We start from the raw sequence: 87,394 nt of genomic DNA, 5'->3' as shown, positions 1-87,394 counted from the left end.
GTGTCCTGACGACGACCCAGATCGCCTCGCTGACCACCACCCAGGTGCGTGGCATTGAGACAACCGATCTGGCCGCCCTCTCCACCACCCAGATCGGTGGCCTGACCACGACCCAGATCACGGCCCTGACCACGACACAGGTGGTTGGTATCGAAACCACTGACATTGCGGTACTGACCAGCACGCAGCTGGCGGGTCTGACGGCCACTCTGGTTCAGGGTCTGACGACGACCCAGGTCGCAGCCTTCACCTACACTCAGGTCGGCCAGTTCAGCACAACCCAGATCCGGGCGCTGGAAACCAGCGACATCGCGGTTCTGGGAACGGCGCAGGCCACCATCCTGAACAGCACGCAGTTGGCGGCTTTGACCACAACCCAGGTCGCTAACTTCAGCACCACGTCAGTGGCTCAGCTGACGGGTGGCCAGCAGTTCCCGGTCTTCACTTCCACCTTCGTATCGGGTCTGACCACGACCCAGCTGTTTGTACTGAGCTCGACACAGATCGCTGCCTTCACCACCACGGGTATCATGGGTCTGAGCACGACGCAGATTTCGTCGCTGTCCACCACCCAGGTCGGTGGTCTGGAGACGACGGATATCGCGGCGATGAACACCACCCAGATCGCTGGCTTCACCTCCACACAGGTGTCGTCGATGACCTCCGCTCAGATCAACGCCCTGTTCATGTAATCTTGATCCAGGCGAGGGCCGGGTCTGTCCCACGGGACGGGCCCGGCCCTTTCCTTTTGTGCGGGCCCCATACGATGGGTCACATTGCCCTGACAGTTCGCGTCGGTCAGGATAAGGCATTGCCAATCACCCCGACGGGCACCGATGCATCATCGCCAGATTCTCGATATGGCCCTGCGGGAACTGCCCGCCGCCAAGGCTGCCTATCTTTCCCGTGTGGCTGATAACCTGTCCCGCGATCCGACGCTGGATGAGCGGTCGCACCTGCTCTACCCCGTACTGGCTGCTGCCGCAGCCGGCATCGAACCTGTGCTACCGCCCCCCGAATGCGCTGCACTGGTCATGGCTTTTCTGACCAACCATGCGGATGGCATCGCACACGCACTCTATTCACCGGCTTATCTGCGCGATGGGGCGGCGGCGATGGCGCCCTGGGCTGCACGGCTGCAAGCCGGGATTTCCATTGCCATCATGGACCAGTTGCAACGCGGCACCCTGGTTCTGGATGAACCCAAGGTCTGGCGCTTCAGCAGCAGCATGAGGGAGCAGCCCCGCTTCCCCTATGGGGAGGGGCCGGAGGACGAGGATCAGGATTGATCGGGGAAAGTCCGGCACGGCGACCGGGGCGGGCCGCCGTGCCGACAAGGTACCGCATCTTTGCCCTGAACCGAAAAGTGGGCCCGGCGGCGGGGCTGCCGGTGAGGCGGCGCAGTGGAAACGATCCAACCGGATCATCTGGCCCTGCGGCGTCTGCATAACCGTCCGGGCTGCGGCCCTTGACGGCTAACGATTGTGGCGACCTCTTTCATCGCCTCTAAATCCGGTATCAACAGAGCAATTCACGGGCCAGTTGCCCGAAACCGGCTGTTTCCCTGGATCCCAAACATGGAAACACCCCTGTATGTCATGCCGGAAGCCACCGTCCATTGCCTTTTGCAATCACCTTCTATCATTCAGCAAGACGTCCTTGCTGAACGCAACGCCCCATGCAATCATCCTTTTATGCTGACCGAACCCGCCCGTATCCTGATCATTGAACCGGCTCCATCCCTGTCACATGCCTATGTGGCGGCACTGAAGCGCGATGGGCATGCCCTGTCTGTTGTCGATGGTGGGGCGGCGGCGCGAAAGGCCTTGGCGGCCACGGGCGGCACTGATCTGCTGCTGATAAATCTGCAACTGCCCGATGGCCCCGGCATTGACCTGCTGCGAGACCTGACCCAGGCGGGCCTGGCTGCCCGGGCCATCGCCTTGACGGCGCAGGGGTCGGTTCAGGTGGCCGTGGATGCCATGCGGGCAGGTGCCGCCGATGTGCTGCTGCTACCGGTGGGCACAGACCGGCTGCGCGGCGCTGTCTCTACGGTCCTGGCACAGCCGGTGCCGACGCGTGAGGCCGGGGGCAAGGCGCCGAAGGCCAAGGGCGCCAAGGCCACAGCGGCGGAACCCACCGTCACCGAATATTCCTTCTACGGCTTCATCGGCGCGTCGCCACCCATGAAGGCGGCCTATCGCCTGATTGAGGCGGCGGCACCATCCAAGGCCACTGTTTTCATCACCGGTGAAAGTGGTACCGGCAAGGAGGTTTGCGCCGAAGCCATCCATCGCCGCAGCCCACGCGCCCAAGGCCCCTTCATCGCCATCAACTGTGCCGCGATTCCGAAGGACCTGATGGAGTCGGAGATTTTCGGCCATGTGAAGGGGGCCTTCACAGGGGCCAGCACCGACCACGCCGGTGCGGCGTTGCAGGCCGATGGCGGCACCCTGTTCCTGGACGAAATCGGCGAGATGGACTTGTCCCTGCAGGCCAAGCTTTTGCGCTTTCTCCAGACCGGCATGGTCAAGAAGGTGGGCAGCGAGAAGCTGGAGCCGGTGGATGTGCGCATCGTCTGCGCCACCAACCGCGATCCCTATGCCGAAGTGCAGGCGGGCCGGTTCCGCGAGGATCTGTTCTACCGCCTGCAGGTGATCTCCATCGAACTGCCGGCGCTGCGCGAACGCGGCGACGACATCCTGCTGATCGCCCGCCACTTCCTGGAGAAGTATGGTCGGGAGGAGCGCAAATCCTTCAGGGGCTTCGATAAGGAAGCCGAGGGCATCCTCCAGACCTATGCCTGGCCCGGCAACGTCCGGCAGCTGCTGAATGTCGTGCGCAATGTCGTGGTGCTGAATGACGGGGACGAGATCAAGCCCTTCATGCTGCCGCCGCCCCTGAACAAGCCGACCATGATCGTGCCGCCGATTCTGCATGATCCGCGCTGGGCGGCGGTCGCCGGCCCCCTGGCCAGCCAGATCGGACAGGCCTTCCCGGCCCTGGCCGCCCCGCCGTCGGGGCCATTCGGGGGCCTTGGCATTCCGGGCGTACCCATTCCCGGCATCGGCCCGGCCACGCCCGCGGCACCGCAACCGGCATCCGGCCCCGCCGACGCCTGGCAGAATGATGAACGCCGCATCCGCCCGCTTTGGCAGGTGGAGGAAGAAACCATCGATGAAGCCATCCGCCTGTGTCACGGCAATATCACCCGTGCGGCGGCTTTGCTGGAAATAAATCCCTGCACCATTTATCGTCGTCGCCAGAAAAAGCGTACGGGCTGAGACGGGAACGGAAAGAACGGCCATGATTACCGAGATCCGTCACATCATCTTCTCCAATGACGAACTGAAGCTGGTCTTTCAGTCGGTGCCGCTTGACGGGTTCGACCCTGCCCGCCGCATCACCCGCATCCAGGTGGTGGAGGGTCCCCCGCCTTCCATCCGCATCCAGAGCGAGGCGGCCGGCGGTGGTGCGCGGTCGGAGCTGGAGGTGGAAAGCTATCAGCTGGCCCGTCTGATGGTCGCCTATTGCCGCGACAAGAAAATCCCCCTGCCCAAGGATGCGCTGAAAACCATCCACGCCCAGGGGGACGCGCTCTGCTTCTCGATCATGAGCACACTGGGCTGACCCTAACCGGTTTTTCCATAGGCATATGCCAATGGAACAGGTCGCGGCTTGGATTCCTTCTGAAACCACCCTATATTTTATGATGTAGGAACAGTCCCGGTGGGCAATCACCGGTTCACGACCAGACGGAAGACACGCACATGGACGTCAGCAGCTCTGCCGGCTATGCCACGGCCCTGAAACAGCTGAATATTACGCAGCAGTTTCAGACCGCACAGGTGCGCGCCTCCTCCGACCAGTCGCAGCAGGTGACCAATCTGCTGGCGGGGGGCGGTTCAACCCGTCCCGCGGCGACCGGTGGCCGTGGCCAGATCGTCGATATCCAGGCCTGATCCCACCATCTCAAGATTCTCCGAACCTAAAAGGGCCCGGTCGGCAAATCGACCGGGCTTTTCCTTTTGTACCAAGGGGCATGACCTATGCCCCTTGGAGGCCGCCGACCGGCGGCCCGCGCACCCATGTGCGCGTAAGCCGAGCCGCCGGATGGCGGCGCCCGGCGGCTGAGGGAACAGGTAACGACCAAGAGCCATGATCCATGGCTCTTGGTCTTGAGCGCCCATCCCAGGCGCGACGTTTCGGCACGACACCTGCGCCGCGAACGCAGTTGCAACTCAATCGCATGTGCAGTACCACCAGACCGGGACATGTTTCCTTATGGGGGGCTGCGATGGCGAAGCGGAAATTCGGGTGGATCGTGGCGGGTACTGCCCTGTCTGGGCTGCTGGCCGGGCCGGCACTGGCGGAACCGTCGCTGGGCGGCCATGCCTTGTCGCCCTGGGGCATGTTCATGGCCGCCGACTGGGTGGTCAAATCGGTGATGATCGGTCTGGCCGGGGCGTCGGTCGCCACCTGGACCATCTTCATCGCCAAACTGCTGGAATTGTCGGCGGCCAAGCGCCGGGCCGCTGCATCGCTGGCCCGGCTGGACAGCGTCCGGGGTCTGGCCGATGCCACCGCCGGCCTGAGTGATGGCCGCGACCCGGCGGCACCGCTGCTGCATGCCGTGCTGGAGGAAATGGAGCAGTCGGTCGACCTGCCGCCTGACGGGATCAAGGAACGCGCCGCCAGCCGGCTGGAACGGATCGAGGCGGCAACGGCACGGGCCAGCGCGCGGGGCACCGGTGTCCTGGCCTCCATCGGCGCCACGGCCCCCTTTGTGGGTCTGTTCGGCACCGTCTGGGGCATCATGAACAGCTTTATCGGCATCGCCGAAAGCCACACGACCAATCTGGCCGTCGTGGCACCGGGCATCGCGGAGGCACTGCTGGCCACCGCCATCGGTCTGGTGGCCGCCATCCCCGCCGTGCTAGTCTATAACGCCCTGACGCGCAGCATCGGTGGTTACCGGGCCCAGGTGGGCGACATTGCCGCTGCCGTCCTGCGCCTGCTGTCGCGGGATCTGGATCGGCGGGGCGTGAAGCCGCGTCTGCGCGCCGCGGAGTAAGGGCCATGGCCGCCAAGCTGCGCACCGGCGGGGATGATGACCTGTCGGAAAATCACGAGATCAATGTCACGCCCTTCATCGATGTGATGCTGGTGCTGCTGATCATCTTCATGGTGGCGGCGCCGCTGGCCACCGTCGATGTGCCCGTCGACCTGCCGGCATCCAGCGCGCCGCAGGCCGAGCGCCCGTCCAAGCCGCTGTTCCTGTCGGTAAAGGCCGACCTGTCGCTGGCCATCGATGAGACGCCGGTGGCCGGCAATGATGCCCTTGCCGCAGCCCTGGACGCGGCCACGAGCGGGGACAGGGAACAGCGTGTGTTTCTGCGCGCCGACAAAACCGTTGCCTATGGCGACTTGATGCTGGTGATGAACACGCTGCGCGATGCCGGCTATCTGAAGGTGGCGCTGGTCGGCCTGGATGGGGCCGCGGTGGGGGCCGCACCGTGACCGGTGTGGCGACCCTGCCCGTCGGCGGCGTGCGCTGGCCGCTGGCCTTTGCGCTGGCGGTCGGGGCGCATCTGGCCGTGGCCGGCTTCGTCGCCTTGAAACCCCATGCACCGCCCCCCGTGGCGCCGCCGGTACCACCCCCGGCCCTGCTGCTGGATCTGGCCCCACCGGCGCTACCACCGCCCCCTCCCCCGCCGCCACCCAAACCGATGGCACAGGCACCGACGCCAAAGCCGCCGCCGGTGATTGAGCGTGCGGTGGCAAAGCTGCCGCCACCACCGCCCCGGCCTGCCCCCCGCAGTGAACCGGTGGCGGAGATACCGCCGCAACCGGTCGCCACACCGGCCCAGGCCCTGGCAGAAACCGCACCCGCCCCGCAGGCCAGTGCCCCGTCAGGGCCACCGCCCGATGCCCTGGCCGCCTTTCAGGGGCGGTTGATGGCGCATCTGGGCAAGCATAAGCGCTATCCCATGAGTGCGCGGCAGCGGCGGCAGCAGGGAACCGCCTGGGTCCGCCTGACCCTGGACCGCAATGGCCGCGTCCTGTCACGGCAGTTGGAACGCAGTTGCGGGGTGGAGGCACTGGACCGGGAGGCGGAGGAGTTGCTGGACCGTGCCCAGCCCCTTCCCCCCATCCCCCCGGAACTGGGACAGGACCAGATGGAACTGGTCCTGCCCGTGGAGTTCAGCCTGCGTTGAGGGCGCGTTATGATTCCTGACCGGTCATATCGCCCCGGTGTTTTCATCGTAGCGCGGATTAGCGAAGCGTAATCCGCGGAGCGACGCTGGGGTTCCCGCAGATTACGGCTACCGCCTAATCCGCGCTACGCAAAACGGTCCGTCATCATTTCGTGCCGGTGGCATCACACCGCCGCCACCGGCTGCCGCCGGCCAAACCGGCCCCGGACCCAGCCGATCCCCCGCTTGGCATCTTCTACCAGCATCAACAGGGCCGGCATCAGCAGCAGGACCAGAACCGTGGCCGTCCCGATGCCGAAGACGAAGGTGATGGCCATGGGCACCAGGAAGGCTGCCTGGAAGTCCGTCTCCGTCAGCAGCGGCAACAGGCCGAAGATGGTGGTCAGCGAGGTCAGCAGCACCTGGCGCAGCCGTTCTGCCGCCCCATGCACCACGGCACTCTCCACCGCTTCCCCGTCCTTGATGCGGTCATCGATGCTGCTGACCACCTGGATGCTGTCATTCACCAGCACGCCGGCCATGCCCATGATGGCGATATAGGACCAGATCGTCATATCCGCCCCCATCACCCAATGGCCGAAGATGGTGCCGGCGATGGAGAAGGGAATGATCATCAGTACTGCGACGGGCCGGGCGAAGCTGCCCATGATCCAGGCCAGCACCAGATAGATGGCCCCCAGCGACACGAACATGCCCATCATGAAGTCGGACCAGAACTCCTCTTCCTGACGCGACCCGTCATTCTGGTCCTTCTTGACACCATATTTCTCCATGATGCCGGGCAGGTGGTTCTTCTCGATATCGCTGCGGATTTCCCCAGAATTGCCCTTCAGATGGTCCACCTCGGCAAAGATCGAGACGGTACGCTGGCCCTTGTTGCGCAGGATGCGGGACAGGCCGGGCCGTTCCGACAGTTCCACCACATCGGCCAGCGGCACCTGCATGCCGGTGGGGGAGCGCAGCTTCAGGCTGGCCAGCAGCGCCTCCGTCTGGTCGCTTTCCGGCAGGCGGACGCGCACCGTCACCTCTTCATCGCCCTTGGCAAAGCGCATGGCGATGGCGCCGTCCATGGCATCACGCAGCTGGCGACCCACATTCTCGGTGGTGAAGCCCAGGGCCTCGCCCCGCGGGGTGACCTTGACCACCAGTTCCGGCTTGCCCGCCGGCAGGTTGTCGCGCGCCCCGCTGACCCCGCCATAGGTCATGATGATTTTCTTCAGCTCCTCCGACGCGGCCTTCAGCACATAGGGGTCGTTATGGACCAGACGGAAGCCGAAGCCGTCGCCGCCGAACCCATCCTGTTCGGTGGAGAAGATCACCTGATCGATACCGGGCTGCAGCTTGGTCTCCGCCTCCCACTTCTTCATGATCTCGGGCAGGCGCTGTGCGCGGTCATCGGCGACGGAGAATTCGACCTTCATGGAGCCGATATAATCGCCCACCTGTTCGGGCAGGTTGTTGCCCGTGGTGACGCCCAGCTTGCCGAACGTCATCTTCACGATGTCGCCCCGCTTCAGGCCATAGGCGGCCTCCACGCGGTAAAGGGCGGCTTCGGCCTCGTCGATCTGCTTGGCCACCACCTCACGCGGGGTGCCGGGGCTGAACAGCAGGTTCAGCTGCGCCTGGTTGCCCTCCGGCTGCGGGAAGAAGGCGAACTTCACATGGCCGCCGGCCTGCAACCCGATGGCCAGCGCCATGATGGTCAGGGCCGATGCCACCGTGATGCCGCGATTATGCGTGGCCCAGGCGATGGCCTGCGTAAACGGCCCGTCACGAAAGGCGTTGAACTTTTCCTCAAACGCCACGCGCAGCTTCGACGGCGGTGACTTCTGCCCCTTTTCCAGCGCGTGCCGCATGTGCGACGGCAGCATCAGGAAGCAGCCCAGCAGCGAGGCGATGATGACGGCGATGGAGATGGCAGGCAGCGGCAGCACATACTGCCCCGTGGTGCCGCGCATCATCAGCATCGGGCCGAAGGCGGCGATGGTGGTGATGGCGGCGGCCGTGACGGGCCAGAACATGCGCTGGGCCGCGCGTTCCACGGCCTTGGTCGGCTCCATGCCCTTATCCATCAGGGTCTGGCCATATTCGGCCACCACAATGGCATCGTCACAGATGATGCCCGTCATCATGATCAGGGCAAACAGGCTCATCACATTGATGCTTTGCCCGATCAGCACCATGATGGCGAAGGTGACCAGGAAGCTGACCAGAATGTCGATGGCGATCCAGAAGGTGACCCAGGGCCGCAGGAACACGACCAGCACGGCCATGACCAGCACCATGCCGCCCACAGCATTGTCCATCAGCATGCCGATGCGGTCTTCCAGCGCGTCGGAATTGCGGTCATAGCTTTCGACCGTCACGCCGGGCGGCAGGGTCGGGCGCAGCTTTTCCAGATAGGCATCCACCCGTTCGGTGATGGCGATCAGGTTGCCATTTTTGGAGGTCTGGAGCGACAGGTTGATGGCGGGGTTGCCATTGCGCCGTCCCGTGACGCCCCGGTCGTCGAAGGAGTCGCTGACGGCGGCCACCTGCCCCATGGTCACGCGCCGGCCCTGTTCATCGGTGCGCAGGGTCAATCCGGCGACACCGGCGGCATCATCCTGCCGGCCCATGGACCGCATCTGCTTTTCGATATTGCCCGACAGGGTGCCCGACGGCACATCGGTCGATGCCTGGGCCAGACGCTGGGCAATCGATCCCAGGGTGGTGTCGAGCCGCTGCAGCTCCGCCGCCGGCACCTCCACCCAGATCTCGGCACTGCGCAGGCCGGACATATAGACACGGTCCACGCCCTGTGTCGTCACCCCATCACGCACCTGCTTGGCCAACGCGCGCAAGGCCGGTTCCGGCAGCGGGCCGGAAATGGCCAGCTCCATCAGCTCATCGGTGATGGTGAAGCGGTTGATGATGGGGCGTTCCGCGCTCTGCGGCAGGGTGGTGATATTGTTGATGGCGCTTTCGACCTCCGACAGGGCCTTGGCCATGTCGGTGCCATGCTTGAAATTGACGAACAGTTCGCCGATGCCTTCGCGCGACCGGCCCGTCACCTCATCAACGCCTTCCAGGAAGCGGACTTCGCGTTCCATGGCCTCGATGATGGACCGGTCGATATCGTCGGCGGATGCCCCCTGCCAGACTGTGCCGACATAGATGCCCGGCACGTCAAAGTCCGGTTCCATCTGCCGTTCCAGCTTGGCCAAGGCCCAGAAGCCGGCGATCATCATCATGATCATCAGGATATTGGCCGCCACCTTATGGCGGATGAAGGTGCGGATCAGGCCGGCGCTGTTCATTCGCTCTTCTCCCCGGCCTGGGCCTTATCCTGGGTGTCCTTGGGCGGATTGGTGGCGACCTGGGCATCCGTACCCGGCGTCTCACGGACCGCGACCTTCAGGCCGGGTCCGATTTCCTGGAACCGGGTGGTCACCACCTTGGCCCCGTCGCTCAACCCCTTGTCGATGAACACGGCATCGCTGGTGCGGGCGACCACATGCACCTTGGTGCTTTCCAGCCGGCTTTCGGCATTGGCGATATAGACCGTGTCATTGCCATGCACCGCCGTGACAGGCAGGCGATGGACCGCGACATAGGTGCGGTCGGGCAATGCCACCTCTACAAAGGCGCCGGGGCGCAACGGCTGATCCAGGCTTTGTGCCTCCAGCCGCACGAAAATGGTGACGCCGCCCGTGGCCGTGTCGATCCGGTCGATCACCCGTTCCACGGTTGCGGGATAGGTCAGGCGCTGTTCACCCAGCTTCCAGGTCACCTCTGCCCGGCGGCCCACCACACCCGCCCCGTCGGCGGCCAGTCTTCCATAGGCCTCGGTCGACAGGGTGACGCGGGCCTCCAGCCCTTCCGTGCCCGACAGGGTGGCGACCTGATCGCCCGCCGACACGCGCATGCCCACTTCCGCCTTGGTCTGGCCGACAAAGGCATCGAAGGGTGCTGTCAGTTTGGTACGGGCCAGATCGGTTTCAACCCGGTCCAAGGCCGCCTTCAACCGGTCGATGGCCGCTTCCTGCTGACGTACGCGCGCGGCCCCGGCCTGGGACCCGTTTTCCATGGCGGCCAGGGTCTGGCGTTCTGCCGCCAGGGCCCCTTGCGTCTGTTCCAGCCGGGCGATGGAGATGGTGCCCTTCTCATAGAGGGACTGGGCGCGGTCCTGTTCCCGCTCCTTGATGCCCAACTGCTGGCGCGCCAGTTCGGCACGCGACTTCTCTGCTGCCGCCGTTGCGCGCAGCTCGTCCAGCCGGGCCTTGGCCTCGGCCAGCTGTGCCCGCGTCTCCCGCACCGTCAGTTCATAATCCCAGGGGTCGATCTCCAGCAGCGTCTCGCCCGCCTTCACCAGACCGCCATCGCGCAGGGCCGGCGACACCGCCTTGACCGTACCGGCCACCAGGGGCCGCAATTCCGCCGAACGCCCGGCGACCAGCGTGCCCATCAGGTTCATGTCCGGGCGGTGGTCGGCGCGGGCCACATTGACGGCATCGACGGACCAGACCCGTTCGGGCCGGTCTTCTCGCGCCACTTCCGGCTTGCTGGCCACCATCAGCGAGAAACCGCTGACACCCAGCAGCAGCACGCCGCCAATGGCCACCACCCGCTTGGCGCGGGGTCCCAGGGCCGCCCATTTCGGCAGGCGCAGCCGATCCCCCCAGCCGCGCAGCGCCCAATGACGCCCCATCTGTACCGTCCCCACCTTTTCCATGCCGTCCCCCGTCTGCCTGGCCATCGCCATTAATTGGATGGGCGGGCCGCACCTTCCCCGGCACGGCCCCACCCCTGGGGCGCCATGATTGCAGCCGGTGTGCCAGTGACGGAAATGGCGGAAACCCTGGGTTTTCTGATGGCGCCCACCTCTGGTCGATGGCCGGCGGCACCATATTTTCGCCTTATTGGCAAATCATCGCGATTTTCGCCATGCCCGCCGCCGACACCCTCGGCGCCATTGGAAGGGGAGTTCGTTGACGGCTAAATAATCTTATTATATTGTTAATGAAAAATATAACCCTGGGAGGATTGTGCCGTGATGAAGAACCGGCCTTGCCTGTCGGCCACATTGTTAGCGCTAACAGTTTCCATCGCCTCCCCCGCCCTGGCACAGACGGGATCGAACCCCATCATCCGCGACACGTTCACGGCCGATCCCGCCCCCCTGGTGGTGGGCGACCGGCTTTATCTCTATGTCGGGCATGACGAGGCGCAGCGCGACGAGATGTTCAACATGAAGGAATGGCTGGTCTATTCCACCACCGACATGAAGAACTGGACCCGCCATGGCCCCATCATGAAGGTGGCGGATTTCAAATGGGCCAAGAAGGATGCCTGGGCGTCACAGACCATCGAACGCCATGGCAAGTTCTGGTTCTATGCCGCCGTCGAACATGACAATACCCATCCCGGCAAGGCCATCGCAGTCGCCGTGTCCGACAGCCCGACCGGCCCGTTTGTGGATGCCAAGGGATCGGCGCTGATCACCAATCAGATGACGCCCAAGGGCACCCATAGCTGGGAAGATATCGACCCGACCGTCTTCACCGATGATGACGGCACGACCTGGATCGCCTGGGGCAACCGGCAATGCTATATCGCCAAGCTGAAGCCCAACATGATCGAGATCGACGGCCCGATCACGGAGATCACGCCCCCGCATTTCGAGGAAGGTCCCTGGCTGCACAAGCGTGGCGATCTCTATTACCTGACCTATGCCTCACTCGACCGCGCCACCCACCGGGATGAAAAAGTGTCCTATTCCACGGCCACCTCGATCCAGGGTCCCTGGACCTATCGCGGCGAACTGACGGGATCGGGCAAGTTCAGTTTCACGATCCATCCCGGCATCGCGCAGTTCAAGGGCAACTGGTACCTGTTCCTGCACAATGCCACCCTGACCATCGGCGACCTGAACGGCGCCCTGGGCCGGCGCGCCGTCACGGTGGAACATCTCCACTATAATCCCGACGGCACGATGAAGCCGGTGATCCAGACGGAAGCGGGCATCACCGCCCCGCCTGCCCGCTGAACCCATAATAATCAATCGAACAGGGAGAATGACCATGGGGCTGACCGGCACCATCCGCCGCACCGCGACAATACGGGCAACACTCACGGCGATCTTGATCGCGCTGGCCCTGCCGGCACAGGCGCAGAATGACAGGATGACGCCCATCGCCATCCCGGCACAGCCGGCGGCGATTGAGCTGGGCACCGGCCCCCTGCCCGATGCCAAGGTGCCGGAATCCTGGCACAGCCAGTATGGCAGCCTGTTCGCCCGCAATGTCACGGTTGCCACCCTGACCCCCTTCCTGCCCGACCCGGCCAAGGCGACGGGGGCAGCGGTGGTGGTGGCGCCCGGCGGCGGCTTCCGTACCCTGTCGATGAGCAATGAGGGCTGGGACGTGGCCAAGGCCCTGGCCGACAAGGGCGTGGCCGCCTTCGTCCTGAAATACCGGCTGAACCAGACGCCCGCCGAGATGCAGGCCTTTGAACAATCAATGCGGGAGATGTTTTCCGGGGCAGCCCGCCCGGCCCGGCCCAAGCCGGATGACATGATCGCCGCCATCGCCCCGCAGATCGCCGACGCCCGTGCCGCCTTCGCCCTGATCCGCCGGCGCGCCGCCGAATGGCGGGTCGACCCGGATCGGATCGGCATGGTCGGCTTTTCCGCGGGCGCCATGCTGACCATGGCCACCGCCGTGGCTGGACAGGATGCGAAACCCGCCTTCATCGGCAATATCTACGGCCCGCTGGCCGCCATGAATGTGCCCGCCGATGCCCCGCCGCTGTTCGTGGGGCTGGCCGCAGACGATCCCCTGTTCGGCAATACCGGATTCGGCCTGATCGAGAACTGGCGGGCGGCCAAGCGGCCCGTGGAATTCCACCTGTTCGAACAGGGCGGCCATGGCTTCGGCATGTACCAGAAGGAAACCACCAGCACCGGCTGGTTTGACGCCTTCACCCGCTGGCTCGCCATGCACGGCTATCTGAAGCCCAAGGGCTGAGCGACTGTTCAGAACGCAAGCGCGCCACATTTTTCCGGCTTGAACACCCGCACCGTCGACGGCGGTGCCCCGGCCCATTTCGCCTGCGCGCGCGTGGGCCGGGGCGACAGGGTACCGCCGCAATTGGGGCAGCGCCCCCGCAGCCGCCCTTCGGCGCAATCCCGGCACCATGTACATTCGAAGGAGCAGATGAAGGCCCCCTCCTGGTCCGCCGGCAGATCCCTGTCACAGCATTCGCAGCCCGGTCGCATATCCAACATCGTCCCCTCCCTGATCACCCGTGACAGTGAAACGGCAAACCGCGCGACGGGCAAGGCCGGGACCGGACAGGTGGCGGACCTTTCCGGCCTTTCACCCCTTCACCCCCCACCGCCCCTCCAGCCAGCGTGACAGGCGCGACAGCAGCAGCAGGATCACCAGATATTCCAGGGCCAGCAGCGTATAAAGCTCCAGCGGGCGATAGGTCTGGGTCTGCAATTCGGTGGCGCGGCGGGTCAGTTCGGCCAGCCCGATGGCGGACGCCAGCGAACTGTCCTTCACCGTATGGATGAACTGCCCCACCGTGGGCGGCAGCATGCGGCGCAGGGCCTGCGGCAGCACGATGCGCCGCAGGGTCAGCCAACGGCCCATGCCCAGCGATTGCGCTGCCTCCACCTGCCCCCGCGCTACGCCTTCGATCCCGGCCCGGAAAATCTCCGACAGGAAGGCTCCTGCATTCAGGGCCAGCGCAATCACCGCCGCCGTGAAGGGCGTCAGGTCGGCGATCCAGCCCAGAAGGGCGAACCCCACCCCATCCGGGTCCAGCCCCTGCACCAGAATGGGCAGCGCATAAAACACCCAGAGCAGCAGCACGAACAGCGGCAGGGTCCGCATCAGCTCCACATAGGCACCGCTGACCATCCGCACCAGCCGCCAGCGGCTGCCCCGCGCGATGGCGGTCAGCAGGCCGATGACCATGGCCAGCCCCAAGGCCGCCGCCGACAGGCCCAGGGTCAGCCCGGCGCCGGCCAGCAGGAAGGACAAGTTGCCCAAACCTTCGTCCGTGCGCGGGTCAACAATATGCCACCCCTCCCCGCCGCAGCCCGACAGCAGAAGGAGCGGTAGCAGGGGCAGGCCGCGTCTCACCGCACCGTCCCCGTGCCCTCGAACCATGTCTTGAACAGCCCGTCAAAGAACCCGTCAGCCAGACGCGCATCGACCCATTTATTGAGCCATAGCATCCATTCGCCATCGCCCGGCAGGGTCATCATGGCATTTTCCGTATCGGTGCCGGGCCGTGCCCCCTGGGTCAGCATGGTCAGCTGCGGATATTGCCGCCCGATCTTAGTCAGGAAATAGAGATTGTCGGTAAAGGCCGCCTGTGCCCGGCCTGCCAGCACCTCGGTGAAATCGATGACGGGATCGGCGACGGACAGGATGCGGGCCTGGGTGAAGACCTTTTTGGCCATGGTCTCCGGCGCTGTGCCCTGCTGCACCGAAATGGTCACGCCCGGCTGGTCCAGATCGTCCCAGCTTTTGAAGCGCTCGACATCCTTTTTCAGGATCAGGGGAATGAAGGTTGGGCGCAGATAGGCCTTGGTGAAGGCCACGGCCCTGGCCCGTTCCGGGGTCACCGTCACACCAGTCGCGGCGATATCATATTTGCGGGCCATCAGTCCGGCGACAAGCGTCGGCCAGGTGGCCTGCACCAGTTGCAGCTTCACGCCCAGATCGACAGCCAGCCGTTCGGCCACCCGCACCTCATAGCCCTGAAACCCGCCCGTCTTCACATCGCGGAAGGAATAGGGGAAGTAATCCCCCGTCATGCCCACGCGCAGCACCCCCGCCTTGCGCACCTTTTCCAGAAGTGATGCCCCCTGCGCCATGACGGGTCCGGCCAGGGTCGTGGCAAGGGCAGCAAGGATCAGGTCGCGGCGATAAAGGCGCATGGCGGCTCCGGCATGGATGGCGCCCCATGGTTGCCGCACTGCGAAACGGGGTCAACAGGGAAAGCAGGCACCCTGAAAGACAAAACCCCCGCCCGGTTGCCCGGACGGGGGAGCAGGCTGGAACTGCCCGATGAAACTTTACGAGAGCGGTCGAAGTCCGCTCCGGCGGCGGCTGCCGCCGCGCCGCACGTGCGGCGTGAAGCCAAGCCGCGGATGCGGCGCTGGCGCCTGAGGAACTGAAAGCCCCTTACTTGGCAGCGATGGTGACAGTGACGGTGTCGGCATAGTCGCCGGCGATGTACTGGTCGGAGGCGGCGATGGTGACCTTCAGGTCGGACTTCTTGCCGAACTGCGCGGTGGCGCGGTCAACGACCATCTGGCTGGTCAGGGCGCCGCCCTGGCCGTCATAATTGACGGAGTAATCGATGGTGAAGTTGCCGGACTTCAGCTTGCCGGCATTGGCCGAGGCGAGCGTGATCTTGTAGCCGGAGCCGGAATTGCAGGTCTCGGTGACCGAACCGACCGTCTTGGCGGTTTCGCCGGCCTTGAGCGCCAGCGACTGGTTCAGGTCCTGGACGGCGATGGTGCAGGACAGAGCAACATTGCCCTTCAGCTGGATCGTGCCGGACGCGTTCTGGGCCATGGCGGGGGCGACGATGGCGGAAGCGATCAGGGCGGCGGCGGCGGTCTTGGCGAAGAACTTGGTCATGTCGGTCTCCATCGGTTCGTTGGGGTGAGGCGTTGTTGCCTTCATGGGAACCTAGGATTGCAGCCGACGTGCCAAGCTTTGGCACACCCTGGAGGTTGAGGATTTCTGCGGGTCTGGGGCGACGTTTACCCTCCATTGATATATTGCAATCTGCAAAACTGCGAAACGCATGCTGCTATATGCAAATATCATTGCAAAATGAAAGGGGCGTCGCCGCCCCTTCACAACCTAACCTTTGGGATAGGATAATTTATGGTCTGTCAGGTTTTAATGGAATCATATTGCCATTGCCTCAACAGCCATCCCCGCGAAAGCGGGGACCCAGCGAGAGCGGCGATGGCCGCGATATGACTCATACCGGCGCTAACCGCGCCTTACGCTGGGTTCCCGCTTTCGCGGGAATGACAATGGGGGGTGCTTCAACCTAACAGGGTGCGGAAAAAGGCTTTCGCGTCGCGAGGGCGGGGGATTTTCGGCAAGATTAGGAAAGGCAGAAGCACGATACTGGTGGTATATTGCGAGGACTTGACGCGAGATTGCCGAAAATAACCCAACCGCAGTAGCGAAATGGTTTTTCCGCACCCTGCTAAATCTGACAGCCTCTAGGCCCGTCCGTAATGATCTTCGATGCGCAGGATGTCATCGGGGCTGATAATGGCACCTGTCTGCACCTCGATCAGGCACAGGTCGGTGTCGCCGTCATTTTCCAGACGGTGGGGGATACCGGCAGGAATGAAGACGCTTTCATTGACGCGGACAATACGCCGCTCCTCGCCCAGTGTCACCTTTGCCTCCCCCTGCACCACCACCCAATGTTCGGCCCGGTGATCGTGCTTTTGCAGGGAGATCTTGTGGCCGGGGCGGATGGTCAGGCGCAAAACCTGAAAGCCGGGGGCCGCATGCACCAGATGCGAATAGCCCCAGGGGCGGTAGGTGCGGCGATGGTCCAGCCGTTCGGTCCGCCCCTCCGCCTTCAACCGGTCGACAACGGCCTTTACATCCTGCACGCGGGCGCGGTCGGCAACCAGGACGGCATCGTCGGTGGTGATGACCACAAGGTCCTTCACCCCCACCAGCGCCGTCAGCCCGACCTCGCCACGCACCAGATTATTGCTGGCATCGACCAGGATGGCATCGCCCAGCACGGCATTGCCGCCGCCATCCTTTTCCGCGATATCCCACAGCGCGCTCCAGGCGCCCACATCGGTCCAGCCGATGTCGCAGGGCACGATGGCGGCACTGTCCGTCTTTTCCATGACGGCAAAATCGATGGAGATGTTGGGCGCCTTGGCAAAGGCTTCCGCGTCCAGGCGCAGGAAATCCAGATCGACCCGCGCCGCCGCGATGGAGGCATCCGCCGCCGCCAGCGCGTCGGGGGCGTGGCGTTCCAGTTCGGCCACGAACCGGTCGGCGCGGAACAGGAACATGCCGCTGTTCCACAGGTGCCGCCCGCCCGCCAGATAGGCCTGCGCCACATCCAGCTTTGGCTTTTCCGCGAACTGCCTCACGGCAAAGGCGCCGTCCGCACCCGGCACAGCCTCGCCCTTCTCGATATAGCCATAGCCGGTTTCCGGGCTGGTCGGCTGAATGCCGAAGGTCACCAGCTTGCCCTGCTGTGCGGCCACAGCACCCGTTGCCACCGCCGCGCGGAATGCGTCGGGCGCCAGGATGGCGTGATCGGCGGGCAGCAGCAGAACCAGGGCCTGCGGATCACGCCGCGCCGCCAGCCGTGCCGCCACAGAAGCCGCCGGGGCGGTATTGCGCCCAAACGGTTCCAGCACCAGTTCGGTGGGACGGATGCCCACCTCCTGCAGCTGTTCGGCAATGGCGAAGCGGTGTTCCTGATTGCAGATGACGATGGGGTCGGCGAAACCGAAATCCCGGCCCACGCGCAGGGCCGTTTCCTGGATCATGGTCCGGTCGCCGCACAGGCTCAAAAGCTGCTTGGGAAACCGCTCCCGCGATACCGGCCACAGGCGGGAACCCGACCCGCCGGACAGAAGAACGGGGATGATGGTGGTGATGCTGTCGGTCATCTCTACACGCGGGGCAAAAATAGCAAACCGTAGGTCAGGTCGAGGCAACAGCCTCGCCCTGACAGCGAAGGCTTTTAATCCATATCTGTCAGGGTTCGCCTTCGGCTCAACCTGACCTACGGAACTGAGTGCGGTTTTAACGCTGGGCGATGGCCAGAACGCCCTCGACGGCCCGGCCACCCTCATAACGCAGCACCATGGGCATCAGTTCCAGAACCTTTAGCCCCGCCTCATTGAGGCTTTCCTGCAAATGGGCCGGATCATGGGCATAGCGCCCACTTTCCTGCAGGATATAGGGCTTGCCGCCCGATGCCGTTTCCGCCGACACCATCCACAGGCCACCGGTCCGCAGGGACGCGGCCACCTGCCGGAACAGGTCGCCCACCTCCCCGAAATAGCACAGCACGTCACCCGCCACGATGACATCAAAGCTGGCGGGCCGGGCGATCAGATAGGCGCCCAGTTCCGCCTGATCCAAGGAGGAGTAAAGCCCCCGGCGCAGCGCCTGCTGCAACATGGACAGCGACAGGTCGACACCCGTCAGGTTCTTGGCATAGGGCGCCAGATGCGGGGCCGCCAGACCGGTGCCGCAGCCAGCATCCAAAATGTCCTTGTCGCCCTGGCCCGGCCCCAGATGGCGCTGCAAGGCCTCGCCCAGCGCTTCCGGCACGGCATAGCCCAAGGCACCGATCATCTCGTCAAACCGCTTGGCCGACGCATCGAAGGTCTGGGACAGATAGGCATCGCTGGCCCGCGCCGGGGCCGGCGCCTGCCCCAGGGCCGCCAGCGTATGCTGATACTGCGCCGTCTCCCCGGCCACCCCGCGCCAACTTTCCAGCAGGCTTTTCAGCGTAGCTTCGTCGCCCGTGCGGCGCAGATTGGCGGCAACGGACCCCAGCTCCACTTGTGCCGGCGTGCTGTCGGGCGCCAGTTTCAGGGCTTTCAGGGCCGCATCGGCCGCCATGTCCAGCCGCCCGACCCCGCGCCAGGCCAGGGAGATGTTGATATGCAGCGATGAACTGTCGGGGTCCATGGCCAGCGCCTGTCCGAAACAGGCGATGGCCTCATCATAATACCCGGCCTCGGCCAGGGTCAGGCCCAGGTTGGAATGGGTGATGGTCAGATCGGGACGCAGGCGCAGCCCCAGACGGAACTGCTCGATCGCCTCTTCCTGGCGGCCCAGGCGACGCAGGACCAGACCCAAATTGCTGGCCGCCTCGGCATAATCGGGCCGGGCCTTCAGGGCGTTGCCATAATGCTCTGCCGCGATTTCGATATGGCCGACATCATAGAACAGGGTGCCCAGGTTGTAATAGGCCTCGGCGAACAGCGGCTCCCGCTCCAGCGTGTTCAGGTAATGGTTGGCCGCGTCATGCGACCGCCCCTGTGCCTGGGCCACGGCCCCCTGGTTGAAATGATAGATCGGGTTGTCCGGCTCCAGTGCCGTCGCCGCCGCATAGGCCTGCGCGGCACCGTCATAATCCTCCAGCGTTTCCAGGGCGACACCCAGGTCGGCGCGCAGCGTGGCATCGCCCGGATCATCCAGGATCGCCTCGCGCAGCAGGGCCACAGCCTCGGCATGGTTACCGGCATCCATCGCCATGCGGCCCATGTCCGCCGGGCCACCCACGCCAATGGAGATGTCACTCATGCCCTGTTCCTTCCTGACCGCCGGTTCCGGGATGCTCGCAGGCTCCCGTCTTTTCCGGCGCTCAAGATAACCGCTTGGAATCGCGAAGGATAGGGGTCCTTCACGCGCCTGCCCATAAAGGTAGGATCAGCCAGCCTCAGCACTTGCCGAAGAAGGGCTTGCGCCGCTCGACAAAGGCGGTGATCCCCTCGGCAAATTCAGGGCTGTCGATGGCCGACAGGAAGGTCTCCCGTTCCGCCGCCAGCTGCTGCTGGAAATTATGCTCCAGCGACAGATACAGCAGACGCTTGGTCCGTCCCGATGCCAGGGCGGCACCGCCCGCCAGCTTGCGCGCCACGCACCGCGTTTCCTCGGCCAGCATGGGGGCCGGGCAGATGCGGTTGACGATACCCAGTTCCAGCGCCTCCAGCGCCGTCAGGCGCCGGTCCAGCAGCGCCAGTTCCGCCGCGCGGCGGGACCCGACCAGGCGCGGCAGGGCATGGGTGGCGCCCGCCTCCGGCGTGGTGCCCAGGGGACCATAGGCCATCTGGAAAATCGCACGGTCCGACGCCACGACCAGATCGCAGGCCAGCGTGATGCCGATGCCGGGGCCGGCGGCGGTACCGTGAATGCCGGCGATCACCGGCTTTTCCATGCGGCGCAGCGCCGTGACGGCCTGATGGGTGAAATCGATCAGGCGGGCAATATGGTCGCGCCGTTCGGCGGCGGGTGCCGACAGCAGCTTGTGGAACGCCAGGATATCGCCGCCCGACATGAAGCTGGTGCCCCGGCCCGTCAGCACCAGCACCCGCACCTTGGGATCATTGGCGGCGGCGGTCGCGGCCTCGGCAAAGGCGGCGGCCATGTCCAGGTTCAGGGCGTTCAGGCAATTGGGCCGGTTGAAGGTGATCTCTGCCACCCCTTCCCCGCCATGGCGGGTATAGAGCAGGCAATCGCTGGTGGTCACGGTGCTCATGGCGCCTCTCCCCTTTGCCGGCGGCCCCCTCCGGGCCTGTCGGGCGAAGAGTATCAGAGGTTTCGCGAAAGGGGGGAGCGGAAAGGTAATGACCTTCCGCACACTACCGGATCACTGCAATCTGCCTTGATCGTGACCGATCCAGGCAGATTTGATGTTCCCTCAGGCGCCGGGCGCCGCCATCCGGCGGCTTGGCTTACGGCACCATGGGGTGCCGGGCTGGCGGTCGCCAGCCTCCAATCTGCCAAGGGTCGAACCCTCGGCAGATTGGTATCATTCCAGAACCAGGGCCACCTGCCCCGTAAAGGGGCTGATGGCGATATGCCGGAACCGCGCGCCGGTGCGGGCCGCGAACTCACCGAAGGCCTTGAATTCATGCTCGGCCCAGGTCCGGTTGCCGATGAATTCATCAAAGACCAGTACCGACCCCGCCACCAGCCTGGGTTCCAGATCGCGCAGCACCGTGACGGTGGAGCTATAGATATCGCAGTCGATATTGACGAACCGCACCGGCCCCGGATGGGCCGCCAGAAATCCCGGCAGCACATCATCGAACCAGCCCTTGTGCAGGCTGACATTGTCCGGCATGGCGGGCAGCGGGACGGCGTCGCCATCACCCAGGCTGAAGGTCCCCGCCATCTCATTGCCCCAGCCTTCGGGCAGGCCTTCGAAACTGTCGAACCCGTGCGCATGCTGGCCGGCAGCCGCCGCGATATGGCGCAGCGATGTCCCCCGCCGCACCCCAAATTCCAGCACCAGCCCCGGCACCCTGGCCTGCGACAAGGCAAAGCGCAGCAGGTCGGCGGACACCCCGAATATCCGGCAATCCGCCGCCATCTGCCCCACCAGCGCGCGGGCACCATCCAGGATGGGCGACGGCACCGCCCCCGCCGCATCCCCGCCCGTCAGCACCTCATAGGCCGCCAGGAAGCCCGCATATTTGCGGTTGGCACCCGGACTGGTCACCGCCCGGCGCAGCCGTTCCTTCGCAGCATTCAGACCCTGATCCCCGATGACACAGGCATGGCTGGCGAACCAAGCTGCGCCATGGCCTGGGTCCTCTGCCACGATCACATCGAAATCGGCCAGCGCCCCGGCGGGATCGCCCAGGTAATGGCGCGACAGGGCACGGTGATAGCGTACACCCTTGTTCAACCGCCCCGCCGCCGCCTCGGCATCAACCAGCGCAATGGCCTCTTCATAGCGGGCATCACGGCGCAGGGCATTAGCCAGCATCTCCGTCACCCGCGCATCCAGGGGGTCGGCGTCATGCATCGCCGCCAGGATCGGCACCGCCGCATGCATCATGCCCAACCCGTTCAGCGCGCGGGCCAGATCGAAGCGCAAACCCGCATCGTCCGGACGGTCCAGCAAGGCGGCGCGCAGCAGCGGCAATGCCCGCCCATGCTCATTCATCCCGATCAGGGCGCGGGCCAGCAGTCCCATGCCGGCGGCATCCGCCGGCTCCCCACCCTGCGTCAGCACCCGCCGCGCCACACGGAACCGCCCCGCCTGCAAAAGCTGGTCGGCCTGCGCCAGGATATCAGGCGGGGTCTGCATAGGGCGGCTTCCGGTCTGTCTCTCGGCATATTCTGGTAGAGGCTGCGGAAGCGGAATGCAATCTCCCGCACCGACCCATATATCACGCAAAATATTTGTTATTGAAAAATGACAAAACCCGATTGACGAAGTGGGGAATTAAATTCAATATCCCCATTGATGGTGTTGAACCCATCCGCGGGCATTTGACCTGACAGCTTGCGCCGCGTCACCAAACGCTAAAGCGCCACGAAGCCTCGTGGTGTCCTGAACCTTGAAGGAGACACCCGATGACCTGCTGTTGTCCTTGACACGACAGAACGTCGCCACGGCATCCCTTATGCCGTAAGGCCCTGCTGATCACGCAAATCAAACCAAGGCCGGAACCGGCGCCTGCGGGCGACCGGCACGGGGGTCCTTATGCCCCACTGAACCCGGCCACAAGAACCAGATCCATGAAGGGAAATCTTATGTCCTCCTTCCGCTCCAAGACCGCTGCCCTGCTGCTGACGGGTGCTGCCCTTTCCGCCCTGTCCCTGCCCGCCGCCGCCCAATCGGCGTCGGAGGTTGAGGCCCTGCGCGCCCAGGTGCAGTCGCTGCTGGCCCGCATCGAAAAGCTGGAAAAGACCCCCAGCACGCCCGCCGGCCCGTCGGCCAGCCCCGCCGGCTTGCCGGCCAGCAAAGACGCCCCCCTGGTCGCCGCCGATGCCTACAAGGCACCGCAGGTGGTGCAGTCGGGCAATGGCAAGGTGAAGCTGACCCTGTCGGGGCAGATCGGTCGCGCCCTGATCGTGGCCGATGACGGTTTCGACAGCGACGCCATCCATGGCGACAACGCCACCGCATCGTCGCGCCTGCGCCTGTCCAGCCAGGCCAAGCTGGACGATAACTGGACCGCCGGCACCGATATCGAACTGGAAACCTCCTCGGCCTCCACCCGCAATACCGGTTTCGGCACCGACAGCGGCGCCTTCTCGGTGAATGAGCGCAAGGTGGAATTCTGGGTGCAGCACAAGGAATTCGGTCGTCTCTGGGTGGGTCAGGGCGACACCGCCACCAACCAGACCTCTGAAACGGACCTGTCGGGCACCAGCACCCTGATCAGCCATTCCGATATCGGCGCCACCTTCGGCGGCATCGCCTTCCGCAACAAGGCGACGCGCGCCAACGGCGTCACGATCAACAACGCCTTCAACAATTTCGACGGCCTGCACCGTGAGGATCGGGTGCGCTATGACACGCCCACCTTCGGCGGCGGCTTCCAGCTGTCGACCAGCTTTACCGAAGGCGGGGCCACCGATGGGGCCGTGCGCTACAACGCCAAGATCGGCGATACCGAAGTGGCCGCCGCCATCGCCTATGCCGACAATGACAGCCGCACCGGTTTCGACACGCAGACCAACGGCTCCATCTCGGTGAAGTTCGCCAATGGCTTCAACGTCACCGCCGCCGCCGGCACGCGCGACCTGGGCCCCCGCGACAGCGATTTCTGGTACGGCAAGGTCGGTTACATCGCCAAGCTGACCAGCATCGGCAACAGCGCCTTCGTGGTGGATTACTTCACACAGGAAGATTTCGCGGTGGCCGGCGCCGATGCCAAGGCCTGGTCGGTCGGCTATGTCCAGACCGTCGATGCCTTTGCGTCCGACTTCTATATCAGCTTCCGCAACCACAGCTACGACACAAGCACGGCGGATTTCAAGGACGTGTACGGCGTGATCACCGGCGCGCGCGTGCGCTTCTAAGATCACATCCCACCCCGGCGCGCTATCGTAGCGCGGATTAGCGAAGCGTAATCCGCGGAGCGACGCCGGGGACCGGGTTCCCGCGGATTACGGCTGCCGCCTAATCCGCGCTACGCAGAATCCGTCGCAAGACCAACCCCGGAGACAGACCATGACCGGCACCATCCTGCCCATCGCCCCCGTTCCCCACCGTGCGGCGTCGCTGTGTCTGGTTCCGGAAAAGCCGGGTTTCACGGTCGGCACCGACCTGTCGCCGGAGGTGGCCGATGTGGTCCGCATCATCGCGGGCAGCGCCACGGGGGCCGGCGACCTTGCGGAAACACGGCGCATCTTCACCCAGGTGCGCCGCGCCTTGGGGCCGGAGGCACCGGACATCGCGTCCGTGCGGGAAGAAACCATCATCGGCCCCGGCGGCCCGCTGCGCCTGCGCCTCTACCGCCCCTCCTTCGGGTTCCGGCCTTTGCCGGCCCTGCTGTTCTTCCATGGTGGCGGCTGGACTGTGGGCGATCTGGACAGCCATGACACGCTGTGCCGGCAGTTGGCGGTGGCCACGGGCCATGCCATCGTGGCGGTGGATTACCGGCTGGCGCCCGAACATCCCTGGCCCGCCGCCATCGAGGATGGCTGGGCGGCGCTGCGCTGGCTGGCGGCTTACGCGCCGCTGCTGGCCATCGATCCGCTGGGCATCGGCGTGGCGGGTGACAGTGCCGGCGGCAATATCGCCGCCGTCCTGGCCCTGAAGGCGCGCGATGCCGGCGGACCGGTTCTGAAGACCCAGGTGCTGATCTATCCCGCCGTCGATCTGACCGCCAGCCTGCCCAGCCATTTCACCCGCGCCGACGGCTATCTGCTGACGCGTCAGGCCTATATCACCTATGTCCGCCATTATCTGGCGGGCCAGGAGGTGGAGAGCGACTGGCAGGTCTCGCCCTTGCGCGCCGACCGTCTGGATGGCTTGCCGCCCACGGTGATCATCACTGCCGGCTTCGATCCGCTGCTGGATGAGGGGCGGGCCTATGCGGGACGGCTGGCCGCCGCCGGGGTGCCGGTGCTGCACCGGCTGTACCCCGACATGGTGCATGGCTTCATCACCATGGGCGGTCGTCTGCCCGCCGCCAACCGCGCCATCGCCGATATCGGCCGCGCCCTGGCCTCCTACGACATCTATGCTTTCAGCGACGGGGGCGGGATTTAGAATGGCTTCTGGTGTACCGGAAGCCATTCCGGCGGCGACTGCCGCCGTACGGCCCATGCCGCGAAAGCCAAGCGGCGGATGCGGCGCCGGTGATTGAGGCAACAATATCCAGCAATTTCCGTGCGCGCCGCCGGTCATTGCCGGCATAAAACGCCTTTGTCCGATGCCTGCCCGCTGTCCTCTTGACGGCGCGGCAGGCGTCGGCATGTTCGGGGTTCCGACAGTGACGGGGAACCCCATGCCGACGCGTGCTGAGATTGAGGCCCTGGACCGTAACGACCCGCTTTCCGGGTTCCGGGATGAATTCACCCTGCCGCCGGGGATCATCTATCTGAACGGCAACTCGCTGGGTCCCATGCCGACGCAGGCCGCAATACGCGCGGCGGAGGCAGCGACGCAGGAATGGGGCGTCGGCCTGATCCGGTCCTGGAATAGTGCCGGCTGGTTCGCGGCGCCCTATAAGCTGGGCGACCGGCTGGCCCAATTGCTGGGCGCTGACGCAGGCGAGATGGTGGTGACCGATGCCACCGGCCTGAACCAGTTCAAGGCCGTGGCCGCCGCCTGCGCGCTCCGCCCCGGTCGCCGCGTCATTGTGATGGAAGGCAGCAACTTCCCCACCAATAATTACATGGTGCAGGGTCTGGCCGCCTTCCTGGGCCAGGGTCATGAAATCCGGTTCGTGGAAAAGGACGGCATCTTGGATGCCATCACCGACGACGTGGCCGTCGTCGCCCTGACCCATGTCCATTACAAAAGTGCCCATGTCCTGGACATGGCGGCCATCACGGCCAAGGCCCATGCCGTCGGTGCGCTGACCGTCTGGGACCTGTGCCATTCCGCCGGCGCCATTCCTGTCGATCTGAACGAAGCCAGGGCCGATTTCGCGGTGGGCTGCACCTATAAATACCTGAATGGCGGCCCTGGCAGCCCGGCCTTCATCTTCGCGGCCCGGCGTCACCATGCGGCCATGCAGCAGCCGCTATCCGGCTGGTGGGGCCATGCTGCGCCCTTCGCCTTCGACCGCGACTACCGCCCCGCCGATGGCATCGGGCGCATGCTGACCGGTACGCAGGGCATCATCTCCATGCAGGCCGCAGAACCCGGCATCGACCTTGCTGTGCGCGCCGATAAGCATCTGGCCTGGGCCAAGGCGCGCACCATGGGCGATCTGTTCATCTCCCTGGTTGAGGAAAAGCTGGGCGTGGACATGTTCCGCCTGGACAGCCCGCGTGACGGGCAGCAACGCGGCGGGCATGTGGCGCTGGCCCACGCACAAGGCTACCCCATCATGAAGGCCCTGATCGAGGCCGGGGTGATCGGTGACTTCCGTGCGCCCGAGACGCTGCGCTTCGGCTTTTCCCCGCTCTATCTGCGCTATACCGACGTGGCCACCGCCGTCGATATCCTGGCCGACATTATGGAACGCGGGGTCTGGCGGGAAGAACGGTTCCAGGCCAAGGACGCCGTGACCTGATCGGCCCGCCATAGGCTAACAACACCTTTCACGTGTACACTTTCATTGCTCGATCCACCCATTACGGTTATCAGTTATAGCCATAAGGGCTTAACACCGGTGGGGAGATGTCATGTCGCGGATCTGGCTGTGGCGGGCGTGTGTGGTGGGCGTGGCATTGGCGCTGCCCGTGGCCGGGGCGATGGCCCAGGTGGACGGCAGCGGGGCCGCCACCGGCGCGGCAGCAGTTCCGCAGATCGCCACCATGGCGGGCGGCAGCAATATCTATGACGCCTCCGTGGCGGCCCTGACCAAGCTGGCCATGATCGCGGTGATCCTGGAACAGGCGCTGGCCCTGATCTTCGACTGGAAGCCGTTCCGGGAGACCTTCGACCGGTCGGCGGTGAAGCCCATCGTCAGCTTCCTGTTCGCCGCCGGCATCGTGCATGAATTCGGCCTGGATGTGGTGTCCACCCTGATCAAGGCCTATGGCGGTGACCAGACAAGCATCGGCATTGTATCAAAACTGGTGACCGCCCTGGTCCTGGCCGGCGGCAGCGGCGGCATCAACCGCATCCTGCAGCGCATGGGGGTTCGCAGCAATCTGACCCTGAAGGATGAAAACGCGCCGCCGCCGACCATGGCCTTTGTGTCGGTGGTGCCCATGCCGAAATCGGCCAAGTGCGACATTGCCTGCGTCACCGTCGTCGGCATCGACAACACAGGCACCAGCCATTCATTGGGCACCGTGGCCGGCCCCAGCGTGGGCCGCGACCCCACCGGCTGGCGCGCCTTCTTTCTTCAGGAAAAGGGCCGTTTCCCCACCGATGGCGGCTTTGCCCTGACACCCGGCCAATGGTCCATCCGCCTGGACGCCACCGACAGCACAGGCACCGTCAGCAGCAGCACAATCTGGGGTCCCTATCAGCTGGACGCCGGCGCCCAGATCGACCTGACGATCAAGGTTTGATAGGCGCCAGCCCTCAGGTGGACTTGCCGTAAGTCACAGCCTGCCCAGACAGGGCAACTGCCTCCCCGGCGAAGGCCGGGGCCCAGGGGCCGCGCGCCCGACGCCGGTGCTGCGGATAGCAGCGTTTGTGGAAAAGCTGGTGCCTCTTTGGCCCCTGGGTCTCGGCCTTCGCCGGGAAGGCAATATTGGTGCTTTGGAAGGCTGGCGGCTGCATGCCACATGTTTCAAAGCGTCCATCCCGTCCCAACCCTGTCCGTTTCGGACCTTGCACCCACTTCATGCTTCCGGTCCAATGCCAGAAACAAAAATGGGTGAGGGAGCGAGAAAATGAACTCATGCGACTGCAACCGGCGGGGCTTCTTCGGTCATGCTTTCGGCTGCGGGGCCTGGGTCGCTGTAGCGCTGGCCGCCGGCACCACACAGGCCCGGCAGGCGCAGGCCCGCACCTTGGCCGATCCCGTCAACACCACCCCCTTCGCGCGCATTGAGAAGATCGCGGACGGTGTCTGGGCCGTCATCAGCACGCCGTTCGGGGCCGATGGCGGGCGCGGCGACCGCACCACCCTGTCCAATGGCGGCATCATCGCGGGCCGGGATGCGGTACTGGTGGTCGAAGGGTTCTTCACCCCCGCCGGTGGCCAATGGCTGTCGGATCAGGCGCTGGCCCTGACGGGTCGCCGCCCCACCCATGTCGTCGCCACGCATTACCACCTGGACCATGTCGGCGGTCTGGCCGGCTTCCGGCAGGGGGCCGACGGGCCGGAACTGCTGATGACGGCGCGCACCGGGGCGCTGTCCGCCGAGCGCAACGCCCTGGCCAAACCGGCGGACGGCAGCCTCTTCCCCAAGGCCCCGCCCATCCTGCTGCCCACCCTGATCCTGCCGGAGGGGGAGGCAAAGCTGGACCTGGGCGGGCGCACCGTGCGCCTGATCGCCCGCACCGGCCATACCGACAGCGATGTGACCGTGGAACTGGATGACCCGCGCGTCATTTTCGGCGGCGACCTGCTGTGGAACGGCATTTTCCCCAATTATGTCGATGCCGATCCGCTGAAGCTCTCCACCGCCGTCACGGCCCTGCTGTCCGACCGCACCGCCACCATCGTGCCCGGCCACGGCCCCCTGTCCATCGCCGCCGACCTGTCAGGCTACCTGGGGGTGCTGGACGCGGTGGAGGCGGCGGCGCGGCGCGCCCATACCGCCGGCATGGCCACGGAGGATGCCGCCAGGGCCTTCACCCTGCCGGCCAGCCTGGGCGCCTGGACCCTGTTCAATCCCGGCTTCTACACCAACGCCTTCAAGGCCTGGTACCGCGTGCTGGGGTAGAGCAGTTTTCGGTTACCGGAAATACGCTCTACAGGCGGGCAAAACCGCGTTACACTCCGCCCAAACAAGCGTTTGAATTCGGGAGGGTGCGATGACGCAGAACATGGCGATTGCCGGGGCCGCCGGTGCCGGTGCGGCGGTTAAGGATGAGGCGGCGATCCGCCGCGATCTGGCGGCGGCCTATCGGCTGACGGCGCTTTATGGCTGGGACGATCTGGTCTTCACCCATATCTCCGCCCGCCTGCCCGGCCCTGATCATCATTTCCTGATCAACCCCTATGGCATGCTGTTTGAGGAGATCACCGCCTCCTCCCTGGTCCGCATCGACATGCACGGGAACAAGCTGGATGACAGCCCCTATCCCGTGAACCCCGCCGGCTTCACCATCCATTCGGCGGTGCATGAGGTGCGGGATGATGCCGGCTGCGTCATGCATCTGCACACACCCGACGGCACCGCCGTTGCCACCCTGGCCCAAGGGCTGCTGCCCCTGAACCAGACGGCACAGCTGGTCCTGGCCGACCTTGCCTATCATGATTATGAAGGGGTGGCGCTGGACCATGCCGAAAAGCCGCGCCTGCAGGCCGATCTGGGCGCCAAATCCACCATGCTGCTACGCAATCACGGCACCCTGACGGTGGGCGCGACGGTGGCGGAGGCGTTCACCCGCATGTATTTCCTGGAGCGGGCCTGCACCATGCAGGTGCGCACCCTGTCCATGGCCGGGCGCGTCCTTTACGACACCGAATCCGGCGTGATCGACAAGAACATGGCGCTGGGCCGCATGGCCGTGGCCCCTGCCGCCAACCACCTGATCTGGCCGGCCTTGCTGCGCAAGCTGGACCGGGTGTCACCGGGGTATCGGGATTGACGGGGGTACCCTCACCCTCCCACCCGCTGACGCGGGCGGGCCCCTCCCTCTCCCGCAAACGGGCGAGGGACGAAATTAAAGCCCCTCGCCCACGAAGGTGGGAGAGGGAGGGGCCCAAGCCGGAAGGCTTGGGAGGGTGAGGGCAAGCACTCCTCCTCTCACCACCCCTTATCCGCAACATCCTCCACATAGACCAGCGCCCGCCCCTCGGCCAGCAGCCCCCCCCCCGGCCCATGACAGGTGGTTTCCAGATCGACCAGATGCTTGTCCGCCCGGATGCGCGTCACGGCCACCCGCGCCGTCAGCTCCTCGTCCAGCGGCACCGGTTTAAGGAACCGCGTCTGCTGCTTCAGGTAATTGGTCCCCGGCCCCGGCACCTTGACCCCCAGCAGGTAGGAGAACAAGGCCCCCACAAGCAGTTCCGGCACTTCTCCTGCCGGCATCTCCGCCCCGCCCAGCGCCCGGTAATCGGCCACATCCTGCGCCGTGAAGGCCCGCTTCACCACAGCCTCATCGCCCAGCCGGATCATGCCGCCGCTCCCATCTCGAAAACACCTTCGCAGGTCACTACGCCATCGGCCACCCGTTCGGCCTTCACGGCCACCTGGGTCACACCCTCCGCCTCCCCCGTCACCGTAGCGGAAAAGCGCATGACCTCCCCCGTATAGGTCGGGGCCGGAAAGCGCACATCCTTGGACAGCTGCCGGCTTCCAGGCCGCACCTGCCCCGCCAGCCCGCGCAGGACGGAACACAGGAACAACCCATGCGCCACCGTCCGCCCGAACCGGGTGCGGGATGAGAAATCGGGATCGACATGGATGGGATTGTCATCACCCGACAACCGCGCAAACAGGTCGAACTCCGCCTGCGTCAGGCTGCGGTCGATGCTGATATGGGTGGGCATGGGACCTCATCGTAGGTTAAAAGCGATTCCGCTTCTCAAATTTCGTCATCCCCGCGCAAGCGGGGACCCAGCGAGAGCAGCGATAGCTGCGACATGACTCATATCGGCGCTGACCGCGCCTTATGCTGGGTCCCCGCTTTCGCGGGGATGACGGTGAAAGGGAAAAAGAGCGCTGCCCTCACAACCGATGTTTCTGCACCTTCCCCGCCGCCGTGCGCGGGAAGTCGGTGACCGTGACAAAGCTTTTCGGCACCTTGAAAGACGCCAGCCTTTCGCGGCAGAACCGGGTCAGTTCATCCGGGTCCGGCACCGTCTGGCCGGGGCGGGGCAGGATATGGGCGCACCCGACCTCCCCCCATTTCGCGTCCGGCACACCCACGACGGCGGCTTCCAGGATTGCGGGATGCTGCGACAGCACATTCTCCACCTCCGCCGGATAGACATTCTCCCCGCCGGAAATGAACATCTCCTTGATGCGCCCGACGACATAATAGAACCCATCTGCGTCACAGCGGGCCAGATCGCCGGATTTCAGCCAGCCATCGGCGGAGAACGCGGCCGCCGTCGCTTCCGGACGGTTCCAGTATCCAGGCGTGATGCCCGGCCCGCCGAACCACAGCTCCCCCGCCTCGCCCGGCTTCACATCCACGCCGTCCGGCCCCACGATGCGCACGCCGGACAGGACCTGCGGCTTGCCCACCGACCCGATCTTTTCCGCCACCCGGTTGGGGTCCATGATGAAGGCGGTGGGCCCCGTCTCCGTCATGCCCATGCCGTTGCACACGCGCACGCCGCGTTCCAGAAAACGCTGCACCAGCTGGTCCGACAGCGGCGCCCCGCCGCAGCCCCAGGAGCGCAGCCTCGTCAAATCCACCGAGGCAAATCGCGGATGCAGCGACAGCATCTGATAGATGGCGGGTACGCCGAAAATCGCATCCACCCGCCCTGCCGCCACCAGATCCAGCATCACATCGACATCGAACCCCGGCATGATCAGCACCCGCCCGCCGATGATCAGGGTCGGCAGCGTGTGCAGATTGATGCCCGCCGTATGGAAAAGCGGCAGGAAATTCAAGGTCGTGTCGCGCGCCGTCAGGCCGATGGGCTGCGAGATGTTGATATAGTTCACCATGGCCATGGTGAAGGTATAGATCACGGCCTTGGGCGTGCCCGTCGTGCCCGACGTGTACAGCAGGTACCAGATGCCATCCGCCGGCCAGAGCCGCCGTCCGACATGGACCGGCGTCGCGTCCCGCCGCTGCGCATAATCGGCGTCCAGCCCAACCCGTACCGGCACATCGCCCGACAGGTCCGCCGCCACACCCGCATCCTCATCGCCAAAGAACAGCACGCGTGGGGCGCTGTCGGTCAGCAGGGGCCGGATTTCCGCCGCCGGCATGCGCCAGTTCAGCGGCACCAGGATGGCCCCCATCTTGGCGCAGGCGAACAGCATCTCGAAGAACTCAATGCGGTTGCGGCACAAGATGGCGACGCGGTCCCCTTCCGCCACACCCAGCGACAGCAGCAAGCCCGCCGCCCGCGCCGCGCGTTCATCCAGGCCCGCATAGGTGACGGTGCGGCCCGTCGCCACCTCCTCCATGGCGATGTCGCTGCCGGCCAGTTCGGCACGCTTGGCGGTAATGTCGAAGATGCAGGGGATCACATCCCACCTCCCCCGCGCGCCAGGGGCGACAGGCCGAAGGTGATCAGCTCCGCCGCCGCATCGGCCACTTCCTTGGCGCTCTTGTCGCTGCTCCACACGGCATAGCGCATGCCCAGGAACACGCTCATCCCGATCAAGGCCCAGGCGCGTTCCTCCTCATGCCCCGGCCTGATCTCGCCCTTCTCGGCGGCCTGGGCCAGGTTGCGGGTATAGGCGGCGGCGAAGACCTTGTAATAATTCAGATACGCATCCTCGGCGACGAACTGCGCCTCCATGACGATGCGGTACAGGTCCTTGTGCTCGCGCACGAACTCGATGAACGCCTCCAGGCCCAGCCGTTCCGCCGTCAGACGGTCGACATTGCCGGGCACCCGCTCCGCGATGTGCTGGCGCGTCAGATGGCCCATATCATCGACCAGGGCGCGGAACACCTGCTCCTTGCTGTCGAAGTAGGTGTAGAAGGTGCCCAAGGCGGCGCCTGCCCGCTGCGTGATGCCGCTGATCGACGCCTCGTGATACCCGCGCTCCCCGAACTCCGCCGCCGCCGCGTCCAGCAGCTTGCGCAATGTCCGCTTGCCCCTTTCGGTGCGCGGGGCCTTGGACGTTGCCGTCTCTTCGCCGCCCATGATTTCCTCCCTGGCTGCAACTTGAATATTGACTCAGGTTTCGATTTGCCGCAAGCATGGGGGCAAGCCGGACGGAAGATCGACCAATCGATCTCCATCAACCCCAACCTTCCACGACCAGCGCAATCGGTCCAGGGCGGGATAACGAACACCGGCACGGGATGGAAGCTTCAAGGGGAAATGTCGGCGCATGCCGTATCTGGTCACCAGCGATCAGGCGAAAATCGCCTATGATGATGTGGGGCACGGGCGGCCGCTGCTGCTGGTCCATGGCTGGGCCACACATGCCGGTTTCTTCCGCCCGCAGGTCGAAGGCCTGTCGCAAAGCTTCCGCATCATCAGCATCGATCTGCGCGGCCATGGCCGCTCGCGGGCGGCGGATGGTGATCTTTCCATCGATCTTCTGGCCCGCGACATCGTGGAACTGGCCAACCATCTGGACCTGAACGACCTGCTGGTCGTGGGCTGGTCGATGGGGGCCATGGTGCTGTGGCGCGCGCTGCTGGACGGGCTGTCGTCGCGGGTGGCCGGGATGATCTCCATCGACATGGCACCCCGCGTCATCAATGGCGATGGCTGGGATCTGGGCCTGCGCGGCAGTTCGGCGGCCAAATCGGCACGGCAAAGCCAGGCCGCCATGGTCGCCAACTGGCCCGCCGTCGGCCCGCGTGTTGCCGCCCGCATCTTCGCCGAAGGTCTGGATGTGGAACAGGCCATCCTGCGCCGCTGGGCAGAGACGGAGGTGGCGGACAGCGACCCCGTGGCCATGGCCCGGCTCTGGACCTCGCTGACGGCGCAGGATTTCCGCCCCTTGCTGCCGGGCATTTCCGTGCCCGTCCTGGTGACGCACGGAAAATTGTCGCGGCTTTACTCCCAGGATACGGCCCAGGCGCTGGCCTCACTGCTGGCCCATGCCATCACCATCGGGTTCGACCGGTCGGGCCATGCCCCGCATCTGGAAGAACCCGACCTGTTCAACAGCACGCTGACCCGTTTCGCCGCCACCCTGCCCCCGCCGGGTGGTGCGGATGCAACCGGTGCCGGGCGGGATGAACCCGCCGGCGCTCAATGAGAATGAAAGGGAGAACCATGAAGAAGTCGTTCGGTAAATCCTCCATCACCGCCCTGCTCTGCGCCGGCACGGCCCTGACCAGCCTGGCTTCCCTGCCCGCCCTGGCACAGCAGGCCCCGGCCCAGGAAACCGCCAGCGAAGGCATCCTGGGCGAGATCGTCGTGACGGCCCGCCGCCGCGCGGAAAGCCTGCAGGACGTGCCCGTCTCCATCTCGGCCTTCACCGCCGAACAGCTGGAAAATGCCGGCACGCAGGACATCACCTCGCTGACCAAGACCACGCCCAACCTGACCATGCAGGTGGCGCGCGGTTCCAACTCCACCCTGATCGCCTTCATCCGCGGCGTGGGTCAGCAGGACCCGCTGTGGGGCTTTGAACCCGGTGTGGGCCTTTATGTCGACGATGTTTATGTGGCCCGCCCACAGGGTGCCGTGCTCGACATTTTCGACATCGAACGGATTGAGGTTCTGCGCGGTCCCCAGGGCACGCTCTATGGCCGCAACACCATCGGCGGTGCCGTCAAGTATGTGACCAAGCGCATCGATGACGAGCCGCACATGAAGGCCAAGGTGCAGGTCGGCTCCTATAAGCAGACCGACCTGATCCTGTCCGGTTCCGCACCGGTGACGGAGAATGTGGGCGTGTCGGGTGCCGTGGCCCTGTACCGCCGCGACGGCTTCGGCAAGAACCTGACCACGGGTCAGGAACATTACAACAAGGACGTGTCCGCCGGCCGCCTGTCGGTGGAATTCAAGCCGAACGAGGATCTGTTCATCCGCGTTGCCGCCGACAAGACGGTGGATGACAGCAATCCCCGCCATGGCTACCGCCTGTTCGCCACCCCGACCGTCCCGGTCCTGGACAGTGTCTATGACACGCGTGCCGGCCTGACGGGCAAGCAGAAGGTGAAGAACGAGGGCGTGTCCGGCACCATCGAGTACAACGTCAATGACAGCGTGACGGTGAAGTCCATCACCGCCTATCGCGATGGCCGCTCCGACACCGTCATCGACTTTGACAATTTGCCCGCCAAGATCCTCGACATCCCCGCCTATTACGAGGATGACCAGTTCAGCGAGGAATTGCAGCTGGTGTATGAAGGTGACCGCCTGAAGGGCGTTGCCGGCCTCTACTACATGGATGCCCACGCCGAGGGCGCGTTCGACACGATCCTGGCGCTGGCCAACCTGACCACGCTGACCTCCGGCTCGGTCGATACCAAGTCCTACGCCGCCTTCGCCGACTTCACCTATGAACTGACCGATCAGGTCAAGGCATCGGTCGGCGCGCGCTATACCTCGGACAAGAAGACGGGCACCGTCTACCGCGTGAACTATGCCGGCCTGACCAGCCCGCTGTTCGGCGGTGCGGCGCGCAACCCGACGCTGATCCGCTCCAACTACACCAACCAGCGCACCTTTGACGAATTTACGCCCCGCGTCAGCCTGACCTATGAACCGACCCGCGACTTCACGCTCTATGCCTCCTATGGCCGGGGCTTCAAGTCGGGCGGCTTCGACATGCGCGGTGACGTGATCTCCACGCCGGACACAGCCAATGGCTATGATCCGGAGCTGGTGGACACGTACGAGGTCGGGTCCAAGTCCCGCTTCCTGGATGGCCGCGCCACCTTGAACCTGGCCGCCTTCTATTCCGACTATAAGGGCCAGCAGGTGACGACCCAGGTGCCGTCGGGCACCACCGTCGTCAGCTTCGTGGACAATGTCGGTTCCTCCACCATCAAGGGTCTGGAGGCCGAGGGTCTGCTTGCCGTTACCGATGAACTGACGGCCAATTTCGCCATCGGTTACATCGACGCGGAATTCAACAAGTTCCTGCGCTACAACCTGACCAGCAAGGTTTACGACAATATCGCCAACACCGCCGTGTTCCAGAACACGCCGAAATGGACGGCGAATTTCGGCCTGACCTACGCCCATGACATGGGCGATGCCGGCACCCTGACCCTGACCGGCAATGCCGCGCACCGCAGCGGCTTCTCGCTGTTCGAATTCCCGAACCCGCTGCTGGATCAGGACGGCTACACGCTCTACGACCTGTCCGCCGTCTGGACCGCCGCCAGCGACAATTGGTCGGTCGGCCTGCATGGCAAGAACCTGGGCAACAAGAAGTACCGCGTCGGCGGCTACAACTTCCCCGGCGCCCTGTTCGGCGACAGCATCATCGGCTATTACGGCGCGCCGCGCACCGTGACCGCCACGGTCGAGTATCGCTTCTGATCTCCGGGTTCCCTCACCACCATCCCTCGCCTGCGGAAAGCTTCGCCCCTCGCCCACGAAGGTGGGAGAGGGAGGGGCCCAAGCCGGAAGGCTTGGGAGGGTGAGGGCAACCCATCACCGGGCCGGCCCTATTTCCACATTACGGCCCGGCGGCGTTTCATGTGACTATCTCCCTGCCTGGCGCCGCGTTTCCTCCGGGGGACGCGGCCCTTCTTTCCCAAGACATTTCATAAGGGATCGTGATGAACAGCGACGCGACCGTGGGCCGCCAAGGCGGCAATGCCTATCGCACCTATGTGCTGGTCGTCCTGATCCTGGTCTATATCTTCAATTTCATCGACCGGCAGATCCTGGGCATCCTGGCGCCGTCGATCAAAGCCGAACTGAACCTGACCGACAGCGATCTGGGATGGCTGGGCGGCTGGGCCTTCGCGCTGTTCTACACCGCCATGGGCGTGCCCATCGCCATGCTGGCCGACCGGTTCAACCGGACCTGGATCATCACCGTCTCGCTGGCGGTGTGGAGCGGTTTTACCGCCCTGTGCGGTGCCGCCACCAGCTTCTGGCAGTTGTTCTTGTGCCGGCTGGGTGTGGGCGTGGGGGAGGCGGGCGGTGTGGCCCCGGCCTATTCCCTGATCGCCGATTATTTCCCGCCCAAGGAACGGGCCCGCGCGCTCGCGGCCTATAGTTTCGGCATCCCCATCGGCATGTCGCTGGGCATCCTGTTCGGCGGCCTGATCGCGCATCAGATCGGCTGGCGCTGGGCCTTCATCATCTGCGGCCTTGTCGGTCTGGGATTGGCGCCGCTGCTGAAGCTGACGGTAAAGGAACCGGCGCGCGGCGGTCTTGACGCAGCCCTGGCCAAACCGCAACCCGCCAGCCTGAAGGCTGTGCTCTCCACCCTGTCGGGCAAGCTGTCCTTCTGGCTGCTGGCCTTCGGCGCGTCTTTCTCCTCCGTCATGGGCTATGGGCTGGCCTTCTGGCTGCCCTCTTTCTTCCAGCGCAGCCACGATATGGCACTGGTCGACCGCAGCCTGTTCTTCTCGGCCATCGTCTTTATCGGCGGGCTGATCGGGGTCTGGCTGGGCGGGTCGCTGGGCGACCGGCTGGGGGCCGGCAACAAGGCGAACTATGCGCGCGTCCCCGCCACGGCCTTCCTGATCTCCCTGCCCTTCTTCTTCGGGGCCGTGAATACCGGCTCGCCAGTCCTGATGTTCTTCCTGTTCGTGGTGCCGCAGGCGCTGGCCCTGATGTGGCTGGGCCCCACCCTGTCGGCGGTGCAGCATCTGGTGCCCGCCAACATGCGCGCCACGGCGTCGGCCATCTTCCTGTTCATCAATAATCTGATCGGGATCGGCTTCGGCACCTGGTTCCTGGGCAAGTTGTCCGACATTCTGCGTGCCGGGTACGGGGATGAAAGCCTGCGCTACTCCATCCTTTATTGCCTCAGCTTCTACGCCCTGGCCGCCATCCTGTTCTTCCTAGCCTCGCGCCGCCTGGACCGGGACTGGCATCGGGAGTGAGGGAGGATAAGGTCCCCGCCCTTAAAGTTTGTCAGATTTTGATAGGATCGTGTTGGGCTTGCCTCAACAGTCATCCCCGCGAAAGCGGGGACCCAGCATAAGGCGCGGTCAGCGCCGATATGAGTCATATCGCGGCAGACGCCGCTAAACGCTGGGTTCCCGCTTTCGCGGGAATGACACTGGGGGGGGAAGCCGCTCCAAACAAACTATGACAAGCGCGACGCTTCCCCCTCACGCCACCCCATTCTCCCCAAACTCCCGGAACCCAGGCCGCTCGCGCAGCCGCGCCCACCAATCCTCCACCGCCGGCAGATGCGGGCGCTCCATGGGCGTCATCTTCCAGCGGTTGGTGGACAGGCCCAGGACGATATCGGCCAGCGTGAAGCCCTGCCCCGCCACATAGGCGCCGGTCTTCGCCAACTGCCCTTCCAATATCCCCATCTGCCGGTTCCACGCCGCCACGCCTGCCGCAATGGCATCGGGATCGGCAAAGGCCGGGCTCTTGCGGACCAGCGCCATGAAGGCATAACGCCAGGCTTGGTTCAGCTCCGTGGCCTGCCAGTCCATCCACATCTCCACCCGCGCCCGCGCCAGCGGCGCCACGGGCAGCAGGTCCGCCCTTTCCGCATCCGCCGCCAGCCAGCGGCAGATGCTGTTGCTCTCCCACAGATAGCCATCGGCGACCTGTATCACCGGCACCTGGGCATTGGGGTTCATGGCGCGGAAATCGTCGGTATCCACGGGCTGGAACCCGCTGCCCCAATCTTCGCGCACGAAATCGCGCCCGACCTCCCGGCAGGTCCACAGGACCTTGCGGACATTGATGGAGGATGCCTTACCCAGGACGCGCAGTGCTTCAGTCATTTCGGACCCGTATCAATTATCATTCCGGAAGCGGAATGAACTCCGTCTCCCCCGGAACCGTCGGGAACTTGCCATTGCGCCAGTCCGACTTCGCATCCTCGATCCGCTCCTTGGACGACGAAACGAAGTTCCAATAGATATAGCGCGGGCCGTCCATCGGCTCCCCACCCAGCAGCAGCAGGCGCGTATTGCACTCGGCATGGACCGTCAGGGCGTCGCCCTCGCGCAGGACCAGCAACTGCCCCTGCCCACCCTCTGCGGTGAACACATCGCCGGCGATATTGATCCGCCCGTCGAACAGATAAAGGGCGCGTTCGGGATGGCTGGCCGGGATTTCCACCTTGGCCCCGGCATCCAGCAGCATCTCCATATAGATGGTCTCGGACAGGGTACGGACGGGCGACGCCTCCCCGAACAGTTCGCCGGCGATCAGGCGCATCCAGACGCCATGGTCGCTGATGATGGGCAGGCCCTCGGCTGGATAATGGCTGAACCCCGGCTCGATCTCCTCAAACCGCTGCGGCAGGGCGATCCAGCTCTGGATACCGGCCAGATGGTTGCCATTGGCCCGAAGGCCCGCCTCGGTGCGTTCGGAATGCACGATGCCCTTGCCGGCGGTCATCCAGTTGATGGCGCCGGGGCGGATGGCCTGCACGCTGCCCACGCTGTCGCGGTGCATGATCTCGCCTTCCGTCAGATAGGTGACGGTGGACAGGCCGATATGCGGGTGCGGGCGGACATCCAGGCCGGTGCCGGCGGGGAAGTATCCCGGTCCCATCTGATCCCAGAAGATGAAAGGGCCGACCATGCGGCGCTTGGCGCTGGGCAGGGCGCGGCGCACCTCAAACCCGCCCACATCATGGCTTTTGGGAACGATGATCAGCTCAATGGGGCTGCTGGTCGGCAGGGTCATGGTTCCTACTCCTGGGTGTCGGCGGGTGGGATGGCGCGCGGGCGCCCATTCTCGTCGATGGCGACAAAGGTGAACAGGGCCTCCGTCACCTTGAACCGCGCCTCGTCAAACCGCGACCGGCGCCAGGCCTCGACATGGATTTTCATCGACGTGCGGCCAATATGCTCGATGATGGCGTAAAGGCTGACCTCATCCCCCACCGACACGGGCCGGTGAAAGACCATGCCATCGACGGCGACCGTGGCGCAGCGTCCGCGCGCCCGTCTTGCGGCGGCATTGCCGGCGGCCAGATCCATCTGCGCCATCAACCAGCCGCCGAAAATATCGCCCGCCGGATTGGTATCGGCCGGCATGGCGATGGTCCGCACCGCCGGTTCAATGGGACAGCCATCGCCGGACCGCATCACCTCATCCCCCATCACGTCCCCCGGAATTTCTTTTGGAAAACAGGATGATGCACGGCAACGCCGCCCCTGTCGACCGCCGCCACGCGCAGGCCAGCGTACCACCCATGCCGCAAACGCCCCACAATCGCCCTTGCCACGCCCCCCTGCTATGATCAAATAGCCGTTAAGATTTGCCCTTTGTTTCGAGGCAGCCCATGTCCGCGCGTGTCGCCCCTGTTTCCCAGACGCTTGCCAATCTGGACCCGATCTGGGCCGCCCTGCGGAATGAGGCGGCGCAGGCCGTGGCGGATGAACCGTTGCTGGCCGCCCTGTTCTATGGCGCCATCCTGAACCAGCCCTCGCTGGAAATGGCCATCATCCACCGTATCGCCACCCGTCTGGCGCATCAGGATGTGCAGGGCGAGCTGCTGGTGCAGGCCTTCACCGACGCGCTGAACGCCGAGCCGGAGATGGGCCAGGATTTCCGCGCCGATGTCGCCGCCGTTCTGGACCGCGACCCCGCCTGCCACCGCCATATTGAGCCGGTTTTGTATTTCAAGGGCTTCCAGGCTTTGGAAACCCACCGCATGGCACATCGGCTCTGGCATCTGGGCCGCCGCGACATGGCGCTCTATCTGCAAAGCCGTTCGTCGGTGGTCTTCGGCGTCGATATCCACCCCAATGCCCGGTTCGGGCGCGGCGTGATGATCGACCATGCCACCGGCGTGGTGGTGGGCGAAACCGCGGTCGTGGGCGACAATGTCTCCATGCTGCACGGGGTCAACCTGGGCGGCAATGGCAAGGATGATGGCGACCGCCATCCCAAGATCGGGTCGGGCGTGCTGCTGGGCGCCAATGCCAAGGTGCTGGGCAATATCCATGTCGGCGACTGCGCCCGCGTCGCCGCCGGCTCCGTCGTCCTGCGCGACGTGCCACGCGCCACCACGGTGGCTGGCGTGCCTGCCAAAATCGTGGGCGAAGCCGGCTGCGCCAACCCCGCCCGCGTCATGGACCATGTATTCGCGGCCGACTATAAGGACCAGGGCGCGGATATTTGAGCGAATGGATGATTAGCGGTCTGCTAATATTCGGTCCGCCGCCGCGCGTAACAATGGCAAGTCTTCCTTTAAGGTGCGCCAGACGATGGCGTCATCCACGACCGCATATCCGTGAATCAGCAAATTTCGGAAAGCGACAATCCGCGCGAAATCTGGAATCTGCTTTGCGACATCCGGTGCGATCTTCGACATCTGACCCAGGGCTTCTCCGATGATCTCAAATTGTCGCTCCACAGCGGATCGCAGCATTCGGTCACGCTGATAATCTTTGAAGTTCCGCCCATGGGTAAATTCCACAATAGCGTCCGCGCTATCTCGGATATCCCATAGATAGGCTTTGGGATCACGCCGCATAAACCTGCACCCGCGACCGATCAATGTCCGCCCGGACATAGGGATTACGCACCGCACCGGCACTGGTCAGATCGACAGTATGGCCCAGCAGCGCGGACAGTTTCTCCCGCAGCGACAGGAACTCCTGCAAGGACGGGCCATCGCTCCCCGCCTGATATTCCACGATGAAGTCGATATCCGACCTGGCGGGATCAAAATCATCGCCACGCGCCGCCGATCCAAAAATGTCCAGGCGACGCACATTGAACCGCCGGCAAAGGGCGGCGATATCATCCCGGCGTTTGGCGATCAGCGGCAGCATGGTTCATCCCCGTCTTGGGATTATTCTACACCACCCGCCACCCAACCCCAAAACCAAACCGGGGTGCCCTTTGGGGGCACCCCGCTAACCCTCACTTCTCCACGAACGCCTTTTCGATCACGTAATTGCCCGGCGTATGCCCGGCCCCTTCCGTGAAGCCGCGTTCCTTCAGCAGTTCCACTGTCTCGGCCAGAACGTCCGGCCCGCCGCAGATCATGGCGACGTCGTTAGCGGGGTCCAGGGGGGCGGCCTTGATATCCTCGAACAGCTTGTGGTTCCGGATCAGGTCGGTGATACGGCCCTGGTTGCGGAACGGCTCGCGCGTCACCGTCGGGTAATAGGTCAGCTTGGCGGCCACATCCTCGCCCAGGAACTCATCGTTCGGCAGGTCATTGGTGATGTAGTCGTGATAGGCCAGCTCGCCCACGGTGCGGCAGGTATGGGTCAGGATCAGGCGGTCATACTTGGCATAGACCTCCGGGTCCCGGATGATGCTCATGAACGGGGCCAGACCGGTACCGGTGGAGAACATGTACAGGTTCTTGGCCGGGACCAGGGAGCTGGTCACCAGCGTGCCCACCGACTTGCGGCCATGGATCACCGTGTCACCCACCTGGATATGCTGCAACCGGCTGGTCAGGGGGCCGTTCGGCACCTTGATAGACAGGAATTCCAGATGCTCGGCATAGTTGGGCGAGACGATGGAATAGGCGCGGGTCAGCGGCTTGCCATCCACCGTCAGGCCGATCATGACAAAGTGGCCGTTTTCAAAGCGGAAGGCGGGCTCGCGTTCGCAGGTGAAGCTGAACAGCGTGTCGGTCCAATGATGGACGGACAGCACCTTGCTTTCGATGAACGCGCTCATATCCAACTTCCTTCGTCACAGGCGACCGGTAGCAGAGTCCCGGCCATGATTCCGCATTGCCACGACAGCTAATGTACATAGGCTGCGCGTTCAACCGGGTATTTCACACCCAAGCGCCCTATCGGCGCATGGCTGCCGTGTACACCCCCGATAAGTGCCTTTAACACCTACTTTACCTATCCACCCATGTCATTGATAAATATCAAAATTTTCTCACAGATTTAATCCCTATATTTAACCTAGGAATATTGGAGAAATAATATTTCACCTCGACACGCCGTAAAAACGGGATCAAATCTCCCTCATTCCGCAGGTGCGGTAGGTGTGGAGCTGAGCGATGGCTTTGCGTGGATTTCCGGTGTCATTGCCTTTGGAAGGGCAGAAGGTTCTGGTGGTGGGCGGCGGCGAACTGGCTCTGCGCAAGGCGCGGCTGGTGGCCAAGGCCGGTTGCCGCCTGACCATCATCGCCACTGAAATCCATCCCGACCTCGCCAAACTGGCCGATACGGTCATTGTCCGGGATTTCACACCAAATGATGTGGAAGATCACCGGATCATCTTCGCCGCCACCGATGTGGAAGAGGTTGACCGCGCCGTGGCCGATGCAGCCAATAAGGCCGGCATCCTGGTCAATGTCCCGGACAAGCCGGCCCTGTCCAGCTTCATCATGCCGGCCATCATCGACCGGGAGCCGATCACCATCGCCATCTCGTCCGGTGGCGCCAGCCCCGTGCTGGTCCGGCGTCTGCGTGAACGGCTGGAAGCCGCACTGGAACCCGGCCTGGGCCGGCTGACCACCCTGCTGGACAGTTTCCGCACCGCCGTGAAGGCCACCCGCGAAGGCGAAACCAACCGCCGCCGCTTCTGGGAGGCGGTGATCGACGGCCCCGTGGCGCGTGACTTCCTGGCAGGCCGGGAACAGTCGGCGCGCGAAGCCCTGCTGGCCGCCGTCAATAATCCCGATTACGGGCAGGCCAGGACCGGCACGGTCGCCCTGGTGGGTGCGGGCCCCGGTGATCCGGACCTGCTGACCCTGCGTGCGCTGCGGGTGCTGCAGGATGCCGATCTGGTCGTGCATGACAAGCTGGTGGATGAGCGGATCATGGACTATGTCCGCCGCGACGCCCGCCGCATCTATGTCGGCAAGTCCAAGTCGCATCACACGATGAGCCAGGAAGCCATCAACCAGTTGCTGGTGGCCGAGGCCAAGGCCGGCCACCGCGTGGTCCGGTTAAAGGGTGGCGACCCGTTCCTGTTCGGGCGTGGTGGCGAAGAAATGCAGGCCCTGCGCGCCGCCAATATCCCGGTGGAGATCGTCCCCGGCATCACGGCGGCGCTCGGCTGCGGTGCCTCCACCGCCATCCCCGTCACCCACCGCGACCATGCCGCCGGCGTCACTTTCGTGACGGGCCATGGCAAGGATGGGGAACCGGACCTGGACTGGCAGGCTTTGGCCCGCCTGCGCCACACGCTGGTTGTCTATATGGGCCTGACGGCGGCGGAAACCATCGCCCGCCGCCTGACGGAGGCCGGGATGCCGGCCGACACCCCCACTGCCCTGATCGAAAAGGGCACGCGACCGGATCAGAAGCTGATCACCGGCACCCTTGCCACCCTGGCACCGCTGGCGGCGGCGCATGGGCTGGTGGGGCCGGCGATCATCATCATCGGCGATGTCGTCCGTCTGGCCGACCCCGCCCTTATCACCACGCTGGTGCCCGATCACCTGCGCGAAGCCGTTTGAGACAGGGAAGACCTAAGAGATGTTGGTCAAAGCCAAGGGAACCCAGCAATCCGTCGCCGCCAGCCGTCTTCTGGACGGGGAGGCCGTGTGGCTGGGTGCGGGCAATGCCTGGGTAGAGGATGTGGCCCTGGCGGCCGTGTTCGAGGGTGATGCCATCGCCCAGGCGCTTGATTTCGCCAAGGCCGAAGAAAAGCGTCAGCTTGTGGTTGATGTCTATCCGCTGGATGTGGAGATCACCGAGGCCGGGACCCGCCCCACCCATCTGCGCGAACGGTTGAAGGCCATCGGCCCCACCGTCCGCCGCGACCTGGGCAAGCAGGCCCGCCAGTCCGCCGCCTGACCCGACTGAAACACCGAATTGACAGAGAAGACAGGCCCGACCCCCATGCCTGATACGCACAGCCCCACCCTCCGCAGCAATCAGCCGGCCGACGCCCACGCCGCCGTCTATCGCTATGACGAGTTCGACAAGACCTTCATCTTCGAGCGTGTGGAGCAGTTCCGCGCCCAGGTCGAACGCCGCATCAAGGGGGAGATCACGGAGGAGGAGTTCAAGCCCATCCGGCTGATGAACGGCCTCTACCTGCAGCTTCATGCCTATATGCTGCGCGTGGCCGTGCCCTACGGCATGCTGTCTTCCACCCAGGTCCGGCGTCTGGCCCGCATCGCGCGCGTCTATGACAAGGGCTATGGCCATTTCACGACGCGCCAGAATATTCAGTTCAACTGGCCCAAGCTGGAGGATGTGCCCACCATCCTGCGCGAACTGGCCGAAGTGGACATGCATGCCATCCAGACCAGCGGCAACTGCATCCGCAACGTCACCACGGATCAGTTCTGCGGTGCGGCGGCGGACGAGTTGGTGGACCCCCGCGTCTATGCGGAGATCCTGCGGCAATGGTCCACCATGCACCCGGAATTCACCTATCTGCCGCGCAAGTTCAAGATCGCCATCACGGGCAGCCCGAACGACCGCGCCGCGGTGCAGGTGCATGATATCGGCCTGATCGCGCTGAAGGACGAGGCGACGGGCCGGGTGGGCTTCACCGTCTATGTCGGCGGTGGCCAGGGTCGCACCCCCTATCTGGCCGTCAAGGCGCGCGACTTCGTGCCGGTGGAAGAGATCATCGGTTATTTGGAAGCCATCCTGCGCGTCTATAACCAGCTGGGCCGGCGCGACAATATCTATAAGGCGCGCATCAAGATCACCGTGAACGAGATGGGCGCCGACAAGTTCATCGGCCTGATCGAAGAAGAATATGCCCGGCTGCCGCGGCAGAAATTCTATGTCGATCCCGCCATCGTGGACGCGATCCAGACCCATTTCGCCCCGCCGCCCTGGGTCGATCTGCCCGCCATCTCCGACAGCTTTGAGGCCGCGAAGGCAGCCGATCCGGCCTTTGCCCGCTGGACCCGCACCAACCTGACGGAACACAAGACGCCCGGTTACGCCATCGCCACCATCTCCCTGAAGCCCATCGGCGGCATTCCGGGCGATGCCGAGGCCGACCAGCTGGAAACCGTCGCCGATCTGGCTGATCTCTACAGCTTTGGCGAAGTCCGCGTGACGCATGAGCAGAACCTGGTTCTGGCCCATGTCCGTCAGGATGATCTTTACGCCCTGTGGAAGGCGCTGGACGCCGCCGGCCTGGGCACCGCCAATGCCGGCCTGATCAGCGATATCATCGCCTGCCCCGGCCTGGATTACTGCGCGCTGGCCAATACCCGCGCCATCCCGGTGGCACAGCGTATCGCCGAACGGTTCGCCGATCTGGACCGGCAGCATGATCTGGGTGAGCTGAAGATCAAGATCAGCGGCTGTATCAATGCCTGCGGCCATCACCATGTCGGCCATATCGGCATTCTGGGCGTGGACAAGAAGGGCGAGGAACTGTTCCAGATCCTGTTGGGCGGCGATGCCGGCACCAACGCGGCCCTGGGGGAGATCGTCGGCCCCGGCTTCGATTATGACGGCATCATCGATGCGGTCGAGACGGTGGTGAACACCTTCGTGAAGCTGCGCCAGCCCGGCGAGATTTTCATTCAGACGCTGGCCCGTACCGGCCACGCCCCGTTCAAGGAGGCTCTCTATGCCCGTGCTTGATCGTGGTCTGCCCATCGACGACCGCTGGACCGACCTTGCCGATGACCAGGACATCCCCGCCGAGGGGGCGGTCATCGTCTCCCTGGAACGCTGGCGCAGCGAACGCGACGCGCTGACCGCCCGGCGCGATGCCGTCGGCGTGCGGCTGAAATCCAATCAGCTGGCCACCGAGATCGCGGATGATCTGGGTTCCCTGTCGCTGGTGGCCCTGGAATTCCCGAAATTCCGCGATGGCCGCGCCTTCTCTGCGGCGCGCGAGCTGCGGGAACGGTTCGATTACAAGGGCGAGATCAGGGCTTTCGGCCATATCATCCCCGACCAGTACCTGTTCCTGACCCGCGTGGGCGTGGATACGGTGGTGGTGCCGGCGGACCGTGTCGGCCCCGCCTGGGCACATGCGCTGAAGGAAATCTCGGTGGCGTTTCAGCCGGCGCTTGGCCGGGAGGAAGGCGTCTCACTGCTGCGCCGGCATCTGAAAGGCACGGTCCCGGCATGATCACCGACCTTCAGGCCCGCGCCCGCGACCTGAACGCCCGTTACGGTCATCTGGAGGGGGTGGCGCTTCTCCAGCCCCTGATCGAGACGGAATTCAAGGGTCAGCTGGCGCTGGTCTCCTCCTTCGGCACGGAAAGTGCGGTCCTGCTGCATATGGTGGCACAGATCGACCGCGACCTGCCCGTGCTGTTCGTGAACACGCGCAAGCTGTTTGGCGAGACGCTGCGCTACAAGCGCAAGCTTGTCGAAACACTGGGCCTGACCGGCCTGCGTGAGCTGTCGCCCACCACCGAGGCGGAGGAGGCCAACGACAAGGACGGCCTTCTCTGGCGCACCAGCAACACAGCCTGCTGTGACTTCCGCAAGGTGCAGGTGCTGGATGCCGGTCTGGCACCGTTCGGCGCCTGGATCACGGGGCGCAAGCGTTATCAGGCCACGACGCGCATCGAACTGCCCTTGTTCGAAGCGGCCGAGGGCAAGATCAAGATCAACCCGCTGGCCGGTTACACCCGCGCCGACGTGGAAGCCTATCTTGACCGGCACGGTCTGCCGCATCACCCGCTGGAGGAGGATGGTTACCTCTCCGTGGGCTGTATGCCCTGTACCGACCGTGTCGCACCGGGCGAAGACATTAGAGCAGGCCGCTGGCGCGGCCAGGAAAAGACGGAATGCGGGATCCACCTGCCGCCTTCGTCCGCAACAAATCTGGTGGGAGCCTCCTGATGAGCAGCACTGATCAACATCTCGACCATCTCGACCAGCTGGAAGCCCAGAGCATCTATATCCTGCGCGAGGCGCGCGTGCGCCTGAAGCGTCTGGGTCTGCTCTGGTCACTGGGCAAGGACAGCAACGTCCTGATCTGGCTGTGCCGCAAGGCGTTCATGGGCGAACTGCCGTTCCCCGTGGCGCATCTGGATACCGGCCTGGAATTCCCGGAATCGTATGAGTTCCGGAACCGGTATGCCGAGGAATGGGGCCTCAACCTGATCAAGGATGAATGCCCGCCGATCGAGATGACGGACCCGACCCTGCCGCCGGGCACGCGCATCGCGGCCCGCAAGTCGTTGGGCTTGGCCGCCGCGCTGGAGAAGTATCAGTTCGACGGGCTGATCACCGGTATCCGCCGCGATGAACAGGCCACCCGCGCCAAGGAACGCATCTTCAGCCCGCGTGGCCTGGACGGCGCCTGGCAGGCCGCCCACCAGCCGCCCGAATTCTGGGACCAGTACACGATTGAGCGCACGCCCGGCACCCATACCCGCGTGCATCCGCTGCTGGCCTGGACCGAGGTTGACGTCTGGCGCTACATCAAGCGGGAAGAAATCCCCCTGGTGCCGCTCTATTTCGCCAAGGATGGCAAGCGTTTCCGCTCGCTGGGCGAAATCGGCATCACCTTCCCGGTGGACAGCAATGCCAGCACCATCGACGAGATCATCGACGAACTGGAAACCACGCGCACGCCCGAACGCGCCGGCCGGTCCATGGACCATGAGGCCGAAGATGCGTTCGAACGCCTGCGTGCGACTGGTTACCTCTAAGAATACGGGTAAAGAAGATCATGGCGAACGCCGCATTGCGGGCTGATATCAATCCGGCCCCGGCTCTGTCCCCGAAAAAGGCCCTCCTGGCCCCCTATCCCATCGTCATTGTCGGCCATGTCGATCATGGCAAGTCGACCCTGATCGGTCGCCTGCTGCACGATACCGACAGCCTGCCCGAAGGCCGTCTGGCGGAGTTGAAGAAGGTCTCCGAACAGCGCGGCCTGCATATGGAATGGTCGTTCCTGCTGGACGCGCTGCAGATCGAGCGTGATCAGGGCATCACGCTGGACACCACGCGCATCTGGTTCAAGACGCCCAAGCGCCCCTATGTCATCATCGATGCGCCGGGCCACCGTGAATTCCTGCGCAACATGGTCACCGGGGCCGCCGCCGCCGATGCCGCCGTGCTGGTCACCGATGCCGAACGCGGCATCTCCGAACAGACGCGCCGCCACGCCTACCTGCTGTCGCTGCTGGGCGTGCGCAAGGTGATCGTGGCCGTCAACAAGATGGATCTGGTCGATCACGCCGAAGACGCCTGGAAGGGTGTGGCCGGCGATGTCAGCGAGTATCTGCAAAAGCTGGGGATCGAGCCGCTTTACGTCATCCCGCTCTCGGCCCGCCATGGCGACAATATCGCCGCGCGGTCGGACAAGATGGCCTGGTATCGTGGCCCCACCCTGCTGGAAGCGCTCGACCTCCTGACCCCCACCGCCGCCCGGACCGACGCGCTGCTGCGCTTCCCCATCCAGGATGTGTACCGCAAGGGCGACACCCGTCTGGCCGTGGGCCGGATTGAGACGGGCCGCCTGAAGGTAGGCGACAAGGTCGAAATCGCGCCCACGGGTCAGCCGGCCACGGTCGCCAGCATCGATGCCGGCAAGGGTTCGGTGACTGAGGCGCGGGCCGGGCAATCGGTCGCCGTCTCCTTCATCGAAGATGCCGCGCTCAACCGCGGGCAGGTCATCGCTCCCGCCGGCCATATGCCGCACATCGCCACCACCATCCGCGTCCGTGCCTTCTGGCTGGACCCGGAAAGCCTGACGGCGGGCAGCCGCATCACCCTGCGCCTGACCACCTCCGAACACCCGGTGGTGGTGGAGAAGTTCGAGCGTCTGGTGGATGTCGAACACCTGACCGATGGCGAAGGCTCCGAACTGGGTCAGGGCGGCATCGCGGAGATCGTGCTGCGTTCTTCCGCCCCCATCGCCTTTGACCATGCCGCCGACCTGCCCATCACGGGCCGCGCCGGTCTGGCGCGCGGTGGCCGCATCGTCGGTGGCTGCATCCTGCTGGGGGCCGCCAGCAACGTCACCGTCGCCGGCCCCGTCACCGCCGTCAACAGCTCCGTCGACCGTGACGCGTTCGAAGCGCGCAACGGCCATCGCGGCGGTGTCGTCTGGCTGACGGGCCTGTCCGGTGCGGGCAAGTCCACGCTGTCGATGGGCACGCAGCGTCGTCTGTTCGATGATGGCTGGCGTGTGGCCGTGCTGGATGGCGATAATCTGCGCAAGGGTCTGAACAAGGACCTGGGCTTCACGCCCGCCGAACGGCTGGAAAATGTCCGCCGCGTGGCAGAGGTGGCAAAGCTGATGGCAGAGACGGGCACCGTCGTGCTGGTCAGCCTGATCTCCCCCACCACCGAACTGCGCGATCTGGCCCGCTCCATCATCGGTGACGGGTTCCATGAAGTGTGGGTGAAGGCCGATGTCGCCACCTGCGCCGCCCGCGACCCCAAGGGTCTCTACGCGGCGGCCCAGGCCGGCAAGATCCAGCAATTCACCGGCGTCTCGGCCCCGTTTGAGGTGCCCGTGAACCCGGAACTTGTGCTGGACACGTCCGAAATGGACATCACCACCGGCACCGAACTGCTGATCGCCCATATCCGCCGCCACCTGGCGCTGAGCCAGGCCGACGGTCACGCGGTCGGGATTTGATCTGGCTGTAAACAAAAAGGCCCGCACCGGGAAACCGGGGCGGGCCTTTTTGGCTTTATACCATCGGCATAAATGACTGACCGTTGATGTCACCACCGAGACTTCATCGTAGCGCGGATTAGCGAAGCGTAATCCGCGGAGCGACGCCGGGGAAGCCCGCGGATTACGGCTGCGCCTAATCCGCGCTACGTAGCCACCCCAGACCATCGGTCATGATTTTGTGCCGCTGGTATTTTACCCAACCCCCTCCCACGCCACGATCTCATCCACCAGGACCAGACAGACCGGCAGGGCCGCATCACATCCCCCCTCAGCCCACCGGACGGTCGCGCTGTTCCACCAGCACCAGACCCATCCCCAGGCACGCGCGCAGCACACCGGCATCGCGCGGATGGATGGCGACGATCCGTTCCGTCCCGAAGGCCCGCATCCAGTCGGGCAGCGGCGGCACCGCCCCCTCCCCGCCGATCCCCATCAGGTCCAGCTTGAGATAATCCAAGGCTTCCAGCGGCAGATAACCCGGCTCCTCATGGCGCAGCGACAGATGGTCGATGGCGACCCGGCAATCCCACAGACGCAGCGTGTCGATGGCCTCATTCAGCCCCTCAGCGGTGAGACCCGCACCGATGGCGGAGATTTCCACGATCAGGTTGCGGCGCTGGTCATAGGTCAGGTCGCGCACGAAATCCAGGAACAGCGGGTCCAGCACCGACCGCCATTGCAGGTTCATGCTGTGCGGGCTGTAAAGGCGCGACGGCTCATGCTGGAAATGCCGGATGGTGCGGCGGTCCAGGACGGGTGTGATCTGTTCCAGCAGCCAGGGATCACGGCGCAGCGGCGTGCCCACGGCGCGTTCCAGATGATCCAGCGCCACCGTCACCTCGCCGAACTCCAGGTTCCACACGCCCGACGGCGTCCGCCGCCAGACCGGGCTTTCCCGGACCAGCGATGAGACATCGGCCCCGGCCAGCACCTGTTCATAGACGGCCAGCTTCTGCACACCGGCCAGCTGCTGATGCTCCACCGCACTCAGGGCCGGCGCCTCCGCCTCATCCTCTGCATTCGCGGCCCCCATCGGCACCAGCCTTTTCAGCAGGGCCGCCAGCCGCCCCGCCTCATGCGGCAAATGATGGATGGAAAAGCGTGGTGCGCCCATATGCTGCTCGGCGAAATCCGCCGCCACGGCCTTCAGCTTGGCGATGAAGGGATGGGCATTGGTGTCGGTGAACAGGAAGACCTGGGCATAGCGACCGACATCCACGATCTCCGGCTGGAACTGTGCCGCGAAACTGTCCAGCAGATGCACGATGGAATGCCGGAACAGCGGGTTCTCGGCATAGGGGACATCGCGCAGATCCACCAGCACAGCCGTCCCCCGGCTGTCCCCCTCGGCCAGCAACCGCAGCAATCCGGCCGTACCCGTCAGCATTCATCCGCTCCCGATCCTGAAACCACGGTCAGAGTAGCAGATCGGATATCGGCGCGTGTATATGCCGAAGGTGGCGTTGCCTTTTACGACCCAACAGCAAAGGTCAGGGTGGCGCTGTGGCTCTTCACCGCCACCGGCCCGTCCGCCGCCTCCACCCGGTGCCGGGCCAGCAGCAGAAAGGTGCCTTCGTGCGGCAGGGCGACGCTGGCCTTGCCCTCCTTGTCAGTCGTCACCGTCACCGCCTTGGCATCCTCCTCATCGGGCAGCTTGGGGCCTTGCAGGCTGATCGTTACGCCGGCCACCGGCTTGCCATCCAGCAGCAACCGCACCGGCAGCGCGCCCCCGGCATCCAGCCGGTTGGGATGGGCCATCGGCACAATCTCTAACCCCACCCCGGCGGGCACCAGCGCCTTGTCACTGGCGGGACCCTTGCTGACATAGACATCCGACCGCGTGATGCTCTGCGCGTCGGCCACCCGCACCCCCGCCGGTGCCCCCTCCTTCTCCCGCACCGGCTCCCACTTCCCATTCACCAGGGCCATCTTGCGCGTGGCCCCCGCACGCACACCCGTGGAGATGCGATAGGTACCGGCCTCCGGCAGTTCCACCTCAAACAGTGCCAGATCCCGCAGATAGGTGACGGTGGGCTTCACCTTGGCCCCCGCCGGCGTAACGACATGATAATCCTCCGCCTTCATCACGATATCCGGCGTGAACATCTCTTCGGTGAACGATGCCTCCACCGTCACATGATCGCGCTGCGGCGTGTTGAACAGGTTGGGCAGCAGATAGCCGGTATGGGCGGCGGCAGGGCCGGTGAGGGACAGCAGAGCGGCGAGAATACCGAGAGAAGGAATGCGCATCATGATCTCCGTGGCAGCGGTTTTGACGGAAGCACAATATGCAATTAAGAATGATTTGCAAATTTTTCTCTGAAAGACGGGCCCTTGGAGCAGACTTTTTTGACTGGCATCGCGTTCTCCTCGTCATCCCGGCGAAAGCCGGGACCCAGCGTGAGGCGCGGTTAGCGCCGATATGACTCATGTCGCGGCAGACGCCGCTCTACGCTGGGTCCCGGCTTGTCGCCGGGATGACGACAGGGTGCTTCCAGTCAACGTAAACACGATCTAATAAACATCCCGGCAGTACCGCCGTGCCCCCGCCAACTCCTCCAGCGTGTCGGCCCCCAGCACCTCGCCCAGCACCCGGTGCACCCCGCCCGCCATGCCTTCCAGGCTGCCGCAGACATAGATGGCGGCCCCGTCGGCCACCCATTGCGCCACCTGATCCCCGGCAGCGGCCAGAAGATGCTGCACATAGACGGGCCGGTCGCCATCGCGGGAGAAGGCCAGGTCCAGCCGATCCAGAACCCCTGCCGCCTGCCATGCCGACAACTCGTCGGCAAACAGGCTGTCATGCGCCGCCGTGCGTTCCCCGAACAGCAGCCAGACACGCCCGCCGCCTGCCGCCGCCCTGGCCTTGATATGCGCGCGCAGGCCCGCGATGCCGGTGCCATTGCCGATCAGGATCAGGGGTCTTTCATCGGGCGGCGGGTGGAACCCGGCATTGCGGCGCAGGCGCAGGCGCACCGTGCCGCCCAGCGCCGCATGCCGCGTCAGCCAGCCGGACCCCAGGCCCAGCCGCCCATCCGGTCCCGTCACACGGCGGACCACAAGGTCGAGCGTGCCATCGGCGGGCAGGCTGGCGATGGAATATTCACGGTGGGGCAGCGGGTCACGCCCCCCCGGCAGGATGGTTTCCAACAGCCAGCGCGACAAAGGCCGCGTCACGCCGCCCCGCGTCTCCGCCCGCTCTCCACCCGCCGCGATCAGGGCGGCGGCCACGGCGTCGGGCGGGTTGCAGGGGCCGATCTCGGCAATGTCCCCGGCCTGCCATTGCGCAGGCCCGCCCGCCGGCGGCATCAGGCGCAGGTGGAAAACCGGCCCGCCCGGACTGCCGGGATTCAGGTGCCGGCGCTCGCTCAACACCCATTCCTGATAGTCCGGCGGGGTCCAGTCGGCCAGATGCACATGGCCGGCCATCTGGCCCAGATGATGCTGCCAGTGGCGCAGGGCACCGGCATCGCCATCATCCACCTCCACCAGATCGAACAAGGGCTGTGCCCCCTGCCGCCGCAGCCAGCCGTCAAGCGCATGCCCAAAGGCACAGAAACCCGCATAATCCCGGTCGCCCAGCGCCAACACACCATAGCGCAGGCCAGACAAAGCCGCCCCCGCCCCCATCACCCTGCGCACGAAACCCGCCGCATGGTCGGGCGCGTCGCCCTCCCCCGTCGTAGAGACGATAAACAACGCGCGATCCAGGCCGGCTAGGCGGGCGGCATCCAGCCGGTCGATGGCCTCCACCCAGGCCTTCTGCCCGGCATCCAGCAGCCCCGCCACCGTGCGCCGCGCCAGTTCCTCGGCAAAGCCCGTCTGCGTGGCATAGGCGACCAGGATGCCCTCCCCCGCCGCCACCGGGCGGTTGCGGGCGTCATGCCGACGGAAAATGACGGTACAAAACAGGGCATAGGTCAGCACGACCAGCCCCGCCAGGAGGTAACGGTCCATCACCCTTCCTCCGCCAACGCGGCCAGGGCCGGTGTGATGATCTCCACCACGCCCGCCCCCACCCGCCGCACGAACAGGGCCATGATCCCCCGCGCCGCCGCCCAGTCTGGACCTTCCGTCGGCCCCAGCACGGTCAGGGCGGTGGCCAGCGCGTCGGCCATCATGCAGTCGGCATGCAGCACCGTAACGGCGGCCAGATCATCGGGCACCGGCCAGCCTGTACGCGGGTCCAGCGAATGCGACAGGCGCCTTCCGTCGGGCCCCGTCATGAACCGGTTGCTGTCGCCGCTGGTCGCCACGGAAAGGCCGTGCAGGGCGATGCGCGTCAGCATGCCGCCCGGCCTTCCATCGCGGCCCGTGGCCCGGTCCACATCCACCCACCAGGGGGCCGCATCATGCCGGATGCCCCAGCCCCGCAACTCCCCGCCAATATCCACCAGATAACTGACCACGCCCTGTTCCATCAGATACCGCGCCACGCAATCCACGGCATGGCCCTTGGCGATGGAGGACAGGTCCAGGCGCAGGCCACCCGACTGCCACAGCCTTTCCGCCTCAATACGGATATCGGCCCAGCGCGGCCCCGACAGCAACGCCGCGATCCGGTCGGCGGGCGGCGGGTACACCACCGGCCCCGGCGGGCCAAAGCCCCAGGCATCGACCAGCCCGCCGATGGCCGGATCAAAGGCACCCCCGCTATCCGCCGACAGGTGCCGCGCCGCCGACAGCACCGCGCACAGCGACGGATCAACCGGCACCCAGCCGCGCGGGCTGTCATTATACCGGCACAGGTCGCTGGCCCGGTCCCAATGGCTCATCACCGCCACCACCCGGTCCAGGATGCCAACGATCCCCCGCCGCAGGACCAGCGCCTCCGGGCCCTTCGGCGCGATCAGGGCGACCGACCAATAGGTGCCCATGGCCGTCCCCGACAGGCGCACCACAGGCGCATCCGCCGGCGGCAGCATGGCCTCGGGCGCGTCAAGAGGTAGGATCAGGCGCAGGGTGTTGGGATGGGAATGCGGCAGGGGCATGGTGGGGGTGAGTTTGGGGAGGTGTAGAGTGATTATGTCCCCGCCCTTCTCGTCATCCCGGCGAAAGCCGGGATGACGGTAGAGAGAGGCGGAAAAGGGGGACAACACCCCTTACTGCGCCAGCACCTCGAACGTCGCGGTATAGCTGGCCGACCGCTTGCTCGCCTGCGGCACGGTCGTCTTCTTGTCTTCGGTCTGGGCGGTCATCCAATACATGCCCGGCGTCGGCCAGGTGATGGTGAAGGCACCGTCCTTGTCGGTCTTCACCTTCATCTCACCCAGGTCGTTGCGATAGCGGATGCCACCGGGAATGACCGTGACCTCAACCTCCGGGGCGGGCTTGCCATCCAGCAGCAGCTTGAAGCTGGCCTTCTCACCCGCGAACAGGTCGTTCGGATGGGTGACGGGCGACAGTTCCAGACCCTTGCCCGTGGGCTTGAGCACCGTATCGGTGGGCTTGCCCGACGTGGCGAAGAATTCCAGGCGCCGCGCCCCTTCCGTCACCTGCAATTTCTCGGCATTGGCCGGCACTTCCTTGGCAAAGGTCTCGGCCGTGCCGCGCCAGCGCTTGCGCTGTCCGTTCTCTTCCCAACTGGCCATGATGCCGCCGCTGGCCATCGCCACCTTATAGGTGCCGGGCTGCGTCAGATGGACATCGAACGTGCTGCGATACTTGCCCGTCGCCTGGTTCTCTGCGGTACCGACCGACCCATCCGGGTTGGTGACGGTCAGGCCATCTAGGCGCAACGGCACATGTTCAAAATAGAACAGGTCATTGGACACGGCGGCATCCACGGTGATCCACGGGTCCTGGCCCGACAGGACGGTGGCCGAGGGCAGCATCCATTGCCGATGCGCCGCCGCCGGACCGGCGATGGAGATGGCAAGCGTCAGCGCCAGCGTGGCGCGGGTCAGCAGCGACTTCATGGGGAAAACTCCTTGATCCATTGATTAACAAAGCAATTTCTGACAGAGCGGGAACCGCTCCGGCGGCGACTGCCGCCGCGCCGCACGTGCGGCGTTAAGCCAAGCCGCGGATGCGGCGCCGGCGTTTGAGGAACTGAAAAGCCCTCAGCCCTTAACCTCGACCGCGACCCGGCCCAACTCCGTCTCACCCTTGGCCTCGGCCTTCACAGGCTTGCCGTTCCAATCGAACGGCACACGGATCAACTCGCGACCGCCCACCTCGCGCGCGGCCTCAACCACCAGCGCGTAGGAACCGGGCTTCAATCCGTTCAAGGGCGCCTTGCCGCTATCCCAGGACAGGCGGTTCTCGCCCACGGGCAGGGTGGGGGCCGACACGCCATCGACGGGCATGGTCAGGTCGCGGCCCGACCGGCGCCACCATTGGCGCATGTCCTTCAACCACTTGGTCCCCTCATTGTCGCGCATCTTCACGTCATAGCGGACGGTCAGGTTGGCGACGAATTGCTGGTCGGGCGTTTCGATCCAGGCCGCGACATAGGGGCGGTGATATTCCGCCACCTCCAGCTTGGGGATCTCCACCGTGACCGCCAGTTCCCCAGCAAGCGCGGGGGTGACGGCCAGACCGGTCATTGAGAGCGACAGAAGCGTGCGCATGGGTTCAATCCTGAAAGATCAGTGGATAAGAAGGATCAGCAGCAGCATGGGCGCCACCAGCCCCAGCCCAACCAAGGGCCAGGTGCTGGGCCGCTTGCCCGCATGCAGATGCAGAAGGAAAAGCCCGGTGATGCAGAAGATCAGGCAGGCAACCGCGAAGATATCCAGGAACCAGGACCACACAGTCCCCGTCCCCCGCCCCTTGTGCAGGTCATTGAGGTAGGAGACCCAGCCCCGGTCCGTCACCTCATGCAGGACCGCGCCGTCTTCGCGGGCGATGGTGGCCCAGCCATCCCCGCCGGGGCGCGGCAGGGCGATGTAGAGTTCATCATCCGACCATTCCGGCACCCCGGCGGACACATCCACGCCCATCTCCGCGGCAAACCAGTCAACGATGGCCGCCGGCACCGGCCCCTGCCCCACCGACAGTGCGGCGCGCAACCCCTCGGGCAAGGTCGCCTCCTTGGTCACCGTCACGGGCTTGGCCTCGACATGGCGGGCATTGTTCAGCGTGATGCCGGTAATGGCGAACAGCAGCATGCCGATCAGGCACAGGGCCGAGCTGACCCAATGCCATTGATGCAGATGCTTCAACCAGAAGGACCGCCGCCCCTGCTGCTCCACCCCCGCCGCCATAACCCACATCACCCGCGATTGATAATGGCTCGCAAATAAGCACGAGTGCGAGTTATTCGCAATAGCGAAGCGGGGGATGGGCTATGCGGTTTTGGGATGAAGGGTTTGGCCGGGTGGGGCGTAGGTTGGGTTCAGGCGACGGCGGACAAACCCCGTCGCGCGACCAGGGACAGCAATTTCAAAGATGCCCCCTGCGGATGTCGTTCTCCACGCTCCCACTGGCTGACCAAACCGGTGGTTACGTTCAGATAGCGGGCAAAGACAGCCTGACTGGCCCCTTCCCGTTCGCGCAAGGCCTTGATCTCGTCCGGTGCCAGCGGCTGCACAGGCGTCAGACAGGCCTCATCGAACTGCCGCATGGTCTGCTTGTCGATCAGACCAGCCCCATGCAAACCCTCGGCGGTTTCGTGAATGGAAGCCATCACGTCACTGCGATATTGCTTCGGCATCCTGCGAAATCTCCACAAATGTCCCAGACCGCACCGCGGCCTCCAGCCTTTCATCCTCAAGGCCCAGCACTTGTTGAGCCAGTACCTTGAACATATCCACTTCGTCTTTGCGGATATTGCCCAGATCATTCTTGGCAAACCCATGGACGAAGAACGCCCGGCTACCAATTCTTAACAGGATGATGGTACGGAACCCGCCGGATTTACCCGCACCAGGACGGGCAATCCGCTGCTTGATCACGCCGCCGCCAAGGTCCGCATCAACCAAACCCCGCAATGCCCGCTCGACCGCATCCGTCAGATCGGCATCGGAAATGCCGGCCTTCCTGGCAAAGCGGGTGAAGGGCTTGTTCCTGAATATCCGCACATCGACCCATTATTGGTCAAAGCTGCCTTACTATAACACTCTGCATTACAATACTCCACAGGCTCCCTACCCTGCCCCCAACACCCTCTCCACCACCCCCTCCAGGATGGCCGTCGCCGCGACCAGCTCGTCCAGCGGCACATATTCGTTGGCTTTGTGCCCCTGCCAGCCGGCACCCGGCCCGAAATTGACGATCTCGATCCCGTCATCGGCGAAGTAGCGGCCATCGCTGGCCCCTGTATCCTTCAGGAACCGGGCCGGCGCGCCCGTCCCCCCCTCGATGGCGGCACACAGCGCGCTGACCAGCGGCCCATCATGCGGTGCGCGGAATCCGTTGGTGCCGGTCAGCAGGCTGCAGGACAGGTGGTCTGCCTCCGGATGCGCCAACACCAACGCCTCAATCTCCGCAAAGGCCTCGACAATCTTTTCCTCGGGCAGCAGGCGGCGGTCGATTTCCACCCGCGCCAGATTGGGCACGACATTGGTGTTCTCACCGCCCCGGAAGATGCCGATATTCATGGTCGATTGCTGCTCGCCCACGCGGCGATCCCGCAAACGTTCGGCCATGACCCCATCAATATGGGTCATCACCTGCATCAGGCGCAGGATGGCATTGTCGCCCGCCGCCGGATTGCCGGCATGGGCGGATTTTCCGCGCGCCGTCACCTCCACCCACATCACCCCGCGTTCCGCCGTGATCAGTTGGTTTTCGGTCTGCGTACCGACCACCAGCATGTCGGGCTTCACCGCCCCAATCTCGCGCAGGTAAAACGCCCCATCCGGTCCCAGATTTTCCTCATCCCCGCAAAAGGTGAACACGATCTTGCCGCGCGCCGGCCCGCCACGCCGCGCCACCTGTTCGGCCAGCCATAGCTGTGCCGCCATCGACCCTTTGCAATTGCCGGCCCCCAGCCCATGCACACGGCCCCCAATGACGGTGGCGACCAGCGGTTCCGTCTCCCACATGGCGCGCTCGCCAATACCTACCGTGTCGGCATGGGCATTGAACATCAGGGTCGGGCCGGGCGCTGCCCCCGCCCACTCCGCCACCACATTGGCGATCTGGGGCCGGTCGCGATGCAGCACCTGCACCTGATAGCCGGCTTTCTCCAACCGGTCGGCGGCATAGGCGCAGATCGCCGCCGTATCGCCGGGCGGAAAGGTGCTGGGGATGGCGACCAAGTCGGACAGGATGGAAAGGACAGGATGGGTCATGGGGGTAGCCCTAGGGTAGCGCGGATTAGCGTGAGCGTAATCCGCGGAGCAACGGTGCCGGTTTACCGCGGATTACGCTCACGCTAATCCGCGCTACGAAATCGGGTCGTGACGCCCCCTCACCCTGCCAGCCGCGCCAAGGTTTCGGCCAGCACCGCCGCCCCCGCGTGACAATGTTCGGGGCTGGCATACTCCACCTCATTATGGCTGATCCCATCCCGGCACGGGATAAAGATCATGCCCGTGGGGCAGCGGGGTGCCATGAACTTGGCATCATGATTGGCGCCCGATGGCATGTCGCGGTTGGCATAGCCCAGGCCCAAAGCCGCCTCACGCACCGCATCCACCACGCCCGCGTCGAAATCCACCGGCGCCGTCGTGCTGGTCTCCTTCACCACCACCGCGCATGGGGCGGCCAGCGACTGGATCAGCGGGGCCACCTTGTCCCCGCGTTCCGTCACCAGTTCTGCATCGGGATGGCGGAAATCAATGGTGAAGATCACCTTGCCGGGCACCGTGTTGGGCGATCCGGGCATCACCTCGAACCGGCCAAAGGTGCAGCGGATGATATCATCCGGGTCATGCATCAGCGCGTTCAAGGCATTGACCATTTTCAGCGCCGTCTGGAACGCGTCCTTGCGGGCGCCGTGCGGGGTGGTGCCCGCATGCGCCTCCTGGCCCGTCACCTCCACCTGGAACCAGCGGCTGCCCTGGATGCCCTGCACCACGCCGATGGTCTTGCCCTCGGCCTCCAGGCGCGGCCCCTGTTCGATATGCGCCTCAACATAGGCGGCAGCCGGTGATCCAAAGTCCCGTACCGGCATCTCCGGGGCCACGGCCAAGGTCTCGGCCAGGGCGTCGCGCACGCTCACCCCCTTCGCGTCGGTGCAGGACAGCACCATGTCCAGATCCATCTTGCCCGCAAACAGGGCCGATCCCATGCAATAGGGCTGGAATCGCGACCCTTCCTCATTGGTCCAGGCCACCACCTCCACCGCATGCCGGGTCACGGCCCCCGCATCCTCCAGCGCCTCCAGCACCTCAAACCCTGCCAGCACGCCATAGACGCCATCATAGCGGCCGCCCGTGGGCTGGCTGTCCAGATGGCTGCCCGTCATCACGGGCGGCAGGGTAGGGTCGCTGCCCTCGCGCCGCACATACAGGTTCCCGATCCCATCGGTGGAGACCGCAAAACCCCGCGCATTGGCCCAACTGGTCAGCAGCGCACGCGCCAGCCCATCCTCACGGCTTAGCGCTTGCCGGTTCACGCCCCCCTTCTCCGTCGCCCCGATCTTCGCCATGTCGGCCAGTCTTTGCGCCAGCCGATCCTGGCTGACATGGGCTGCGATGGAACCGAAGGACCGGTTGCTGGGATGGGTCATGCGCGGAAATCCCTGTTCATGTTCGTTTGTTTCAAGGGGACGTTTCCGCCCCAGAACAAAATGTTGCACCGCATCATTGCTCTGTAAAGCGACTTGACAGGGGACGTTTCCTGTTCTGCCATGCTTTCTTTTGAAATGAACTGGTAGACCATGGCCGATTGCGTCCGCTTCGTACACCGGGGACAGGTTGTCACCCTCTCCGGCGTCTCCCCCACCCGCACCGTGCTGGATTACCTGCGCGAGGATCGGGGGCGGCGCGGCACCAAGGAAGGCTGCAACGAGGGGGATTGCGGTGCCTGCACCATCGTGCTGGGCACCCGTGTCGGCGTGCTGGGCATGGCGGAGGCGGAAAGCATCCAGTACCGGGCCGTCAATGCCTGCATCCTGTTCGTCACGGCCCTGGACGGCAAGGAACTGGTGACGGTGGAGGATCTGGCCGGCGCCAACGGCACGCTCCACCCCATCCAGCAGGCGATGGTGGACCATCATGGCAGCCAGTGCGGATTCTGCACTCCCGGCTTCGTGATGTCTCTGTTCGCCCTGTACCATGCGGAGGCCGACCCCGACCGAACCCGCATCGACGCCGCCCTGGCCGGCAATCTCTGCCGTTGCACCGGCTATCGCCCCATTGTGGATGCCGCCCGCGCCATGGGCCGCACCCCCGATGCCTATACGGCCCAGATGACAGAAACCCTGGCTTTGCTGCGCAGCATCGGGCGCAGCGAAACCCTGTCCCATCCCGGTGGCAAGGCCTTCGCCCCCGCCACGTCGGATCAGCTGGCCGACCTGCTGCTGACCCATCCCGACGCCACCGTCGTGGCGGGTGGTACCGATGTCGGCCTGTGGGTGACCAAGCAGATGAGCGACCTGGGCATCATCGTCCATATTGGCGGCATCCGCGATCTGGCGGGCATCACCCACACCAACGGCCAGATCACCATCGGCGCCGCCGCCACCGTGACCGACGCGGCAGAGGTTCTGGCGCCGCTGTACCCCGACCTGGGCGAGCTTTTCCGCCGCTATGGCTCTGAACAGGTGCGCAATTCCGCCACGCTGGGCGGCAACATCGCCAATGGCTCTCCCATCGGCGACAGCATGCCGGCCCTCATCGCCCTGGGCGCCACCCTGGTCCTGCGACGCGGTGGCATGACACGCGAAATGCCGTTGGAAGATTTCTTCCTTTCCTATCGCAAGACCGCGTTGCAGCCGGGCGAATTTGTGGCCGCCATCCGGGTGCCTGAACCCAGCGCTGACCGCCTGTTCGCCTGCTATAAAATCTCCAAACGCTTTGATCAGGATATTTCCGCTGTCATGGCCGGCTTCGGCCTGACCTTGCAGGACGGCATCGTCACCGCCGCCCACTTGGCCTTCGGCGGCATGGCCGGCACGCCCAAGCGAGCATCGGCTGCAGAGGCCGCCCTGATCGGTCGCCCCTTTGACGCCGCCGCCGCCAAGGATGCCGCCGCCACCCTGTCCCAGGATTTCCAACCCCTGACCGACATGCGCGCCAGTGCCGATTACCGGCTGATCACCGCCGGCAACCTGATCCTGAAATGGCAGATGGAGCAGGCGCTGCCGCCCACCGCCACCCGCGTGCCCGCCTTCGCCGCCGTGATCGGGGGTGCCGCATGAGCCACCATCCCCCGCGCAGCCCCGCGCCCGTCCCCTTCCCCGCCACGCATCAGCCCATCCGCCATGACAGCGCGCCGCTGCATGTGGCCGGCACCGCCCGCTATGTCGATGACATGCCGGAACCGCCGGGCCTGCTGCATGTGGCGCTGGGGCAAAGCGCCAAGGCCCATGCCCGTATCCTGTCCATGGACCTGTCGGCGGTGCGGGCCTATCCCGGCGTTGTCGCTGTCCTGACCTCTGCCGATATTCCAGGGGTCAACGATGTCGGCCCCGTCGTGGCCGATGACCCGATCTTTGCCGAAAATCTGGTCGAATATGTCGGCCAAAGCCTGTTTGCGGTGGCCGCCACCAGCCGCATCGCGGCCCGCGCCGCCGCAAGGCTGGCCAAGGTCACTTACGATGACCTGCCGGCGGTGATCAGCATCGCCGACGCCCGCGCCACCGAAAGCCACATCCTGCCGCCCAAGCGTGTGGAACGCGGCGACCCGCTGGGCACCCTTGCCACCTCTCCCCACCGCCTCTCGGGTCATCTCGCTATGGGCGGGCAGGATCATTTCTACCTGGAGGGCCAGATTTCCATGGCCACGCCAGGGGAGGATGGCGACATGCACATCCTCTGTTCCACCCAGCACCCGTCGGAGGTGCAGCATCTGGTGGCCCGCGCCCTGGGCCGCCCCGACAATCATGTGGTGGTCGAGGTGCGGCGCATGGGCGGCGGTTTCGGGGGCAAGGAAACCCAGGCCAGCCTGTTCGCGGCTGTCGCTGCCCTGGTCGCCGACCGCACGGGCCGCCCGGCCAAGCTGCGGCTGGACCGCGACGACGACATGGTGATGACGGGCAAGCGCCATGATTTTGAGGTCGCCTATGAAGCAGGCTTCGATGCCGATGGCCGCATCCTGGCCCTCGACATCATTCTGGAAAGCCGTTGCGGCATGTCGACGGACCTGTCGGGTGCCATCAATGACCGCGCCATTTTCCACGCCGACAATTGCTATTACCTGCCCAACATCCGCATCACCTCCTACCGCTACAAGACGCATACCGTCTCCAACACGGCCTTTCGCGGCTTCGGCGGGCCACAGGGGATGCTGGCGATTGAAGGGGTGGTGGATGACATTGCCCATCATCTGGGCCTGGACCCGCTGGCGGTCCGCCGCGTCAATCTCTATGGCGGGCCGGGCCGAGATGTGACGCCCTATGGCATGAAGGTGGAAGATTTCATTGCCGACAGCCTGCTGGACCGGCTCTCCACCACCTCCTCCTATCAGGCCCGCCGCACCGCCATCGCCGCCTTCAACGCCGCCAGTCCCGTGCTGAAACGCGGCATCGCGCTGACGCCGGTCAAATTCGGTATCTCCTTCACCACATCGTTCCTGAACCAGGCCGGCGCCCTGATCCAGGTCTACACGGATGGTTCCGTCCTGCTGAACCATGGCGGCACGGAAATGGGTCAGGGGCTTTACACAAAGGTGGCGCAGGTGGTGGCCGATGTCTTCGGCATCGGGCTGGACCGCGTGCGCATCACATCCACCCGCACCGATAAGGTGCCCAACACATCCGCCACCGCCGCCTCCGCCGGGGCCGACCTGAACGGCATGGCCAGTTTCAATGCCGCCCGTACCATCCGCGACCGGCTGTCCGCCTTCATCGCCGCCCGCTGGGGCGTCGAACCGACCGCCCTGTCCTTCGCCCATGGCAAGGTCACGGCGGGCGATCATGCCATCGCCTTTGATGATCTTGTGCGTCAGGCCTATCTGGCCCGCGTCTCGCTCTCTGCCACCGGCTTCTACGCCACGCCGAAGATTGATGTGGACAAGGAAACCCTGATCGGTCGCCCCTTCTATTACTTCGCCTATGGCGCCGCCGTGTCGGAGGTGGTGATCGACACGCTGACGGGGGAGACCAAGCTGCTGGCCGTCGATATCCTGCATGATTGCGGTACGTCCCTGAACCCCGTACTGGACCGGGGACAGGTGGAAGGTGCCTATGTGCAGGGCATGGGCTGGCTGACCATGGAGGAACTGGTCTTCGATGGGGGCGGCCGCCTGCGCACGCACGCACCCAGCACCTATAAGATCCCCGGCTGCGGCGATATCCCCGAGCATTTCAAGGTCGACCTGCTGAACCAGCCCAATCTTGAGGACACGATCCACCGGTCCAAGGCCGTGGGCGAGCCGCCCTTCATGCTGGCCATCTCCGCCTATCACGCCATCAAGGCCGCCGTGGCGGCGGCGGGCGGCAGCGGCCCGGTGAAGCTGGACGCGCCCGCCACGCCCGAACGGGTCCTGATGGCGGTGCGCACCCGGCAATCGGGGGGTGGCGCATGAATATGGACTGGATCACCGCCCTGGCCGACTGTCAGCGGGAGGGCCGACCCAGCGTGCTGGTGACGGTAACGGAGGTTGCGGGTTCCGCCCCCCGCGCCGCCGGCACCAAGATGCTGGTCACCGCCGACGCCCTGCACGGCACAATCGGCGGCGGCGCGCTGGAGTTTACGGCCATTGAGACGGCCCGTGCCCTGCTGGACGGTCATGTAACGGAATTACGCACACAATCGTACCCCCTTGGCCCCGCCCTGGGGCAGTGCTGCGGCGGGCGCGTCACCCTGCTGTTCGAACCACTGCTGCCCCCCCGCCTGCGCATCGCCCTGTTCGGTGCCGGCCATGTGGCCAAGGCGCTGGTCGCCATCCTGGGCACGCTGCCGGTCCGCGTCACCTGGGTCGACAACCGCCCCAACCTGTTCCCCGACGCAACGCCCGCCAATGTCACAGCCCAGGTGTTGGAGGAACCGGAAGCGGCGCTGACCCAGGGGTACAGCCACATCCTGATCATGACCCATGATCACGCGCTGGACTACCGCCTTGTAAAATCAGCGCTCTGCCTGCCCGGCGCCCCCTTCGTGGGGGTCATCGGATCAGACACAAAACGCGCGCGATTCGCCTCCCGCCTGCGCGCCGACGGGCTGGACCCCGCCCGCCTCACCTGCCCCATCGGGACCGCGGGCCTGACCGGCAAGCATCCGGGCGAAATCGCGGTGGCCGTGGCCGCACAATTGCTCAGCCTGCCCACCCCCGCCGCCATCCCGGCACTAAGGGATTTTGTTAGCGATAACAATTGCCTGGGCTGCGCCACGCCCTGCGGCGATGCCTTGCCATGAGAATTTGTGAATTAATAAAATGATTTTCATTTGTTTACGCATAGCTAAAAGCCTGTGCGTAGTGAAATTACCGACATATGCTGGGACTTATAAACGAACCGCCGGCCCACGGGACTGACGGCACTGTCGGGGGAAGCGAGCGAACAAGGCAACCATGACGGCATGTCCTGCCGTCCGGCTTTGTGAGGATCGCGATGAAGAACCTGTTTTCCGCCTTGATCCTTTCCACCCTTGCCCTGGCCATCACCGGCCCTGCCCTTGCCGATATCACGGGCCTGAACGCCGCCTGTGGCGGCCTGCCCACCGCCCCCTCCGTGACCCAGGGCGACAGCGCCGATGAAACGGCCATGCGCGCCTATGGCGCCGGTATGCGCGACTATACGGCCCGCCTGATGACCTATCTGACCTGCCTGGACAATCACCCGGCCAGCAGTGCCGACATGGCGTCGGCCAGCTACCGGCGCGAGGTGATCAGCCATCGTCAGCAGGTGGTGGATCAGTTGGAAAAAACCGTCACCCGCTTCAACGCCGAACTGAAGAGTTTCAAGTCGCGGCAGGCCCAGGTGGCTGCCATTCCGTGAACCCATGCATATCACGCATGACAGATTCCTGTGTCAGCGGTGTCATTAACGATCTTTCCCTCTTTCGCTGCATCGCAACCGCTTTATACTGCACCGCACAAGAACACGGTACCGGCCCGATCCGGACCATTGAAGGGAGCGAACGTACAAGGCCCGAAACGTCGGTGGCATCCCGCCCCGGTTCCAGCTTTGTGAGTATCGCTATGAAAAAGCTCTATTCCGCTCTGATCCTCTCCGCCCTGGCCCTGCTGGCTGCTGGTCAGTCCCAGGCCGCCCACCCCGCGCTGAAGCGCCTCTGCGGTGAGGCTCCGGCCACCCCGCAGCTGATCGAAGGCACGACCGCCACCCGCGACAGCATGGTGCAGGTCGCCGGCTCCGTCCGCGGCTTCGCGGACCAGTCGCTGAACTACCTGTCCTGCCTGGACAGCCAGCCGGCCTCCACCTCCTACATGGCGCAGCCGTCCTTCCGGGCCCAGCTGTCCGCCTATCGTGACCAGGTGGCCGACCGTCTGGAAGAAACCGTGAACGCCTACAATGCCGAACTGCGCGACTTCAAGGCACAGCAGGCCCAGGTGGCACAGAAGTAAGGACCGGCGTCACGACTTCATGACCGATGGCGTGATCGTAGCGCGGATTAGCGAAGCGTAATCCGCGGAGCAACGGTGACGGGGTTTCCGCGGATTACGGCATACGCCTAATCCGCGCTACCAAGCCGCCAACTGTCCGGTCAGGGTTTCGTTACACTTCCATAAGGACCATTTTCAACCGTTGATCCTGGCAAAAGGGCGGGTGGCAACACCCGCCCTTTTTGTTTGTTCACCGCCCCAGCAGGAACCGCAGCGGCACATCCACCCGCTTGCGCCACGCCACCTCATTATGCGGTTCGCCCTCATACAGCGTCGTCACCCAGTCTTTGCCCTGGACATAGCCCAGGCCCGGCATGAAGGCGTCCACCTTGGCCTGAAACGGCGGATAGAAACTGTCCAGTTCGGCATTGCCCAGGTCGAAATAGATCCGGTTCCCACCGGCGCGCGGCAGGTTGGCTTTCACCCAGGCGATGAACGTATCGGCGATGGTCAGCATGCGCGGGTCACCGCTCTTGATCCAATCGAAATAGGTGACACTGGGCCAATGGGTTGAAACACACCCCGCCGCCCCGAACACCGCCGGATAGCGGATCAGGGCGTAAAGCGAGATCAGGCCGCCCATGCTGGACCCCATGATCGACGTATCCGCCGGGCCGGGGTGCGTGCGGTATGTCGCGTCGATGAAGGGCTTCAACTCCTTCACCAGGAAATCGACATAGCCATCGGACAGGGCCCGCCCGCCCGACCCCTTCTCATAATCGGCCCGAATATCCGCCGGCACCGTCTCATAGGGCGCCTGGGGCAGATATTCCCGGCTGCGATATTTGGTGTCCCATATCCCTACCACGATGGCGGGCTTCACGGCCCCCTCGCCCAACAGACGCGCCATCGCCTCATCCACGCCCCATTCCCCGAACGGAGTGGAGGCCGGGTCGAACAGGTTCTGGCCATCATGCATATAAAGCACGCTGAAATTCTGCGTGCCCGCCTCATACCCCGGCGGCAGCCAGACATCGACACGGCGCGGCTCCGTCAGCGCGCTGGGGAACAGGTCGTACCGCCACAGGCTGCCCGCCGATACCGGCACCGGAACGGGTTTCGGCACCGGCCCGGCGGCGGCCAGCACCGGCAGCGGCAGAAGCGGCAGGGACAGCGCCCCTAGCAGGGCGCGGCGGCTGGGCTGAAACATCATGGCGGTCCTCCGTTAACCTTATCCTTGCCACCAGGATCACCGCTTTCGGCCCCACGCCAACCGTAAATACGTATGCGTCGCAGCGCAGCATGAAGGCGCATACGTATGCGCCCCATACCCGTCTGACGCTGCCGATTTTACGATAGGGGCAACAGAACAAGCGTTGAGTGCCGGGGGGAGTTCGATCATGAGTGTGACGGCAAACATGGTTCGCGCCGACGGAGCGGCGGGGCCTGACCAGGGTGTCGTGCACCCCTGGTGGCGGGGTGCTGTCATCTATCAGATCTATCCGCGCAGCTTCGCCGACAGCAATGGCGATGGCATCGGCGACCTGAAGGGCCTGCTGGCCCATCTAGACCATGTCGCAAGCCTGGGCGCCGACGCCATCTGGATCTCGCCTTTCTTCAAGTCACCCATGGATGATTTCGGATACGATATATCCGATCATTGCGATGTCGATCCGATTTTCGGAACCATGGCGGACTGTGATGCCGTCATCGCACGCGCCCACGCGCTGGGCCTGAAGGTCATCATCGATCAGGTCTATTCCCACACCTCCATCGAACACCCCTGGTTTCAGGAAAGCCGGCAGAACCGCACCAACCAAAAGGCCGACTGGTTCGTCTGGCAGGACGCGAAGCCCGACGGCACGCCGCCCAACAACTGGCAATCGGTGTTCGGCGGCCCGGCCTGGACCTGGGATGCACGCCGCCGCCAATATTACATGCATAATTTCCTGTCCAGCCAGCCGGACCTGAACCTGCATCATCCGGAAGTGCAGGAGGCCATCAAGGACGTGGCCCGGTTCTGGATGGACAAGGGCGTGGATGGTCTGCGCGTCGATGCCGCCAACTTCTTCATGCATGACCGGGAATTGCGCGACAATCCCATCAACCCGGAAGCCACGGCGCCCAAGCGCCCCTATGAGTTCCAGCGGCAGGTCCATAATATCTCGCAGCCCGAGAATCTGGGCTTCATCGAGGATCTGCGCACCCTGCTGGACAGTTACCCCGACCGTTTCATGGTGGCAGAGATGGGGGAGGCACCGTTCGACATGGTGGCCGACTACACGCTGCCCGGCAAACGCTGCCATTCCGCCTATAATTTCTCTTTCCTCTATCACAAGCAGCTGGATGCCGGCGTGCCGCGCCGGGTGATCGGCGGCTGGAATCAGGCGTCGGGCGGGGCCTGGCCCTCATGGACCTTCTCCAACCATGACGCGCCGCGCGCCCTCAGCCGCTGGGGCGGCGACGTTCCGCCCCCGGCACTGGCCCGCTGCCTGAATACGCTGCTGGTGTCGCTGCCCGGCTCCGTCTTCCTCTATTACGGGGAAGAACTGGGCCTGCCGCAGGCACGGGTGGCGTTCGAGGATCTGGTGGACCCAGAGGCCATCGCCAACTGGCCGCACACGCTGGGCCGCGACGGGGCCCGCACGCCCATGCCCTGGTCCAAGGATGCGCCCCATGCCGGCTTCTCCACGGCCAAACCCTGGCTGCCCGTGGACAGGAACCATCTGCCGCTGGCCGTGGATGTGCAGACGGGCGATCCCGACAGCACCCTGTCAGTGACAAAGCGCCTGTTGGCCCGCCGCCGCGCCGAACCGGCCCTGCGCTGGGGCGACATCCGCTTCCGCCCACCCGCCGATCCCGTGCTGGCCTTTGAGCGCATCCATACCGATGGCGATGTGCTGGTGGTGATCAACCTCTCCGCCGAACCCGCCGCGCACGGCCTGATCGACAGTGCCAACTGGGTGCTGGCGGAAAGCATCAACGGCGCCGACCTGTCATCCGGCACCCTGCCCCCCTATGGCGCGGTGATCGCACGGCGGGGGTAAGGGACTCTCCCGCCAAGCGAGCGAGGGGCTTAACTTGATGAAAAACCTAACTTCGCCCCTCGCCCACGAACGTGGGAGAGGGAGGGGCCCGAGCCGGAAGGCTCGGGAGGGTGAGGGCAACCCCGCTCCCGCCCCCTACCGCCGCAACCGATCCCGTATCTCCGCCTGGATTACGGCCCAGGCGCCCGATTGCGGGTCGATCAGCTCAAAATGCCCGGCCCCGTCAATCTCCAGCTCCCGCAACCCCGGCCCCAACGCCTTGGCCCCGTAGGCCTGGGCGAATGTCGGCGGCACGATGATGTCGCGCGTGCCGGACACCAGCGTGAGAGACAGGCTTTTAATGGGTGCCTCGCCCGGTGAGGTATCGGCAAAGGCCGCCTCCCCCCGCGTGGCAGCCCCGATCAGCTTGTCCACCGTTTCCGGCCCGCCACAGGCCGCCGGCCCCCGCGCGCGGTAATCGCGCAGGTCGACGATGCCGGCCAGCGACACCACCCCCGTCACGGGCAAGGCGTCGGCCTTGTAAAGCGGGCTGCCCTTGGGCAGCAGCGCGCGCCCGGCGGCCCAGACGGCCAGATGCCCGCCCGCCGAATGCCCCACCACGGCAACCCGCGTGAGGTCCAGCTTGTGCGGCCCGGCCAGGGCGCGGACCTGCTCCAACGCCGCCGACACATCGGCGAAGGTTCCGGGATAGCCGCCCCCTGCCTGCCCCAGCCGACGATATTCGATATTCCAGACGGCGATGCCGGCATCCGACAGCGCCTTGGCCATCGGGTTCATCAGTTCGAAGGCCGGCACATCGCCCAGCCAGCAGCCACCATGGATCAGCACCAGCACCGGGTGCGGCCCCGTCCCCGCCGGCAACCACAGATCCCCGAACTGCTGCGCATCGCTGCCATAGGCCACCCGTACCCCACCCGTCAACTTGGGCCGGGCCAGCAGGTCCTTGTATGTGAGGACCGGCGGCGGGTCGGCGGCCAGGGCCGGCACGGAGAACAAGAGGGCGACGAGAATGGTAGGAATCAAAACCCTGATCTGGCGCGTGCCACGCGACGGGTCAGGGTTCGGCGACGACTGTCGCCGCGCCGCCCATGCGGCGTAGCCAAGCTGCCGGATGGCAGCGCCGGCGACTGAGGCCCAGTGATCGTATGCGATCACTGGGAACGTGCATGAATAGAACATGGACGGCACCCTATGGTGGATACCGCCCATGGTGACCCGCTTAAAACACCCGCGTCAACCAGTAGAAGCCGGCGCCCACGGCGGCGGCGGCCGGCATGGTCAGGACCCAGGCCACCAGGATGCCCTGCGCCAGACCCCAGCGCACGGACGAGGCCCGCTGTGCAGACCCCACGCCGACGATGGCGCCGGTGATGGTGTGGGTGGTGGAGACGGGAACGCCCAGATATGTCGCCGTGAACAGGGTGATGGCGCCCGCCGTCTCGGCACAGCTGCCATGGACGGGCTTCAGTTCCGTCAGGCGCGACCCCATGGTCTTCACGATCTTCCAGCCGCCGAACAGCGTGCCCAGCCCCATGCAGAACTGGCAGGAAATGACCACCCAGAACGGCACATGGAACCCTTCGGGCATGTAGCCCTGGCTGAACAGCAGGACGGCGATGATGCCCATGGTCTTCTGCGCGTCATTGCCGCCATGGCCCAGGCTGTAGAGCGAGGCCGAGACGATCTGCACACTGCGGAACACCTTGTCCACCTTGAAGGGGGAGAAGCGGCGGAACACCCAGGAGACGATGACCATCAGGATGATGGCCAGCACGAAACCGACGGTGGGCGAAATCACGATGGCCACCGCCGTCTTGATCAGGCCCGAACCGACCACCCCCCAGCCGGCCTTGGCCACGCCGGCCCCGACCAGACCACCCACCAGCGCATGGGAGGAGGAGGAGGGGATGCCGCCCAGCCAGGTGACGATGTTCCAAATGATCGCCCCCATCAGGGCCGCGAAGATCACCGAGGCATCGATGATGCTGGCATCGACAATGCCCTTGCCGATGGTGTTGGCCACATGCGTGCCGAAAAAGATGAAGGCGATAAAGTTGAAGAAGGCCGCCATGATCACGGCGTTGCGCGGCGACAGCACGCGCGTCGACACCACCGTCGCGATGGAGTTGGCCGCGTCATGCAGGCCGTTCAGGAAATCGAAGGCCAGCGCCAGGGCGATCAGGCCGATCAGGATCGGCAGGGAGATCAGTTCCATGGGAGGCGCCGATCAGACATTGTCGACGATGATGCTGTCGACGATGTCGGCGACATCCTCGCCCGCGTCCAGCACGGCTTCCATCAGTTCCAGGATCTCGCGGATCAGCGCCTGACGATAGGTGATGGGGGCATCCAGACCGCCGCTTTCCTGACGCAGGCGGGCCTTGGCGGCGCGCAGGATCTTATCGCTGTCGCTCTCCAGTTCGGAAATCTCGCGCGTCATGCGGGTCATTTCCGCGACATGGCGGGGAATGTCGCGCAGCTTGGGCAGGCATTCCGGCAGGATGGCGGCACAGCGCACGATCAGCTCGGAAAGCGCATGCATCTCGGCCGTATATTCCATCGGGCCGGCTTCCGTCATGTGACGGGCCACGTCCTGGATCAGGTCGATGATGTCATCCATGCGCTTGGCCAGATCCTGGATATCGGACCGGTCGAAGGGCACGATGAAGGAACGATGGACAGCCGCCTGGATCTCCTTGGTGATCTTGTCGGCATCGTTCTCCGCCTGATGGATACGCTGGAACCGCATCTCCAGCTGGTCACCATTCTTGACCAGATCACGCAGCGCCTCGGCGGCGACCAGAATCAGACGGGCATGGTCGGTAAAATGGTCGAAAAACCGTTCTTCGCGGGGCATCATGGCCCGGAACAGGCTCAGCATCTTCTATCCCGATAACGCAATCGCAGGGGCACTGCCGGCCTTCACGCCGCAGTCTGGGCCCCATGTAACATTGAATGGCCCCGTCCCGTAATGTTAATGTCACAAAACGGTCATGTTGACCCAAGATACTGGGTGATTATCCGTCGCACTAAGAACGGATAGCTATTCAGGCAGTTCGTTCAGGGTGTAAAAGCAATAAATGGGTGATCGCAAAAACACAGTCCAGCATGCGGCCCTGCCGTTCCGCATGACCGTAACCGGCCCGCAGATCCTTCTGGTCACCTCGCGTGAAACGCGGCGGTGGATCATTCCCAAGGGCTGGGCGAAAAAGAATGTCGAACCGCATGAGATGGCGGCCATCGAGGCGTTCGAGGAAGCGGGCGTGCGTGGCAAGGTCAAGAAGAAGGCCGTGGGCGAATACCGCTATGACAAACGGCTGGACGATGGCAGCACCATCACCTGCGACGTGTCGGTCTTCCCCCTGGAAGTGTCAACCGAACTCCCCGACTGGCCCGAACGCACCCAACGCGACCGCCGCTGGTTCCCCCCCGCCGAAGCCGCCATGCTGATCAGCGAGCCGGGGCTGGTGGATATTTTCCAGAAACTGGCGGTGAAGTGGGAGGATTGAGGGCAGGTCGGAGTTAGGTTCGTCCATCCTATCAAATAAGCGCCTCCCTGGCGAAGGCCGGGGCCCAGGGGCCGCACGCACCACCCTCACCGCCTGCTCCGCTCGCCGCGCCACAACATGTGGGCACTTGACCCCTGGGCCCCGGCCTTCGTGTTATGTCCCGTCAGATTGTGTAGAGTTTCAGCTGGGCTTTTGTATCCTAAGCATCGCAGCCTAGTGTGATTGTAGTTTTGGACGAAGGTTTTGAGGAAGTCATTTCGCTCTTTTTGAGAGGCGAATTTGTTTTTACCGCGATTGGCGCCTGTGGAGGGGCGGTCTCGGATGGCCTCGCTGATGCGCCTGTTGAAGCGCTCGACCATGCCGTTTGTCTGGGGGTGGAAAGGCTTTGTCAGGCGGTGCTTGATATTGTTCTGCGCGCATGTCCTGTCGAAAGGATGGTTTCCTGAAGGTAGACCTTGGGGCTTGCCCTTCATGTCAACGGCGAACCTGTCGGTGAACTCGCTGCCATTGTCGGTGAGGATGGTGTGAACGCGGTGGGGGAAGGCCTCCAGGAACCGGACCAGACAGGCATTGACGGTTTCGGCCCGTCTGTCGGTCATGATCTCGATATTAACGAAACGGGTAACACGGTCGATGGCCACGAAAACATAGGCAGGCTGGCCTTCGAGCCGCGGCAGATGTTTGAGATCGATATGGATGAACCCACAGGTCGTCTGGTCGAATTTGCCGCTGCCAACGGTAGGCTTGTCTTCCACCTTGGCCGGACGCTGCGCCACGCCGAGCCTGTGCAGGGCCCGATGGATCGCGCTGCGCGAGAGTTTCGGGTTCACGCAGCGGTTCATCACCTCGACAATATCGTCCAGGCCAAGACCAACATCCCGCCGCAATTCAACGATCAGCGCCTCCTCCACCGCCGAGGTGCTCTGGCTAAGATTGTGCCGGACGTGCGAGCCATCCCCCGTATGGTCCCGCTTCTTCCAGCGACGGATCGTCGTTTCGCTGACGTTCAGCTCAATCGCCAGTTCCGCCACCGATGCATCGCTCGACTGAATATACGCGCGCGTCCGAGGGGTCGTCTTGGCGTTCTTGTGAAGATTGATCAGCATCTTGCCTCCGATTACGCAGATAGGATAACCCGCGGGCAATATTATCCAACTCTACACAATCTGACGGGACATAACACCTTCGCCGGGGAGGCCGGAAAAGAGTACGGCAAGCCCCAAACCACCCGCCCAATTTCCCGCCACCTGCCGCTTTTCCTGGCACGCTTGCCGCAACAGGCGTAGCATCTCCCCCAGACCGGTCACGCACCAAGACCGGGCTTTGCCTTGATTTCCGCCATTCAGGCGCCCTTGGCACGGAACCTGCGAAGCTGATTGGCTTTCCCACGTTTCGACCCAAGGTCACTTTCAGGGGAGGCAGGATGGAGATCGGTATATTCATTCCCATCGGGAATAATGGTTGGCTGCTGTCGGAGAACGCGCCGCAATACAAGCCCAGCTTCGATCTGAACAAACAGATTACCCAATCGGCGGAAAGGCACGGTCTGGATTTCGTGCTGTCGATGATCAAGCTGCGTGGTTTCGGCGGCAAGACCGAATTCTGGGACCATAATCTGGAAAGTTTCACCCTGATGTCGGGTCTGGCCGCCGTGACCAGCCGCATCAAGATCTACGCCACCGCCGCGACCCTCGTCATGCCGCCCGCCATCGTGGCCCGCATGGCATCCACCATCGACAGTATCTCCGGCGGGCGCTTCGGCGTGAACCTCGTCACCGGCTGGCAGCGGCCGGAATATTCACAAATGGGTTTGTGGCCGGGGGATGAGCATTTTGCCAACCGCTACGACTATCTGGCCGAATATGCCACGATCCTGCGCGAGCTTTGGGCCACGGGCCGCAGCGACCTGAAGGGCAAATATTTCCAGATGGATGATTGCCGCCTGTCGCCGCGTCCGCAGGCCGATGTGAAGCTGATCTGTGCCGGGTCATCCAATGCCGGCATGGCCTTTTCCGCGCAATATGCCGACTATAATTTCTGCTTCGGCATGGGGGTGAACACGCCCACCGCCTTCGCCCCCACCGTAGACCGGATGCGGGTGGCGGCAGAAAAGACGGGGCGCGAGGTTTCCTCCTACGTCCTGTTCATGATCATCGCGGATGAGACGGACGAGGCGGCAAGGGCCAAGTGGGAGCATTATAAGGCCGGTGCCGATCAGGAGGCGATATCCTGGCTGGGCGTGCAGGGTGCGGCCGACACCAAATCAGGCTCTGACACCAATGTCCGGCAGATGGCCGATCCGGTGTCGGCGGTGAATATCAACATGGGCACCCTGGTCGGGTCCTATGAAACCGTGGCCCGCATGCTGGACGAAGTGCCGACGGTGCCCGGCACGGGCGGCGTGCTGCTGACCTTCGATGATTTCGTGAAGGGGGTGGAGGATTTCGGCACCCGCATCCAGCCGCTGATGAAATGCCGTCAGCATATCAAGGGGCCGGCATGAGCAGCGCCGGTTATGAACCGCCGGCGGCCCGCACCCGGTCGGTCACCCTGCCGGCCCGCCCGGAACCGATCCGCCTGAACCCGGCAGAAACCGCTGTCATCGTCGTGGATATGCAGAACGCCTATTCCACGGCGGGCGGCTATGTCGATCTGGCCGGGTTCGACATTTCCGGCGCGCGCGGCACCATCGCCAATATCAAGCGCACGCTGGATGCCGCCCGTGCCGCCGGTGTCCTGGTCGTCTATTTCCAGAATGGCTGGGACCCGGATTATGTGGAGGCGGGGGGGCCGGGCTCCCCCAACTGGCACAAATCCAACGCCCTGAAAACCATGCGGGCAAGGCCGGAGTTGCAGGGGCAATTGCTGGCCAAGGGCACCTGGGATTACGCCATTGTGGAGGAGTTGCAGCCGCAAAAGGGCGATATCCTGATCCCCAAGACCCGCTACAGCGGCTTCTTCAATACCAATGTCGACAGCGTCCTTCGGGCACGCGGCATCCGTAATCTGGTCTTTGTCGGCATCGCCACCAATGTCTGCGTCGAAAGCTCGCTGCGCGATGCTTTCCACCTGGAATATTTCGGCGTGATGCTGGAGGACGCCACGCATCATCTGGGGCCTGACTTCATCCAGAAGGCGACCGTCTACAATGTCGAGAAATTCTTCGGCTGGGTCGCCACCGTCGATGATTTCTGCGGGGTGATCTCCCAGGCCGCCCCCCTGTCCGAATAACACACCAACAAACAGGAGCAGCAAACCATGCCCAAGCAGATCATCGTTCCCGAGGGCACGCAGAAACCCATCGCCCCCTATTCGCCGGGCACCCTGGCTGATGGCGTCGTCTATGTCTCCGGCACCCTGCCGTTCGACAAGAACAACGACGTGGTCCATGTCGGCGATGCCGGGGCGCAGACGCGCCATGTGCTGGAGACCATCAAATCGGTGATCGAGACGGCGGGCGGGACCATGGAGGATGTGACCATGAACCACATCTTCATCACCGACTGGGCCAATTATCAGGCCGTGAACAAGGTCTATGCCGAATATTTCCCGGGCGACAAGCCGGCGCGCTATTGCATCCAGTGCGGTCTGGTCAAGCCCGACGCGCTGGTGGAAATCGCCACCGTCGCCCATATCGGGAAAAAATGATGCATGTGGAAACCTATGGTCGGGACGATGCCGACGCCCCGGTCCTGATCCTGTCGTCGGGCCTGGGCGGCTCCGGTACCTACTGGGCTGCCCAGCTCCCCGCCCTCACCCCGCATTTCCGCGTCATCACCTACGATCATCACGGCACGGGGCGCACGGGCGGGATGGTTCCTGAAAATGGCGGGATCACCGCCATGGCCCATGACCTGCTGGACATCGCCGACCGTTTGGGCGTGCCGCGTTTCAGCCTGATGGGCCATGCCCTGGGCGGCCTGATCGGGCTGGATCTGGCCTTGCGCGCGCCCGACCGGCTGGACAAGCTGGTGCTGATCAATGCCTGGAGCAAGGCCGATCCGCATTCCGGTCGCTGCTTCGATGTGCGCCTGGAACTGCTGGAAAAATCCGGCGTGCCGATGTTCGTGAAGGCACAGCCTTTGTTCCTCTACCCCGCCATCTGGATGGCCGAGAATGCCGACCGCCTGGATGCGGAGGAAGCGCACGCCATCGCGCATTTCCAGGGTGCCGACAATATCCGCCGCCGCGTCGCCGCCCTTCGCGGCTTTGATATCGATGCAAAATTGGGGTCCATCCCCCACCCCTGCCTCGTCATCGCCACCAAGGATGACCTGCTGGTCCCCTACAGCCGCTCCCTGCGTCTGGCCGACGGCCTGCCCAACGCACAGCTGCACCTGACTGATTTCGGCGGCCATGCCGTGAATGTGGTCGACCCAGACGGGTTCAATGCGGCGGCACTGGGGTTTCTAAGCAAAACGGCATGATCGTAGCGCGGATTAGCGAAGCGTAATCCGCGGGAACCCCGGCGGCGCTTCGCGGATCACGCTTCTTCGAAATAGGTCTCAACATCCCGGTGCGCCTCCAGGATATTGATCACCTCCAACCGATCCTCAACATACTGAAAAAACACCACATATCCCCGAAACGGCGATGACCGCATGCCCGCGCGCAGTTCCGGACGGGGCCGGCCCAGGGCACCGGGCAGCCGGGCCAGTTTGCGGCAATGGTCATCCACCGCCGTCACAAATTTCTGCGCCACGGCGGTGCTCAGGCTCTGCCGTGCAATATACCGCATGATATCGGCGACATCCCGCCGGGCGGCAGCGCTGTAAAACAGGCGCCGCACGCTCAATAGCCCTCTTTCTCAAGCTCCAGCGACACCTGCGACATTTCCCGCATCAAATCCTCAGGCGTGCCAAAGCCGCCTTCGGCAATCGACGCATTCAACGTATCGCGGAGCGCCTGCAACCGCGCCTCGCGCTCCTCCACCAGACGCAGCCCCTCACGGATGACCTCGCTGGCGGAGCCATAGCGACCGCTTTTCACGGCATCATCCACAAACGTCTCCCACCGGCGACCGATCGACACATTCATGCTGCCCTCCCTGGTGCTGACGATCACAGCATAACATGGATTGCGCATTCTTTGTTATCAACCGGTCGCCACCCCTCACATCCTGACCGTCAGCGCCAGACGCCAGGTACGTCCCGCCATCGGCTCATATTCCCCATCGCCTTCGACAAAGAACCCCTGCGCATCGAACAGGTTCTGCACCTGGGCGCGCAGGCTGGTTTCCTGCCCCCACAGGCCGAATTCCTGGCGCAGGCCGGCATCCACCAATGTATAGGCCGGGGCATCGGCCAGATTATCGCCGCGCGACGTCGTTTTGGCGCTGTGATCCACGGTCATGTCGACCGACAGCCCCTCCACGATGCCGGGCGCATAATCGACGCTGGCCTGCCACTGCATCCGGCTTTGTCCCACGGGCCGCCGCCCGATCAGGCCCCGCTCCACCTCGTCCCCCCGCACCTCCGGGTCCAGCAGGACAGCGCCCAGCACCACCGACAGCCCTTCCACCGGCTCCCCCGACAGCGACGCCTCCACCCCCCGGTGCCGCACCTCGCCCAGGAAGCCATAGCGGTCCGCCGCATCCATCCCGTCATAGGGCCGGCGCACATCGAACACCGAACTGGTCAGGGTCAGCGGCCCGACGGCGGTACGAACCCCCGCTTCCCACTGCGTCGTCTTCACCGCCGGCAGCACCGCATTGCGGTTGACCGCCGTGATGGGCGCCGACCCGCTTTCCTCCAACCCCTTGGAATAGCTGGCATAGGCGATAACGTCATTGTCGAACCGCCAGGCCGCGACCGCATTGTAGAGCCAGGGCTTGGACCCACCCCGCGCCTCCCCGCCCGTGCCGGGCCGCGCGATCTTGGTATAGTCGGCCTTCTGCACCCCGGCACCCAGGTCCAGCCGCCCATCCCAGGACAGATTATAGCCCAGGCCCAGCGTGTGCTGCTTCACCTCGTTGCGGTCCTGGGGCTGGTCGAACCCCACCAATGGCTCCGCCACATTGGGCCGGCGATCCATGGCCCAGGGGCCGTAATCCACCTCGATATCCCCGCCCTTGCGGCTGCGCTTGGACAGGCCGCGCCCGGCCAGGCTGATTGTCTGCTGTGTCTGGCCGTGTACCCATTCATAGGCGACCGAGGCCTCTCCCGACCATGCCGCGTACCGCGTGGCCGGCAGCAGGACATGCAGCATCCGCCCCTGCCGGTCCTGGTCGACCGACAGCAGGGCAAAGGCGTCATAGGGCAGGCGATGCACCGACCGGAACAGGCCGGCCCGCGCCGTCAGCCCGTTCATCAGCCCCGCATCGACGATCACCCCCTGGTTCTCGCTCTCATAGGCCCAGTCGGCCCAGGGCAGCGTATGATCGACATCCCGGTCCACGCGCGGCGGCAGATAGGGGCCGTCGGGCAGGTAGTTGGGCACCACCTCGCTGTCATGCATCTGGTCCCAGTCGGCAAAGCCCGTGACCGACACATCCTCCGTCACCTGCCAGCGCGGGACGAAGCCTGCGGACCAGGACCGCTGATCCCCGCCAAAGGCGCCATTGCTGTCGGGCCGCGCGGCCACCCCCGCCGACAGCTTGAACCGCCCGTCCGCCGCGACATAGGCCGTGTCCAGTTCCAGGAAGGGCGATGTCCGTGGATCGATGCCGACCCGCATCTCCGCCCCCGTCCGGTCCGGGTTACGCAGCGACAGGTCGGCGATGCCCGACGGGGCCGGGAACAGCAGGCCGACGGTATTCAGCCCCACCCGGATGCTGGTCGCATCCACCACCCGGTCGGACAGCGATCCCTGCTGTGAGATGAACAAGCCCTGCAAACGGACATTGCCGGCACTGTCGGGGCTGAACCCGCGCACATTGCCGGCATCATAGAGACCGATGGATTCGGTGCCCACACGCAGGCCGAAGGCATCGGTGGCATTGCGTACGACATTGTCGTCGCTCTGCTGCGCCGTCACCGGCAGGGCGGACAGCAGGGCCAGGGCACAGACACTGCACCCGGCAAAATTCCTGATGGACATGGATCACTGCCTGATTTTGTTCTGGTTGGTCGTTTGCGGCAACAATAGGCCCCTCACTACCACAGGCTTTTTGCATCCGCCATAGGATATATTCTTTGATCGGTGCGGTCCTCCAACCCTGGTTCGATGACGGCCCCGGCCGGTCTTTTCGGTCACCCTATGCCATTGCACAGTTTCGAAAGCGGCCTTCCTGGGTTTACCTGACACTGATCGTTCCATGGGTGCAGGAGAACAAAGGTGGCAGGTGATCGCAATGTGGTGGGCCGGCTGACAGCCGCCTATGTGATCGCCCTGACCCTGATCGCCATCCTGTCGGGCGGCGTGCATCTGCTGCTGGACAATGTCATTTCCGAACAGCGTGATGCCGCCACCATCATCAATGTCGCGGGCCGGCAGCGCATGCTGTCACAGCGCATATCCCTGCTGGGCAACGACCTGCACCAGGGGGATGAAACGGCGCGGCAGCCGCTGCGCGACGCCATCGCCCTGATGCGCCGGTCACAGGATGCGCTGGTGCATGGCGATGATCTGGGCATCTCCAACCCGCTGTCCCCCACCGCCAGCGCCCATTATTTCGCCGGCCCCAGCCCGCTGGACGCGCGCGTCCGCGCCTTCCTGGACGATGCCGACCGGTTTGCGGAAACCGGCGACGAGACATCGTTCCGGCAGTTCCACCTGGCCGCCCGCGACACGCTGCTGCCCGCATTGGACCGGGCCGTGACCATCTTCGAGAATGAAGCCAATGGCCGCACCCATTGGCTGCGTCAGGCACAGAAGGTGGTGCTGGCCATCCTGCTGACCACCCTGCTGGCAGAGGCGGTTTTCATCTTCCGCCCCATGGTGACGCGCATCCGGCTTTATGCCGGTCGCCTGTTCGATCTGGCCAGCCGCGACAGCCTGACGGGCCTGCCCAACCGCCGCTTCCTGGTTGATACCGGGGAAGCGGCGGTGATCCAGGCCCGGCGCGAGGGCACGGAACTGTCCTGCCTGCTGGTCGATCTGGACCATTTCAAAGCCATCAATGACCAGCATGGCCACGCCACCGGCGACGCCGTCCTGGTCCGCTTCGCCGAACTGGCCCAGACGGCCCTGCGCCAGGGCGACATGGTGGGCCGCACAGGGGGCGAGGAATTCGCCATCCTGCTGCCCGGTGCCGGGGAGGCGGGGGCTTTGCTGGTGGCCGAGAAGCTGCGCGCCATGCTGGATGCTGACCGCAGCGCAGGCCTGCCGCATTTCACGGCCAGCATCGGCGCCACGACGCTGGCCCCCGGCGACCGTGGCCTACCCGACCTGTTCTCCCGCGCCGACGCCGCGCTTTATGTCGCCAAGGGCCTGGGCCGCAACCGCGTGCGGTTTGAGGCGGGGCAGAGCACGGCCCCCCGGACCGAGATGATGGAGATGGCGTAAGGCCCCCCCCCTCACCCTCCCAAACGCTTGCGCGTTCGGGCCCCTCCCTCTCCCGCCAGCGGGCGAGGGGCTAAGTTTCACCCATCACCAAAGTTCCGCCCCTCGCCCACGAACGTGGGAGAGGGAGGGGCCCGTCGGCGCCAGCCGACGGGAGGGTGAGGGCAAAACGCGGGAAAGTGAAGCCAACACCCCCCTCACTTCCCCTCGCCACCACCTCCCATCCTTACCCCCACACCCGCCAATATCCGCGCGGCCAGCGCCTCATAATCACCGTCGAAATGATGGCCACCCTCGGTCGCCACCACCTCCACGCCGGTTCCGGTCAGCGTATCGCACACCCCTTCGGCATCCTCGCGACCCTCAAAACATTGCAGTTTGCCGGGCGCGATCCGGTCCAGGTCGGGCTTGGTCGGTTGCGTGCTTTCGCTGTTGGCGGTCAGGAACTCGCCCACCGTCACCTCGAAATTGGCCCTGGCCGACAGGGCCAGCAGCGAGACCTGCACCACACTGTCCCGCTGCTCCGCCGGCAGCAGGTTATAAAGGGCGGGCATGACATCGGCGCCGAACGAATATCCGACCAGCACCACCTTCTCCACGCCCCATGCCTTGCGGTAATGGGTGATCAGGCGGGACAGGTCGGTGGCACTGTCTTCCGGCGACCGCCAGGCCCAATAATAGCGCAGCATATCCAGGCCGACCGTGGGCACGCCCTGGGCCTGCAGATATTCCGCAATATCCTTGTCCAGATCGCGCCAGCCGCCATCCCCGGAATAGACGATGGCCAGCACCCCATGCTTCGCGTCCGCCGGCAGCTCGGTCAGCGGCAGGTCGGACAATTCATCGGCCCCCTGCGCGCCCACCCGCCGCGTCATTTCCGCGATCAGCCTTTCGCCCGGCCGCCCACCACCGCTGGGCCGTACCACCGGCACCTGTGCCCCTTGCGGGTTGGCGCAGAACGGCTTGGGCAGCGGCCCTTTGGCCTCGTCCACGGCCACTGCCCCCCCCAGGATGGCGGGTGTGCCGGTGCCGGCCATGGCCACCGCCATATCCGCCCCCGCCCCGATCCCGGCCAGTACCGGCAGCTGATAGCGTTTCAGCCCCAGCCCCCGCTGTGCGGCATGGGCCACATCCTGCAGGGCCCAGCTGGGGTCCACGCATTCCCCATCCGCCGCCACCACCCGCGCCGTCACCTCCTTCAGGTCCAGGCCGATGACCACGACGCCCGCATGCACCAGACGGCGGGCCAGATGCCCGCTGCGCGTGTCCCATCCTTCGGGGCCGGACAGCAGCATGACCACCGGCCCATCCTGCCGCCCCATGGCCTGCATCACCCGCACGGGCCCCAGCAGCCCATCCACGGGCAGATGCACCCAGGAGGGGGCGATGTCATGGCGGTGAACCCACCAGGCAGGAATGGTCAACGCCGCCAGCCCCGCGACCAGCAGGCCCATGATCACGCCGCGCATCGTCATTTCCCCACCACTCCCCGCAATCCACCGGCAATCAGGACGGTAATATCGGCCAGGGCCAGCATCGGGTTCAACCCGCCCGGCACCGCCATATAGCGTGCTTCCCATTCCGGCCCGAACTTGGACTTGAAGGTACGCAACCCGCTGAAATTATAAAACCGGTCCCCGCGTTCATAGACGGCTCTGCCCACCTGCTGCCACAGGCCCACAGCGCTGGCCGACAGGCCCGATAGCGGCGCCATGCCCAGGTTAAAGCGCTTGTACCCCTGTTCCTTGAACATCAGGATCAGGCGCATCAACAGATATTCCATGACGGCGGGCGGCGCCTTGCTGGAGAACCGCATCAGGTCGATGCTGGCCTCTTCCGCCTGCGCCGTCAGCATCAGGCTGGCAAAGGCCACCACCTGCCCGTCACGGCGCAGCACGGCGACGGGGCGCAGCGCCATATAATCGGGGATGAAGGCCCCCAGGGAAAACCGCTTCTCCCGCACATTATGCGCCGCCATCCAGTCATCCGACACGGCGCGCAGTTCATCCAGAAGGGCCGGAACCCCCGCCGCCGGCACCATCTCGAACTGCACGCCCGCCTTTTCGCAGCGGTTGGCGGAATTGCGCAGATTGGCCCGCTTCGACCCTTTCAAGTCGAAGGCCTGCAGGTCCACCTGCGCCTCCTCCCCCAGCTTGAAGGCCACCAGCCCCATATCGGCATAAAGCGCCAGGTTTTCCGGGGCCACCTGATAGAACACGGCCCGCCCGCCCGACGCCCGCGCCATCTCCACGAACCGCCAGATCAGGGTTGCCCACTCCTCCTCATGCCCCACCGGATCGAACAGCGCGATCCAGGACCGTCCCTGGCGGGCATACATGATGAAGGCCTGACCATTTTCGGAAAATAGCAACTTCTTGTCGCCCAGCAACGCCAGTTGCGCCCCCGGTCGGCGCTGCGCATCCACAACGGCCAGCGCACGGGCCAGTGTATCCTTGTCCGGGTCCGGCAGGTCGGCCATCACGGCGGGCCGCAACAGCGCCCACCCGGCCCCCAGCCCCGCCAGCAGCGCCACGCCCAGCAGGGCCCGCAATCCGCGCGGCGCCTCGCCCGAAAACTCGAACTGCCACCACAGGTCATGGGTGTAATCGACGCTCTTATAGACAAAGAACAGCACGGCCAGCGCCGCGATCAGCAGCAGGCCGACCGCCACCAGCCAGGGCCGCGTCAGGGCCGAATGCAACAGCGAGGCCTTGCGCGTAAATTCCCGCCGCGACAGCAGCAGCAGGCCCAGCAGCACCGCCAGCAGCACCATCTCCGTCAGGGCCAGCGCCTTGGCCAGCGCCAGCACCATGGCCGCCAGGACGATGGACACCGCCGCCCACCACGCCCCGTCCAGCCGGTATGTCACCCCCCGCGCCACCACGAACAGCATCAGGCCCAGCACGGATGACAGGAAATGCGCCCCCTCCACCAGCGGCAGGGGCAGCAGGCCCGACAGCAGGTCAAGGCGCGCATCATCGGCGGGCGTGACCCCGGAAAAGACCAGCATGCTGGCCAGCAGCAGGGTCAAGGCCCCCAGCACGGGCGGGGCCAGCCGGCGTCCGGCCCGCACCACGCGCGTATCGGCCAGCAGCCCCGCCACCCGCCGCGTCTCCAGCAGGGCCACAGCAACACCCGCCAGCAGCAGCGGCACGACGTGATAGACGACCCGGTACAGCAGCAGCGCGCCCAACACTTGTTCAGTGTCAGCCCGTCCCGCCACCGCCGCCATCACCACCGTCTCAAACACGCCCAACCCGGCGGGCACATGGCTCAACACGCCCAGCCCGATGGCCACGGCATAGATGGCGATGAAGGAGGGCAGGTCGATATCGGCACTGGCCGGCAGCAGCACCCACAGCACCGTGCCCGCTGCCGCAATATCCACAATGGTCGCCAGAAACTGGATGATCAGCAGGCGCGGCGCCGGCGGCTCCACCGACCAGCGGCCAATCTTCACCGTCTGATGCCGCCCTGACGCTACGACCAGCGCACCCAGCAGGCAAAGGCCGACCGCCCCCACCCCATGCCCGATCCATCCCGGCAGGCCCATGCCCGTAACATCACCGGCAATGAACAGGCCCAGCGCCGTCACCCCCGCGACACCCAGGCCAAAGGTGGCCGTAACGAACCCGACGATCCGCGCCACCTCCTCCGGCTCCAGCCCGTGCGGGGTATAGAACCGATACCGGATGGCGCCCGCCGTCAGCGGCCCAAACCCCACCGTATTGCCCACCGCATAGGCGCAGAAGGAGGTGAGGCCGATCACCGGATAGGGCACCTTGCGCCCGACATAGCGCAGCGCGGTCCAGTCATAGAAGGTCAGGGCCAGGAAACTGACGCCCGTGGCGGCGAGCGCCACCGCCAGCGCCCATCCGGGCGTGGCGCGCAGGGCGTCCACCACCTCCTGATACGAAATCTCCGCCGCCAGGTGCGACAAGGCCGTCCAGGCCAGCGCGCCGACAGCCAGGATCACCAGTCCCGTCAGCCCGCCCTTGACCCAGCCGCGCCACGGAACCCGTTCTTCGTCACCCGTCACATCCGCCATGATCCGCGATCACCCCTTTGGACCTTGCTGCCCCGGTCCTTTCCGGTTGTCATCGGCCAACTTCCTGCACACGGCAAATTACTTCTATGTCATCCTATGCCCCTCTTTAACAAGATGGAGCAACCGTGTCGTGACCGGAACCACGCACCCTTCCACCAACAATCTCGATGCTTTCTGGATGCCGTTCACCGCGAACCGGCAGTTCAAGCAGACGCCGCGCATGCTGGTTTCGGCCAGCGGCATGTATTACCGCACCGAAGATGGCCGCCCCATTCTGGATGGCACCGCCGGCCTCTGGTGCGTGAATGCGGGCCATTGCCGACCGGAGATTGTAAAGGCCATTCAGGCACAGGCCGCCGAAATGGACTATGCGCCCGCCTTTCAGATGGGCCATCCTGGTGCGTTCGACTTCGCGTCACAGCTCACGGCCCTGCTGCCCGCCGGCCTGGACCATGTGTTTTTCACCAATTCCGGTTCAGAATCGGTGGATACCGCACTCAAGGTGGCGCTGGCCTATCACCGCGCACGCGGCGAGGGGCAGCGCACCCGCTTCATCGGGCGTGAACGCGGCTATCATGGCGTGGGTTTCGGCGGCATTTCCGTGGGCGGCATCGTCACCAACCGCAAGGCGTTTGGCACCATGCTGCCCGGCGTCGACCACCTGCCCCACACCCATGACCGGTCACAACAGGCCTTCTCAATCGGCCAACCGGAATGGGGCGCCCACCTGGCGGATGAGCTGGAACGTATCGTCGCCCTGCACGATGCCAGCACCATCGCCGCCGTGATTGTCGAACCGGTTGCCTGCTCCACCGGTGTGCTGGTCCCGCCCAAGGGCTACCTGGAACGGCTGCGCGCCATTTGTGACAAGCATGGCCTGCTGCTGATCTTTGATGAGGTCATTACCGGCTTCGGTCGCCTGGGCACGCCGTTCGCCACCGATTATTTCGGCGTCGTGCCCGATATCATTACCGCCGCCAAGGGCCTGACCAACGCCACCGTCCCCATGGGCGCCGTCTTCTTTCAAAAGAAGATCTACGACGCCTTCATGACGGGGGCGGAACACATGATTGAGCTGTTCCACGGCTACACCTATTCTGGCCACCCGCTCGCCGCCGCCGCCGGTCTGGCGACGCTGAAGGTCTATAAGGATGAAGGCCTGCTGACCCGCGCGGCGGACCTCAATGATTACTGGGCCGACGCCATCCATTCGTTGCGGGATGCGCGCCATGTCATCGACATCCGCAATCTGGGCCTGATCGGCGCCATCGAACTGGAACCCCTGCCGGGCCAGCCGACCAAGCGCGCCTTCTCCACCTTCCTGAAATGCTTCGAAAAGGGCGTCCTGATCCGCACCACCGGCGACATCATCGCGCTGTCCCCACCGCTGATCGTGGAGAAATCCCAGATCGACCAGATCGTGGAAACCATTCGCGAGGCACTGGCGGGAGTGGAGTAGACCCGCACTTTTACTCCCCTCCTCGTCATCCCGGCGGAAGCCGGGACCCAGCGAGAGCAGCGATAGCTGCGACATGACTCATATCGGCGCTGACCGC

Annotated in this window: 80 protein-coding genes and 1 pseudogene; 40 read left to right on the top strand and 41 right to left on the bottom strand. The window is 64.7% G+C overall.

Going from position 1 to position 87,394, the window contains the following annotated elements; translation table 11 throughout:
• The 8 genes and pseudogenes from ACODSP_RS18725 to ACODSP_RS18690 all read left to right on the top strand — a co-directional run.
• Nucleotides 1-692: pseudogene (locus tag ACODSP_RS18725) on the top strand (beta strand repeat-containing protein); the annotation flags it as partial.
• Nucleotides 693-836: 144 nt separating this feature from the next.
• Complete coding sequence (locus tag ACODSP_RS18720) at nt 837-1,289, top strand: hypothetical protein (RefSeq protein ID WP_488967070.1); 453 nt, start codon at nt 837-839, stop codon at nt 1,287-1,289.
• A 405-nt stretch (nt 1,290-1,694) separates the two neighbouring features.
• A complete protein-coding gene (locus tag ACODSP_RS18715; protein WP_488967069.1) occupies nt 1,695-3,284 on the top strand; it encodes a sigma-54-dependent transcriptional regulator in 1,590 nt (529 codons plus the stop codon).
• Nucleotides 3,285-3,306: 22 nt separating this feature from the next.
• The gene (locus ACODSP_RS18710; RefSeq protein ID WP_054165702.1) at nt 3,307-3,630 is read left to right on the top strand and encodes a hypothetical protein; all 324 of its coding nucleotides are present in this window, start codon (nt 3,307-3,309) and stop codon (nt 3,628-3,630) included.
• A 140-nt stretch (nt 3,631-3,770) separates the two neighbouring features.
• On the top strand, nt 3,771-3,962 hold the full coding sequence (locus ACODSP_RS18705) for a hypothetical protein (protein ID WP_488967068.1): 192 nt from the start codon (nt 3,771-3,773) through the stop codon (nt 3,960-3,962).
• Nucleotides 3,963-4,297: 335 nt separating this feature from the next.
• Nucleotides 4,298-5,074: a tonB-system energizer ExbB gene (exbB, locus tag ACODSP_RS18700; protein WP_488967067.1), complete on the top strand. Its 777-nt coding sequence runs from the start codon at nt 4,298-4,300 to the stop codon at nt 5,072-5,074.
• 5 nt (nt 5,075-5,079) lie between these two features.
• Nucleotides 5,080-5,520 (top strand): TonB system transport protein ExbD, encoded by a 441-nt coding sequence (exbD, locus tag ACODSP_RS18695; RefSeq protein ID WP_488967066.1) that lies wholly within the window; start codon nt 5,080-5,082, stop codon nt 5,518-5,520.
• Nucleotides 5,517-6,218 carry an energy transducer TonB family protein gene (locus tag ACODSP_RS18690; RefSeq protein ID WP_488967065.1) on the top strand — a complete coding sequence of 234 codons (702 nt, stop codon included), beginning with the start codon at nt 5,517-5,519 and terminating at the stop codon, nt 6,216-6,218. The genes exbD and ACODSP_RS18690 overlap by 4 nt, the downstream gene beginning before the upstream one ends.
• 164 nt (nt 6,219-6,382) lie before the next feature.
• Here the strand turns inward: ACODSP_RS18690 and ACODSP_RS18685 are convergent, their stop codons facing one another.
• Nucleotides 6,383-9,517, bottom strand: a complete 3,135-nt coding sequence (locus tag ACODSP_RS18685) for an efflux RND transporter permease subunit (protein WP_488967064.1) — start codon at nt 9,515-9,517, stop codon at nt 6,383-6,385.
• A complete protein-coding gene (locus ACODSP_RS18680; protein WP_488967063.1) occupies nt 9,514-10,932 on the bottom strand; it encodes an efflux RND transporter periplasmic adaptor subunit in 1,419 nt (472 codons plus the stop codon). The genes ACODSP_RS18685 and ACODSP_RS18680 overlap by 4 nt, the downstream gene beginning before the upstream one ends.
• A gap of 321 nt (nt 10,933-11,253) precedes the next feature.
• On the opposite strand from ACODSP_RS18680, the gene ACODSP_RS18675 reads away from it, so the two are divergent.
• Both ACODSP_RS18675 and ACODSP_RS18670 read left to right on the top strand, forming a co-directional pair.
• Nucleotides 11,254-12,246: a glycoside hydrolase family 43 protein gene (locus ACODSP_RS18675; protein WP_488967062.1), complete on the top strand. Its 993-nt coding sequence runs from the start codon at nt 11,254-11,256 to the stop codon at nt 12,244-12,246.
• 28 nt (nt 12,247-12,274) lie between these two features.
• Nucleotides 12,275-13,225 (top strand): alpha/beta hydrolase, encoded by a 951-nt coding sequence (locus ACODSP_RS18670; RefSeq protein ID WP_488967061.1) that lies wholly within the window; start codon nt 12,275-12,277, stop codon nt 13,223-13,225.
• A gap of 8 nt (nt 13,226-13,233) precedes the next feature.
• Here the strand turns inward: ACODSP_RS18670 and ACODSP_RS18665 are convergent, their stop codons facing one another.
• The 8 genes from ACODSP_RS18665 to ACODSP_RS18630 all read right to left on the bottom strand — a co-directional run bounded on the left by ACODSP_RS18665 (nt 13,234) and on the right by ACODSP_RS18630 (nt 22,064).
• Nucleotides 13,234-13,476: a DUF1272 domain-containing protein gene (locus ACODSP_RS18665; protein ID WP_488967071.1), complete on the bottom strand. Its 243-nt coding sequence runs from the start codon at nt 13,474-13,476 to the stop codon at nt 13,234-13,236.
• A gap of 100 nt (nt 13,477-13,576) precedes the next feature.
• Nucleotides 13,577-14,350 (bottom strand): amino acid ABC transporter permease, encoded by a 774-nt coding sequence (locus ACODSP_RS18660; RefSeq protein WP_488967060.1) that lies wholly within the window; start codon nt 14,348-14,350, stop codon nt 13,577-13,579.
• Nucleotides 14,347-15,153 (bottom strand): transporter substrate-binding domain-containing protein, encoded by an 807-nt coding sequence (locus tag ACODSP_RS18655; RefSeq protein WP_488967059.1) that lies wholly within the window; start codon nt 15,151-15,153, stop codon nt 14,347-14,349. Before ACODSP_RS18655 ends, ACODSP_RS18660 begins: the two co-directional genes overlap by 4 nt.
• Before the next feature lie 247 nt (nt 15,154-15,400).
• Complete coding sequence (locus tag ACODSP_RS18650) at nt 15,401-15,862, bottom strand: spore coat protein U domain-containing protein (protein WP_245924101.1); 462 nt, start codon at nt 15,860-15,862, stop codon at nt 15,401-15,403.
• Between the two features lie 602 nt (nt 15,863-16,464).
• Nucleotides 16,465-17,898 carry a mannose-1-phosphate guanylyltransferase/mannose-6-phosphate isomerase gene (locus ACODSP_RS18645; protein WP_488967058.1) on the bottom strand — a complete coding sequence of 478 codons (1,434 nt, stop codon included), beginning with the start codon at nt 17,896-17,898 and terminating at the stop codon, nt 16,465-16,467.
• A gap of 136 nt (nt 17,899-18,034) precedes the next feature.
• Nucleotides 18,035-19,549, bottom strand: a complete 1,515-nt coding sequence (locus tag ACODSP_RS18640; RefSeq protein ID WP_488967057.1) for a tetratricopeptide repeat protein — start codon at nt 19,547-19,549, stop codon at nt 18,035-18,037.
• A 136-nt stretch (nt 19,550-19,685) separates the two neighbouring features.
• Entirely contained in the window at nt 19,686-20,504 is an 819-nt protein-coding gene (locus ACODSP_RS18635) for an enoyl-CoA hydratase/isomerase family protein (protein ID WP_102115034.1), read from the bottom strand.
• A gap of 273 nt (nt 20,505-20,777) precedes the next feature.
• Nucleotides 20,778-22,064: a class I SAM-dependent methyltransferase gene (locus ACODSP_RS18630; protein WP_488967056.1), complete on the bottom strand. Its 1,287-nt coding sequence runs from the start codon at nt 22,062-22,064 to the stop codon at nt 20,778-20,780.
• Nucleotides 22,065-22,498: 434 nt separating this feature from the next.
• On the opposite strand from ACODSP_RS18630, the gene ACODSP_RS18625 reads away from it, so the two are divergent.
• From ACODSP_RS18625 to ACODSP_RS18600, 6 genes are all read left to right on the top strand, one after another.
• Nucleotides 22,499-23,788, top strand: a complete 1,290-nt coding sequence (locus tag ACODSP_RS18625) for a porin family protein (protein WP_488967055.1) — start codon at nt 22,499-22,501, stop codon at nt 23,786-23,788.
• 151 nt (nt 23,789-23,939) lie between these two features.
• Nucleotides 23,940-24,983, top strand: coding sequence for an alpha/beta hydrolase (locus ACODSP_RS18620; protein WP_488967054.1), 1,044 nt, complete (start codon nt 23,940-23,942; stop codon nt 24,981-24,983).
• Between the two features lie 238 nt (nt 24,984-25,221).
• Nucleotides 25,222-26,457, top strand: a complete 1,236-nt coding sequence (kynU, locus tag ACODSP_RS18615; protein ID WP_488967053.1) for a kynureninase — start codon at nt 25,222-25,224, stop codon at nt 26,455-26,457.
• Nucleotides 26,458-26,569: 112 nt separating this feature from the next.
• A complete protein-coding gene (locus ACODSP_RS18610) occupies nt 26,570-27,406 on the top strand; it encodes a hypothetical protein (RefSeq protein WP_488967052.1) in 837 nt (278 codons plus the stop codon).
• Nucleotides 27,407-27,733: 327 nt separating this feature from the next.
• Nucleotides 27,734-28,732 (top strand): MBL fold metallo-hydrolase, encoded by a 999-nt coding sequence (locus ACODSP_RS18605; protein WP_488967051.1) that lies wholly within the window; start codon nt 27,734-27,736, stop codon nt 28,730-28,732.
• A 91-nt stretch (nt 28,733-28,823) separates the two neighbouring features.
• Entirely contained in the window at nt 28,824-29,603 is a 780-nt protein-coding gene (locus tag ACODSP_RS18600) for a class II aldolase/adducin family protein (RefSeq protein WP_488967050.1), read from the top strand.
• Between the two features lie 158 nt (nt 29,604-29,761).
• Here the strand turns inward: ACODSP_RS18600 and ACODSP_RS18595 are convergent, their stop codons facing one another.
• The 4 genes from ACODSP_RS18595 to ACODSP_RS18580 form a co-directional block, all read right to left on the bottom strand.
• Nucleotides 29,762-30,133, bottom strand: coding sequence for a hotdog family protein (locus ACODSP_RS18595; RefSeq protein ID WP_488967049.1), 372 nt, complete (start codon nt 30,131-30,133; stop codon nt 29,762-29,764).
• A complete protein-coding gene (locus ACODSP_RS18590) occupies nt 30,130-30,507 on the bottom strand; it encodes a MaoC family dehydratase (protein ID WP_488967048.1) in 378 nt (125 codons plus the stop codon). The genes ACODSP_RS18595 and ACODSP_RS18590 overlap by 4 nt, the downstream gene beginning before the upstream one ends.
• A gap of 178 nt (nt 30,508-30,685) precedes the next feature.
• Nucleotides 30,686-32,170 carry an acyl-CoA synthetase gene (locus ACODSP_RS18585; protein WP_488967047.1) on the bottom strand — a complete coding sequence of 495 codons (1,485 nt, stop codon included), beginning with the start codon at nt 32,168-32,170 and terminating at the stop codon, nt 30,686-30,688.
• Nucleotides 32,167-32,796, bottom strand: a complete 630-nt coding sequence (locus tag ACODSP_RS18580) for a TetR/AcrR family transcriptional regulator (protein WP_054168386.1) — start codon at nt 32,794-32,796, stop codon at nt 32,167-32,169. The genes ACODSP_RS18585 and ACODSP_RS18580 overlap by 4 nt, the downstream gene beginning before the upstream one ends.
• A 190-nt stretch (nt 32,797-32,986) precedes the next feature.
• Here ACODSP_RS18580 and ACODSP_RS18575 point away from each other — a divergent pair, with 190 nt between their 5' ends.
• The 3 genes from ACODSP_RS18575 to ACODSP_RS18565 all read left to right on the top strand — a co-directional run bounded on the left by ACODSP_RS18575 (nt 32,987) and on the right by ACODSP_RS18565 (nt 37,631).
• A complete protein-coding gene (locus tag ACODSP_RS18575) occupies nt 32,987-33,868 on the top strand; it encodes an alpha/beta fold hydrolase (RefSeq protein ID WP_488967046.1) in 882 nt (293 codons plus the stop codon).
• A 17-nt stretch (nt 33,869-33,885) separates the two neighbouring features.
• Nucleotides 33,886-36,108: a TonB-dependent receptor gene (locus ACODSP_RS18570; protein ID WP_488967045.1), complete on the top strand. Its 2,223-nt coding sequence runs from the start codon at nt 33,886-33,888 to the stop codon at nt 36,106-36,108.
• 242 nt (nt 36,109-36,350) lie between these two features.
• Nucleotides 36,351-37,631 (top strand): spinster family MFS transporter, encoded by a 1,281-nt coding sequence (locus ACODSP_RS18565; RefSeq protein WP_488967044.1) that lies wholly within the window; start codon nt 36,351-36,353, stop codon nt 37,629-37,631.
• 231 nt (nt 37,632-37,862) lie between these two features.
• Here the strand turns inward: ACODSP_RS18565 and ACODSP_RS18560 are convergent, their stop codons facing one another.
• The 3 genes from ACODSP_RS18560 to ACODSP_RS18550 are packed head-to-tail and all read right to left on the bottom strand — an operon-like array spanning nt 37,863 to nt 39,812.
• Entirely contained in the window at nt 37,863-38,495 is a 633-nt protein-coding gene (locus ACODSP_RS18560; protein WP_488967043.1) for a glutathione S-transferase, read from the bottom strand.
• Between the two features lie 19 nt (nt 38,496-38,514).
• The gene (locus tag ACODSP_RS18555) at nt 38,515-39,408 is read right to left on the bottom strand and encodes a pirin family protein (RefSeq protein WP_488967042.1); all 894 of its coding nucleotides are present in this window, start codon (nt 39,406-39,408) and stop codon (nt 38,515-38,517) included.
• Nucleotides 39,409-39,413: 5 nt separating this feature from the next.
• On the bottom strand, nt 39,414-39,812 hold the full coding sequence (locus ACODSP_RS18550) for an acyl-CoA thioesterase (protein ID WP_488967041.1): 399 nt from the start codon (nt 39,810-39,812) through the stop codon (nt 39,414-39,416).
• Between the two features lie 197 nt (nt 39,813-40,009).
• Between ACODSP_RS18550 and cysE the strand changes: the two genes are divergently transcribed.
• Entirely contained in the window at nt 40,010-40,852 is an 843-nt protein-coding gene (cysE, locus tag ACODSP_RS18545; protein ID WP_488967040.1) for a serine O-acetyltransferase, read from the top strand.
• A gap of 12 nt (nt 40,853-40,864) precedes the next feature.
• On the opposite strand, the gene ACODSP_RS18540 is transcribed toward cysE, so the two are convergent.
• The 3 genes from ACODSP_RS18540 to ACODSP_RS18530 form a co-directional block, all read right to left on the bottom strand.
• Nucleotides 40,865-41,206: a HepT-like ribonuclease domain-containing protein gene (locus tag ACODSP_RS18540; RefSeq protein ID WP_488967039.1), complete on the bottom strand. Its 342-nt coding sequence runs from the start codon at nt 41,204-41,206 to the stop codon at nt 40,865-40,867.
• Nucleotides 41,196-41,507, bottom strand: a complete 312-nt coding sequence (locus ACODSP_RS18535; protein ID WP_488967038.1) for a nucleotidyltransferase family protein — start codon at nt 41,505-41,507, stop codon at nt 41,196-41,198. The genes ACODSP_RS18540 and ACODSP_RS18535 overlap by 11 nt, the downstream gene beginning before the upstream one ends.
• Before the next feature lie 91 nt (nt 41,508-41,598).
• Nucleotides 41,599-42,372 carry a ferredoxin--NADP reductase gene (locus tag ACODSP_RS18530; RefSeq protein ID WP_054168393.1) on the bottom strand — a complete coding sequence of 258 codons (774 nt, stop codon included), beginning with the start codon at nt 42,370-42,372 and terminating at the stop codon, nt 41,599-41,601.
• Nucleotides 42,373-42,709: 337 nt separating this feature from the next.
• On the opposite strand from ACODSP_RS18530, the gene cysG reads away from it, so the two are divergent.
• From cysG to cysC, 7 genes are read left to right on the top strand one after another with little or no spacing between them, the layout of a single operon-like run.
• Entirely contained in the window at nt 42,710-44,116 is a 1,407-nt protein-coding gene (gene cysG / locus ACODSP_RS18525) for a siroheme synthase CysG (protein ID WP_488967037.1), read from the top strand.
• Between the two features lie 19 nt (nt 44,117-44,135).
• Nucleotides 44,136-44,456, top strand: a complete 321-nt coding sequence (locus tag ACODSP_RS18520; RefSeq protein WP_488967036.1) for a DUF2849 domain-containing protein — start codon at nt 44,136-44,138, stop codon at nt 44,454-44,456.
• 45 nt (nt 44,457-44,501) lie between these two features.
• Entirely contained in the window at nt 44,502-46,220 is a 1,719-nt protein-coding gene (locus tag ACODSP_RS18515) for a nitrite/sulfite reductase (protein ID WP_488967035.1), read from the top strand.
• Complete coding sequence (locus ACODSP_RS18510) at nt 46,207-46,716, top strand: DUF934 domain-containing protein (RefSeq protein WP_488967034.1); 510 nt, start codon at nt 46,207-46,209, stop codon at nt 46,714-46,716. The genes ACODSP_RS18515 and ACODSP_RS18510 overlap by 14 nt, the downstream gene beginning before the upstream one ends.
• Nucleotides 46,713-47,438, top strand: coding sequence for a phosphoadenylyl-sulfate reductase (locus ACODSP_RS18505; RefSeq protein ID WP_488967033.1), 726 nt, complete (start codon nt 46,713-46,715; stop codon nt 47,436-47,438). The genes ACODSP_RS18510 and ACODSP_RS18505 overlap by 4 nt, the downstream gene beginning before the upstream one ends.
• Nucleotides 47,438-48,253, top strand: a complete 816-nt coding sequence (cysD, locus tag ACODSP_RS18500) for a sulfate adenylyltransferase subunit CysD (RefSeq protein ID WP_488967032.1) — start codon at nt 47,438-47,440, stop codon at nt 48,251-48,253. Before ACODSP_RS18505 ends, cysD begins: the two co-directional genes overlap by 1 nt.
• 20 nt (nt 48,254-48,273) lie before the next feature.
• On the top strand, nt 48,274-50,193 hold the full coding sequence (cysC, locus tag ACODSP_RS18495) for an adenylyl-sulfate kinase (RefSeq protein WP_488967031.1): 1,920 nt from the start codon (nt 48,274-48,276) through the stop codon (nt 50,191-50,193).
• Nucleotides 50,194-50,503: 310 nt separating this feature from the next.
• Here the strand turns inward: cysC and ACODSP_RS18490 are convergent, their stop codons facing one another.
• From ACODSP_RS18490 to ACODSP_RS18440, 11 genes are all read right to left on the bottom strand, one after another.
• The gene (locus ACODSP_RS18490) at nt 50,504-51,622 is read right to left on the bottom strand and encodes a hypothetical protein (protein WP_488967030.1); all 1,119 of its coding nucleotides are present in this window, start codon (nt 51,620-51,622) and stop codon (nt 50,504-50,506) included.
• Nucleotides 51,623-51,705: 83 nt separating this feature from the next.
• A complete protein-coding gene (locus ACODSP_RS18485) occupies nt 51,706-52,488 on the bottom strand; it encodes a DUF4198 domain-containing protein (RefSeq protein ID WP_488967029.1) in 783 nt (260 codons plus the stop codon).
• Nucleotides 52,489-52,749: 261 nt separating this feature from the next.
• The gene (locus tag ACODSP_RS18480) at nt 52,750-54,192 is read right to left on the bottom strand and encodes a sulfite reductase subunit alpha (RefSeq protein ID WP_488967028.1); all 1,443 of its coding nucleotides are present in this window, start codon (nt 54,190-54,192) and stop codon (nt 52,750-52,752) included.
• Entirely contained in the window at nt 54,192-55,331 is a 1,140-nt protein-coding gene (locus tag ACODSP_RS18475) for an FAD:protein FMN transferase (protein ID WP_488967027.1), read from the bottom strand. The genes ACODSP_RS18480 and ACODSP_RS18475 overlap by 1 nt, the downstream gene beginning before the upstream one ends.
• A 6-nt stretch (nt 55,332-55,337) precedes the next feature.
• Nucleotides 55,338-56,153, bottom strand: coding sequence for a DUF4198 domain-containing protein (locus ACODSP_RS18470; protein WP_488967026.1), 816 nt, complete (start codon nt 56,151-56,153; stop codon nt 55,338-55,340).
• Nucleotides 56,154-56,297: 144 nt separating this feature from the next.
• Nucleotides 56,298-56,807 carry a DUF2271 domain-containing protein gene (locus ACODSP_RS18465; protein WP_488967025.1) on the bottom strand — a complete coding sequence of 170 codons (510 nt, stop codon included), beginning with the start codon at nt 56,805-56,807 and terminating at the stop codon, nt 56,298-56,300.
• Between the two features lie 18 nt (nt 56,808-56,825).
• Nucleotides 56,826-57,443 carry a PepSY-associated TM helix domain-containing protein gene (locus ACODSP_RS18460; RefSeq protein WP_488967024.1) on the bottom strand — a complete coding sequence of 206 codons (618 nt, stop codon included), beginning with the start codon at nt 57,441-57,443 and terminating at the stop codon, nt 56,826-56,828.
• A gap of 131 nt (nt 57,444-57,574) precedes the next feature.
• Nucleotides 57,575-57,892, bottom strand: a complete 318-nt coding sequence (locus ACODSP_RS18455; RefSeq protein ID WP_488967023.1) for a helix-turn-helix domain-containing protein — start codon at nt 57,890-57,892, stop codon at nt 57,575-57,577.
• Entirely contained in the window at nt 57,870-58,259 is a 390-nt protein-coding gene (locus tag ACODSP_RS18450) for a type II toxin-antitoxin system RelE/ParE family toxin (protein ID WP_488967022.1), read from the bottom strand. The genes ACODSP_RS18455 and ACODSP_RS18450 overlap by 23 nt, the downstream gene beginning before the upstream one ends.
• A gap of 66 nt (nt 58,260-58,325) precedes the next feature.
• On the bottom strand, nt 58,326-59,474 hold the full coding sequence (locus tag ACODSP_RS18445) for a M20 family metallopeptidase (RefSeq protein ID WP_488967021.1): 1,149 nt from the start codon (nt 59,472-59,474) through the stop codon (nt 58,326-58,328).
• Nucleotides 59,475-59,593: 119 nt separating this feature from the next.
• A complete protein-coding gene (locus tag ACODSP_RS18440; protein ID WP_488967020.1) occupies nt 59,594-60,856 on the bottom strand; it encodes a Zn-dependent hydrolase in 1,263 nt (420 codons plus the stop codon).
• Between the two features lie 150 nt (nt 60,857-61,006).
• On the opposite strand from ACODSP_RS18440, the gene xdhA reads away from it, so the two are divergent.
• From xdhA to ACODSP_RS18415, 5 genes are all read left to right on the top strand, one after another.
• Entirely contained in the window at nt 61,007-62,488 is a 1,482-nt protein-coding gene (gene xdhA / locus ACODSP_RS18435; protein ID WP_488967019.1) for a xanthine dehydrogenase small subunit, read from the top strand.
• A complete protein-coding gene (gene xdhB, locus ACODSP_RS18430; protein WP_488967018.1) occupies nt 62,485-64,815 on the top strand; it encodes a xanthine dehydrogenase molybdopterin binding subunit in 2,331 nt (776 codons plus the stop codon). The genes xdhA and xdhB overlap by 4 nt, the downstream gene beginning before the upstream one ends.
• Nucleotides 64,812-65,645 carry a xanthine dehydrogenase accessory protein XdhC gene (xdhC, locus tag ACODSP_RS18425; protein WP_488967017.1) on the top strand — a complete coding sequence of 278 codons (834 nt, stop codon included), beginning with the start codon at nt 64,812-64,814 and terminating at the stop codon, nt 65,643-65,645. The genes xdhB and xdhC overlap by 4 nt, the downstream gene beginning before the upstream one ends.
• 194 nt (nt 65,646-65,839) lie before the next feature.
• On the top strand, nt 65,840-66,226 hold the full coding sequence (locus ACODSP_RS18420) for a hypothetical protein (RefSeq protein WP_488967016.1): 387 nt from the start codon (nt 65,840-65,842) through the stop codon (nt 66,224-66,226).
• A 191-nt stretch (nt 66,227-66,417) separates the two neighbouring features.
• Entirely contained in the window at nt 66,418-66,813 is a 396-nt protein-coding gene (locus tag ACODSP_RS18415) for a hypothetical protein (RefSeq protein WP_488967015.1), read from the top strand.
• A gap of 229 nt (nt 66,814-67,042) precedes the next feature.
• Here the strand turns inward: ACODSP_RS18415 and ACODSP_RS18410 are convergent, their stop codons facing one another.
• Nucleotides 67,043-68,005: an alpha/beta hydrolase gene (locus tag ACODSP_RS18410; protein WP_488967014.1), complete on the bottom strand. Its 963-nt coding sequence runs from the start codon at nt 68,003-68,005 to the stop codon at nt 67,043-67,045.
• 187 nt (nt 68,006-68,192) lie between these two features.
• Between ACODSP_RS18410 and ACODSP_RS18405 the strand changes: the two genes are divergently transcribed.
• Nucleotides 68,193-69,839 carry an alpha-glucosidase family protein gene (locus ACODSP_RS18405; protein WP_488967013.1) on the top strand — a complete coding sequence of 549 codons (1,647 nt, stop codon included), beginning with the start codon at nt 68,193-68,195 and terminating at the stop codon, nt 69,837-69,839.
• A 135-nt stretch (nt 69,840-69,974) separates the two neighbouring features.
• Here ACODSP_RS18405 and ACODSP_RS18400 read toward each other — a convergent pair whose 3' ends face one another.
• From ACODSP_RS18400 to ACODSP_RS18390, 3 genes are all read right to left on the bottom strand, one after another.
• Nucleotides 69,975-70,862, bottom strand: coding sequence for an alpha/beta hydrolase family protein (locus tag ACODSP_RS18400; RefSeq protein ID WP_488967012.1), 888 nt, complete (start codon nt 70,860-70,862; stop codon nt 69,975-69,977).
• Between the two features lie 196 nt (nt 70,863-71,058).
• Nucleotides 71,059-72,054, bottom strand: a complete 996-nt coding sequence (locus ACODSP_RS18395) for an inorganic phosphate transporter (protein WP_488967011.1) — start codon at nt 72,052-72,054, stop codon at nt 71,059-71,061.
• 12 nt (nt 72,055-72,066) lie between these two features.
• Entirely contained in the window at nt 72,067-72,720 is a 654-nt protein-coding gene (locus tag ACODSP_RS18390; protein ID WP_488967010.1) for a DUF47 domain-containing protein, read from the bottom strand.
• Nucleotides 72,721-72,919: 199 nt separating this feature from the next.
• Here ACODSP_RS18390 and ACODSP_RS18385 point away from each other — a divergent pair, with 199 nt between their 5' ends.
• Nucleotides 72,920-73,348, top strand: a complete 429-nt coding sequence (locus ACODSP_RS18385; RefSeq protein WP_488967009.1) for an NUDIX hydrolase — start codon at nt 72,920-72,922, stop codon at nt 73,346-73,348.
• Between the two features lie 86 nt (nt 73,349-73,434).
• Here ACODSP_RS18385 and ACODSP_RS18380 read toward each other — a convergent pair whose 3' ends face one another.
• Nucleotides 73,435-74,454, bottom strand: coding sequence for a DDE-type integrase/transposase/recombinase (locus ACODSP_RS18380; protein ID WP_488967008.1), 1,020 nt, complete (start codon nt 74,452-74,454; stop codon nt 73,435-73,437).
• Between the two features lie 317 nt (nt 74,455-74,771).
• Here ACODSP_RS18380 and rutA point away from each other — a divergent pair, with 317 nt between their 5' ends.
• The 4 genes from rutA to rutD are packed head-to-tail and all read left to right on the top strand — an operon-like array spanning nt 74,772 to nt 77,775.
• Nucleotides 74,772-75,851 carry a pyrimidine utilization protein A gene (gene rutA / locus ACODSP_RS18375; RefSeq protein WP_488967007.1) on the top strand — a complete coding sequence of 360 codons (1,080 nt, stop codon included), beginning with the start codon at nt 74,772-74,774 and terminating at the stop codon, nt 75,849-75,851.
• A complete protein-coding gene (gene rutB / locus ACODSP_RS18370; protein ID WP_488967006.1) occupies nt 75,848-76,579 on the top strand; it encodes a pyrimidine utilization protein B in 732 nt (243 codons plus the stop codon). The genes rutA and rutB overlap by 4 nt, the downstream gene beginning before the upstream one ends.
• 27 nt (nt 76,580-76,606) lie before the next feature.
• On the top strand, nt 76,607-76,996 hold the full coding sequence (gene rutC, locus ACODSP_RS18365; protein ID WP_102115081.1) for a pyrimidine utilization protein C: 390 nt from the start codon (nt 76,607-76,609) through the stop codon (nt 76,994-76,996).
• Nucleotides 76,993-77,775, top strand: coding sequence for a pyrimidine utilization protein D (rutD, locus tag ACODSP_RS18360; RefSeq protein WP_488967005.1), 783 nt, complete (start codon nt 76,993-76,995; stop codon nt 77,773-77,775). Before rutC ends, rutD begins: the two co-directional genes overlap by 4 nt.
• A 56-nt stretch (nt 77,776-77,831) precedes the next feature.
• On the opposite strand, the gene ACODSP_RS18355 is transcribed toward rutD, so the two are convergent.
• The 3 genes from ACODSP_RS18355 to ACODSP_RS18345 all read right to left on the bottom strand — a co-directional run bounded on the left by ACODSP_RS18355 (nt 77,832) and on the right by ACODSP_RS18345 (nt 80,386).
• Nucleotides 77,832-78,137 carry a type II toxin-antitoxin system RelE/ParE family toxin gene (locus ACODSP_RS18355; protein WP_488967004.1) on the bottom strand — a complete coding sequence of 102 codons (306 nt, stop codon included), beginning with the start codon at nt 78,135-78,137 and terminating at the stop codon, nt 77,832-77,834.
• A 2-nt stretch (nt 78,138-78,139) separates the two neighbouring features.
• On the bottom strand, nt 78,140-78,385 hold the full coding sequence (locus tag ACODSP_RS18350) for a type II toxin-antitoxin system ParD family antitoxin (RefSeq protein WP_488967003.1): 246 nt from the start codon (nt 78,383-78,385) through the stop codon (nt 78,140-78,142).
• 75 nt (nt 78,386-78,460) lie between these two features.
• Nucleotides 78,461-80,386, bottom strand: a complete 1,926-nt coding sequence (locus ACODSP_RS18345; protein ID WP_488967002.1) for a TonB-dependent receptor domain-containing protein — start codon at nt 80,384-80,386, stop codon at nt 78,461-78,463.
• Between the two features lie 237 nt (nt 80,387-80,623).
• Here ACODSP_RS18345 and ACODSP_RS18340 point away from each other — a divergent pair, with 237 nt between their 5' ends.
• Complete coding sequence (locus ACODSP_RS18340) at nt 80,624-81,793, top strand: diguanylate cyclase (RefSeq protein ID WP_488967001.1); 1,170 nt, start codon at nt 80,624-80,626, stop codon at nt 81,791-81,793.
• Nucleotides 81,794-81,987: 194 nt separating this feature from the next.
• Here ACODSP_RS18340 and ACODSP_RS18335 read toward each other — a convergent pair whose 3' ends face one another.
• Both ACODSP_RS18335 and mprF read right to left on the bottom strand, forming a co-directional pair.
• On the bottom strand, nt 81,988-83,265 hold the full coding sequence (locus tag ACODSP_RS18335; RefSeq protein WP_488967000.1) for a virulence factor family protein: 1,278 nt from the start codon (nt 83,263-83,265) through the stop codon (nt 81,988-81,990).
• Entirely contained in the window at nt 83,262-85,838 is a 2,577-nt protein-coding gene (gene mprF / locus ACODSP_RS18330) for a bifunctional lysylphosphatidylglycerol flippase/synthetase MprF (RefSeq protein ID WP_488966999.1), read from the bottom strand. The genes ACODSP_RS18335 and mprF overlap by 4 nt, the downstream gene beginning before the upstream one ends.
• Before the next feature lie 130 nt (nt 85,839-85,968).
• Between mprF and aptA the strand changes: the two genes are divergently transcribed.
• Entirely contained in the window at nt 85,969-87,297 is a 1,329-nt protein-coding gene (aptA, locus tag ACODSP_RS18325; protein ID WP_488966998.1) for an omega-aminotransferase AptA, read from the top strand.
• Nucleotides 87,298-87,394 lie beyond the last annotated feature (97 nt).

The sequence above is a fragment of the Niveispirillum sp. FG156 genome (assembly GCF_057809555.1).
The sequence above is the reverse complement of the archived record's forward strand: the minus strand, read 5'-3'. Positions and strand labels throughout refer to the sequence as shown.

Excerpts from the sequence above, each read along its gene's own strand:
- ACODSP_RS18385 (WP_488967009.1), top strand. The coding sequence starts at position 72,920 with ATGGGTGATCGCAAAAACACAGTCCAGCATGCGGCCCTGCCGTTCCGC.
- ACODSP_RS18335 (WP_488967000.1), bottom strand. The coding sequence starts at position 83,265 with ATGACGATGCGCGGCGTGATCATGGGCCTGCTGGTCGCGGGGCTGGCG.
- rutC (WP_102115081.1), top strand. The coding sequence starts at position 76,607 with ATGCCCAAGCAGATCATCGTTCCCGAGGGCACGCAGAAACCCATCGCC.
- ACODSP_RS18670 (WP_488967061.1), top strand. The coding sequence starts at position 12,275 with ATGACCATGGGGCTGACCGGCACCATCCGCCGCACCGCGACAATACGG.
- ACODSP_RS18380 (WP_488967008.1), bottom strand. The coding sequence starts at position 74,454 with ATGCTGATCAATCTTCACAAGAACGCCAAGACGACCCCTCGGACGCGC.
- ACODSP_RS18600 (WP_488967050.1), top strand. The coding sequence starts at position 28,824 with ATGACGCAGAACATGGCGATTGCCGGGGCCGCCGGTGCCGGTGCGGCG.
- ACODSP_RS18405 (WP_488967013.1), top strand. The coding sequence starts at position 68,193 with ATGAGTGTGACGGCAAACATGGTTCGCGCCGACGGAGCGGCGGGGCCT.
- ACODSP_RS18705 (WP_488967068.1), top strand. The coding sequence starts at position 3,771 with ATGGACGTCAGCAGCTCTGCCGGCTATGCCACGGCCCTGAAACAGCTG.
- ACODSP_RS18635 (WP_102115034.1), bottom strand. The coding sequence starts at position 20,504 with ATGAGCACCGTGACCACCAGCGATTGCCTGCTCTATACCCGCCATGGC.
- ACODSP_RS18630 (WP_488967056.1), bottom strand. The coding sequence starts at position 22,064 with ATGCAGACCCCGCCTGATATCCTGGCGCAGGCCGACCAGCTTTTGCAG.
- ACODSP_RS18530 (WP_054168393.1), bottom strand. The coding sequence starts at position 42,372 with ATGAGCGCGTTCATCGAAAGCAAGGTGCTGTCCGTCCATCATTGGACC.
- ACODSP_RS18470 (WP_488967026.1), bottom strand. The coding sequence starts at position 56,153 with ATGAAGTCGCTGCTGACCCGCGCCACGCTGGCGCTGACGCTTGCCATC.
- cysC (WP_488967031.1), top strand. The coding sequence starts at position 48,274 with ATGGCGAACGCCGCATTGCGGGCTGATATCAATCCGGCCCCGGCTCTG.
- ACODSP_RS18650 (WP_245924101.1), bottom strand. The coding sequence starts at position 15,862 with ATGACCAAGTTCTTCGCCAAGACCGCCGCCGCCGCCCTGATCGCTTCC.
- ACODSP_RS18350 (WP_488967003.1), bottom strand. The coding sequence starts at position 78,385 with ATGAATGTGTCGATCGGTCGCCGGTGGGAGACGTTTGTGGATGATGCC.
- ACODSP_RS18645 (WP_488967058.1), bottom strand. The coding sequence starts at position 17,898 with ATGACCGACAGCATCACCACCATCATCCCCGTTCTTCTGTCCGGCGGG.
- exbD (WP_488967066.1), top strand. The coding sequence starts at position 5,080 with ATGGCCGCCAAGCTGCGCACCGGCGGGGATGATGACCTGTCGGAAAAT.
- ACODSP_RS18505 (WP_488967033.1), top strand. The coding sequence starts at position 46,713 with ATGATCACCGACCTTCAGGCCCGCGCCCGCGACCTGAACGCCCGTTAC.
- ACODSP_RS18460 (WP_488967024.1), bottom strand. The coding sequence starts at position 57,443 with ATGGCGGCGGGGGTGGAGCAGCAGGGGCGGCGGTCCTTCTGGTTGAAG.
- ACODSP_RS18655 (WP_488967059.1), bottom strand. The coding sequence starts at position 15,153 with ATGCGCCTTTATCGCCGCGACCTGATCCTTGCTGCCCTTGCCACGACC.
- ACODSP_RS18590 (WP_488967048.1), bottom strand. The coding sequence starts at position 30,507 with ATGCCCACCCATATCAGCATCGACCGCAGCCTGACGCAGGCGGAGTTC.
- ACODSP_RS18640 (WP_488967057.1), bottom strand. The coding sequence starts at position 19,549 with ATGAGTGACATCTCCATTGGCGTGGGTGGCCCGGCGGACATGGGCCGC.
- ACODSP_RS18680 (WP_488967063.1), bottom strand. The coding sequence starts at position 10,932 with ATGGAAAAGGTGGGGACGGTACAGATGGGGCGTCATTGGGCGCTGCGC.
- ACODSP_RS18665 (WP_488967071.1), bottom strand. The coding sequence starts at position 13,476 with ATGCGACCGGGCTGCGAATGCTGTGACAGGGATCTGCCGGCGGACCAG.
- ACODSP_RS18675 (WP_488967062.1), top strand. The coding sequence starts at position 11,254 with ATGAAGAACCGGCCTTGCCTGTCGGCCACATTGTTAGCGCTAACAGTT.
- ACODSP_RS18465 (WP_488967025.1), bottom strand. The coding sequence starts at position 56,807 with ATGCGCACGCTTCTGTCGCTCTCAATGACCGGTCTGGCCGTCACCCCC.
- ACODSP_RS18445 (WP_488967021.1), bottom strand. The coding sequence starts at position 59,474 with ATGACCCATCCTGTCCTTTCCATCCTGTCCGACTTGGTCGCCATCCCC.
- rutB (WP_488967006.1), top strand. The coding sequence starts at position 75,848 with ATGAGCAGCGCCGGTTATGAACCGCCGGCGGCCCGCACCCGGTCGGTC.
- ACODSP_RS18480 (WP_488967028.1), bottom strand. The coding sequence starts at position 54,192 with ATGGACCGTTACCTCCTGGCGGGGCTGGTCGTGCTGACCTATGCCCTG.
- ACODSP_RS18715 (WP_488967069.1), top strand. The coding sequence starts at position 1,695 with ATGCTGACCGAACCCGCCCGTATCCTGATCATTGAACCGGCTCCATCC.
- kynU (WP_488967053.1), top strand. The coding sequence starts at position 25,222 with ATGCCGACGCGTGCTGAGATTGAGGCCCTGGACCGTAACGACCCGCTT.
- ACODSP_RS18720 (WP_488967070.1), top strand. The coding sequence starts at position 837 with ATGCATCATCGCCAGATTCTCGATATGGCCCTGCGGGAACTGCCCGCC.
- ACODSP_RS18455 (WP_488967023.1), bottom strand. The coding sequence starts at position 57,892 with ATGCCGAAGCAATATCGCAGTGACGTGATGGCTTCCATTCACGAAACC.
- ACODSP_RS18395 (WP_488967011.1), bottom strand. The coding sequence starts at position 72,054 with ATGGAACTGATCTCCCTGCCGATCCTGATCGGCCTGATCGCCCTGGCG.
- ACODSP_RS18390 (WP_488967010.1), bottom strand. The coding sequence starts at position 72,720 with ATGCTGAGCCTGTTCCGGGCCATGATGCCCCGCGAAGAACGGTTTTTC.
- ACODSP_RS18555 (WP_488967042.1), bottom strand. The coding sequence starts at position 39,408 with ATGACCCTGCCGACCAGCAGCCCCATTGAGCTGATCATCGTTCCCAAA.
- cysE (WP_488967040.1), top strand. The coding sequence starts at position 40,010 with ATGTCCGCGCGTGTCGCCCCTGTTTCCCAGACGCTTGCCAATCTGGAC.
- rutD (WP_488967005.1), top strand. The coding sequence starts at position 76,993 with ATGATGCATGTGGAAACCTATGGTCGGGACGATGCCGACGCCCCGGTC.
- cysD (WP_488967032.1), top strand. The coding sequence starts at position 47,438 with ATGAGCAGCACTGATCAACATCTCGACCATCTCGACCAGCTGGAAGCC.
- rutA (WP_488967007.1), top strand. The coding sequence starts at position 74,772 with ATGGAGATCGGTATATTCATTCCCATCGGGAATAATGGTTGGCTGCTG.
- ACODSP_RS18685 (WP_488967064.1), bottom strand. The coding sequence starts at position 9,517 with ATGAACAGCGCCGGCCTGATCCGCACCTTCATCCGCCATAAGGTGGCG.
- ACODSP_RS18515 (WP_488967035.1), top strand. The coding sequence starts at position 44,502 with ATGCCTGATACGCACAGCCCCACCCTCCGCAGCAATCAGCCGGCCGAC.
- ACODSP_RS18565 (WP_488967044.1), top strand. The coding sequence starts at position 36,351 with ATGAACAGCGACGCGACCGTGGGCCGCCAAGGCGGCAATGCCTATCGC.
- ACODSP_RS18520 (WP_488967036.1), top strand. The coding sequence starts at position 44,136 with ATGTTGGTCAAAGCCAAGGGAACCCAGCAATCCGTCGCCGCCAGCCGT.
- ACODSP_RS18540 (WP_488967039.1), bottom strand. The coding sequence starts at position 41,206 with ATGCGGCGTGATCCCAAAGCCTATCTATGGGATATCCGAGATAGCGCG.
- mprF (WP_488966999.1), bottom strand. The coding sequence starts at position 85,838 with ATGGCGGATGTGACGGGTGACGAAGAACGGGTTCCGTGGCGCGGCTGG.
- ACODSP_RS18570 (WP_488967045.1), top strand. The coding sequence starts at position 33,886 with ATGAAGAAGTCGTTCGGTAAATCCTCCATCACCGCCCTGCTCTGCGCC.
- exbB (WP_488967067.1), top strand. The coding sequence starts at position 4,298 with ATGGCGAAGCGGAAATTCGGGTGGATCGTGGCGGGTACTGCCCTGTCT.
- ACODSP_RS18560 (WP_488967043.1), bottom strand. The coding sequence starts at position 38,495 with ATGACTGAAGCACTGCGCGTCCTGGGTAAGGCATCCTCCATCAATGTC.
- ACODSP_RS18580 (WP_054168386.1), bottom strand. The coding sequence starts at position 32,796 with ATGGGCGGCGAAGAGACGGCAACGTCCAAGGCCCCGCGCACCGAAAGG.
- ACODSP_RS18550 (WP_488967041.1), bottom strand. The coding sequence starts at position 39,812 with ATGCGGTCCGGCGATGGCTGTCCCATTGAACCGGCGGTGCGGACCATC.
- cysG (WP_488967037.1), top strand. The coding sequence starts at position 42,710 with ATGGCTTTGCGTGGATTTCCGGTGTCATTGCCTTTGGAAGGGCAGAAG.
- ACODSP_RS18625 (WP_488967055.1), top strand. The coding sequence starts at position 22,499 with ATGAAGGGAAATCTTATGTCCTCCTTCCGCTCCAAGACCGCTGCCCTG.
- ACODSP_RS18595 (WP_488967049.1), bottom strand. The coding sequence starts at position 30,133 with ATGATCCGGCTGGGCGATGAGGCTGTGGTGAAGCGGGCCTTCACGGCG.
- xdhB (WP_488967018.1), top strand. The coding sequence starts at position 62,485 with ATGAGCCACCATCCCCCGCGCAGCCCCGCGCCCGTCCCCTTCCCCGCC.
- ACODSP_RS18610 (WP_488967052.1), top strand. The coding sequence starts at position 26,570 with ATGTCGCGGATCTGGCTGTGGCGGGCGTGTGTGGTGGGCGTGGCATTG.
- ACODSP_RS18410 (WP_488967014.1), bottom strand. The coding sequence starts at position 68,005 with ATGATGTTTCAGCCCAGCCGCCGCGCCCTGCTAGGGGCGCTGTCCCTG.
- ACODSP_RS18620 (WP_488967054.1), top strand. The coding sequence starts at position 23,940 with ATGACCGGCACCATCCTGCCCATCGCCCCCGTTCCCCACCGTGCGGCG.
- ACODSP_RS18710 (WP_054165702.1), top strand. The coding sequence starts at position 3,307 with ATGATTACCGAGATCCGTCACATCATCTTCTCCAATGACGAACTGAAG.
- ACODSP_RS18485 (WP_488967029.1), bottom strand. The coding sequence starts at position 52,488 with ATGATGCGCATTCCTTCTCTCGGTATTCTCGCCGCTCTGCTGTCCCTC.
- ACODSP_RS18490 (WP_488967030.1), bottom strand. The coding sequence starts at position 51,622 with ATGCTGACGGGTACGGCCGGATTGCTGCGGTTGCTGGCCGAGGGGGAC.
- ACODSP_RS18535 (WP_488967038.1), bottom strand. The coding sequence starts at position 41,507 with ATGCTGCCGCTGATCGCCAAACGCCGGGATGATATCGCCGCCCTTTGC.
- ACODSP_RS18510 (WP_488967034.1), top strand. The coding sequence starts at position 46,207 with ATGCCCGTGCTTGATCGTGGTCTGCCCATCGACGACCGCTGGACCGAC.
- ACODSP_RS18345 (WP_488967002.1), bottom strand. The coding sequence starts at position 80,386 with ATGTCCATCAGGAATTTTGCCGGGTGCAGTGTCTGTGCCCTGGCCCTG.
- ACODSP_RS18605 (WP_488967051.1), top strand. The coding sequence starts at position 27,734 with ATGAACTCATGCGACTGCAACCGGCGGGGCTTCTTCGGTCATGCTTTC.
- ACODSP_RS18420 (WP_488967016.1), top strand. The coding sequence starts at position 65,840 with ATGAAGAACCTGTTTTCCGCCTTGATCCTTTCCACCCTTGCCCTGGCC.
- xdhC (WP_488967017.1), top strand. The coding sequence starts at position 64,812 with ATGAATATGGACTGGATCACCGCCCTGGCCGACTGTCAGCGGGAGGGC.
- ACODSP_RS18440 (WP_488967020.1), bottom strand. The coding sequence starts at position 60,856 with ATGACCCATCCCAGCAACCGGTCCTTCGGTTCCATCGCAGCCCATGTC.
- xdhA (WP_488967019.1), top strand. The coding sequence starts at position 61,007 with ATGGCCGATTGCGTCCGCTTCGTACACCGGGGACAGGTTGTCACCCTC.
- ACODSP_RS18575 (WP_488967046.1), top strand. The coding sequence starts at position 32,987 with ATGCCGTATCTGGTCACCAGCGATCAGGCGAAAATCGCCTATGATGAT.